General features: G+C 39.5%; 110 protein-coding genes and 1 tRNA gene (2 of these 111 running past the window's edge). 59 read left to right on the top strand and 52 right to left on the bottom strand.

All coding sequences use genetic code 11. The features are described from left to right. Positions 1-331, top strand: the final stretch of a protein-coding gene (locus AC27JL_RS13980) for a response regulator (RefSeq protein WP_006791444.1). The gene continues 341 nt to the left of window position 1, outside the view; the window shows 331 of its 672 coding nt (coding positions 342-672); its start codon lies beyond the left edge, outside the window; the stop codon is at positions 329-331. Positions 332-364: 33 nt separating this feature from the next. Here AC27JL_RS13980 and AC27JL_RS13985 read toward each other — a convergent pair whose 3' ends face one another. After that, entirely contained in the window at positions 365-1219 is an 855-nt protein-coding gene (locus tag AC27JL_RS13985; protein WP_008132303.1) for a PA4780 family RIO1-like protein kinase, read from the bottom strand. 292 nt (positions 1220-1511) lie between these two features. Here AC27JL_RS13985 and AC27JL_RS13990 point away from each other — a divergent pair, with 292 nt between their 5' ends. Then, positions 1512-1787, top strand: a complete 276-nt coding sequence (locus AC27JL_RS13990) for an EF-hand domain-containing protein (RefSeq protein ID WP_008132299.1) — start codon at positions 1512-1514, stop codon at positions 1785-1787. Between the two features lie 12 nt (positions 1788-1799). Beyond that, complete coding sequence (locus tag AC27JL_RS13995) at positions 1800-2255, top strand: hypothetical protein (protein ID WP_008132298.1); 456 nt, start codon at positions 1800-1802, stop codon at positions 2253-2255. A 57-nt stretch (positions 2256-2312) separates the two neighbouring features. On the opposite strand, the gene AC27JL_RS14000 is transcribed toward AC27JL_RS13995, so the two are convergent. The 5 genes from AC27JL_RS14000 to AC27JL_RS14020 form a co-directional block, all read right to left on the bottom strand. After that, positions 2313-3689 (bottom strand): FG-GAP repeat domain-containing protein, encoded by a 1377-nt coding sequence (locus AC27JL_RS14000; protein WP_487195870.1) that lies wholly within the window; start codon positions 3687-3689, stop codon positions 2313-2315. 223 nt (positions 3690-3912) lie between these two features. After that, a complete protein-coding gene (locus AC27JL_RS14005) occupies positions 3913-5214 on the bottom strand; it encodes an MFS transporter (protein ID WP_487195871.1) in 1302 nt (433 codons plus the stop codon). Positions 5215-5373: 159 nt separating this feature from the next. After that, complete coding sequence (yghU, locus tag AC27JL_RS14010; protein ID WP_058429568.1) at positions 5374-6216, bottom strand: glutathione-dependent disulfide-bond oxidoreductase; 843 nt, start codon at positions 6214-6216, stop codon at positions 5374-5376. A gap of 41 nt (positions 6217-6257) precedes the next feature. After that, positions 6258-6839 carry a rhomboid family intramembrane serine protease gene (locus AC27JL_RS14015; RefSeq protein ID WP_058429567.1) on the bottom strand — a complete coding sequence of 194 codons (582 nt, stop codon included), beginning with the start codon at positions 6837-6839 and terminating at the stop codon, positions 6258-6260. Positions 6840-6969: 130 nt separating this feature from the next. After that, the gene (locus AC27JL_RS14020; protein ID WP_006791436.1) at positions 6970-7653 is read right to left on the bottom strand and encodes a type 1 glutamine amidotransferase domain-containing protein; all 684 of its coding nucleotides are present in this window, start codon (positions 7651-7653) and stop codon (positions 6970-6972) included. Between the two features lie 165 nt (positions 7654-7818). Here AC27JL_RS14020 and AC27JL_RS14025 point away from each other — a divergent pair, with 165 nt between their 5' ends. Further along, complete coding sequence (locus AC27JL_RS14025; RefSeq protein WP_248519210.1) at positions 7819-8742, top strand: LysR family transcriptional regulator; 924 nt, start codon at positions 7819-7821, stop codon at positions 8740-8742. 19 nt (positions 8743-8761) lie between these two features. Here AC27JL_RS14025 and AC27JL_RS14030 read toward each other — a convergent pair whose 3' ends face one another. From AC27JL_RS14030 to AC27JL_RS14045, 4 genes are all read right to left on the bottom strand, one after another. Beyond that, positions 8762-9496 carry a dienelactone hydrolase family protein gene (locus tag AC27JL_RS14030; RefSeq protein ID WP_008132282.1) on the bottom strand — a complete coding sequence of 245 codons (735 nt, stop codon included), beginning with the start codon at positions 9494-9496 and terminating at the stop codon, positions 8762-8764. An 81-nt stretch (positions 9497-9577) separates the two neighbouring features. After that, positions 9578-10903 carry a glycerophosphodiester phosphodiesterase family protein gene (locus AC27JL_RS14035; protein WP_487195872.1) on the bottom strand — a complete coding sequence of 442 codons (1326 nt, stop codon included), beginning with the start codon at positions 10901-10903 and terminating at the stop codon, positions 9578-9580. Positions 10904-10977: 74 nt separating this feature from the next. Then, the gene (locus AC27JL_RS14040; protein ID WP_487195873.1) at positions 10978-11826 is read right to left on the bottom strand and encodes a carboxylate/amino acid/amine transporter; all 849 of its coding nucleotides are present in this window, start codon (positions 11824-11826) and stop codon (positions 10978-10980) included. A gap of 101 nt (positions 11827-11927) precedes the next feature. Continuing rightward, entirely contained in the window at positions 11928-14069 is a 2142-nt protein-coding gene (locus tag AC27JL_RS14045) for a M3 family metallopeptidase (RefSeq protein ID WP_487195874.1), read from the bottom strand. 310 nt (positions 14070-14379) lie between these two features. Between AC27JL_RS14045 and AC27JL_RS14050 the strand changes: the two genes are divergently transcribed. The 6 genes from AC27JL_RS14050 (at position 14380) to yegD (ending at position 21379) form a co-directional block, all read left to right on the top strand. Further along, positions 14380-15240 carry a mechanosensitive ion channel family protein gene (locus AC27JL_RS14050; RefSeq protein ID WP_006791430.1) on the top strand — a complete coding sequence of 287 codons (861 nt, stop codon included), beginning with the start codon at positions 14380-14382 and terminating at the stop codon, positions 15238-15240. A 418-nt stretch (positions 15241-15658) separates the two neighbouring features. Further along, positions 15659-17941: a TonB-dependent receptor gene (locus AC27JL_RS14055; RefSeq protein WP_033018864.1), complete on the top strand. Its 2283-nt coding sequence runs from the start codon at positions 15659-15661 to the stop codon at positions 17939-17941. A 114-nt stretch (positions 17942-18055) separates the two neighbouring features. Then, a complete protein-coding gene (locus tag AC27JL_RS14060) occupies positions 18056-18355 on the top strand; it encodes a hypothetical protein (RefSeq protein WP_006791428.1) in 300 nt (99 codons plus the stop codon). A gap of 63 nt (positions 18356-18418) precedes the next feature. Next, on the top strand, positions 18419-19075 hold the full coding sequence (locus AC27JL_RS14065; RefSeq protein WP_410899039.1) for an HAD family hydrolase: 657 nt from the start codon (positions 18419-18421) through the stop codon (positions 19073-19075). Between the two features lie 33 nt (positions 19076-19108). Continuing rightward, entirely contained in the window at positions 19109-19951 is an 843-nt protein-coding gene (locus AC27JL_RS14070; protein ID WP_487195875.1) for a DNA ligase, read from the top strand. A 63-nt stretch (positions 19952-20014) separates the two neighbouring features. Next, a complete protein-coding gene (gene yegD, locus AC27JL_RS14075; RefSeq protein WP_487195876.1) occupies positions 20015-21379 on the top strand; it encodes a molecular chaperone in 1365 nt (454 codons plus the stop codon). Positions 21380-21389: 10 nt separating this feature from the next. On the opposite strand, the gene AC27JL_RS14080 is transcribed toward yegD, so the two are convergent. The 4 genes from AC27JL_RS14080 to AC27JL_RS14095 form a co-directional block, all read right to left on the bottom strand. Continuing rightward, positions 21390-21854, bottom strand: a complete 465-nt coding sequence (locus AC27JL_RS14080) for a methylglyoxal synthase (RefSeq protein ID WP_006791424.1) — start codon at positions 21852-21854, stop codon at positions 21390-21392. 66 nt (positions 21855-21920) lie between these two features. After that, the gene (locus tag AC27JL_RS14085; RefSeq protein WP_487195877.1) at positions 21921-22565 is read right to left on the bottom strand and encodes a LysE family translocator; all 645 of its coding nucleotides are present in this window, start codon (positions 22563-22565) and stop codon (positions 21921-21923) included. Positions 22566-22657: 92 nt separating this feature from the next. Further along, the gene (locus AC27JL_RS14090; protein ID WP_487195878.1) at positions 22658-24502 is read right to left on the bottom strand and encodes a S8 family serine peptidase; all 1845 of its coding nucleotides are present in this window, start codon (positions 24500-24502) and stop codon (positions 22658-22660) included. Between the two features lie 183 nt (positions 24503-24685). Then, entirely contained in the window at positions 24686-25861 is a 1176-nt protein-coding gene (locus AC27JL_RS14095; protein ID WP_487195879.1) for a multidrug effflux MFS transporter, read from the bottom strand. Between the two features lie 182 nt (positions 25862-26043). Here AC27JL_RS14095 and AC27JL_RS14100 point away from each other — a divergent pair, with 182 nt between their 5' ends. Then, positions 26044-26517 carry a hotdog fold domain-containing protein gene (locus AC27JL_RS14100; RefSeq protein ID WP_006791419.1) on the top strand — a complete coding sequence of 158 codons (474 nt, stop codon included), beginning with the start codon at positions 26044-26046 and terminating at the stop codon, positions 26515-26517. A 1-nt stretch (position 26518) separates the two neighbouring features. Here AC27JL_RS14100 and AC27JL_RS14105 read toward each other — a convergent pair whose 3' ends face one another. The 12 genes from AC27JL_RS14105 to bcsR form a co-directional block, all read right to left on the bottom strand. Beyond that, entirely contained in the window at positions 26519-26995 is a 477-nt protein-coding gene (locus AC27JL_RS14105; RefSeq protein ID WP_487195880.1) for a bactofilin family protein, read from the bottom strand. Then, positions 26985-28145 carry a peptidoglycan DD-metalloendopeptidase family protein gene (locus AC27JL_RS14110; protein ID WP_487195881.1) on the bottom strand — a complete coding sequence of 387 codons (1161 nt, stop codon included), beginning with the start codon at positions 28143-28145 and terminating at the stop codon, positions 26985-26987. The genes AC27JL_RS14105 and AC27JL_RS14110 overlap by 11 nt, the downstream gene beginning before the upstream one ends. Positions 28146-28287: 142 nt before the next feature. Beyond that, entirely contained in the window at positions 28288-29601 is a 1314-nt protein-coding gene (gene fahA / locus AC27JL_RS14115; RefSeq protein WP_487195882.1) for a fumarylacetoacetase, read from the bottom strand. A gap of 135 nt (positions 29602-29736) precedes the next feature. After that, positions 29737-30783, bottom strand: coding sequence for a 4-hydroxyphenylpyruvate dioxygenase (hppD, locus tag AC27JL_RS14120; RefSeq protein ID WP_138527457.1), 1047 nt, complete (start codon positions 30781-30783; stop codon positions 29737-29739). A gap of 305 nt (positions 30784-31088) precedes the next feature. After that, on the bottom strand, positions 31089-33842 hold the full coding sequence (locus AC27JL_RS14125) for a metallophosphoesterase (protein ID WP_487195883.1): 2754 nt from the start codon (positions 33840-33842) through the stop codon (positions 31089-31091). A 175-nt stretch (positions 33843-34017) separates the two neighbouring features. Continuing rightward, positions 34018-35502: a peptide MFS transporter gene (locus AC27JL_RS14130; RefSeq protein ID WP_039037791.1), complete on the bottom strand. Its 1485-nt coding sequence runs from the start codon at positions 35500-35502 to the stop codon at positions 34018-34020. A 248-nt stretch (positions 35503-35750) separates the two neighbouring features. Further along, positions 35751-39569, bottom strand: coding sequence for a cellulose synthase subunit BcsC-related outer membrane protein (locus AC27JL_RS14135; protein ID WP_487195884.1), 3819 nt, complete (start codon positions 39567-39569; stop codon positions 35751-35753). Further along, positions 39560-40690: a cellulose synthase complex periplasmic endoglucanase BcsZ gene (gene bcsZ, locus AC27JL_RS14140; RefSeq protein WP_182692900.1), complete on the bottom strand. Its 1131-nt coding sequence runs from the start codon at positions 40688-40690 to the stop codon at positions 39560-39562. The genes AC27JL_RS14135 and bcsZ overlap by 10 nt, the downstream gene beginning before the upstream one ends. Then, positions 40690-42936, bottom strand: a complete 2247-nt coding sequence (gene bcsB / locus AC27JL_RS14145; protein WP_487195885.1) for a cellulose biosynthesis cyclic di-GMP-binding regulatory protein BcsB — start codon at positions 42934-42936, stop codon at positions 40690-40692. Before bcsB ends, bcsZ begins: the two co-directional genes overlap by 1 nt. Beyond that, positions 42929-45601, bottom strand: a complete 2673-nt coding sequence (gene bcsA / locus AC27JL_RS14150) for a UDP-forming cellulose synthase catalytic subunit (RefSeq protein WP_006791408.1) — start codon at positions 45599-45601, stop codon at positions 42929-42931. Before bcsA ends, bcsB begins: the two co-directional genes overlap by 8 nt. Positions 45602-45603: 2 nt before the next feature. Then, entirely contained in the window at positions 45604-46317 is a 714-nt protein-coding gene (bcsQ, locus tag AC27JL_RS14155; protein ID WP_487195886.1) for a cellulose biosynthesis protein BcsQ, read from the bottom strand. Positions 46318-46332: 15 nt separating this feature from the next. After that, the gene (gene bcsR, locus AC27JL_RS14160; protein WP_006791406.1) at positions 46333-46527 is read right to left on the bottom strand and encodes a BcsR/BcsP family cellulose biosynthesis protein; all 195 of its coding nucleotides are present in this window, start codon (positions 46525-46527) and stop codon (positions 46333-46335) included. Between the two features lie 115 nt (positions 46528-46642). On the opposite strand from bcsR, the gene bcsE reads away from it, so the two are divergent. The 4 genes from bcsE (at position 46643) to tyrR (ending at position 51744) form a co-directional block, all read left to right on the top strand. Beyond that, a complete protein-coding gene (gene bcsE / locus AC27JL_RS14165; protein ID WP_487195887.1) occupies positions 46643-48259 on the top strand; it encodes a cellulose biosynthesis protein BcsE in 1617 nt (538 codons plus the stop codon). A gap of 3 nt (positions 48260-48262) precedes the next feature. Continuing rightward, a complete protein-coding gene (locus AC27JL_RS14170; RefSeq protein ID WP_006791404.1) occupies positions 48263-48439 on the top strand; it encodes a hypothetical protein in 177 nt (58 codons plus the stop codon). Beyond that, positions 48436-50016 (top strand): cellulose biosynthesis protein BcsG, encoded by a 1581-nt coding sequence (gene bcsG / locus AC27JL_RS14175; protein WP_487195888.1) that lies wholly within the window; start codon positions 48436-48438, stop codon positions 50014-50016. Before AC27JL_RS14170 ends, bcsG begins: the two co-directional genes overlap by 4 nt. Before the next feature lie 171 nt (positions 50017-50187). Further along, positions 50188-51744, top strand: a complete 1557-nt coding sequence (gene tyrR / locus AC27JL_RS14180) for a transcriptional regulator TyrR (protein WP_006791402.1) — start codon at positions 50188-50190, stop codon at positions 51742-51744. A 25-nt stretch (positions 51745-51769) separates the two neighbouring features. Here the strand turns inward: tyrR and AC27JL_RS14185 are convergent, their stop codons facing one another. Continuing rightward, positions 51770-52264, bottom strand: a complete 495-nt coding sequence (locus AC27JL_RS14185) for a hypothetical protein (RefSeq protein WP_008127581.1) — start codon at positions 52262-52264, stop codon at positions 51770-51772. A gap of 107 nt (positions 52265-52371) precedes the next feature. On the opposite strand from AC27JL_RS14185, the gene AC27JL_RS14190 reads away from it, so the two are divergent. After that, positions 52372-52908, top strand: coding sequence for a thioesterase family protein (locus AC27JL_RS14190; protein ID WP_006791400.1), 537 nt, complete (start codon positions 52372-52374; stop codon positions 52906-52908). A 31-nt stretch (positions 52909-52939) separates the two neighbouring features. Here AC27JL_RS14190 and AC27JL_RS14195 read toward each other — a convergent pair whose 3' ends face one another. Together AC27JL_RS14195 and fliK are read right to left on the bottom strand one after the other, a co-directional pair. Next, the gene (locus tag AC27JL_RS14195; protein WP_008127583.1) at positions 52940-53248 is read right to left on the bottom strand and encodes an EscU/YscU/HrcU family type III secretion system export apparatus switch protein; all 309 of its coding nucleotides are present in this window, start codon (positions 53246-53248) and stop codon (positions 52940-52942) included. 2 nt (positions 53249-53250) lie between these two features. Further along, positions 53251-55878, bottom strand: a complete 2628-nt coding sequence (fliK, locus tag AC27JL_RS14200; RefSeq protein WP_487195889.1) for a flagellar hook-length control protein FliK — start codon at positions 55876-55878, stop codon at positions 53251-53253. A gap of 113 nt (positions 55879-55991) precedes the next feature. Here fliK and ccmA point away from each other — a divergent pair, with 113 nt between their 5' ends. From ccmA to AC27JL_RS14250, 10 genes are read left to right on the top strand one after another with little or no spacing between them, the layout of a single operon-like run. After that, positions 55992-56612 (top strand): cytochrome c biogenesis heme-transporting ATPase CcmA, encoded by a 621-nt coding sequence (ccmA, locus tag AC27JL_RS14205; protein ID WP_487195890.1) that lies wholly within the window; start codon positions 55992-55994, stop codon positions 56610-56612. Further along, positions 56612-57298 (top strand): heme exporter protein CcmB, encoded by a 687-nt coding sequence (ccmB, locus tag AC27JL_RS14210; protein ID WP_006791396.1) that lies wholly within the window; start codon positions 56612-56614, stop codon positions 57296-57298. The genes ccmA and ccmB overlap by 1 nt, the downstream gene beginning before the upstream one ends. Beyond that, positions 57298-58035 (top strand): heme ABC transporter permease, encoded by a 738-nt coding sequence (locus AC27JL_RS14215; protein WP_487195891.1) that lies wholly within the window; start codon positions 57298-57300, stop codon positions 58033-58035. The genes ccmB and AC27JL_RS14215 overlap by 1 nt, the downstream gene beginning before the upstream one ends. A gap of 2 nt (positions 58036-58037) precedes the next feature. Then, positions 58038-58241, top strand: coding sequence for a heme exporter protein CcmD (gene ccmD / locus AC27JL_RS14220; protein WP_006791394.1), 204 nt, complete (start codon positions 58038-58040; stop codon positions 58239-58241). Further along, positions 58238-58717: a cytochrome c maturation protein CcmE gene (gene ccmE / locus AC27JL_RS14225; RefSeq protein WP_006791393.1), complete on the top strand. Its 480-nt coding sequence runs from the start codon at positions 58238-58240 to the stop codon at positions 58715-58717. The genes ccmD and ccmE overlap by 4 nt, the downstream gene beginning before the upstream one ends. 2 nt (positions 58718-58719) lie before the next feature. Then, positions 58720-60690 carry a heme lyase CcmF/NrfE family subunit gene (locus AC27JL_RS14230; protein ID WP_008127604.1) on the top strand — a complete coding sequence of 657 codons (1971 nt, stop codon included), beginning with the start codon at positions 58720-58722 and terminating at the stop codon, positions 60688-60690. After that, the gene (locus AC27JL_RS14235) at positions 60687-61256 is read left to right on the top strand and encodes a DsbE family thiol:disulfide interchange protein (protein ID WP_058429538.1); all 570 of its coding nucleotides are present in this window, start codon (positions 60687-60689) and stop codon (positions 61254-61256) included. Before AC27JL_RS14230 ends, AC27JL_RS14235 begins: the two co-directional genes overlap by 4 nt. Next, entirely contained in the window at positions 61256-61717 is a 462-nt protein-coding gene (locus AC27JL_RS14240; RefSeq protein ID WP_008127607.1) for a cytochrome c-type biogenesis protein, read from the top strand. The genes AC27JL_RS14235 and AC27JL_RS14240 overlap by 1 nt, the downstream gene beginning before the upstream one ends. Continuing rightward, positions 61718-62968 (top strand): c-type cytochrome biogenesis protein CcmI, encoded by a 1251-nt coding sequence (ccmI, locus tag AC27JL_RS14245; protein ID WP_487195892.1) that lies wholly within the window; start codon positions 61718-61720, stop codon positions 62966-62968. A 9-nt stretch (positions 62969-62977) separates the two neighbouring features. Next, complete coding sequence (locus tag AC27JL_RS14250) at positions 62978-63709, top strand: MlaA family lipoprotein (protein ID WP_008127611.1); 732 nt, start codon at positions 62978-62980, stop codon at positions 63707-63709. A gap of 64 nt (positions 63710-63773) precedes the next feature. On the opposite strand, the gene AC27JL_RS14255 is transcribed toward AC27JL_RS14250, so the two are convergent. Further along, positions 63774-64997, bottom strand: coding sequence for an EAL and HDOD domain-containing protein (locus AC27JL_RS14255; protein ID WP_305400967.1), 1224 nt, complete (start codon positions 64995-64997; stop codon positions 63774-63776). 311 nt (positions 64998-65308) lie between these two features. Between AC27JL_RS14255 and putP the strand changes: the two genes are divergently transcribed. Next, positions 65309-66787, top strand: coding sequence for a sodium/proline symporter PutP (gene putP / locus AC27JL_RS14260; protein ID WP_008127617.1), 1479 nt, complete (start codon positions 65309-65311; stop codon positions 66785-66787). Positions 66788-66858: 71 nt separating this feature from the next. On the opposite strand, the gene AC27JL_RS14265 is transcribed toward putP, so the two are convergent. Next, positions 66859-67173 carry a YebG family protein gene (locus AC27JL_RS14265; RefSeq protein ID WP_008127619.1) on the bottom strand — a complete coding sequence of 105 codons (315 nt, stop codon included), beginning with the start codon at positions 67171-67173 and terminating at the stop codon, positions 66859-66861. Between the two features lie 317 nt (positions 67174-67490). On the opposite strand from AC27JL_RS14265, the gene AC27JL_RS14270 reads away from it, so the two are divergent. Then, on the top strand, positions 67491-67787 hold the full coding sequence (locus AC27JL_RS14270; protein ID WP_487195893.1) for a ComEA family DNA-binding protein: 297 nt from the start codon (positions 67491-67493) through the stop codon (positions 67785-67787). 10 nt (positions 67788-67797) lie between these two features. Here AC27JL_RS14270 and AC27JL_RS14275 read toward each other — a convergent pair whose 3' ends face one another. The 3 genes from AC27JL_RS14275 to AC27JL_RS14285 form a co-directional block, all read right to left on the bottom strand. Then, the gene (locus AC27JL_RS14275) at positions 67798-68100 is read right to left on the bottom strand and encodes a DUF6170 family protein (protein ID WP_010557081.1); all 303 of its coding nucleotides are present in this window, start codon (positions 68098-68100) and stop codon (positions 67798-67800) included. A gap of 5 nt (positions 68101-68105) precedes the next feature. Beyond that, a complete protein-coding gene (dsbB, locus tag AC27JL_RS14280; protein ID WP_277053465.1) occupies positions 68106-68624 on the bottom strand; it encodes a disulfide bond formation protein DsbB in 519 nt (172 codons plus the stop codon). 238 nt (positions 68625-68862) lie between these two features. After that, a complete protein-coding gene (locus tag AC27JL_RS14285) occupies positions 68863-69834 on the bottom strand; it encodes an integron integrase (RefSeq protein ID WP_487195894.1) in 972 nt (323 codons plus the stop codon). A gap of 234 nt (positions 69835-70068) precedes the next feature. Here AC27JL_RS14285 and AC27JL_RS14290 point away from each other — a divergent pair, with 234 nt between their 5' ends. The 8 genes from AC27JL_RS14290 (at position 70069) to AC27JL_RS14325 (ending at position 74845) form a co-directional block, all read left to right on the top strand. Next, positions 70069-70620, top strand: a complete 552-nt coding sequence (locus AC27JL_RS14290) for a hypothetical protein (protein ID WP_487195895.1) — start codon at positions 70069-70071, stop codon at positions 70618-70620. Between the two features lie 115 nt (positions 70621-70735). Further along, positions 70736-71155, top strand: coding sequence for a hypothetical protein (locus tag AC27JL_RS14295; RefSeq protein ID WP_487195896.1), 420 nt, complete (start codon positions 70736-70738; stop codon positions 71153-71155). 108 nt (positions 71156-71263) lie between these two features. After that, on the top strand, positions 71264-71557 hold the full coding sequence (locus tag AC27JL_RS14300) for a hypothetical protein (protein WP_487195897.1): 294 nt from the start codon (positions 71264-71266) through the stop codon (positions 71555-71557). Positions 71558-71686: 129 nt separating this feature from the next. Next, entirely contained in the window at positions 71687-72016 is a 330-nt protein-coding gene (locus tag AC27JL_RS14305) for a hypothetical protein (RefSeq protein WP_487195898.1), read from the top strand. A 103-nt stretch (positions 72017-72119) separates the two neighbouring features. Continuing rightward, positions 72120-72422, top strand: a complete 303-nt coding sequence (locus AC27JL_RS14310) for an immunity protein TriTu family protein (RefSeq protein ID WP_487195899.1) — start codon at positions 72120-72122, stop codon at positions 72420-72422. Between the two features lie 136 nt (positions 72423-72558). Further along, positions 72559-72849, top strand: a complete 291-nt coding sequence (locus AC27JL_RS14315; RefSeq protein ID WP_487195900.1) for a hypothetical protein — start codon at positions 72559-72561, stop codon at positions 72847-72849. A gap of 442 nt (positions 72850-73291) precedes the next feature. Further along, positions 73292-74005 carry a fatty acid metabolism transcriptional regulator FadR gene (fadR, locus tag AC27JL_RS14320; protein ID WP_006793939.1) on the top strand — a complete coding sequence of 238 codons (714 nt, stop codon included), beginning with the start codon at positions 73292-73294 and terminating at the stop codon, positions 74003-74005. Positions 74006-74239: 234 nt separating this feature from the next. After that, a complete protein-coding gene (locus AC27JL_RS14325; protein WP_006793938.1) occupies positions 74240-74845 on the top strand; it encodes a peroxiredoxin in 606 nt (201 codons plus the stop codon). 61 nt (positions 74846-74906) lie between these two features. Here AC27JL_RS14325 and AC27JL_RS14330 read toward each other — a convergent pair whose 3' ends face one another. Both AC27JL_RS14330 and smpB read right to left on the bottom strand, forming a co-directional pair. After that, positions 74907-77498, bottom strand: coding sequence for a TonB-dependent receptor (locus tag AC27JL_RS14330; protein WP_039038522.1), 2592 nt, complete (start codon positions 77496-77498; stop codon positions 74907-74909). Positions 77499-77919: 421 nt separating this feature from the next. Further along, positions 77920-78399 (bottom strand): SsrA-binding protein SmpB, encoded by a 480-nt coding sequence (gene smpB / locus AC27JL_RS14335; RefSeq protein WP_006793936.1) that lies wholly within the window; start codon positions 78397-78399, stop codon positions 77920-77922. Positions 78400-78544: 145 nt separating this feature from the next. Between smpB and AC27JL_RS14340 the strand changes: the two genes are divergently transcribed. After that, positions 78545-78985 (top strand): SRPBCC family protein, encoded by a 441-nt coding sequence (locus AC27JL_RS14340; RefSeq protein ID WP_006793935.1) that lies wholly within the window; start codon positions 78545-78547, stop codon positions 78983-78985. Next, entirely contained in the window at positions 78982-79305 is a 324-nt protein-coding gene (locus AC27JL_RS14345) for an RnfH family protein (RefSeq protein ID WP_138527437.1), read from the top strand. Before AC27JL_RS14340 ends, AC27JL_RS14345 begins: the two co-directional genes overlap by 4 nt. A 53-nt stretch (positions 79306-79358) precedes the next feature. Here AC27JL_RS14345 and AC27JL_RS14350 read toward each other — a convergent pair whose 3' ends face one another. Continuing rightward, on the bottom strand, positions 79359-79718 hold the full coding sequence (locus AC27JL_RS14350; RefSeq protein ID WP_006793933.1) for an outer membrane protein assembly factor BamE: 360 nt from the start codon (positions 79716-79718) through the stop codon (positions 79359-79361). Between the two features lie 107 nt (positions 79719-79825). Between AC27JL_RS14350 and AC27JL_RS14355 the strand changes: the two genes are divergently transcribed. Continuing rightward, positions 79826-80140 (top strand): GIY-YIG nuclease family protein, encoded by a 315-nt coding sequence (locus AC27JL_RS14355; RefSeq protein ID WP_006793932.1) that lies wholly within the window; start codon positions 79826-79828, stop codon positions 80138-80140. Here AC27JL_RS14355 and AC27JL_RS14360 read toward each other — a convergent pair. The 4 genes from AC27JL_RS14360 to ilvC all read right to left on the bottom strand — a co-directional run bounded on the left by AC27JL_RS14360 (position 80113) and on the right by ilvC (position 85886). Then, positions 80113-81030: a M20/M25/M40 family metallo-hydrolase gene (locus tag AC27JL_RS14360; protein WP_487195901.1), complete on the bottom strand. Its 918-nt coding sequence runs from the start codon at positions 81028-81030 to the stop codon at positions 80113-80115. The genes AC27JL_RS14355 and AC27JL_RS14360 overlap by 28 nt on opposite strands. Further along, positions 81027-82202 (bottom strand): tetratricopeptide repeat protein, encoded by a 1176-nt coding sequence (locus tag AC27JL_RS14365; RefSeq protein WP_487195902.1) that lies wholly within the window; start codon positions 82200-82202, stop codon positions 81027-81029. Before AC27JL_RS14365 ends, AC27JL_RS14360 begins: the two co-directional genes overlap by 4 nt. 119 nt (positions 82203-82321) lie before the next feature. After that, positions 82322-84235, bottom strand: coding sequence for a methyl-accepting chemotaxis protein (locus AC27JL_RS14370; protein ID WP_039038526.1), 1914 nt, complete (start codon positions 84233-84235; stop codon positions 82322-82324). A gap of 178 nt (positions 84236-84413) precedes the next feature. Continuing rightward, entirely contained in the window at positions 84414-85886 is a 1473-nt protein-coding gene (gene ilvC / locus AC27JL_RS14375; RefSeq protein WP_487195903.1) for a ketol-acid reductoisomerase, read from the bottom strand. 134 nt (positions 85887-86020) lie between these two features. Here ilvC and ilvY point away from each other — a divergent pair, with 134 nt between their 5' ends. The 6 genes from ilvY to AC27JL_RS14405 all read left to right on the top strand — a co-directional run bounded on the left by ilvY (position 86021) and on the right by AC27JL_RS14405 (position 91447). Next, positions 86021-86926 carry an HTH-type transcriptional activator IlvY gene (ilvY, locus tag AC27JL_RS14380; protein ID WP_008130052.1) on the top strand — a complete coding sequence of 302 codons (906 nt, stop codon included), beginning with the start codon at positions 86021-86023 and terminating at the stop codon, positions 86924-86926. A 112-nt stretch (positions 86927-87038) separates the two neighbouring features. Beyond that, entirely contained in the window at positions 87039-88085 is a 1047-nt protein-coding gene (locus tag AC27JL_RS14385) for a GGDEF domain-containing protein (protein ID WP_010557221.1), read from the top strand. Positions 88086-88372: 287 nt separating this feature from the next. Then, positions 88373-89092 (top strand): MipA/OmpV family protein, encoded by a 720-nt coding sequence (locus AC27JL_RS14390; RefSeq protein ID WP_487195904.1) that lies wholly within the window; start codon positions 88373-88375, stop codon positions 89090-89092. A gap of 13 nt (positions 89093-89105) precedes the next feature. Then, positions 89106-89474, top strand: coding sequence for a DUF3019 domain-containing protein (locus tag AC27JL_RS14395; RefSeq protein ID WP_033019701.1), 369 nt, complete (start codon positions 89106-89108; stop codon positions 89472-89474). Between the two features lie 14 nt (positions 89475-89488). Next, entirely contained in the window at positions 89489-90181 is a 693-nt protein-coding gene (locus AC27JL_RS14400) for a response regulator (protein WP_006793922.1), read from the top strand. Positions 90182-90202: 21 nt separating this feature from the next. Further along, positions 90203-91447: an ATP-binding protein gene (locus AC27JL_RS14405; protein ID WP_487195905.1), complete on the top strand. Its 1245-nt coding sequence runs from the start codon at positions 90203-90205 to the stop codon at positions 91445-91447. A 103-nt stretch (positions 91448-91550) separates the two neighbouring features. Here the strand turns inward: AC27JL_RS14405 and AC27JL_RS14410 are convergent, their stop codons facing one another. Further along, complete coding sequence (locus AC27JL_RS14410) at positions 91551-91766, bottom strand: DUF3820 family protein (protein WP_277053447.1); 216 nt, start codon at positions 91764-91766, stop codon at positions 91551-91553. 329 nt (positions 91767-92095) lie between these two features. After that, entirely contained in the window at positions 92096-93673 is a 1578-nt protein-coding gene (locus tag AC27JL_RS14415; RefSeq protein ID WP_487195906.1) for a cation:proton antiporter domain-containing protein, read from the bottom strand. A gap of 266 nt (positions 93674-93939) precedes the next feature. Between AC27JL_RS14415 and AC27JL_RS14420 the strand changes: the two genes are divergently transcribed. Both AC27JL_RS14420 and AC27JL_RS14425 read left to right on the top strand, forming a co-directional pair. Beyond that, positions 93940-94683, top strand: a complete 744-nt coding sequence (locus AC27JL_RS14420; RefSeq protein WP_006793918.1) for a sporulation protein — start codon at positions 93940-93942, stop codon at positions 94681-94683. Positions 94684-94784: 101 nt separating this feature from the next. Next, positions 94785-95231 (top strand): GNAT family N-acetyltransferase, encoded by a 447-nt coding sequence (locus AC27JL_RS14425; protein ID WP_487195907.1) that lies wholly within the window; start codon positions 94785-94787, stop codon positions 95229-95231. A gap of 60 nt (positions 95232-95291) precedes the next feature. Here AC27JL_RS14425 and AC27JL_RS14430 read toward each other — a convergent pair whose 3' ends face one another. The 6 genes from AC27JL_RS14430 to AC27JL_RS14455 all read right to left on the bottom strand — a co-directional run bounded on the left by AC27JL_RS14430 (position 95292) and on the right by AC27JL_RS14455 (position 101012). Further along, positions 95292-96644: a sodium-dependent transporter gene (locus tag AC27JL_RS14430; RefSeq protein WP_487195908.1), complete on the bottom strand. Its 1353-nt coding sequence runs from the start codon at positions 96642-96644 to the stop codon at positions 95292-95294. A gap of 204 nt (positions 96645-96848) precedes the next feature. Further along, entirely contained in the window at positions 96849-98141 is a 1293-nt protein-coding gene (locus AC27JL_RS14435; protein WP_487195909.1) for a sensor histidine kinase, read from the bottom strand. Positions 98142-98160: 19 nt separating this feature from the next. Next, positions 98161-98865, bottom strand: a complete 705-nt coding sequence (locus AC27JL_RS14440) for a response regulator (protein WP_008127973.1) — start codon at positions 98863-98865, stop codon at positions 98161-98163. Positions 98866-98886: 21 nt separating this feature from the next. Further along, positions 98887-99270, bottom strand: a complete 384-nt coding sequence (locus AC27JL_RS14445; protein WP_006793913.1) for a DUF3019 domain-containing protein — start codon at positions 99268-99270, stop codon at positions 98887-98889. Next, positions 99260-100117, bottom strand: a complete 858-nt coding sequence (locus AC27JL_RS14450; RefSeq protein ID WP_277053441.1) for a MipA/OmpV family protein — start codon at positions 100115-100117, stop codon at positions 99260-99262. The genes AC27JL_RS14445 and AC27JL_RS14450 overlap by 11 nt, the downstream gene beginning before the upstream one ends. 91 nt (positions 100118-100208) lie before the next feature. Further along, positions 100209-101012, bottom strand: coding sequence for a hypothetical protein (locus AC27JL_RS14455; protein WP_008127968.1), 804 nt, complete (start codon positions 101010-101012; stop codon positions 100209-100211). Between the two features lie 112 nt (positions 101013-101124). Here AC27JL_RS14455 and AC27JL_RS14460 point away from each other — a divergent pair, with 112 nt between their 5' ends. Continuing rightward, positions 101125-102279 (top strand): serine hydrolase domain-containing protein, encoded by a 1155-nt coding sequence (locus tag AC27JL_RS14460; RefSeq protein ID WP_487195910.1) that lies wholly within the window; start codon positions 101125-101127, stop codon positions 102277-102279. Continuing rightward, positions 102276-102785, top strand: a complete 510-nt coding sequence (locus tag AC27JL_RS14465; RefSeq protein WP_487195911.1) for a SixA phosphatase family protein — start codon at positions 102276-102278, stop codon at positions 102783-102785. The genes AC27JL_RS14460 and AC27JL_RS14465 overlap by 4 nt, the downstream gene beginning before the upstream one ends. Before the next feature lie 81 nt (positions 102786-102866). On the opposite strand, the gene yhbY is transcribed toward AC27JL_RS14465, so the two are convergent. Next, the gene (yhbY, locus tag AC27JL_RS14470) at positions 102867-103163 is read right to left on the bottom strand and encodes a ribosome assembly RNA-binding protein YhbY (protein WP_006793908.1); all 297 of its coding nucleotides are present in this window, start codon (positions 103161-103163) and stop codon (positions 102867-102869) included. An 87-nt stretch (positions 103164-103250) separates the two neighbouring features. Here yhbY and rlmE point away from each other — a divergent pair, with 87 nt between their 5' ends. The 9 genes from rlmE to AC27JL_RS14515 all read left to right on the top strand — a co-directional run bounded on the left by rlmE (position 103251) and on the right by AC27JL_RS14515 (position 111639). After that, positions 103251-103880 carry a 23S rRNA (uridine(2552)-2'-O)-methyltransferase RlmE gene (gene rlmE, locus AC27JL_RS14475; RefSeq protein ID WP_039038537.1) on the top strand — a complete coding sequence of 210 codons (630 nt, stop codon included), beginning with the start codon at positions 103251-103253 and terminating at the stop codon, positions 103878-103880. 66 nt (positions 103881-103946) lie between these two features. Beyond that, on the top strand, positions 103947-105890 hold the full coding sequence (gene ftsH, locus AC27JL_RS14480) for an ATP-dependent zinc metalloprotease FtsH (RefSeq protein ID WP_033019700.1): 1944 nt from the start codon (positions 103947-103949) through the stop codon (positions 105888-105890). A gap of 113 nt (positions 105891-106003) precedes the next feature. Continuing rightward, positions 106004-106852, top strand: coding sequence for a dihydropteroate synthase (gene folP, locus AC27JL_RS14485; RefSeq protein ID WP_487195912.1), 849 nt, complete (start codon positions 106004-106006; stop codon positions 106850-106852). Then, positions 106849-108198 (top strand): phosphoglucosamine mutase, encoded by a 1350-nt coding sequence (glmM, locus tag AC27JL_RS14490; RefSeq protein ID WP_487195913.1) that lies wholly within the window; start codon positions 106849-106851, stop codon positions 108196-108198. The genes folP and glmM overlap by 4 nt, the downstream gene beginning before the upstream one ends. Positions 108199-108269: 71 nt before the next feature. Next, on the top strand, positions 108270-109019 hold the full coding sequence (gene tpiA, locus AC27JL_RS14495) for a triose-phosphate isomerase (RefSeq protein WP_305401559.1): 750 nt from the start codon (positions 108270-108272) through the stop codon (positions 109017-109019). 1 nt (position 109020) lies between these two features. Beyond that, positions 109021-109374 carry a preprotein translocase subunit SecG gene (gene secG, locus AC27JL_RS14500; RefSeq protein ID WP_006793902.1) on the top strand — a complete coding sequence of 118 codons (354 nt, stop codon included), beginning with the start codon at positions 109021-109023 and terminating at the stop codon, positions 109372-109374. 66 nt (positions 109375-109440) lie between these two features. Beyond that, positions 109441-109525 (top strand) — tRNA-Leu (locus AC27JL_RS14505). 290 nt (positions 109526-109815) lie between these two features. Beyond that, positions 109816-111441, top strand: coding sequence for a methyl-accepting chemotaxis protein (locus AC27JL_RS14510; protein ID WP_487195914.1), 1626 nt, complete (start codon positions 109816-109818; stop codon positions 111439-111441). Between the two features lie 72 nt (positions 111442-111513). Further along, a complete protein-coding gene (locus AC27JL_RS14515) occupies positions 111514-111639 on the top strand; it encodes a hypothetical protein (RefSeq protein WP_277053435.1) in 126 nt (41 codons plus the stop codon). A 16-nt stretch (positions 111640-111655) separates the two neighbouring features. On the opposite strand, the gene AC27JL_RS14520 is transcribed toward AC27JL_RS14515, so the two are convergent. After that, the gene (locus AC27JL_RS14520; protein WP_008130121.1) at positions 111656-112063 is read right to left on the bottom strand and encodes a type 2 periplasmic-binding domain-containing protein; all 408 of its coding nucleotides are present in this window, start codon (positions 112061-112063) and stop codon (positions 111656-111658) included. A 12-nt stretch (positions 112064-112075) separates the two neighbouring features. Next, complete coding sequence (locus tag AC27JL_RS14525; RefSeq protein ID WP_487195915.1) at positions 112076-113221, bottom strand: porin; 1146 nt, start codon at positions 113219-113221, stop codon at positions 112076-112078. A 462-nt stretch (positions 113222-113683) separates the two neighbouring features. Here AC27JL_RS14525 and AC27JL_RS14530 point away from each other — a divergent pair, with 462 nt between their 5' ends. Further along, positions 113684-115343, top strand: the 5' portion of a protein-coding gene (locus AC27JL_RS14530) for a TonB-dependent receptor (protein WP_487195916.1). It continues 563 nt past the right edge of the window; 1660 of the gene's 2223 nt are visible here — the first part of the coding sequence; the start codon lies at positions 113684-113686; the stop codon falls past the right edge of the window.

Raw genomic sequence — 115343 nt, forward strand, 5'->3', positions numbered from 1 at the left:
AGCTATTTTAAGGCGTCTCAACGTTTCAGCAGTACAAACATCGGTAATGCAATTAGATGAAACCACCTATAAAGTAAAATACCAAGATAACGACATCGAGCTAACTAACTTTGAGTTTCAGTTGTTTAAACCTTTGTTTAATAACCCGAGTAGAATTTATTCACGAGATAGCTTAATGGATACCATGTACACCGATCAGCGTATTGTGAGTCATAGAACGATTGACAGCCACATAAAAAAATTGCGTAAAAAGCTGGATGAATTAACTAAAACAGAGAGTGTGATTCAATCTGTTTATGGGGTAGGTTATCGCTTTGTACACCCGCAATAAGGGAACAAAGCGATTAACAAAAACGTTGGCGTTTTATTCTTCGTCTGAAAAGTTAATGCGCGCTAGTCGCTCTTGCTCTTCATCGGCTGCAGCTTGTATCTCGTCTAGTACTGAATCAACGTCAGCTTCTTCGCTGTCATCTTCAAATTCACCGGTGAGTATAGAATTAGGTGTAAGTTTTGCCTCTTCAAATAGTGCCCACATTTCTTTAGCGTATTGGGTATTTAACAACTCAGGTGCAAACTCACTATAGTAACGACGCATGTTGTTTACGTCACGAGCAAACATGGCTTCAGCGCTATTGTTAGCAGACGCATTTACAGCTTGCGGTAAATCAATAATCACAGGGCCTTTATCGTCAACAAGCACATTAAACTCTGATAGGTCTCCATGAATAATACCCGCGCACAGCATAAGCATAATGTAATGCATCATCAGTGTATGTTGTTTTATAGCTTCCTCTTTACTCATACTTACATGGCCTAGCTGCGGCGCAACATCGCCTTCGCTGTCAGACACAAGCTCCATAAGTAAAACACCATCAACACAAAAATATGTATCGGGTACACGCACACCGGCTCTAGCTAAACGAGAAAGAGCATCAACTTCAGCATTTTGCCAAATTTCTTCTTCTAACTGGCGCCCGTAACTTGAGCGTTTTCCCATTGCGCGAGCTTGGCGACCACCGCGAACTTTTCGACCTTCTTGGTATTGTGCGGCTTTTTTAAAACTGCGTTTAACAGCATCTTTATAAACCTTTGCGCACCGAATGTGTTCACCACAGCGAACTACAAATACATCGGCTTCTTTACCGCTCATTAGTCGGCTAAGTACTTCGTCAATTAAACCGTCATCGATAAGGGGTTGTAAGCGTTTTGGTGTTTTCACAGCTTGCCTGCTAAGTGGAATTGGTTATTAATCATTATTTAAGAAAGTGCTCTGTAATTAGTTGTTTTATATGCTCAAGCAGTATATCAGCTTTGAGAATTAAGGGCAGTATTACGCGCATTTACACATGCTTGCGTTAGCTTATCTGCTGATTGTAAATTGAGCAACCAGAACGCCCTAGAACACATCAATTTTTTAAATTATTTAATACTTCCTTATTATTTGCACATTTTTTGCGTTTTTAAGGTGTAAGTTTACGGTATCAACACGCCCTAAATATAAGGTTATTACTATGAAGCATTTAACATCAACGGCAATGATTGTATTACTTAGCATTGTTTTTTCGGCCAATATTGCTGCAAAAGGAAGTAATAACAAACCGCCTAAGCCAGACTTTTCAACTCTCGACACCGATGGCAATGGTGCAATTAGTTTTGATGAATTTAATACTAAAAAGCCACCTCACGGTGACGCACAGACTATTTTTGATGAAATTGATGCTGACGGTAATGGGGAAATCAGCGAGCAAGAATTAAGTGAACATAAACCGCCTCGTCGTGAACGTTGAAAGGAAACTAACATGATCAATTCAATAAACAATAACGCTACTAATTTTATGCCGCAGCAAAAAAGCCAAGCAGTATCGCTAACATCAGAACAAAGTGATTTTGTAAAAGAAACGCTAGCGCAATTTGATCCCGAAAACTTAACCTCTGAAGATGCAAAGAGCATTCAAGCTGCGTTTGAAGAGCAGGGTATTTCACCCACTAAAGAGCTGGCAGAATTAATGAGCGAGCTTGAATTTGATGCTAAAAGTATTGGTGATGCTGGCCGACCTGAAGGGCAAAGACCGCCTCCACCGCCACAAAATTCACTAGAGCAAGTTAATACAGAAGATGTAGTAAGTTACCTTGATGAATTACTCGAGCAGTATTCAAGCCAAATAAACGATGAAGATAAAGACGCTATACTATCGGCTGTTCAAGAAAAGTTTGGCTTGTCTGAATCTGATTCGTTACTCAGTATTAAAGCGTAAGTATGTGTAAAAGCTGACATTAAAAGCCCAGTAATACTGGGCTTTTTGTGTAGGTGGTTAGTTTAAGCGGGTTTTAATTTTACTGGTGCCATCTTCTTCGGTAAATTTAAATACAAAGTCTTTTTTACCGTCTTGGTTAATGTCAACTAACAAAATATCTTTACTTTTTTTAGGTAGGGTTAATTTTATTTTTTTACGCTTTTTGTTAAGCAAATTGTCCTCTTCGCCGTAGTAAACATAGAGCGTTTTTTTGCTGTATTTATATACCGCATCAGTTTTGTCATCCCCGTTTATATCGCCTATGTATAAGGGTGGGGTTGCATCGCCATTGCTCATATTTATTTCCATCTCAAGGTCAATTTCTATACTTGATTTACTAGCAAATGAGCCATCGGTTTGTTGCTTATAAATATTCATTTCTACATCTACGTCAGTTTTACCACCGCCCATAGCCATAGAGGCAATAGTGCCAAGGCCAATGTCTAAGTCCATTGTTTGCAGGTCTATTAAGCCATCGTTATTAAAGTCTGTTTCAAATACAAGCTGACTAGGGCCGCTGGTATTTAACAATTTAATAGGTGTTTGACTAAACCCTGTTTTATTACCCAAATAAAGGTTATGCGCTATGTCAATATCGAGCGAATCCATACCTTCCACTGGCTTATATTGCTTGGTAATAAAGTCTAAATAGCCATCGTTATTTATATCAAGAAGCTGCTTTATTTTGCGTTTTTCACCGTTACTAAGCTCGCCCAACTCAATATTAAAATTAACGTCAGCCATGGCTTTGTTGTAACCATTAGTATTTGCGTAAAGCACTTCGGCGCCTTTTTTATTTAAAAACACTAAGTCATTTAGGCCGTCGTGATTAAAATCTGTAATTGTAGGTTGGTTATTAATATCAACTTCAAGGGTGAGACCATCTTTTGAAAAATCACCAGTAAACTGCGTCTTTTTTTCAAAAGTATGAGGGGTAAATTGGCCGTTGTTAGTTTGAATATAAAGGGTTGTTTGGTTTAAGTCTGGGAGCAAAATATCACTCAGGCCATCTTTGTTGGCATCAATGATAAAGTTTATTTTTTCAAACTCTGTTACTTCTAACTGGTTTATTACTGATGTATATGCAAATAAAAGTGAAGGTTTTTCTTTATCCGCTTTGTAAATGCCATCGCTAGCTACCACAAGCGCTTGCTTATCGCTTGTATTAGCAAGTGTTGCCACGTCAAAACCAATTGCATTGTCAGGCAGAACGAGCTGAGAGTTTTGTGCTGATAGTAAATCAATGCGTTCTAGCTGCTTAAGCTCTTTGTTAAAAGCAAATAACGTTGTCGAGTCGGTTGTTACTAACCCTTCAGTGGTTTTAATCGACATGGTTTGCGCTAATAAAGTACTAGGCGCAAGCAATATAAGTAATGCACTAAACGGTTTTAACATGGTAAATCCCTTTGTATAGTTTTAAGTAGGCGAATATTTAACTCTTTTCAGACTACGGCAAAAACTAACGTTAGGGTGTAAGTAATTGTAATAAAATGTTTATGCTAGTTAGCTTAATTAACCTAAGCGCTGAACATATTTGCTAAAGATAGGTTTATTGTCCGCAGTGCAGTTTAATCAAGTAAGCTGTTTTAGGTATTAGTGCAAGTTGGTATGGTTAGGGTTACTCTATTTTAGGTAAAAATAATGCACTAATGGCGCCACAAAACCCAAGCAGGCTGTAGAGCAAAATAAGTTCAGCGGTAGATAAAAAGCTCTCAAGCAATCCAATGCTGCCTAACAGGAGTAAAAGCACGCCAATAACCGTGTTACTTACTGCAACATAGTCGGTGCGCTTGTTTCCTTGTGCCATATCGACTAAGTACGTTTTGCGGCCAAGGCGTACACCTTGGTGAGCAACAGAGAGTAAAAAGTAAAGTGTAGGCAGCAACCACCAAGCACTCAACAAATGGTTAAACCAGGTTGCAATAACAAATACCGTTAAACCATTAAAAGTTACTAGCATGGCACTAAGCACTAAAACTCGTTGGCTTGATAGGTCGCTTAATCGCCCCCAAATTGGCGCGGACACTAAACTGGCTAACCCCGATACAGCAATAAATGTTGCAAGTAACGAAAACTCAAACGATTGGCGACTCGCTAAAATAATATAAAATGGCGCGCTTAAAGCTGAGCATAATAAAAAAGCACGTGTGACAACAAAGTGGGCAAATTGCTTATCTTGGTAAAGGAGTTTAAGTTTTGTAAATGCATGCAGTAGCCCGTTTTCCCCACCGTCGGTGGCCCCTTTGTATTCATTTATGCGGCTATAAAAAAAGGCCGCCACAATCCACATTATTGCGCCCAATACCAAGGCAATTAATACTGTGTTTTGTTCTTTCTGCTGTGAAAAAAACCACATCAGTAGCCCAAAGGTTAGGGTTGCCAAACCTGCAATACTTGCCGCTAAGCCGCTAATATTGCCTCGCTGTTTTTTTGGAATTACTTTACCCAGTACATCTTTTGCTGCTACTGAATTAAAGCCTCGCGCTAAACTAAATAATATTAACAAACCTAAAATAGCGAAGCCTGCTTGTTTTCCCTCTAATACAAAAGCAACGCCTACCATGGCTAAAATACATATCGATTGCGCAATAGCGCCAATTACCCACACCCATTTACGAACAGATAATTTGCGGATCACATCGGCAATGGCCAACTGCGGAAGTAAAGAGCCAGACTCCCTTATTGGCACAAGCCAAGCTATAAAGCTGCCAGGTACATTTAAGCTATGCATTAACCAGGGAAGCGTAACTTTGGGATTGAGTAGTGCGTCTGCAAACTTACTAAACAGCTGGCTTAGTAATAAAATAATGAAGTTACCGGGCACCTCTTTACACGCAGACTCATCAATTTCTTTGCAGGCTTTAGCATCTTCTTCATTGTTAAGGCGCTTATAAATTTGCTCTTTTGTTAGTTTGACCACGGCTTTTCACTGCTTTTAGGTAAGTAAATTTATACTAGGTTTATATGTTTAAATATTCTACTTTCAGGCAGGGTAATGTGATCATTTTAGTAGCGCCATATTTATAGCGGACATAAAAAACCAGCATTTAAGCTGGCTTTTTTGATGCGTTGTAGCACTTTATTTAAAGTCGTCTGCGCTATGTCGTTCGGCTAACTGCTCTTCCTCGGGCCCCCATGTGCGATTAACACGACGACCTCTTTTAACCGCTGGACGCTCAGCGATTTGTTTGGCCCATCTAACAACATGCGTATAAGAGGCAACGTCTAAAAACTCAGCAGCATCGTACAAGTCGCCTAAAACAAGTGAGCCATACCAAGGCCAAATAGCAATGTCGGCAATAGAATATTCATCACCTGCCATGTAGTCGTTACTGCTTAAATGCTGATTAAGTACATCGAGTTGGCGTTTGGTTTCCATAGTAAAGCGGTCAATGGGGTATTGCATTTTACTTGGCGCATAGCTATAAAAGTGGCCAAAACCGCCACCTAAATAGGGAGCTGATCCCATTTGCCAAAATAACCAGTTACGGCACTCGGTTTTTGCTACAAGGCTTTTGGGTATAAGTGCGTCAAACTTTTCACCTAAATATTGTAAAATAGAGCCCGACTCAAATACACGAGTTGGCGGTGTTGTTGAGTGATCGAGTAACGCAGGAATTTTTGAGTTTGGATTAATATCAACAAAGTCAGAACCAAACTGATCTCCCTCGCCAATATTAATTAGATAAGCATCGTATTGTGCATCATTAAGGCCAAGCTCTAAAAGTTCTTCAAACATAATAGCGGCTTTTTGGCCATTAGGCGTTGCCAGCGAGTACAGTTGAAATGAATGCTCGCCAATAGGCAAGGTTTTGTCATGAGTTGCCCCTGCTATGGGTCTATTAATACTGGCAAATTTACCGCCACTTTCACTTTCCCACGTCCACACCTTGGCTGGTGTGTAATCGTTTGTATCGCTCATAAATAACCTCACTGTTAGATTGATTCACTTAAAATAGTTTTTTACAAACCTTTTTGTCTATCTGCTTTTGCTAATTTATAACCCAAAAACAACCCGCTTAGGGCTCCGAATAAGTGGCTTTCAAACGAAATATGAAAGCGTTGCGGCAATACGCCCCAAATAAATCCGCTATAAAGTATGGCAACAACGATAGCGATTATGATTGATTTTAGCGAACGCCTGACCACGCCATAGCAGAGAATAAAACCCCACAACCCGTATATTACGCCGCTCAAACCAACATGAAGGCTACTACGGCCAAATGCCCACACTAGTAACCCGCCCAAAAGTGCGGTGAAAATAAATACAGAGTAGAACCGTTTAACACTGTATTGACAAATGAGCCAGCTGAGCACCGCAAAAGGCAGCATGTTACTGGCAAAGTGCCACCAGCTACCGTGTAAAAAGGGAGCGCAAAGTATGCCTATTAAACCTTGTATGCTGCGCGGGTAAATACCTAAACCATTAAGGTTTATACCAGGAAGGCTATTAATAACTTGAAGTACAAAGCAAGCAGCGACAATGCTAAATATAGCAAAGCGAGTCGTTGTTAGTAATGACAGAGACGTAGGCTTGGTTGTCATAAATTTCCCTAATTGACCTTAAACAGTTGCCAGTATAGGAATTGTATTTGGTAATGAAAAGCAAATAAAAAGCACAGCTCAAATGCTGTGCTTAATTAAGGCCGCGTTGGCCTTTAGTATTTAAATGCTATTAACCCAATTTAGTTAATAGTTTTTTAGCAGCAAGCTCTGAGCTTGCAGGGTTTTGACCCGTAATCAGCAAACCGTCTTCTAGGGCAAGTACACCCCAATCTTCAGTTTTTTGGTAGTCGCCACCTTTTTTGATTAGCTCGTCTTCCACTAAAAAAGGAACTACGTCGGTCAGTTGTACAGCTTCTTCTTCACTGTTGGTGAAACCAGTTACTTTTTTTCCTGCTACCAATGCGTTGCCGTCTGCATCTTTAACATTTAAAAACACAGCACTTGCATGGCAAACGCCAGCAACTGGTTTTTCTTCTTTAACAAAACTTTCAATTAGTGATACAGAATCGGTGTTATCTACTAAATCCCATAATGGGCCGTGGCCGCCTGGGTAAAATACTGCGTCGTAATCGCTTGAGTTTACTTCGCTTAGTGCATGTGTGTTGGCCATTAGCGCTTGTGCTGCGCTGTCAGCATCGTAACGTTTAGTTGCATCGGTTTGAAAGTCAGCAAGTGTGCTTGTAGGGTCAATTGGCGGTTGGCCACCAGCAGGAGACGCAAGTGTCACTTCAGCGCCAGCATCGACAAATGCATAGTAAGGTGCTGCAAATTCTTCAACCCAAAAACCGGTTTTTTCACCTGTGTTACCAAGATCCGCATGTGAAGTAAGTACCATAAGTATTTTTTTAGCCATAACTATATTCCTTCGATAATTGAGTTAATTAGTATTTGGTATTCACCAAACTCGTATCATTACTATATGCATTTAAATTACTTTAAACAACGATGATAAATTTGACTTTATTGGTTTAATAATTGATACAATGAATGGGTTGAATTTTAACTAGGCGGAAAAGCCATGAAAGTGTCATTCGAGCAATTAAAAAGTATGGTGGTGTTTGCACAAATTGTAGAGCAGGGAAGTTTAACAGCCGCCGCTAAGCAATTAGGTTTAACACGCGCTGTGGCAAGCTATCACTTAAAAAAATTAGAAACCCAGCTTGAAGTTACACTTTTAAACCGCTCTACTCGCACAATGACACTTACAGAGGCCGGTATAGCGTACTACGAGCGTTGTCGCGTTATCACTGAGCAAGCCAATGCCGCTAATCAACAGATAGAGAATATAAAAAGCGAGCCGCAAGGTTTACTTAAAGTGAGTTGCCCCGTTAATGTAGGCATGCAATTAATTGTACCCGCTATAAATACGTTTAAGCGCCAATATCCAAAAATTGAAATCGACCTACAGCTAACCGACGACGTAGTAGATATAATAAAAAATGGTTTTGATATTGCTATTCGTGGTGTTGCGTTAAGTGACTCAAACTTACAAGCGACAAAACTGACCACAATGAGTACCTGTATTTGTGGTTCTTCAGATTACTTTAACTATTTTGGTAAACCTAAAACGCCAGCTGAGTTAAGAGCGCATAAATGGGTTGTGTATCAGCTGGGGAGTAAAACTTTAACGCTTCAAAAAGATGGCAAAAAGCACGACATTACAATGCAAGGTGGTTTAAGCACAAATAATGCGGCAGCACGCACGGCATTTGTAGAGGCAGGGCATGGTCTTGGCCGTATTCCCTTATATGATGCGTGGCCAAAGGTGCAAGCTGGGCTACTAGAGATCATATTAGACGATTACAAAACTAAAGATATTGAGCTTTACGGGGTGTTTCCGCCAGGTGCTACAGGCTCTAAAAAACTTAGGTTATTTATTGATTATTTAAAAGCGTACTTTGTAAAGCAGCATACCGCGCTGGGTATGCTGAAAAGTACTTAGTAAGACGTTTTTTAAGTGTTTATAAAGTGCGATTAAATAGCGCCACGGCTTGTTGGTACATTGCGATTGCCAATGCACCGTCGTATCGCTCACCTTCATCACGCATAAAGGCATGTTGCGCGTTAACTTCTTGCCACTGGTAGTTAATGCCTGTCGTTACACATTGCTGATAAATTTTACTGCGGCCTTCTTGTGGTACATGAGGGTCTTGTTTACCCCAAATAAAATGTATTTCACCTTGTATATCGGCCATGCGCTCAAATGAATTGTTTCCTTCTTGAGCTGGTAATGTATTGCTGTGAATATCCGTTGCGTATAAGCAAAACGCTGCTTTAATTTGGGGATTAAGTGCAGCTCTATAAGCTAAATGTCCGCCAATACATACACCCATCGCTCCCACTGAACCTGAGCAATACTGCTGCGATTTTACAAAATCGATTAATGTTTGTGTGTCGCTATCGTGATGCTCAAGTGGTTTTTTCCACTTATCCGCATTGCCTTTGTCTTTACCTGCATCATCGTAAGCAAGTACAGTTCCGATAGGGTTTAACTCATGAAATACCTCAGGCACGAGTACAACAAAACCATGGCTTGCCAAAAGTGCAGCACTTCGAGCAATTGGAGCCGTTTGCTGAAAAATCTCAGAATAAAAAACAATGGCAGGAAACTGCCCATCGGCTTGTGGACGATACACTGTGGTTCGCATTAGGCCTGTTGGCGTTGGTAAGTCGGTATTATGTTGTTGGATGATCATAAAAGCGCTCAGTTAAAAAGGTTGGGTAATTCCTTTATGGTAACTGAGCGCAGCAGAATAAACGACTGCTGAAATGCGTTTTTAAATGCTGGCTGGCATTTTATTACAGCTTGCGTAGTAGCTTACCGTGGCCGGCCAATCAGAAAATATACCCATTACACCCACTTGTTTTGCTAACACATCAACTACAGTCATCATATCGCCATCGTTATTGATTACATCAGCAATTGACTGATAATAATAACCTCCCCCTTCATTTAGCGGCCCTGAGCGCTCAAGGCTCCATGCTATGAGCTTCAAACCTGCCGCTTTTGCGTCAATTGCGTATTGTGAAGGAACAATATTGTTATCGTTATCGATGGTAAGCATCATCCAAATGGGAGGCGCAAGTATTTTAACGTCGTCAGCAACCAGTTCAGCCATGCTTGGTTGCCATGTTGCTGGATTGCTCGGGTCAAAACCAGCTTCACTATCGCGACCATCTAAATAAACACTTTGATCTGCAAATTCAGGGTTGGTGTTAATCCAATATTTTACATCGTCTAAATTAAACGATTGTGGGTATACCTGATTTGCGGGAACATCTAATTGCGTGTATTCATCAAGCATTTTTTGTGCGTATTGTTCTTGGCTCATACCATCAAAAGGCATGCTAACTTGAGGCGACTTAAGCTCTGGGGTCATTTTTACACCCAACTCTTTAAATAACTCAATACTTTGCTTGTGGGTTAATAGCGTTCCTGTTTTTGAGTATAAATCGGTACGCCAATTTGGGGTGCCGTCAAGGTATTCTGCCACTGTGGTGGCTTTAGGATTCGCACCATCCATTTTTCCTTCAAGGGTTAAAAATTCGCTCAGGCTAATATCGCTTGTACAGCACTTTGCTGAAGCGGAAGCCCCGGTATTTGGATTGGCTGGGGTAAATGGCACACTGCATTTGGCGGCAAGTTCTGGGATAGCTAAAATGTTAGTGGTGGTATGTAAGTCACATTGTGAGTGGCGACACACTAGTTCTTTATCGTTTGTAAACGTTACATCGCACTCTACTATACCTGCGCCCATTCGCGCTGCTGCAATATAAGATTCTTTAGTATGTTCAGGGTATTGCATTGGCGCACCGCGATGCCCAATTGAAAAGTCTGTCGTATAAAATGGGCCATCTTGGCATGATGCTAATTGTGTTTTTAACTCGCTTGGCGCCATGTCGTTAATTAAATAATCAGGGCGTGTGCCTAGTTGAACATTACTACCTTGGGCAACTTCTACAACGACTGGCGTGGGTACTTCTACAATTTCAACTTCAGTGTTAGTTACTAAAACGTCTTTTTCGACTACTTTAACTTCATCGTCACAACCGGTAAGTGCAACAATTAGAAGGCAACTGGCAGATAAGGTAATACGCTTCATTGTTTATCCTTAAAAAATAAAAGTTGCACTACCTTAGTAACTCTTAATGACAATTAAACGACAGAAAAGTGAACTTATTTTTTCGCCATTATTTGATTAACCACTAACGCTAAAAGCATTATTGCTGCACCAATACTTAGCCTAAAAATATCGGCATCTCTATTCCAAATAACAATATTAACAATAATACCGGCAGGGATGAGTAAGTTATTCATGACCGCCAACGCCCCAACATTGACAAGCGTTGCGCCTTTATTCCATAAAAAATAACCCAAGCCTGAGGCCACTATCCCTAAATAAATTAAAATCCCCCATTGTGTATTTGTGCTTGGCAGCTTGCTCGGGTTACCAAATAATGCGTAACATAAGCCTGCAACAAAAAGCGCACCAATAAAAAACCAGCTAAATGCCGCCTTGTCGTCAAGCTGCTTGCCTTGCATTAACCGTTTGTAAGTAACTTGCCCGGTTGCAAAACTTAAATTGGCTCCTTGTACAAGCAACAGCCCTAGCCAAAAGTCATTGTCGAGATTTTCATAACGAATTGCTATTGCACCCAGCACGGCAATTAAGGCAACAATAAAAAACTTAGGATTAAACTGTTTGTTAAGGGTATCGTTTAATAAAGTAATATAGAGCGGCGTCATAACTGTAAAAAGCAATACTTCAGGGACGCTTAAAAACAAAAATGAGTGGTAGTAAAAACTGTACATAACCCCAAGTTGCACAGCGCCTATTAACATAAGTTTGATTGCGGTGGCGGGAGGAAGGCGTTTGATAAACGGTAAAAATACCAATGTAGCTAGCGCAACACGGATTAATACGCTAAACCATGCATCAACGTGCCCAGCTAAATATACGCCAATTAAACTAAACGAAAATGCCCAAAGCAGGGTCACTGCAAATAAATAGCCCATAACCACCATTGTGTAATAACTAATTGGCTAAGTTTATCTGTTATAAATTAAGGTATAAACAATAAAAGCCCGCAAGCGGGCTTTTATATTAAAAATAATAAGTTAAGTTATTATTCTACTAAACCACGGCGCTTAAGTAGTGCGTCGGTTGTTGGTTTTTGACCTCTAAACTCAATGTAGCTTTGCATTAAGTCACGGCTATTACCTTTTGATAAGATTTCTTTACGGAAGTTGTCGCCGTTTTCACGTGTTAAACCACCGTTGTTTTCCATGTGTGCAAATGCATCGGCTGCAAATACTTCAGTCCAAAGGTAGGCGTAGTAACCCGCAGAGTAACCGCCGGCAAATGTATGGCTAAAGTAGTTTGATTTATAACGCGGTGGTACAGGGTAGTAATCAATACCATGAGCTTTTAGCGCTGCGTTTTCAAACTCTTGAACATCACTGATTTTCTTATCTGAACCAAATGAGTGCCATTCCATATCCAGTAAAGCAGCCGCTAAATATTCAGTCGTACCAAAACCTTGGTTGAATTTTTGCGATGCTAATACTTTATCAAGTAATGCTTGTGGAATTGGCTCACCTGTTTTGTAGTGCTTAGCGTAATTAGCAAGTACGCTAGGCTCAATCATCCAATCTTCATGTGCTTGAGATGGAAACTCAACAAAGTCACGCGCTGTTGCAGTGCCTGCAAGACTTGGGTATTTAACATCTGAGAATAAACCGTGAGCCGCATGACCAAATTCATGGAACATAGTCGACACTTCGTCAAAGGTCATAAGCGTTGGCTCGCCTTCAGCAGGCTTTGGAATATTTTGCGCGTTGTAAATAACAGGTTTAGTGCCTTTTAAGCCGCTTTGGCTTACATATGCACTCATCCATGCGCCGCCACGCTTGCCTTCACGTGCGTATGGGTCCATGTAAAATAAACCAATTGCACTGCCGTCAGCGTTAAATACTTCATAAACGGTTACATCTTCGTGATAAACCGGTAAGTCTTGACGTTCTTTGAACGTAATACCGTATAGTTTATTCATCGCAAAGAATAAGCCATCGTTAATTACTGAGCTCATTTCAAAGTAAGGTTTAACTAACGCAGGGTCTAGGTCGTATTTTTCAGCACGTACTTTTTCAGCGTAAAATGCCCAATCCCAAGGTTTAAGTTCGAAGCTTTCGCCCGAATCATTAATTACTTTTTGGATAGCTGCGGCTTCAATTTTCGCTTTTTCAACTGCTTTAGGGGCAAGGTCATCTAAAATGCCGTATACATTTTCAGTTGTTTGCGCCATACGCGAGGTCATTACATACGAAGCCCAATCTTTGTAGCCTAAAAGCTCTGCTTTTTGTGCGCGTAAGTTTGTTTCTTCAATGATGATAGGGCCATTTGTTTGTGCTGCACGGTTTGCTGAGGCAGTAAAAATTTGCTCACGTAACTCGCGGTTTTCAAGGCTTGATAAAATAGGCTGTTGCGTGGTGTTCACAAGCGTGATCATGTAGCCTTCTTTGCCTGCTTTTTTAGCTGCAGCTGCTAGGCCTGCAATTTCACCCTCAGAAAGGCCTGCAAGTTTAGACTTGTCAGTAACAACAATCACGTCTTCTTTAAACGATTTTAAAACGTTTTGCGAAAACGCAGTAGATAAGTTAGCAAGTTGTGCGTTAATTTCGCGCATTTTTGCTTTTTCTTCGTCATTTAATTTAGCACCGGCTTTTACAAACTGCTTGTAGTAAAAGTCAACAAGGCGTTGATCTTCAGCGCTTAGTGCTGCTTGGTTATCGTAGATTGTTTGAACGCGCTCAAATAAAGCACCGTTTAAATAAATGTCATCAGAGTGAGCCGATAATACTGGCGCCATTTTTTTACTAATGCGCTGGTATTCGTCATCTGAAATTAAGCCCGATAAGTTATAAAATGCCGTTGATACACGGTTCAATAACTCACCAGATAGTTCCATTTCAACTAATGTGTTTTTAAATGTTGCTGGCTCTGGGTTATTAGCAATTGCTTGAATTTGAGCTGTATGCTCTGCAATACCCGCGTCGAAGACAGCTTCGTAATCTTTAGTACCAAATTTATCAAACTCAGGTGCCATGTATTGTAAAGGACTTGGTTTGAATAACACATTGCTTGCGTTTACGTCTTGCACTTGTGCTGCGCTTTCTTTTGCCATTGTTTGTGTTTCTGATTTATTTTCTGAACAGGCAGATAGTAATAATGCACTAGCAATTGTAGTGGCGATTAGGGTTTTACGCATAATAACTCCATAGAAAGATTAGCCGGGATAGGCTTTTCGAGTCGAAAAACCCACTTAACTTACCAAATTTTGATTTATATACAATAAAGTTTATCGAGATTATGCAGGATTTAAACGCAAATTAGCTAAAAATAGATGTTTAGGTAGGTAAAAGTAGCTTGTGTTGTTTGTTTTTTGGTGGCACAAGTACTGCAAAATAACAAAGTGTAATTTTTAAAGTCAGTTAAATTGCATTGTGGCGTGCTAATGTTAGTTAATTAAAACACATTCACTCTATAATAATATTAAAGACCCCCTGATTGGAAAATAAATGAATTTAGAACAAATAAACGAAATCCTTTCTTTTGTTGTATTTAGTTACAACGATATACAACTCACAGTGGCAAAAATAATTCAGGTGCCGCTTATTTTATTTGCAATGTGGTTTGTGGTGACACACATTGGTAAGTTAATAAAAAGAACTTTACTCGCCAAAAAAATAAGCCAAGATGCTGTTCATTTATTTACGCGTATTTATTTTATTTTAAGTATCGCCATATTAGTTTTTACCTCGCTAGAAGTATTAAATATTCCATTGACGGCTTTTGCATTTGTATCGGGTGCTATTGCAATAGGTGTGGGGTTTGGTGCGCAAAATATAATTAATAACTTTATAAGCGGTTGGATATTAATGTGGGAGCGTCCTATTCGAATAGGTGACTTTTTAGAAGTAGGCAGTGCCAAGGGTGTCGTCGAAACTATTAATACACGTTCAACGCGGATTCGTCGAAATGATGGCGTACATATGTTGATCCCCAACAGCCAATTATTAGAAAACACCGTAACAAACTGGACGTTAATTGATGGGAATGCACGCTCGTCGGTAAGCGTAGGTGTTGCTTATGGATCGGATGTAGTTTTAGTTAAAAAACTCATCCAACAGGTGCTTGATGAGCATAAAGCGATTTTAAAAACACCAAAATCGGCAGTGCTTTTTGACGACTTTGCCGATAGCTCATTAGTTTTTAACGCTGTTTTTTGGGTATGTGCTGAATCTGAAACCATGCTTAGAACTGTGCGCAGTGATATTCGCTTTAGTCTGTACGATGTATTTGAGCAAAATAATGTAGTGATTGCGTTCCCTCAACGAGACATTCATATAGATGGAGAAATAGCCTTAAAACGAACGTGATAAAGCATTGAGGAAAAAACCGCCTAGTGCGGTTTTTTCTTCGTTAGCAAAAAGCGTACCTAAGTTAGGTTTTTAAGTTAAAAGTTTAAAATTGCTACTTTATTTGCAGTTTTATTGATAAGGACATATGTCCTTATAATTGGGTTTTTACATCTAAAAAGTAATAAAAAGTCGCTATCTTGTGGTTAAATGTTGCAAAAAAGTTTCAAAATTACAAAGATTTTATGCAGTAAATTTATCACACAGTGGTATAATCTCACTCGTTCGTTCAGCCTCATTATTTCGTTTTTGTACTCTCGATAATGAGGTCCGCGCGCATATAGCCAAGTCGCGAAAAATTGTACGAGCCCGCAATGAATACATTGCGCAACACAAAAAATCGTTGATCAAGAGTGCATACAAAAGGTTAAAACCCGACATGAAAGCAATTAAAAAATCTGCAATAGCGACAATCATTAATGCCGCACTATTATCTGCTGCTGGCACTTCTGTTTCTTCATTTGCTGCTGAAGAAGAAACGGCTAAAAAAAATAACCAATTAGAAGTTATTCAAGTTACTGCGCGTAAACGTGTAGAAAATGCTCAAGAGGTGCCTGTAGCTGTATCTGCACTGCAAGGTGATAACCTTGATGCATACAGCTCGGCAGGCATGGATATTCGTTTTATGAACGCAAAAATTCCAAGCTTGTCTATCGAATCTTCATTTGGCCGTTCTTTCCCACGTTTTTACGTACGTGGTTTAGGTAACACGGATTTCGATTTAAATGCGTCTCAACCTGTATCGTTAGTTGTTGATGAAGTTGTTCAAGAAAATGCGATTTTAAAAGGCTTTCCTGTATTTGATGTTGAACGCGTAGAAGTATTACGTGGTCCGCAAGGTACTTTATTTGGCCGTAATACGCCAGCAGGCCTTGTTAAGTTTGACTCAGTTAAACCTAGCCAAGAGTTCGACGGTTACGGTGCGGTTTCATACGGTAGCCGTGGCGCTGTAGATACTGAAGGTGCTGTAGGTGGTGCGTTAACAGATCGTTTATCTGCTCGCGTTTCATTATTATGGCAAGATAAAGATGATTACATTGATAACCAAGCACCTGGTTTTGAAGCTAAAGATCAACAGGGCGGTTATACTGAAAAAGCAGCACGTATTCAGTTTTTATACGAAGGCGATGATTTTTCTGCGCTTTTAAACTATCACACACGGGATTTAGATGGTTCGCCTATAGCGTTTCGTGCAAACGTAATTGAGTCTGGCTCTAACGAATTGGTTGATAACTACGAGCATGATGTTGTTTATCAAGATGCCGGTGCTCGTTCTACTCAACAAGTAGAGTCTGAAGGTATGAGCCTAAGACTCGAATGGGATCTTGAAAACCACACTGTAACATCTATCTCTGCATGGGAAAGCGCTGAAATATACTCTCGTGGTGATATTGACGGTGGTTACGGTGCTGTATTCCTTCCTGATTACATGGGGCCTGGCTTTATTCCTTTCCCTTCAGAAAGTGCTGATGGTATTCCTGAGCAAGATCAAATTACTCAAGAGCTTCGTTTATCAAGTAACTTTGATGGCGACTTAAACTATCAAGTAGGTGTTTTTTACTTTGACGAAGAGCTAACAATTGAAAACTTTAGCTATGACACGTTTTCATCACCTGCCGGCGCTTTAAATGGGTATGTTAAACAGCAACAAGATACAACTGCTTGGGCAGTATTTGGCTCTGTTGATTATGTTGTATCTGATGATTTAAAAATAACAGCGGGCCTTCGTTACTCTGATGATGAAAAAGACTTCTCTGCAGATCGTACACTAAGCCCTATTGGCGGTGGTGCTTTATTTATCGAGCAAGATGTTAGCGATAGCCACGTGAGCTGGGATTTATCTGCTAACTACAAAGTAAACGAAGACGTAAACTGGTACAGCCGTGTAGCTAACACATTCCGTGCACCAAGCTTGCAAGGTCGTATTTTGTTTGGTGATGAAGTAACAACCGCTGATTCTGAAACAGTGACTTCATTCGAAACAGGTATTAAATCAGACGTGCTAGACGGACAAGGTCGTGTAAATGCAACTGTGTTCTACTACACAATGAGCGATCAGCAATTGACCGCTGTAGGTGGTGGTGCAAACTTTAACCGCTTAATTAATGCAGACAAAACGACAGGCTACGGTTTTGAGTTAGACACTGAGTGGGTATTAAGCGACGAACTTAATGCAACATTTAACTTAAGCTATAACAAAACTGAGCTTAAAGATAATGACTTAGCGGTAGCTGTGTGTGGCCAATGTACAGTGACAGATCCAACTTTCCAAGTTGCAGGTGCCTTTGGGCCTGAAGATCGTGCAATTTTAGACGGTAACAGCTTACCGCATGCACCAGAGTGGATCTCTAACTTTACGCTTCGTTACACTAAAGAGCTTGAAGATGGTGATTTCTTTGCAAACGGTGATATTTCTTACCGCAGCAAAATTAACATGTTCTTATATGAATCTGTAGAGTTTGAAGGCAAGCCTTTAACTGAAGTTGGTCTTCGTGCAGGTTACAGGTGGGCAGAAGGTGACTACGAATATGAAGTTGCTGGTTTTGTTCGTAACTTATTTGATGAGCAACAAGCAATAGGCGCTATCGACTTTAACAATAACACGGGTATTGTTAATGAAGAGCGTTATGTTGGTGCTGAATTTAAAGTTAAATTTTTCTAATTAATAGATTAGAAATTTACATTTAAAAGCCTGCCTTGTGCAGGCTTTTTATTTTGTGATCCCTTTTAGAGCTGTTAAAGTAGCGCATAATTGGTTTATTGATAGAGAAATATAATGGCTGGATTTTGGAATTACCGTGTGATTTTTTGTGAAGCAACAAAAGATGAAGCGGCGCAATATCAAATACACGAAGTAGAATATAACCTAAATGGTAAAGTAACTAACTGGTCAGAAACAGGCGCAGCACCGTTTGGTACAACGCTTGATGAATTAAAAGATGACTCGGAGCGCTTAAAAACTGCTTTTGAAAAACCTGTACTTAAGGTGGTTCGTAAAGCCCGTGGCTATGAGTTAGTTGATATTGAAACCGGTGAAGAAGCTTTTGGTGAGCCGCCGGCGGGTTTAACGCAGTAATAATGAAAAAACAAAAAAGGTGCTCTAGCACCTTTTTTTAGCACTTTAATTTAAGGAGAGATCATGAGCTTACAGGCCGTTTTATTTGATATGGATGGCACGCTAGTCGATTCAGAAGCGATGCATTTTGTATGTTGGAGCACACTGTTAGCGCCATTTGAGGTAAGTTATTTAGAAGATGAATTTTGTCAGCGGTTTTCAGGGCGTCCTACACTAGAAGCGGCAATTGAAATTAAAAGTGAGAATAATTTATCAGTTAGTGCTGAGTTTTTAGCTGCTGAAAAATATCGATTATTTGGTGAATACGTCAAAACGAACTTACCACCGCTTATGCCATATGTAGAACAAACGCTAAAAGCGGTTAAAAATAGTGGCTTAAAAATGGCGCTTGTCACCGGAAGTGCAACAAGCGAAGCTATGCCAATTCTAAAAGGGTTAGGGTTTTATGAGCTGTTTGACACACTTGTTACTAAAGACGATGTAATTAACCCTAAGCCTGCAGGCGACCCGTATTTACTCGCTTTAAAGCAAATAAACGTAAAGTCAGAAAATGCGATAGCCGTAGAAGATACATTTACAGGCGTAAGCGCCGCAAATAATGCAAGTTTAAGGGTGGTTGCTATTGCTAATAGCCACACCAAAGATCATGACTTTAGCAAAGCGACCTATTGCATGGGTAACCTTGATGAGTTTTGGCAATGGGTGCAATCTCAACTATAGTGTAAGTCACTATTACCTAGCTTGGATGCGCTAATGATTGCTATAAAATGGATGTTATTTATTACGGTTATTTTGTTTAGCTGCCCGGCTTATACTTCTCAGCCTTCTGCATTATTAGCCAAAGTGTATGATGAAGAAAAGCACAATGATATTAGTGCGTATTTAGTCAGCGAAAAATTTGACGGTGTAAGAGCCATATGGACGGGCACACAGTTTGTTACTCGCAAAGGGAATATAATTAATGCACCACATTGGTTTACTGCATCCCTGCCCAATACGTGGTTAGATGGCGAGCTTTGGACTAAACGAGAACACTTTGCTGCATTAAGCGGTATAGTAAGAACTAAAATCCCAAATAACAAAGACTGGCAAGCCGTCACTTACAAGATATTTGATATGCCAGATAAAACCTTAGTTTTTAGCGAGCGTTATAAAAATTATTCCCAACTTGTTACACACATTAATCAGCCCCATATCCAAGCTGTTAAACAGCGTCGATTTAAAAATAACAAACAGCTTTCTGACTATTTTAATAACATAACTGCGCAGGGTGCTGAAGGCGTTATGTTGCACTTAGCTGATGCTAAACACAAAAGTGGACGAAGTGGTGCTTTGTTAAAGTTAAAGCCTTACCTTGATGCTGAGGCGGTTGTCATAGCTCATTTGCCGGGTAAAGGGAAATACACGGGGATGCTTGGTGCGCTGCGCGTTAAGTCAGCCTCTGGGCAGCTATTTTTAATTGGTACAGGATTTAGCGATGCACAACGTCAAAATCCACCGGCCATTGGTAGCACCGTTACCTATCGTTTTCATGGGTTGACTAAAAATGGCCTTCCTCGCTTTGCTAGCTTTTTAAGAGTGCGAGAAAGCATATAGCAATTTAAAAGTGATCTTAAATATGCTAAATTGCGCGGCCTTTTTGGTAATGTGTGGTGGTATATGTTTGTAGGTTTTGATTACGGTAGTTCAAATTGTGCTATGGGTGTAATGAACAATAATAATGTTCAGTTAGTGCCTTTAGAGCAAGGCAAGCATTACTTACCTTCTACACTTTATACGCATCACAGTGCTTTGGTGGTTGATTTTGTTGCTAAGCATTTAAAAGGAACCGCGCATGAACAAGATTTTAAATCTCAGCGCCAAGCCCTTTTAAACTCACTGCCTCGAATTAAATCAGACCTTGATTTACAACCTTCAGATGAGACCTTATTTATTGGTCGTGAAGCAATTAGTGAATACGTTCAATTTCCTGAGGAAGGATACTTTGTTAAGTCACCCAAATCGTTTTTTGGTGCAACCGGTTTAAAGCAAGGCCAAATTAACTTTTTTGAAGACATTGCAACGGCAATGATCTTAAAAATAAAACAACGCGCAGAGCAGTCTTTAGAAAAAGTACTTACTCAAACTGTTATTGGCCGCCCTGTAAACTTTCAGGCGGTAGGCGGTGAACAGTCGAACCAGCAAGCTGTGGGTATTTTAGAGCGAGCTGCAAAACGTGCTGGCTTTAAAGACGTTAATTTTTTATACGAACCGCTAGCAGCAGGTATCGATTACGAAAGTGATTTAACACACGATCAGAAAGTGTTGGTTATAGATATTGGTGGGGGGACCAGTGATTGTTCGTTTGTGCAAATGGGTCCAAGTTTTAGAGGAAATAGTCAGCGCGATAACGACTTTTTAGCTCACAGCGGTAAACGTGTTGGCGGAAACGATTTAGATATTGCATTGAGCTTTCATGGGTTAATGCCCTTATTAGGGCTTGGCAGTACATTTAAGTCGGGATTACCTTTGCCAAATCAGCCATTTTGGCAGGCATGTAAAATTAACGATGTTAATTTGCAAAGCCAATTTTACAGTGAAAGTCAGGCGCGAGAGCTTAATGCACAGTTGCGAGATGTAAGTGCACCAGATCTTTATAAGCGCTTAATTAACTTACAACAAAATAAGCAAGGGCATCAACTTGTTCAACAAGGTGAAGCCGCAAAAATAGCCCTTTCGTCAACACCTGACTTTAACTGTGACTTGCGCTTTTTAGATACTGAACTTAGTAAAAACTTATCTGTTCATGATTTATCGCTAGCTGTAGAAAGTAGTATTAGCCAAATAGTCACTTTGGCAAAACAAGCAATAAACGATGCACAAACAACACCAGACGTTATCTATTTAACGGGGGGCAGTGCGCAGTCTCCACTAATTAAAGCAGCACTTAGCGAGCACTTAGGTGATATTAATATGGTCAATGGTGACCATTTTGGTAGTGTAACTGCTGGCCTGACGAAATGGGCCAGCATGCTTTATAAGTAACTTAAAAGGCTTATAGACTTATTTGTCGGGTTGCGAGGTATTTTTCGTAATCTGGCAAGGTACGCTCAAGCTCGTTTTCCATTAAAGGAGAGCTTAACAGCATATCAGCACTTACCTCGTTACACGCTACAGGAATATTCCACACTGCCGCTAAGCGCAGTAATGCTTTTACATCAGGGTCATGAGGCTGAGAAGCTAAAGGGTCCCAAAAAAATATTAAAACATGAATTTCATGCTCTGCTATTTTTGCGCCCAATTGTTGGTCGCCACCCATTGGGCCACTTAAAAGCTGAACAACATCAAGCCCTGTACTTTTTTGAATTAAATGCCCCGTTGTACCTGTGCCGTATAAGGTGTGCTTGCTAAGTGTATTTTTATGTTTGTCGCACCACAGCTTTAGCGCGGCTTTTTTGCCATCGTGAGCAACAAGGGCAATATTTTTCTTTGCAGGGAGAGATTGCGTTTTTTGTTCCATATTAATTCTTTTTATTTGTGCCTAAATGCTCATAGTTACATCAACTGTTAGCAAAATTTAGGAAAGTTATAAGAGTAGATTAATAGCGAGGGCAATAAATATCATTCCCGTTACTCTATCAATCCAAAGTTGACTGTTTGGATGCTGCCTAAAAAACTGTGCGATTTTGTCGCCAAAATAAATATACGTGCAGTCTATTGGAAAAGCAAAAATAGGGTATAGCAGGCCAAAAAATGCGAGCTGAAAAGTGGCTGATGATAAGCTCGGGTCTACAAACTGTGGAATAAATGCAATAAAAAATAAAGCGACCTTAGGGTTAAGTACCTCGGTCATCATGGCTTGAAACATAACATTAGACTTTTTAGCAGTGCTTACGTGTGGCTTATCTTCACTTTGAGTTTGAGTGGCAGTAGTCGTGTTTTTTAGCGTGCTTTTTATCATCATAAAGCCCAAATAACACAAATAAGCTGCACCAGCATATTGAACAGCACTATAGGCAACTGGTGATGCTTTTAAAATAGCACTTAAGCCTATTACTGCAAAAAAGGTATGTACAACCCCACCTAATGCAAAACCAAACGCACTTTGCATACCTGCAGTGCGGCCATTTGCAAATGTTTGTGCCATTAAAAATGCATTCGAAGGACCTGGGGCAACCGCCATTAAAAAACTAGCAATTAAAAAAGAGAAGAGAAAGTCGGGATTAATCATTATTAGAATTGATTGCTAAATATGAGTGAGTTTATCAAGCAACTAGGTAAATAAAAAGCGGGCTGTTGCCCGCTTTTTTAAGTTACGTTTTATTAAAAAGTAACGGTTGAGTTGTTAGAGCAAGCGCTTGTGCTTTGAGCTTCACATACTTGATAGGTATATGTGCCGCCACCTTTGGTAGATATTCTATCAGTGAAGCTATTAGTATTAGCTGTACTTGTCACCTTGCTTCCGTTGCGGTAAACATCAACTTGGCTTGTTGCTGCGCCAGCCCAATTAAGGTCAACATACTTGGTGCCTTTTGATTTATAACCTGAAGCAGAAAGCGTTATGTCACCTACAGGCTCTGGGTCGGTACCGCCGCCCCCATTACCACTACCTGCACAACCATTCGCAGTTAAATAGGCATCAGCATCGGCTGCTTTTACAATACCGTGTCCAAAGTAATCATCACGCCCTGTTGCGCCTTGATCTTGTGCAGTTGCTTTTAGAGCATCACGAATCTCTGTACCCGTACAGTCAGTATGATTTGACCATACAAGAGCTGCAATACCCGACACTGCAGGCGTTGCCATTGATGTACCACTCATGAATCCATAATCTGATGAGCCAATATCTATTGTAATCGTTGTGCTGCCAAGCAGTGCAGTGCGATCTTCAAATGCGGCACCCACAGCCGGAATTGTTGTATTGTTTGTATCGCCTAGTGTTGCGTAAAGCATACCAGCTTCGTTGTTAATGATAACAGCGCCTATTCCACCTGAGTTTTCACAGTTTGCTACTTTGTCATAAAAGGAAACGACACCACGGTCGATTAAACATACTTTCCCAGCAGCACCATTATCAATATTTTGTGCAGTTCCCATAAAGTACGCAGATGCTGATGCTTGACCAGTATTTTCCATTGCGGATGAAGCGTAGGGTGTGCCGTCAGCAGACATATTTGCTGCGGATGCCATGCCAGCAGGGTATGTTGAAAGCGTATCTACACCACCAGCAGTCACTTCAACACATACTGTTTCGTCAGTTGTAACACGTCTACCTTTACCTGATGAGCAGCTTGGAAATTGTGAAAAGTCAGCAATTTGATTATCTGCATCATTTGCGCCTACCATCATAACTGATGGATAGCCAGCTGGATATGAACGAACGTTATTGCCATCGTTACCTGCCGCTGCAACTACAAGGCCTCCAGCGTTAGTGAAATTAGCAAAAGCGTTTGACTCAGTACTATTTGAGCCACCACCACCTAAACTCATGCTGATAATATTTGCACCTGCCTGAGAACATAAGTTAGCAGCTTGTGCTAAGTCTGATGAATAACCCCAGCCAGATTCGTTAAACACTTTTATTATGTGCATAGCAACGCCTGGTGCCATGCCTACAACACCTAAGTTGTTATCTGCAGCGCCTATGGTACCCGCCACATGAGTACCGTGTGGTCCGCCATTATCGAACCAGTTACCTGTGCCGCTGTCATTATCGCCAGTGATATTTCCCCAAATGAAATCAGGGTTTGTGCTGTCTAAACCAGAGTCAATAACACATACTTTCATACCCGCATTTGCGTCAAATGTTACCTGATCAGCTTGAGATTGATAAACAGCATACGGTGTAATTTGTTGTTGCATTGCATTGCCAGCGTCATCATTGAATAATGATAAAGGAACACGTTTTTGGTCTTCTTCAATAAGTTTTATGTGAGGGTTATTTAGCAAACCTTTTAAGCTTACTAAATCGTGACCAGTAAATTTAGCGGCAATAAACCCGTTACCGTCAACTTTTATATCACCACCGAGTTTTTTAGTAAGTGCTTTTACTACACCTTTTTTGTTGTTATCGACTTGAATTATGAAACGTTCGTTTTGTGCACTTGCATTACCTGCAGTACATAAACCAGATAAAATTAATGCTAAGGCAAGTTTGTTTTTTTTCATTTTTACATCCTAGAATTATTTTGTTAACCACCTGTTAACTTAATTTAACGATAGAGCAGTTGTACCTAGATTGCAACAGTGAATTGTTAATAAAAATGAAATAATTCTGATTGGGTAATTAATGTGCAGTGAAGGGGGTAAATAAAAATTACTTACCCATTAATGATGAATTTTTGTTGGGGGTTATGAAAACTGCGCTTTGCGAAACAATAAATAGCTAAAAGGGACTAATAATAAAAAGTGGACGCTAATTAATATAGGGGTCTGCAACTGTAAAAATTGAGTAATAAATACCAGCAAACTTGCACCACTCATTTGCATTGCACCAAGCAATGCTGAAGCTGTGCCCGCTTGTTTAGGAAACAGACTTAATGCTCTACCTGCTGCAGAGCCAAGAGTTAGCGCAAAACCAAATGCAGCCACAAACATGGGGATCATTAACGCCAAAGCTGATTTATATTGGCTAAAAAGGAGCATAAGTAATCCCGATCCAACCAATAGCAGTAACCCTATTTTTAAAGCGCGTTTGGGGTGGCGTTTAATGTACAGTGGCATAATAAAACTGGCAATAATGCTTAAAACGGCATTAAGTGAAAACCAAAATGTAAAATTAGCTACGCTTCCGCCAAGCTCAGTAATTATCCAGCCAGGTGCTAGGGTGACAAACACTAAAATAACCGACATAGTAACCATGCAAAGCAAGCTATTAAATAAAAATAGTGGCGTTGAAATAATAGGTATAAAGCGTCTTAAATCGAGAATATGCCCCTGATAAACGCTATCAGCTGGTCGTGTTTCTCTAAAAAAGAACAACGTAACAATAAAGCCTACCAATGCAAACCCAGTTAAAAATAAGAAGTTCATTTCCCAGCCAAACTTAACAGTTAACCAAGCACCTAAAATGGGCGCTAACGCAGGAATAAAGCACACAATGCCATTTAAGTAGGTAATAATTTGGCCGCTACGTTCGCTACCAAATTTATCTCTTACAATAGCAAAAGCGACAACAAATGTGGCGCATGCACCTAACCCTTGTAATGCACGAGCAGAAAGTAATACTTCAAACGAAGGGGCACAGTAAGCAAGTAACGCAGAGCCTGCATATAAGCTAATACCCACTAATGCGACAGGCTTTCGGCCAAATCTATCTGCTAATGGCCCTGCAATTAATTGACCTAGTCCAACGGTTAACATAAAAATGGCAACAGTTTGCTGCACTTGTTGCTCAGTCACCAAAAATTGCTCTGCTATGGTAGGAAAAGCGGGCAGATAAATATCAATAGCCATAGGGCAAAAAATAACGAGCAACGCTAAGATAAGTAATAAAGTTAGATTAGGTTTTGCGGGCTGTGTATGCATTGAGTCTCCTTTTTCGCGTATTTTAGGGGGGCACTCGTAAAAAAGAAAGGGCTTTTGGCCTATGCATACGTCGTCATTCGTATTTTTTGTTAAACACATAATAAAAGCAGTAATTAAAACGGCTTTTTTAAACTGGTCTGATGTGTTAGCGTTGATAAAGTAACTGTAACTGGATAATAAAAATGGCAAATCAATCACCACTAGTTAAAACGTGGCATAAATTTAAAAACTTACCCTTTGGCAATTGGCTTTTTACTAAAGCTGTTTGTTTTAAAGCACCTTACTTTGGCTCAATGAAGCCCTACGTATTAGACCTGCGAGAAGGGCACTGTAGTGCTGTTGTTAAAAATCGTCGTAGTGTTCATAACCACATTGGAACTATTCATGCAATTGCGCAGTGTAATTTGGCTGAGTTATGTGCAGGGGTGATGGTTGACGCGACTGTACCGGTAAAAACCCATCGTTGGATACCAAAGGGAATGACCGTACAATATTTGGCAAAGGTTGATACAGACGTTACGGCTATTGCTGAAATTGATTTACCACGCCAGTGGATTGATAAAGAAGATTTAGTAGTACCAGTAAAGCTTTATAATACCCGCAACGAACTCGTATTCACTGCAGATATTACAATGTATATTACTGAGAAAAAATAGCCTACCGCTCGCTTTTATCCGTGGCTTGTTTATTTACAAACGACAAGCCGCTGTCATCTTCTTCAATCAGTGTTTTAACTTCTTTTTCAATTGGTTCAGCAGTTAACTCTACCGTCTCTTTTTCAGTGCGTTGCTTTAAGTTGCCTTCAATTATAGCGCCAGCATCTATACTCAATGAATCATGAAATACGTCGCCATGGACGTGAGCACCACTTTGTATTTTTACTTCGCTTGCATTGATAGAACCAATAACAGTGCCTTTAACAACAATGCCTACTGCTTCAACAATTCCTTCAACTACACCGGAGGAGCCTATAACTAACTGCTCGGCTTTTATGTCGCCATCTATGCGACCATCAAGTTGAACCTCACCTTGGCTTATTAAAGTGCCAGTAAGGCGCACATCTTCAGAAATAATAGAGGGGGTATGATTAGCCTTTCTTAGATTAGTACTTGTTGATTTTTTTCTACCGAACACGAGAAAGCGCCTTTGTTATTTTTAGAGGATTGACTTGTTCGCCATTAACCAATACTTCGTAGTGTAAATGAGTGCTAGTACTTCTACCAGTGCTCCCCATTAAACCAATTACATCGTGCTTGGCAATGTGCTGGCCTTTTTTTACTTTTATTTTATTTAAATGGCCAAAGCGAGTTACTAAGCCATTTTTGTGTTCAAGTTCAATAAAGTTACCATATCCGCCATTACGCCCTGCACGAAGAACCACAGCGTCGGCCGGAGCAAAAATTTCGGTTTTGTGCCAACCCGCTAAGTCTACGCCTTTGTGAAATGCTCGGCGATTATTCATTGGGTCTTTGCGTAAGCCAAAGCTACTTGAAATATAATATTTTGCAGCGGGTAAGGGCAGGGTGTTAGGTAATTCAGTTAATAAATTTTCTAGATTATTTAACGCGACTAACTTATCAACTATAGCCAAAAAATGACCGGGTATATTTGTTTCATCGAATACATCAAACGGGCCACCTTGAGCAATATGCAAAGAGTTAATTGCTAGGTGTTCTTCCAAAGCGGCATCAAGGCCTGCGCCTTTAAGCATGGCTAGAATAGCGCTATGTCGTTCGTTTATTTTTTTGTCTAGGTAATTAAAGCTTTGTTCGTATTGCTTATTTAAATGTGTCAAACGTGTTTCAAAACTAATAGGCTTACCTAAATTAACTTGCTTAGCATTAGGGTCTTCATCAACTAAGGGTTCATGAAATTCGCTTTTATTTTCGTTAATAGGTGACTCAAGCTCTTCACCTAACTGAATAACGTCTTGACTGATTGAAGCAGGTAAAGATTCGATCATGCTTTGAAGTAGCGCTTGTTTTTGTTCAAGAGTTACTAGCTGTTTGAGTTGTTGCTCGTGAAGACGTTGTTGCTCGCTAACTTTTTGTTCCCATAGTGCTTGTTTGTTAAGCTGATTTTTTTCTATGTCAGAGATATGGTTAGTTTGTGTATATACACGAAAGCTAGAAATGCTCACCCATACAAGTGTTGCTAAAATAAGCACTATTGCAAAAAGTTGTAACCAAGGCGCTAAAACAACATGCTTAACCTCGCCATTTTGACGAATAAGGAGTTGGCGAGCTGGAAAAAGTTTTTTGTAAGACTTTATAAATACTGACATGGCATATAAACACTGGCTACTAACCGGAATAATGTATCAATCTGAGCTTAAAAAGCCAGAAAAAAATTGTAACTGTTCAAAAATTAATAAAAAAGGGCTGCTTTTAAAAGCAGCCCTTTCATTTAAGTATGTTTGATTGAGATTATTTTGCGGCTAAAACGGTGCTTTCAACTGAACCAAAACCAATACGCGCAAAGCCTTCTTTTTCACACCAGCCGCGCATAATAACGTTATCGCCATCTTCTAAAAAGCTGCGTTGTTCGCCATTGCTTAGCGTTATTTTTTCTTTACCGCCACGAGAAAGTTCAAGTAAAGAACCCGCTTCTTCATGTGTTGGGCCCGATTGCGTACCCGAACCCAGCATATCACCCGGCATAAAGTTACACCCGTTAACTGTGTGGTGAGTTACCATTTGAGCTACAGTCCAGTAAGAGTGCTTAAAGCTAGAGGTAGATACGCGGGTAGGAGAGTGCCCTTCGCTACGCATTTTTTCGGTTTGAATTTTTACATCCATTTGAATATCAAATGCACCTTGCTCGCGATTAGCGGCAGACTCTAGATATTCCATAGGTTGAGGATCGTTTTCATCACGGGTCCAACTTGTTCTGTACGGTGCGAGTGCTTCTGTTGTAACAATCCAAGGAGACACTGTTGATGCAAAGTTTTTCGCTAAAAACGGACCTAATGGTTGGTATTCCCAAGCTTGTAAGTCGCGGGCAGACCAGTCGTTAAATACACAAAAACCAAATACATGGTCTTCTGCATTTTCGATTGCAATTGCATCGCCTAGCGCATTTCCTTTACCTAAGTAAATGCCAAGCTCTAGCTCGTAATCAAGGCGTTTACATGGACCAAACGAGGGCACATCTGCATCGGGTGCTTTAGTTTGTCCTTTAGGACGGTGAAATGTTTGCCCAGACACATCAATAGATGAAGAGCGGCCATGGTAACCAATTGGTACCCATTTATAGTTTGGTAATAGTGGGTTATCAGGGCGAAATAAACTACCTACTGCTGTTGCATGATAAATAGAAGTGTAAAAGTCGGTGTAGTCACCAATACGACATGGTAATGAAAATTCAATATCAGCTTGCGATATTAATACGCTCGCAATATCTTTTTGACAATCAGCGCCTTCGCGTAATGCTTTTGAAAGGGCTAAACGAAGTGCTGACCAATATTGCTGCCCTAAACCCATAAATGTATTTAGCGTTGACTCGCTCGCTGCATCGAGTGCTGTTTTAGCGTCGCCTGTAAATACATTTAGCTCATTTAGTTTTGCAAGGTCGATAACCTGATCACCTATCGCAACACCGCCACGAAATACTTCGTTAGTGCCTTTGCGACGAAACTCGGCAAATGGCAAGTTTTGAATAGGGAAGTCGCAATTGGCGACATTCGCTGACTCTACCCAGCTTGTTAAATTAATATCATGGGTTTCGTTAATTAGGCTCATTACATTTCCTTTGGTTTAACTGTATGGCAACAATGGAGTATTTATTTAAGCATACTTGCACTTTAAGCCATACATTTTAAATATTAAAACGACAAAAAGCAGCGAAGGTCGCTGCTTTTAATTTACTCAAAAAGATTATAAAACGCCGCGGCGCTCTTGATCGCGTTCAATTGATTCAAATAACGCTTGGAAATTACCTTCACCAAAACCGCCATCATCAACGCGTTGAATCATCTCTATAAAAATTGGGCCAAATAAGTTTTTAGAGAAAATTTGTAGTAGGTAACAATTTTCGCTTTGGCTATCAACCAGTATTTGGTGTTCGCGAATTTTGTCTTTGTCTTCTTTTACCCACGGCACACGGTCGAAAATGGTGTCGTAGTATTCAGGAATAATATCGAGCGTTGCAATAGTTGATTTATCTAGCTTGTCTAGCGAGCTAACTAAATCATCAGTTAAAAATGCTAAATGTTGAACGCCTGGGCCATTGTATTCACCTAAGTATTCGTCAATTTGGTTGTTGTCGTTGCCTTTACCTTCATTGATTGGAATTGAGAAGGTGCCACATGGAGATTTAAGCGCATATGAAATTAGCGCCGTTTTTTGACCTTTAATGTCAAAGTAACGTACTTCTGTAAAACCAAACACATCTTTATAAAAGTTTGCCCATGTTTCCATTGTGCCTTTATAAACATTATTAGTTAGGTGGTCGATACGCTTAAAGCCTTTGTCTTCAACAATCGTTTGCGTTGCTAAATCTTCAAAGTCACTTTCATAAATGGTGCCTTTATCGCCAAATTGGTCAATAAAGTAAATTAGGCTGTCGCCAATACCGTAAATTGCAGGGTAAGGAAGGTTTTTGTGTGTAGAGTCTGTTGCAGGTTTTGCACCACGCTCTACAGCTGTTTCAAATGCTTTTTGGGCGTCTTCTACACGCCAACCCATTGAACAAATTGCTGGACCATGGCTTTTAGCAAATTCAGCAGAAAAACCTTCGCGCTCGTTGTTCAGTAAAAAGTGAATGTCGTTTTGGTTGTAATAAACAATGTCTTTACCTTTAAACTTTTTAAGCTTTGAAAAGCCAAAGTCAGTAAATACTTTATCCATGTAATCTGCATCAGGCGTGGCGTATTCAGTAAATTCAATACCGACTAAACCTAAATAGTTAGTTACTTCACTCATTTTAATTACTCCCACAATGTAAGCACTGTGATTATTTGTTGTTGTGTTAATGGCAAGATAATTAACCAGAATTAGATTTAGGGGAAGAGCAGCCAGGTATTTAGTAATTGAGTGGTGTGTAAATTTTATAGGACGCTTGTGGCCAAGTTGTTTTGAGTCAATACCGTAGAAAATTTTTACGCTGTAAAAGTAAACAGTTTTAGTGACTGTTTTTTGATTAAGTTTATGAATTATAGTAATAAAAAAGAGAGTTTAAGTAGTTAAACTCTCTTTCTTGAAGTGGTATGAAATAGGGTTAAGTGTAATTAATTATTTACATTTTTGACGCGTTCACCAAAAAACTTGCTACGCTGTTGTAACCACACGTTTGGTTTTATTTCAGGCGCAGCTTGGTAATGGCGTTCAATGGTTTGATTAAGTACGCGTGTTGCTTGCTCGTAAGTGAGTTTTTGCTGCGCATTACCTAAGCTTTTTATTTCGTCGCGGCTCATTGCACGGCCGGCATAAAGCATGGCATTTAAGTAGCCTGGCTCGGTTTCAAAGTTGTTATCATTAAACAGCAGTACAGCGTCTTTGAGTGCCCAGCGGTTGTTTATTTCTCCATCTTCCTTTACACCCACTAGTTCGCCATCTATGTACACTTCAAATACGCCATTGGTAGGTGCAGTATAAAATACTAAAGCGACACGATGCCAAGAGTCGGATTGTGTATTGCCAAAATAGCCGCTGTCGCTGGTTGATTTACCATAACCACCACTTGGGTCAATAAATATGTCGGCATCGTCGGTTAAGTAGTTAACGGTATCCGCTTGAACAACCGCACGGTAAATATCTTGGCCTTCTGCTGGCCAGTATAAATCCATTACAAGTGTGTAGTCTGAAACCATGCCATCAGCGGCATAATCGCCGTTAGCGGGTGTGTTTAAGTTAATATGTAGGCCTTCGGTTGGTGCATGCCTTGAAAATGCCATTACACCTGACGGCCCATCACTCAAATCACTAATGCCGAGTTCGGTAGTGGTTTTATATTGAGTTTCTTCTGGGCCCCAGTCTTTTTCTTCAGGATCGAAGTAACTGAGTACTGAAGGTCCAAAATCTGCTGTAAGTGGGCTTGCTGTATTATCAAAATTCCATACCGTTATGTTTTCTTCGTTTGTACATGAAAACAGTTGACTGTTGGTATCTAGGTATAAGCACTGGCTTGTTCTAAATCGGGCGTACTGATCTAGTAACCACCATGCTTCGGCAATGGGTTCTACGTTTAAAAATGTAACACCATTAAAAAATAATTCAGGGTTAAGCGCTGCGCCTTTAAATAAAGCGACATCATAATTGCTGGTTGCTTGAATGTTTTCGGGTGTGAGTAAAAACCAGTCAGGTTGGCTTGCATACATAGATGTTAAGTCTGTACCTGTTACTGTCACTTTATATATTGCGTTAAAACCGGGTGTATTTGAAGGCTGTCTTTCTACGTAAAATGCTTCGTGAAAATCTTCTTGTGTGAGCGTGCCGGGTGTCCAACGCTTTTGAACCAGTTCGGGGTTTAAAAGTGCGGCTGTGATTGAACTTTCGTGTTGCGCGGCTAATGCTGTTATTTCAGCTAACTCAATTGCACTAGGGTAGTTTTCTGAAATAGCTATTTCGGTTTGTGCATCAGGCGCGTAACGGCCCATAATTTCATCTATGGCTTGCTTTGTTGGTTCATCACGTTCAGTGATGGTTTCAGTGGCAATCGTTTGATAGTTCACAACAGGTGCTGTTTTATCAGCTAGATTAAACTCAAGTGTTAAGTCGGTTATCCCTTTTGCATAAAAGTCAGGTTGAATAACAATGGCGCCATTTTCTAGTGTATCAAAGCTTTCGCCGCCATGGGTATGGCCCCCTAATACTAAATCAATACCTGCAACCTCAGTTGCCATATCTGTATCTAGGCCTACTCCTAAATGGCTTAGCATTACCATGTAATCAACATCATCACGGTATTGGTCTACAATGCTTTGTGCAACTTGTTGCCACTCCCAGCTCATTTTAAATTGTTTTATAAAATCAGGAATTGGATCGTCTTGCTGTGGCTCATCTAATTCATTCCATGGCACCGACGTCATGCCAAATACACCTAAGGTAACACAGCCCACTTGCACTTTTGCAAAGCTCACAGCGGCAAAATCTTGAAGTTGCTCCCCTTCATAGCGAGTGTTACTTGCAAGCACAATTGCTTTATCATCTTGCGAATAACTCAGTAGCTTTTCTGGCCCCCATGCATAGTCGTGGTTTCCCACAACACGAATGTCAAACTGCATCGCTTTAATGGCTTCTTCGGTTGCTGTACCTTGTGAAAGTTGCTCTGCTACCGTGCCTTTTTCATAATCGTCACCACCATTGGTAAATAGGGTATGTGGTGTTTGGTTGGCGACTTGATTGTAATAGGCTTTAATACGGCTAAAGTATTGTTCCTGATACCCAAAACGAGCATGTAAGTCTGCTACATGAACAAAGCGTACCGATTGTGTTGTTGCGCTCGCTTCACATGTTGGACCAATATCGGCGAATGCTTCTTTACGCTGCATTTGAATTGCATAAGTGCCGACTTGATTCACTTGTGCACTGACATAATCATCGTTTACGGTTGAGTTAGTAATCGTTTCCCAACTATTTAGACCTAACTGTCTGGCTATGAATAATTGCCCACCGAGTACATAGTCTTCAGGTATTTTTATTCTAATAGTGAAGGAGTCTGAAAATGAAATGTCAGGGTCGGGTATAAGGGTGTGTAAATCAGAGATTATATTTAACTGTGCGTTGGCATCATCTAGTGTTGTTTTTTCGTAAGTGATTTCGCTATTTGATGAAGCTATATTCGCAGGGATAATTAATTCAAAACCCCCGTTATCTAACGTTGAGTTTAAGCCGTTAGCAGCAGTTAAAGAAAGTAGGGTTGGCTCGGGTTCAACAGGATCGTTTGGATTAACCGTTACTGCATCACTCGCACCACCGCATGCACTTAACATAAAGAGCAAAAATGGTATTGCAGCTATTTTTAATAACTTGTCCAATAACATATACAGCAGTCCTCGGGTGTCTAATTTAACAATTTATTAATGCATAATATCAGTTAAAAGTATGGGAGCATAGCTGTATAAAAATGCCCCCATAACAATTATGGGGGCATTTTTTATTTGTTACTACATTTGGAATATGCAGTAAATAATTATTAGTACAAAAGGATTAACTGAATTAGGTCTCTAATCCTTGTTTTTCCCATATTTTCGCTTTAAAGCTCATAAGCACTAAAACAATACCTACACCAATGCTAAATAATGCAATTTGTAAGTATAGGGTAGGGATTTCTTGAACGTTATTTGGATCAAAGTTACCTGCAAGTATGCCCGAGATAACATTACCAATAGAGTAAGTTAAAACAAACACACCCATTAACTGGCCCGTATAGCGACGAGGCGACAGTTTACTCACTGCACTTAATGCCACAGGGCTTAAACAAAGCTCACCCACTGTGTGTAAAAAGTACGTAGTAACCAACCAGTAAGGCGCTACTTTTAAGCCTTCTGCTGCATAATGTGCTGCCATAAACATGACTAAAAAGCCTGAGGCCATAATAATCAAGCCAAATGCACATTTTACGCTGTAAGTAGGCGATATCATTTTTTTAGATAGGTTTATCCAAAGCGCAGCAAAAAATGGCGATAAAACAATAATAAATATTGAATTTAAAGATTGAAACCACGTAGTTGGAATTTCAAAAGTACCAATAAGTCGGTCAGTGTAATCGCGGGCAAATAGGTTTAATGAAGAGCCAGCTTGCTCAAAACCAGACCAAAAACATGCAGAGGCAACACAGACTAAAAATAGTGCCCACATTCTTTGTTTTTCTTCGCCTGTTAATTTGCCTTTAAAATAAATAAGGCCAAAGTACACAAAGAATATAACAGTAAATATAACAGCTGTATAACCGGCTACAACTGAAGGGTTTATAATAATGGCACCCGTCATAGCGGCTATGGTAACACCCGCAACAACAGCCACAAACAAAGCGATAGCGCCCCAAGTACGTGAAGTGCCTTTAGCGCTTAATGGATTAGCAGGTAAAGCGCTGTGCTCTGGTAAGTTATTAAGGGTAAGTTTGTATTGTACTAAACCAATGGCCATACCAACAGCTGCTGCACCAAATGCCCAGTGCCAACCTACGTTCTCCATAAAGTAACCACATACGTAGTAGCCTATTAAAGAACCCAAGTTAATACCCATGTAATAAATAGCGTAACCGCCATCACGACGCTCATCAGCATCGCTGTACAACTGGCCTACCATTGCACTGATATTTGGCTTGAGTAAGCCCGTACCTGTTGCAACAAAAATTAAACCAATAAAAAATGAATATTCATGTGGAACGGCCAAAATAATGTGGCCACACATAATGATAATACCACCGTACCAAACCGCTTTTTGGCCGCCAAATAATCTATCCGCTAACCAACCGCCAGGTAAGCCTAAAAAGTATACCGCACCTGTGTACAAACCATAAATTGCAGCCGCTGATGCAACCGTAAAGCCAAGGCCTTCTTGTTGTAAGCTTGCTGTCATGAATAATACGAGCATAGCTCGCATACCGTAATAACTCATTCGTTCCCACATTTCAGTGAAGAACAATGTCGAAAGTCCTTTAGGGTGGCCAAACCAGCCACTATCTGGAGCTGAACTCATATTTACTTCCTAACTTAAAGAATTGTTGTGATGGCCTTATAATTTTTTGCTTTAGCTAAGTTAGCCTGTTTATAAGGTTAAAGTGCTCGACCACCAGTATATTATTTGTATCTAAGATAATGATTTGCTGTATGGCTATAACACCACAAGGTAAGAGACACACCCTTATCCTAGCTACAATTGCGCTCAAGTATACATATACCTCAAGGCGAGGGGAAGTACTGAGCGGTGTATCACCTTATGCTAAGTTAGAACTCAGCATAAGGGATAATAGGTGTACCCGGAAATTCGAGTGTCCCGTAGACAGGATTGAAGTAGTAACGGATATACAGTTGGCCAAAATTAGGTTCGTAAAAGTCAGAACGGTCAATAGCTAAATAACCACCAAAGAACCAATGTGGGGTTATTCTGTATTCAAAGCTGCCTTCTAAATTGTACGATACGCCCGCACTGGTATCTGAATCAAAGGCCGGATCTACACCGGTTTCAAGTTGACGCGCAAAGGCCTCTGCTTGAAGGTCAGGATCATTAGGGAAAAAGTCGATTGCTTGCGTTTTAGTTTGTGAATACGACACGCCTGTTTTTACGCGGTATACAAAGTCATCACCCCATCGTGCATCGTAGGTTAAAGGAACCGATAACCCAATATAGTTCTGTGGGCTGTAGTAGCCGCCGTGGCCCCAGGTTTCTTCACTTAAATTAAATTTATAGGCCCAATGCAATAAACTTGCACCCACTGTAAATTCGCGGTCTTGATTACTTATTACACGATAATAGGTGCCGCCCATCAAGCGGTAGCGCTGGTTATCTTTTACGTTTTGACCTTTATACAATGTAAAGTCAGCACTAGACCAAAATCCCCAATTGCCGCCTAAATCATGAGAAACATTAGCGGTTAAACCGGTTGAGCGCACACCCCCCCAAATTTTACCTGTATTAACGTCTTCAAGACCTGCATAGGCGAGTACTGAGCTGGTTACTGGTCGTTTTTCTAACTCAAGGCTATAGCCAAAGTCACCAAAGTCGTCCGAGTAATTAACACCCCATACAATGTCTTCGATTAAAAAGCCCAGTGGTGTTGTGCCAATATCTACGCGCCAGTTTTCGTTTTGCCAACCAATGCCAATATCAACGCCATCTTGCTCGGGGCTTACCTCGTCAATACCACAGGTAAATATACACAAAGCGCCTTGACCGTATCGACTGCCAGCAAATTGCTCGTCAAATCGTGTTGTTTGCGCGCTAATACTTGTAGGATCTATTTTTACAAAGCCTTGCCCCTGCCAAAGCGGAAAGTACGCTTCAATAGGGACTAAACCAGCGCCCAATGTGGCTTCACTTTCAGTACTTACTTGTCCGCTAAAATTTACACCAACGGCAATGTAGGCTTGGTTTTTGTTTTGTTGGCTGAGTAGTTCTCGTTTGGCACCGTTTATATACCACTCGTCGTTTTCATTAATGCGCGAAAGTGATGCGTAGAGTTCTTTTTCATTCAGTTGACGATTAGGTGAAAGCGTTTGTGCGTACCACGTTTGTGCTTGCTCTGTTTCATTAAAATTAGCGGCAACTTGCGCCCCTAAATAACGAAGCTCTAAATCATTAGGTGCTTTTTGAATAAGTTGCTCGGCTAAGTAAAGGGCATCACCTGCGTAGTTAAAATCGTTTAACGACTCCATAATTTGACGCTGAAAATAACTTTCTTGCGTTGTACTTTGTTCAATGGCGAGTTGTGTGACTTCTTTCGATTGGAAATCATCACCAAGCGCTCTGTAGGCTTTGGATATTGCCATTAAAGCTTGAGGTTCAATTAGCTGATTATTTTTTACTTTTTGTTCGTATAAAATAATCGCAGATTGGTTTTGTTCAAGTGCTAAGTTTGCATTTATTAGCGCAGTTGTTGTAGCTGATGAACTTGGGTATTTTTGATCAAGCTGATTTAGCTTCGCAATAAGATCACTGCCACTAAAATACTCAGAATAATAGGCATTTTGTAATTGCACAAACTGATCTATTTCACTCTCAGAGGCATTTTCAGGAAGCCGATAGCGATTAAACCAATCCGTAGTCTGAGCTTTATTACCCTGTGCTAAAAGCCATTCTCCATACAGCATATGCCAATAGGCTGATAATGAGGGGTCTTCAGCTAAGGCGTCACGCATGAGTTTTAAAGCGTGGTTTTGTTCTTCTATGCTAAACCAGCTTCGTGCTAGCTCCGCTTTCATTGGTGGCGTTAAATTTTGCGCTTCTAACGCACTTAAGTGATAAATAGCAGCCGCTTTATTTTGAGAATTAATAAAACGTTCGCTTTGAGCTAAAGACTCATTAAGTTGCAACTGTTGTTCAAGAGATACAATGTCAGCATCGCGAGATTTAAATGGAATATACTGAAGCGTAGCAAGCGCACCTTGGTAATCGTCTAAAGCACGCAAAAACAGTGCATGGCTATACCTAAGCTGTGAATTTAGCGGAAATTGCCACAATACATTATTAAACAATGAGCGGGCTTTGTCGGTGAGTCCTTTTTGTTGATATATAAACGCTAAGTCGTAATATAACCAAGGCTCTTCTGGTGTTGCTTGAATAGCCTCTTTTAATATTTTTTCAGCCTCTTCTAATTCACCAGCTTCAGTTAGCTTTGTTGCCTTAGTTCTATACACGCTACTTAATGAGCTTAAATATAACGCTCTTAATATTTCTTTTTGTGAAAATGAAAGTCGATTAAAGAAAGAGGTGAGCGTTTTTTCACTTTGTTCAAGCTTTGCAATTTCAAGTAAGCCAAATAGGGCGCCTTCGTTTAACGGCTCGCTTTTAAGCACCACTTGGTAGGTAAGCGCAGCTTGTGAATATAGCCCTTGGGCAAATTGTAAGGTGCCACGATTTGCCAGTACGGTATTAGGTTCTTCTTCTAATGCGGCGGCTAAATCGAGTTTTAATTTGGCAACTCTAAATTCACTGCTGTCTATTGCGTCTCTTGCTTGGCGAATATACAGCCAAAACTTAGCTGTTTTAGCCATGCTTTTAAGGGTATTTCGCTCTGCAAAGTCGGCAGTGTATTTTTGTGCACGTGTAAAATAATTATAGGCTTTACCATTTTCACCTAGTTGTAGGTAAAGTATGCCTAAGCTGTTCATGATTTCGCCGTCAGTAGGGCGGCCTTTTAAGGCTTTTAACAGAAGAGGTTCTGCTGCTTTTAACTTTTCTTGTTCGAGTAGCTTATCGCCTTTTAACCAGAGCTGATAAGCAGGGTCGGCTAATAATTTTTGGCGTGCTTTTAATTGCTTTTTAAAGTCTTGATACTGTAACTCTCCCTTATTACTAAACGGGTAAAGTATAAAGTATTGCTGAAATTGCTTGTCAGTATTACTGTTTATTGGCATATTTTTTAATGCAGAGAGCCAAATACCTTCAACTTCATCACTAAAACCCGATGTCGATCCATACTTACTTAAAATACGCATAGCTGCTTTATCGCGTGGGTTACGTCTTAGTAAATGTCTAGCATAAGCAACTTCTATAGTGCCTAGGTTGTCATAGCGTTTTAATAATTGTTTGTAACCATTTTTAACCCCTTGCCATTGAGCGCTGTCCTGGGCATACCAGCTTAAATGCTCAAGCTCAAAGTTTAAAGTAGGATAAACATCATTAAATATTTTATTGTAAATTTGACGTGCTTGTTCATACCTGCCGGCACGAGCAAGCAGCTTTGCTTCTTGAATTACTGCCTTGTCTTTACCTTGAATACGAGACATAACCTTGAGTTTTTTTACGCAAGGTGTTTGTTGTGTTAGTTGGTTATCAAGCTTACTTAATAACAAGTTTGCCTGGTCTGTATTGCCATTCGTAAAGTCGTAATGTGCAAGCGCACATTGCGTTTCTATTCGGGTAGGGGCAATTGCAACCAATTTTTGCAGGCTATCTTCAACAAGTCTTTTGTTTTGTTGTGCTTCACCAATACTAATTTGGTTTAATAACCAATCAACCGATTGTGTATCAATATCATTTATTGTTGCGGCATTTAAATTAGTGCTTAGTGCCAATGTACAAGCTAAGGCCAACCTTAACGACATTCAGTGCTCCAAGTAGGTAATAGCGTTCCATCAGCCGTTATTTTAAAGCGCTTGTTTACAGCACTTTCACCAAATAAATGTAATACACTGTCGTAATAACGTGTTTGCGTAAAAGACTTATCAATCATTAGCTTTTGCTGAATGGCCATTACTAGCTCATCATTACCTTGCTCTGCTAACAAAGGCAACAGGGCAGCGTTAAAGCCCAAAGGTCCTCTTTTTTCAGATTTACCTGATTGAGCGTACGTATTTAAAGGGACGTGGCCACGCTCTTCAATAGTGTCCACAAACGGTGCAAACTGAGTAAGAAGCTCTTGTTTGTAGGGTGCATCTTTTGCCATCATACTTGCCCAAAGGTAAACACGAATTGCATTATAACTACCTAAATCTGTATTTTTTCTGTCGTAGTAAAAACCGCGGTTTGAATCAAACATAACCCAATCAGGGCTAACGCCTTGCTGTGCGGTATCTAAAATTAACTTAGCTGATCCTTCGTGCAGTTGATGCCACGGTGAATGTGGATAAAGCTTTTTAAATTGCTGGTAAATAAATAACGGCGAGTAGCTAGGATTTAGCTTATAGCGCTCATTGTCAAACTCAAAACCGGCAGGTGCGGGGAGTAAAGACAGGCCAAGGCCCGTTATGTAGGCGGTTTCTTCTCTGATTATACGTTGAGCAAGCACTGCGGCTAAAATACTATAGCGGCGTTCATCCCATAAAATTGCCGCTTGCGATAAACTGTAGGCAATCCATAGGTCTGAATCTGACGCAGGGTTTGAATCTAAAATACCCCCTACGCGGTTTTTATCTAGTCCCCATTTCCATGCTGGTAAACGCGTACTTAAATCGCCCTCTGATAAATGCTCTTGGGTCCAATTTAAAACAGAATCAAAAGCGGCTTTATCGTTGGCAATAAGCGCAAAAAATAGTGCATATGATTGGCCTTCAGAGGTTGTGATACTTTGATCACTGCCCAAGTCAATAACGCGGCCGTCTTGGCTTATAAAATGATTTTTAAACACTTGCCACGACTGCCAAGGTTCGCACTGTTCAACTTGTGCGTTGGCATTGAAAGCAAATAGTGCCATCACAGTAAAAAACATATTAACGAGTGATTTCATTATTCGTCTCCTTCAGCTAAACGCTTGTAAGTTAGTGCTTGTAATAATCGCCATAAAATAAATGAGATCAGCAATAGCGTTAAAATAGACAGTAATGCCAAAATAAATGGATGATCAGATAAGTGAAACCACACTAATGTATGGACTGGGATATGGCCTACAAAGTATTGCTCATCTACTTGAATGGTTTTAATACCCTGTGAGTTGATAATGGCTGCACTACCTTTTACTTGAGCTAATTTTTCTGAGTTCATTAGAACATCGTCAAGTATAGAAAATGCATTTTGCGTCGTAGCACTCAACGAGACAATAGAGCGGTCTGAGTCAAACGGTGATTGAAACCCTGTTATAACAGCCATATCGCCACTACTTTTAATACTAACTTCTACTTTATCGGTCGTTTGTTCGTCGTATGCACCATTATAAATTGCTTGTTTAATTGCGCGCTGATTATTGTTCAGTAAAACATTTGTTTGTGCATCTTCATCTAAGTCATTAGCAATACTGTTAGGTTTAGCTATAACGAGTATGTCTTTATCATCTAAATCAGCGTCCTCATTTAAATGAGCAACACTCATTCTATGGGTTGGGTAGCCGGTGATTGCGCCAAAGTGACCCGTTAAGTTAAATAAAACGGTTAAAGCATTTGGTGTTGGGTTTTCATCAATAAGCACAAGTGTTTGTTGTAAATCAGCATATTTGGTAAAAGGAAAGCCACTATTAGCAAATACGTTCAGATCTGGTAATGCGATATAGTGATCAAATTCACTTACGTCAATGCTTGAATCGCCATCAATAACACCAAACTCACCGCCAGGAGGTGCAACAGCACATTCGCCTTTTTTGAGTACACCAAACCTAAAGTCAAAGTTAAGTTCATTTCTGTTAGCTAAATTAATGCCATTGACAGAAAAGCCTTCTGTGCTTTGTGTGGTGTCGGTATTGGCAACTAGTGGCAACAACGCTTGCGTTGTTTGTAATAAGTCGTTGTTTTTATTGAGTAAAAAGCCACTTATAAACTCTTGGTTTATTAGCATATTTAAACGAGAGTCGATGGCTTCTGATTCTGGCGTGCTACGGTACTGAAGAGTAATAGGTATTCCTCTTTCACGCCACGTGAATAGATCAGGTGCAAAGCGAATGTTTAGTTTTACTGGACCATTATTAAGACCTTGCGCCTGTAGTTGCGTAGGGTAGTCAATAAGCTCGTCAAAATGCACTGGACGATCGCTTCTAAGCCAGCGTGGTGCATCATACGCTTTTCGAAGTGGCAACTGATTTATGGCTTCAATACTTGCGCTTCTTCCTGTCATTACTTTGTGGCCAAATGCAAGGCCAGTCACCGCTGTTTTTAAATCAGCTTCATCACGGCCCAATATGAGTAACATTTTATAGTAACGATTAAATGGGTTTGAAATGATTTCAATCGTTGGTTTTTCAACATCTGGGTAATCTTTCAAAAAATCAGGTTTTGAATCATTAGTAATAAAAACCACACTGTGTTGATCAGGCGATTTATTTAACGTTAAGGGAAAATTAAATCCACGCCAATCAGCTTGGGCTCCAAACCAACTCGATAGCGTTGCTGCTGCTTCAATTGCTTGGGTGTTGGGTGTTTTAGCAAATACAAAGGGTAGGTTAAGTTTATTGTAATCTTTTTCATCAAAAAACGGCTCTGGGAGGTATTCTAAACGACTATCAATAGCAAGCTGCTTTTGGTCGAGCATAATGTTGCTTGATCTATTAATTTCAGTCCAAATGGTGCGGCTGAAATAATCTTGACATCTAAGGTCGTAATAACCAACCAATTCAAAGCGGACTTGGTTGTAATCTTGAATGTATTTAGCGTTAAGATCGAGGCTATGCTGCACTGTGTTCTTTACAATACTAAGTTGTTCGTTAATAGGTAAAACAGTGACTAAATTATCATTAAAGTATACTTTTAAGTGCGAAACATTCGCGATTAATGAAGGCGAGTTAGTATACGAAAAGTTAAGCTTTAAATTGGTGCTCAATTTATCTATTCGGTTTGTAAAGTCAACGCGGGAGTTATTATTTACCCCGTTGAGCCTAAAACCTGTAAAGCCTAACGCTTCAAACTCTAAGCGTAAACTCGACACCTGAGCGCTCTCAGGGTATCCATTAATGAACATTGATTTATTTTGTAATGGCTCAATTGCATGCGCAAAATAAGCGCAACAAATAAGCGACAATGTTAGGGATATATTAAGCAACTTTTTAATCATAATTATTATGCACTATTGGTCTTTTTGGAGTAAATGAGTTTACGTATACAACTAAATTAGTCATAAACTGAATGATAGGTTGAAGCACTCTTGGTGCGTGGAAGAGCAAGTTACTAAACCCTCTGAGGCTTGTTTTTTGCACTTCTTTAAAACTGTAAGATGGGCGGTCATGTCTAAAGTTATTTTGCCAGTCAAGCCACGCATCAGCTCGTGAAAATGTACATTGTATAAACGCGCGCTGTTTTTCAAGAGATAAATCTTTAATGGTTAAGCCAATTTGATTACCCCGAGTATTACAAACATGGGTAGTAAACGAAAATTGCTTATTACCGCGGCTCATTAATAACTCTATTTTATCGTTTACACGACAAGCATGTGCATGGTCGGTTTCTATTCCTACGCCGTTATCGGAGTAATCTGTAATTTTTACTTTTAATGTGTGGCCATTTGCTAAGCGAACTCCCGCTGGGAAGTTTGCTTTAATGCGGTGTGAATGCCTCACTTGGCGTGCTTCTGCTGCCACGGCAACCGCAGCACCCAAAATGATAATATTATAAAGCGCCCACCCCATACTAATCAGCAGTACACCAACTTGCGTAGGGTCGCCAAAAAACAGGCGCAAAATACCAACTAACATACCTACTAAATTAATGGCGAGTAAAACCAAATATGGCTTAGAAATACCCCAGTCATAATGCTCTTTATCGTTTAAGCCACCCTTTTCGGTAACGTTAAATTTACCTTTGTTAGGATTAAACAAAGCAACTGTTGTTGGCTTTAATATGTACCAAGCAAGCACAGATTCGTAAACTTCGCCCCAAAACGAATAGCGATACTTACCTTGTATTCGTGAGTTAGTTGCTTTTATTTGAATAAGTGTAGGTACAACGTAGATAAAAATAGCTAAAAATGGCGCGTAAATAATGTATGCATTAAAGTATATGAGTGCCAGTGGCGCGGTTAAAAATACAATGCGCGGAATACCTGATAGAAAATGCAGCATAGCGTTTAAATAGCAAAGTCGCTGAGGGATGTTCAAGCCTTTGCCTAACAGCGGGTTATCGAGCCTAAATATTTGCGCCATGCCCCGTGCCCAACGAATTCGCTGGCCAATATGAGCCGATAAACTATCAGTGGCAAGGCCAGCAGCTTGAGGAATATTTATATAGGCAGTTTTATAACCTGCGCGTTGCATTCGCAGTGCAGTATGAGCATCCTCGGTGACGGTTTCAAAAGCAAAGCCACCAATTTCATCAAGTGCTTCTCTTTTGAGTACCGCACACGAACCACAAAAGAACGTAGCATCCCACATATCGTTTCCGTCTTGAATAAGCCCGTAAAACAACATGTTTTCGTTTGGAATTTGACTGTGGTTATTTAAGTTTCTCTCAAATGGATCTGCTGAGAAAAAATGATGTGGTGTTTGTACTAAACACACTTTACTGTCTTTTAAAAACTGTCCCATGGTCATTTGCAAAAATGAACGAGCAGGTACGTGGTCGCAATCAAAAATGGCAATATAGTCACCATCTGTGTAGCGCATAGCACTATTCATATTTCCGGCTTTTGCATGGTTATTATCTGGTCTTGTTAAATAACCCGCACCCACTTGTTTAGCAAATTCACCAAACTCAGGACGTTTACCATCATCTAAAATATAGACTTTCAGCTTATCTGCTGGCCAATCTATGCTTAATGCGGCAAGGGTAGTCGGCCTTACAACACTTAAAGGCTCGTTGTAAGTAGGAATGTAAATATCTACCGTTGGCCATAGGTCAGTATTTTTTGGCAACATGACAGGTTTTCTTTCAAGTGGATTAATGGTTTGAAAAAAACCTAAAATAAGTACCATCCATGCGTATGTTTCTGCTAGTAACAAGCCAGCACCTAATGTAAGTGCTAAGGGGTCATCCCAGTTTAGTGTTTCAGTGTATCGCCACCACAAGTATCGAGAAGATGTAGTGACAGATAAGGTGATCATTACAATCGTGGCCATATGGCCTTTTACGCGTTTGAGCGCGTAAGCAACCAGTAAAATAAAGCTAATAAACACCGCTTGCGCTTCAAGGCTAAACGGAATAGTAACAAATATGGCAAGCAAGAATAATATCAGTGCAACAACGATGTATTTAATAAGTTTGTTCTGCCAAATACGAGCGTCGGCCATTGTTTTAAAAGCACTTTTTTTAGGCTTGTTGTTTTTGGAAAAAAGGCGCCTTATTAATCGGCCTAATTTAAGGTCGTACCAACGAAGTTGCCTTAGGCTGTAACTGACTCCATCATAAAAATAATTTACAGCATGCTTTTTTATAGACACTGATTTTTTTTTGGGTTTATGAACAGCAAAAAGCAAAAATATGCTCTGAATAACAAAGCGTATAATATTGGAATAGATATAAGTTCTATATGGTAACCTTAAGTGTGGATAATAGTTATATAACGCTAACTCAAAGTTTTCTTTGTTCTTTTTTATATTCACAAATAATGAACCGAACAAAGTTATGAAGGGCATTAAAAAGGCTTCAATTACATTTACTTTGTGCTGATTAAAGTAACTATGAAATTTAAATAAAATATAGCGCACAAGCTTATCAGTGAATAATATACTCAAAAGAATATACAATGTACTGTGTATAGGCCTTTTATAAAAAAGAGTAAAGCTCATCGTCAGTTAGCCGCCTTACTTACAAGCCAACCGGCAAGTGTTTCAAAGTCATCGTTCGCTACACTGTATGGAGCGCAATTAAGGGCTACATTACGATTAGCTGTGGCCTCTTTAATAACTTCATCGCTGTTAATAAAAAACGGCGCCATAAATGGCAATGTAGATTGCCAAAGAGAAAATAGATCAAATTCTAACGCTGAGGCTGCGTTGTAACGATTAACGACAAAAAAGTGTTTCCAAGTTGACTCTACTGACTTAAGAGTTTGAAGGCGCTTGTATATGAGGCTATGACAAATTGCATCGCAAGTGACTAGCTCAATAACAATATCGTTTTCTTCTAACGGGTAGTGAGAAATATTAATATGTGAAGGGCAGTCGAATATTATCCAAGCAGATTCTTTATAATCCAGATTTTCGCAATTGTTAATTGTGGATATAATTTCATCTAACGTTGATTCGTTATCGCCATGGGGTAAAAAAAGAACGCCATCGCTGTCTTTGCGAAAATGTAATAACGCATCGTCAAAAGTGCTCTCGTTGCTCCAACCTTTTGTGGCTGTCCACTTAAGGCCAAAGTGTAAACCAAGGTCACTTTTAGTATCTAGGTCTATGGCAACCACATCAACATCAGATTTTTTCAAAACGCACGCTAAGTTTGCAACAACTGATGTGCTACCTATGCCGCCTTTGATACCTTTAATAAAAATCCTTTGCAATGGTATTTACCTTTTTTATTTTTTTTCTTTAGATGTTTTTAATGCGTCATCAATTTCTTTCAATAGCGCATACTTGTTAATTGTTTTTTGATTTTTTTGTGTATTCATAATTTCTATATAGTCGTCACTTTTCCCACCAAAACGGCGAGCTAGGTTTTCTATGTCACTTGATGTGAGTATTTGTGAGCTTTTTGTAGCTAAATTATTCATTACAACCTTTGTAAGCGTAATATTTATTTTTATTAAAAGTGGACAATATTTGGCTATTATATATAGAATAGCAGGCAAAACTAGTAAAAAAGTATTTTTTTTGAGGGCTTTTTAAGTGCATAACTTTAACATAACGGGTTTAGAGCCGGCTGCAAAAGAGTTAAAATCGGCTTCAAGTTATGCTGTTTTAGCGCCTTTAGATAATTTTGTGGTTGAATTTGCTTTACATGCAATTAACCAAAATTGCGCAAACGATATTTACATTGTTTCTCAAGACGTTGAATCTTTTTTTGAGTCGTCATTTTCTGCAGCAATTAATACTGCGTACAAACGCAGTAAAGTTCATCCATTTTCTCTCTCATCTGAGACACAGCATTACTCAATAGAGCGAATAAACAAAGGTATAATTAAAGAGATAGGCGCGTATAAAAAATTAAAAAATGCGCTAGTGTTTATCCACTTCAACACAGAGCTACTTAGTGCAGCAAGCGAAGCTAGCACAAAAACAATAATGAACGATTACAGTGAGTTTGCAAAAAAAACAGGGGTTACCTTATTATTTTTGCTATCTGGTCCAGAAGTAACACACTATCGATTTTTAATAAGGCAGCTTAATAAATCTTTTGATGGATTAATTTTTGTAGATAATGATTCCGCTACCCGCGTTTTAGAGTACGATTATTGGCACCACACTACGGGTGTATTTGCTGATATGCAGTTTCAACTGTCGCTTGAAGATAATAAGTTTTTGGTACAAGAGGGAACTGTAAACGATCTAAAAGTATTCAATGGCTCGCATTTTCCAGATGAGGACGATGTCTGGTTAGTGCAAAGCGCGGTGCCAATCGGTACAAAATTGCCTACGCATTATTATACCGCAAAAGACAATAATGAGCTGTTTGACAAAGGCCCCAAATTAAAAGCGGCAACATTGGTGTTTGCTGTTACGCGTTACACAGATTTAGCACTGCTTGGTAAACAGTGCTTTGAACTGAGGAAAAGCTGCGGTCGTTGGTTGAAATTGGTAGTACAAAATGTTGATGGCGTTATTCGCCATCAAGATGAATGTTTATTTTTAACTTTAGGCGTTAACCTTATTTTGTATAGCTTTTCTGAACCTTCGCGATTATTATCTCAAATTCAATCTATTCAAGGGTTTCAATTTTCTAGACCGTTACCGCCATCTGTCGAGCACGTTCTGAAATATACTGAAAATACGTTTTCTAAAGGCTATTTACCTTTTGATGAATTTACGCGCCAAGTAGAGGTTCATAGTGACTCAGCTGTTAATCTGGGTGTTAGCGGCGTGTTGGTTAAGCTTGAGTTATTACCCCGCATAGAGCCCATTCACCCTTTACACTTGTTTCATATTAAGCGTGAAGGGGATGTATTTAGCCTTGCAGATAACACCGTGTATTTGTACTTGCATGCGTGTAGAGAGAACGACGTAAATAATGCAATTAAGCATTTATTCAAGCTACAAACGAGTGACTTTTTTGTGCAACAAAATGTCATTTCAGATCATTTTCATATACAGCAAGAATGTAAGCAATTAAGGCGGCTTTATAGCGGTAAACATGTTACTGATTATTCTAAACAGTTAACAGAGAATGATAGCTATAAGTTTGAACCCGGTGTGTCAAAAGGGATTACTGAGTCGTTAGACACTCCTGAGTTTACAAATGATGCGCGCCCCGATGCTGTGTCATTTGTAATGAGATTAAAGGCTTAACCAATGAGTATTAATCAGCTTTTTATTACCGTTATTTTGGCAATTATAGTCGGTATTGTGCTTTGTATGTCGGCAACTCAAATATTGGCCAGAGTAAAAACATATTATTACAAGCTTACTTTTAAACACGAAGTACTTGAACCTTATACACCGAATAAAAAAAAGAAGGATGAGCAGTGAAATTATCAGGTTTAGGAGCGTGGAATCTTTATTTCTTAGCTAAATTTGCCTTGTTTTATTACGGCGCAATTGATTTTAATGTATTAACCAATGCAGCCCTTGCAGCACTTTTAGCAATCAAATTTAAAAAAGCGATTATTGAAAAGTTAAAACATGTACTTGGTGGTATTTTTGCGATTGTCATACTTTACCAAGACTCTTGGTTGCCCCCAATAAATAGGCTGACAAAGCAAGCTGGTAATGTTCAAGATTTCAGTTTTGGCTATTTTTTTGAACTTTTAGCACGTGTAATCAGTGTAGATATGCTATTGGCATTATTCGTTATTACCGTGTGTTTTTGGTATACATCTCAGTGGTTACGTTTTACAACAATAACAATTGTTGGGCTGCTTTTGATAGGATGGCAAGGAGAGGGTGAACAACCAGGCACAGTAGTAAATGCCTACTCTACAAATACAACAATTAGAAATGGGCCTACTAATCAAGCACAAGTCATTACGCGCGAAAGCCAAACACCTGATCAAAAATTGTCAGACTTTTATCAACAACAAAGCCATTTAATTAGCCATTTTCCTTCGCAAGTTAATGGCGAACTGTTCGATGTCATCGTTTTAAATATTTGTTCAATGGCGATTGATGACTTGAACGCTATTGGCGTTAGTGTTGAAGACATGTTTAATGATTTTGATGTGGTGTTTTCAGATTTTAACTCAGCAACATCATACAGTGGGCCTGCAGCTATAAGGCTTTTACGCGCAAGCTGTGGGCAAACAAGCCAAACGGCTTTATTTAGTGATGCACCAGAGCAATGTTATCTATTTAAAAATTTAGAAAAATTAGGGTATCAAAGCAGCGTTGTGATGAACCACGATGGCCACTTTGATGACTTTAAAGGCTTGGTTAATCGCTTTGGTGGCCTAAACGATAAACCACTTAATATTGATTCGCTTCCAGTAGCGCAATACGGCTTTGATGACAGTCCTATTTATTCTGACGGTGCGGTGCTAGATAGTTGGCTTAAAAATGAAGCGCAAGATTGTGAGCCGTGTGCAATGTATTACAACACAACAAGCCTTCACGATGGTAACCAGCTGGCTAATAAAAAACGCATGAATAGCCTTGAAAGTTACCCAATCAGGCACGCTAATTTATTATCTGATATTAATCGTTTTATTCAAAACCTTGAAAAGCGCGGCCGTAATGTCATGTTAATGATAGTACCCGAACATGGTGCAGCATTAAAAGGTGACAAGGTACAGTTTGCTGGCCTTCGTGAAATACCAAGCCCTACTATTGTATCTGTACCAGCTGCTATTAAATTTATTGGCCCAGACGTTAAAAGCTACTCGCAGATTATGATTAACGAATCGACTAGTTACTTTGCCTTATCTGAAATTGTTGCAAAAACACTTGAGACAAATGTTTTTGGGGGTAATAACAGCATTGCCAATTTAGTTGAAAACTTGCCAAAAGCCCCAAAAGTTGCCGAAAATGCGGGCACAATCATGATGTACGTGAATAAACGACCTTACATACAACTTGATGGCGAAGAATGGTCTGCTTACCCTCAAGGTTAAAAGTAATTTAGCTATGCAGCAGGCTAGCTCTGCTGTGTAGCGTGTTTATGTTGTTATTCTTATGTGTTAATTAAAACGCAGACTTGTCCAAAAATGTTTACAATAAGCTACCTTATCAAAGCGACTTAGCGTATTATTCGGCTAATTTAGTTTTTCCTGCTTTGAGGATGTATGCGTCTAGATATTCACTGTGCTGATCGGATCGGTATAGCCCAAGAAATCCTTAATATTTTAGTTAACTACAGTGTTGATTTAAAAGGTATTGAGGTCGATTCTGTCAATTGCCGTATGTATGTGAGCTTCCCAGAAATAGAGTTTGAGCAGTTTCAAAAAATCATGCCTTCTATCCGTCTGATTGATGGTGTGCATGATGTACGCACTACCGCATTTCTCCCTTCTGAGCGAGAGCATAATGAATTAAATACCTTGTTACGTGCATTACCTGATGGTGTTATTTCTATTGATGCTAAGGGCTGGGTACGTTTATGCAACGATGCTGCCTGTAAAGACCTGCAGTTAAGTGAAAAAGAAGTTATTGGCGCTAACATAAATAACCTACTAAAGGGCTTTAACTTTACGCGTTGGTTAGAAGGTAAGGAAGTGTTAGGCCAAACGACTCGGGTTGAAGTAGCTGGCGAAGACTTTATTGCAGATATTTTACCAATTGCCGTGCCACAAGGCAGCGAAGGCGATGTTTTAGCTGGTGCGGTTATCAACATTAAGTCGCAAAGCCGTTTAGGTCAGCAAGTTAGTGCATTTAGACGCTACGGACAAGAAAGCTTTGCCACCATTCATAACTTTAGTACTGCTATGCGCCGTGTTGTGCGTGAAGCACGAAAAATGGCACAGTTAGAAGCACCCATACTCATCACGGGTGAAACAGGCACAGGTAAAGAGTTACTTGCGCGAGCGTGTCATTATGCGTCAAACCGTTCTGTGAAGCCATTTATTGCGCTTTCGTGCGCGTCGTTACCTGATGATGTAGCGGAGTCTGAGCTTTTTGGTTATGCAGGCTACGAAGAAAATGCAGCGCCTAAACGCGGTGTACTAGAGCAAGCTGACGGCGGTACCGTATTTTTAGATGAAGTGGGTGAAATGTCGACCCAGTTACAAACTAAACTTTTGCGCTTTTTACAAGACGGAACGTTTAGAAAAGTAGGCGATGAGAACGAAGTAAAGGTTAATGTTCGTATTGTAGCCGCTACTCAAAAAGACTTGCCCGCAATGGTACAAGAAGGTGTGTTTAGAGAAGACTTATACTATCGAATTAATGTATTAACTCTCGAAATTGCTCCATTGCGAGATCGCAAAGCCGATGTGGGTCCTCTGGCAGAGCATTTTATCCAAAAATATGCCCAGCAAAATGGCCATGCTATTCCGTTATTATCACAAGAGTGTTTGAGTTTTTTACAAGAATATCCGTGGCCTGGTAATGTTCGCCAACTTGAAAATGCTATTTATCGCGCAGTCTCATTGTTAGATGATAGCGAGTTACGTTTAGAGCATTTACAACTACCTACGTTTACACATGAGTTAGGGTATTTGGAGTCAGACTTTGAAGGCTCGCTTGATCAAGCTGTGAAGCGTTTTGAGGCAACGTTGCTGCGTAAACTTTACCCTGCTTACCCAAGCTCAAGGCAACTAGCCAAACGCTTAGGGCTTAGTCATACCGCAGTGGCAAATAAGTTGCGTGACTACGGTATAAACAGAAAAACCGTTAAAGTTTAGATGACTCTAAAATTAAAACAGGGGACTAGCTTTTAGTCCCCATGTTTTTTGTAACACCATCAATAGCAATCGTTTCTATACCGTCTTCATTAAAGTTAATAACAATACTGGCATTGTTGCGCGTAAAAAAGTAACTACGGTTGTTAAGCTCAATTACATAGTCGCCTTTTACTCGGTCGCTAAACTTTTGTTTTTTTAGTGACACAGTATGCTCACCAATTTGCCAATTAAACCCTTCAATAAACCCATTGTTAAACTCTTGAACCCATACCTGGCTTTCATCTTTTGATAGTGTAATTGCAACTGAGTATGAACTTGGAATACTTTGCATATTGTAGCTTTTAGCGCCAATTTTAAATTGTTCAGCTTTTTGTTGCCAAGCAAAACCAAAGTCAAATTCTTTTTGTATACCCGTTGAGTAGGTAATAGTGCCTTTGCCGGGTAATGAAAAATCAGCTAGCGCTGAATAGCTTGGTACGAGTAATCCAATAAACGTAATTATATGTAGTAGAGGTTTCATAAGCATTTTATTTTTATATATATGAGTGATAAAGAGTAAGGGAGAACATACGTCTTAGCAAGTGCTTGTGATACACTCGATTAAATTTTGCTGGTAAGACCTTTGTTGTGAACTTATATATTCGACTCCTATTATTATTTTTTAAAATTAAGCGTAATAAACACTATCAAGATTTACTCGATACGGTAGATATTGATTACAAAGCACTTCCTACTGATTGTGATATTAATTTACATTTAACTAATTCGCGCTATTTAGCCATGATGGACTTGTCGCGTACGTGGATGACTGAGCGAGTAGGTTTGCTAAAACAAATAATGAAACGACGTTGGTTTCCTATTGTTAATGCAACAGCTATTACTTACATTCGTGATATTAAACCCATGCAAAAATACACTATTAGCACTAAGTTAGTGGGCTGGGATCATAAGTATTTTTACATTGAGCAGAAATTTCATTCTGATCGTGGTTTGCATGCGATTGCGTACGTACGTGGCGTATTTAAAAGCAAAAAAGGTGTTATAAGTATTGAAGAGATGCTTGAAGTGGCTGGCTTTGAAGGTAAAACTCCTATTTTACCCAGCGAAGTAATGCACTGGAAAGAAATGCTTGAACAGAAAAAAATGACTAATTTACCAAAGTAAATGAAAAAGGCGCTTTGCGCCTTTTTCAATTTTAAGCTTTTATATTTAGCTTACCTTGAAAGTCCTGCCACCCTGGTGGGAACTGCCCACGTAATACATACGAAAACGCAATCAGTTCTGCAATCACAAAATAAAGCTCTTTTGGAATCTCTTCACCTAATTCGAGGTGCGATAAGGTTTTAGCTAAATCGGGATCTTCGTGGATCATGATCCCTTTTTGTTTTGCTGCAGCGATTATTTCTTCCGCCAACTCACCAAACCCCTTAACACTCACTGAAGGCGTGCTTCCTGCTTCGTATAAAAGGCCAATTGCCGACTTGCTCTTAGGGGAATCACTCATAGCTACACCTTAATATTAATAATTGCATGGGATTTATAAAAAGCAGCATGGGTTGCCTCCCCTCGTTTTAGGTTTAGTTCAGCAACTTGTAAGCCGTGTTTAGCCAGTTTTGAGCGCAGATTATCAAGGTGAGGGTGGGCAATGGCACTCACTTCTTGGCTTGATGCTAATAATTGGCAATCGAGCGATTTGTCCATTAGCTCGGCGGTAATTTGTAGTTGACCGAGATCAGCATAATCAAAATTTAATCTAACAAACCAGACATTTTTAGGCTCTAGCTTATCGGCCGATGGCTTTTTATATTGCCCTAGCGTTATTTCTGTTTGGGCTGCTTCTGGCGGTAATTTCATCGGAAGTAAAAACTGTGCCAGCGGGTTACTTTCGGGTTGCTGATTTGGTGTTGAAACACTTACCTGTGTGAGCGTGTTTTTAACCTGAGTTAGCTCTCCAGCAAGCGCTTGCACTTGTGATTGCTGAAGTTGCTCTAGTATTTTTGAACTTGCTTTGCCAGCTTTAAATGTAGGCATAAGCACCTGTAGTAATGCATCAATGCCTGTTTTTGAGTCAAAGGTAATTGGGGCTACAGATTGGTTAATAATAGGCGCCGCCAAAATACTAACCGCTAGCTGCTCAAGCCCTTTGGTAAAGCTACTTTGCAGGGTGTCATGCGTGAGGCTGTGAGGCTGCAGCGTCGCTAATATCTCTCTTTGCACGGCAGTCGGGCTAACGTTGCTGCTTGATACCATACGATTAAAAGCTTGATTAACCAGCGCATTGAGGTCAGGTGTTTGCTTAGTCGCTTTAACTTGAATATCGGCTATTTGACTGCTCAATGAAATTTTTTCTTCAGTGAGTGTGTGAGTTGAATCATGCGATGGTGGCAGCTTTAAAAGCGGCGTTAATATCTTAGCTTCAATAGGTTGCAACATTTGGCTTGGTGAGGCAATAGTTGTTGTGTTACTAAATACTGTATTAAATAGGGTGTTACTTGCTGGTGTAGAAGATACAGCATGTGTTTGTTGGATTGCTGGGCTAGTGGCTTTTAGGGTAGGGAGTGTTGTGGCCAGTTTATTATCTGCATTAGTTTGTTGAGTATGGCTAAGCCTCGCTTTTGTAACAGGAAGAGAATTTAGCTCTTTAATTGTAGTTTGTTTTTGTAGGTCTTTACTCAAGGTGGATTGAACTTGCACTGTTTGGGTTTTTAATACTTGCTCTGTATTTTTGGTTGCGGGTTCTGCCTTTGTTTGAGTGCTTAACAGTGCGCCTGATTGTGCACCTACCTCTGCTTTACTTTGGGCTGAGGCTTTTTCGATTGATTGGGGGTTATGTTCTGGTGTATTTGCCGTAATAGCATTGGGTATAGGCAAATGACTACTGATAACTTTGCCACCAGGAGGCTGCCAAACAGCAACATTTGCTTTTATTAGCTGTGTTAACTGCACAATAGGGGGCAATTGAGAGAAGTGCTTAGGTAAAATATTAACAAGTTCAGTACTTGGCTTTTGCGCACTATTAGCAACTTGTATACCTGCATTTTCAATTAAGTTAATTCTACTCGTTGGTGGAGACGGGGCGATAAACTGTTTTGGTAAAGTGAGTGATGGTGCTATTTGAGTTTTGTTTTCGTTTGCAAACGATTTGTTTTCAAAATAATTTACTGCATCATTGATTCGTGTTTTTAAATCACTAAAACTAGTTTGCAGCCAAGACTTTATAGGGCTATGAGTACTCACCAGCGGACTTACTTTAGCGGTGTTATTGAACCGCGCTGGCGCGGTTTGTAAATTAGCGTGTTGCGCAGTAAGTAATTCATTAAAAGGTTTAGTAAAAGAGTTACTCAGCATCACTTTTACGCTTTGAGCTTGTGTTGTTATTACAAGCTTATCGGCTTGATTTGCAACAGTCACTTTCACGGGCGAGTTAGGCAGTTCAGCAAGCTGCGTGTTTGATACTTGCGTGGTGAAAGAGCCTGATTTTTGCGGATGCGTTAAAATGGCTAATTTAGGCGTTGCCTGTAGTTGTGCATTGGGTAACAAGCTTGCTAGCATTTTAACCAGCTTTGTTTGGCTTAACGGCTGGGTATGGACGGTATCAGCAAAGCGGTTAATAACATCAATTTGTGCGCCTTTAGTGTTGGTACTTATGACTAGTTTTAAAGGTTGCTCTGTGCTGAGAAGCTGAGCAACATCTTTATTAATGGCAATATTAGCATTGAGCTTATCAATAATTAGCTTTGGTGCAGGTGCTAAAGCAAGCTGAACTGAAAGTGGCTTGCTTTCAACTTCTGCGCCGGTACTAATAAAATTTAATAAGCGTTGTAATTGGGCAGGCTGGTTAAGTTTAATTGTTGCTGCATTTGGCAAAATAGATAGCTGCTTTCCGTCTGCGCTTAGTTGAATGCGCGCGCTAGCAATTTTATCTAAAGATTGAGGGGCATTGCTTGTGCCTAGTCTGAGCGTTTGCCATTGCTTATTAACCAGCACTTCTAGTGTGATAGAGTCTTTGGAAAATTGAATGTTTTTAGCCGCAAGTACTTCACTTGGTATTTGTGGTAACTCATTGGTTTGGTTATTAGTTGATGAATTGATAACCAATGAATTGGATAATGTTATTTGCGTTGGCGTATTCATTATTTTAAATCAAGTTTTCTCTATTTTAAGTGAATCGATTTTAAAGCAATATTCGTATTACCCTATCATTATGGTAGACTAACTCCTAATTTTTGGCAGAGAGAATCGTCATCTTGTTACACATTAAGTCCGTCTCCTGCATCAAGCAAGAACGTTGTTTGTTTGCGGACCTTAATTTTAGCCTTAAAAGCGGTCAAATCATGCAATTAGCGGGTCCTAATGGGGCTGGTAAAACATCGTTATTGCGTATCATCGCTGGCTTTTCTGCGCCTGATGAAGGCGAGGTTTTGTATCAAGAACGCTCAATAAATAAATACTATGAAGAGTTCGCCCACGACTTACTTTTTATAGGCCATAAAACGGGTGTTAACATTCAGTTGAGCGCTGTTGAAAATGTACGCTTTTGGTTACGGATCAACGGTTATTCAAATGAGCCCGACCTATACCCAATCTTAGCAAAACTAGGCTTGGTCGGTCTTGAAGATGTGCCTGTTAGAATGCTGTCGGCAGGCCAGCAACGACGAGTTGCGTTAGTTAGACTTTGGCTAAGCAACGCAAATTTATGGGTGTTAGACGAGCCATTTACTGCGCTCGATAAAAGCGGTGTTGCGTTTTTGCAGCAGCGATTTACTCAACATTTAAATAATAATGGCGCCATATTATTAACTACCCACCAAGACCTAACTACTCACTTTAGTGATTTACAAACAATCACATTGGAGTACCGCCACTGATGACTCGTCAACACTCTTATTGGTTACTATTCAGTGCGGTTTTTACTAAAGATATAAAGCTTGCCTTTCGCCAGCGAGCTGAAATTGTAAACCCAATATTGTTTTTTTTAATTGTTATTTCTTTGTTTCCGTTAGCAATAGGTCCTGAGCCCGGTCTGCTTGCTAGAATGGCGCCCGGTATCATTTGGGTTGCAGCTTTACTCTCTACTATGTTGGGCTTAGATAAACTGTTTAGAGATGACTTTAATGATGGTTCTCTTGAGCAGTTAATTGCCTCATCGTACCCATTGTCACTTACAGTGCTTGCAAAAGTGGCTGCACATTGGGTTGTGACGGGGTTGCCCCTTGTATTAATGACCCCGTTATTCGCGTTATTACTTAATTTAGATAGTAATGCGCTGGTGGCCACTGTTTTAACGTTATTATTGGGTACACCGTTATTAAGTTTTATTGGTGCAATAGGTGCTGGGCTTACTGTTGGGCTACAAAAAGGGGGTATTTTGATGAGTTTACTCGTACTGCCTTTGTATATTCCTGTTCTAATTTTTGCAACGTCGGCTATCGATACCAGTGTTATGTCGCTGGATTATAGCGGGCAACTTGCCATCCTTGGTGCTATGTTAGTCATCGCTATTATTAGCGCACCAATCGCCATATCGTCAGCTTTAAAAGTGAGTATAAGTTAATGTGGAAGTGGTTACATCCCTATGCTAAAGCAGAGCGTGCATACCAGTTATGCAATACGTTACTGCCTTATTTTGCCGTAGTTACGGTTGTTAGTATGCTCGTTGGTTGGGTGTGGGGGCTTGGTTTTGCACCTGCCGATTACCAACAAAAAGACAGCTACCGTATCATTTTTATTCACGTTCCTTCTGCCATTTTATCAATGGGGGCATATTCCTCTATGGCCATTGCTGCCATTGTTGCGCTTGTATGGCAACTCAGAAACGCAGAACTTGCCGTTATAGCAATTGCACCAGTTGGCGCATGTATGACTGCAATAGCACTTATAACCGGGGCTGCATGGGGTAAACCTATGTGGGGCGCTTGGTGGGTGTGGGATGCACGACTCACATCGGAGCTTATTTTATTATTTTTATATTTGGGCGTAATTTCGTTATACCACGCTTTTGAAGATAAAAAGTCAGCGGGCCGCGCTGCATCTATCTTAGCGATTGTAGGGGTGATCAATTTACCAATCATTCACTTTTCGGTTGAGTGGTGGAACACCCTCCATCAGGGAGCAAGCATCACTAAATTTAATACCAATGCGGTCGACTCAAGTATGTTTTGGCCATTAATGGTAAATATTTTAGCCTTTGCAGCGTTTGTTGGCACAGTCACTTTAATTCGTCTTAAAAATGAAATTTTGCAACGTGAAAAGCATCGCCCATGGGTGCGCCAGTTGCTTAATAGGGGGTAATTATGCAGTTTGACTCTTTTTCTGATTTTATTGCAATGGGAGGCTATGGATTTTATGTATGGCTTTCATTTGGCACATGCGCACTTATTTTACTGGGTATTTTAGTGAGCTCTTTAAGAGATACTAAGCATATTATGGCTTCAGTAGAGCAACAAATTGTGCGTGAAGAGCGTATAAAACAAGCCAAGCAGGAGCAAGCATCATGAACCCTAGACGTAAAAAACGCTTATTAGTGATTGTTGCTATTTTATTTGGTTTGGGTTCTGCCATAGGTTTAGTGCTTTATGCTTTACAAGAAAACATAAACTTATTTTATACCCCAAGCGAATTGATTGATGGCAAAGGCCCAAACAAAGAAAAACCTTTTATTGGTCAAAAGCTTCGTATTGGCGGCATGGTGGTCCCAGGATCTGTTGAAAGAAACGAGCAAAGCTTAGAAGTGAGTTTTAAATTAATTGATACAGGTCCATTAGTGACTGTGAAATATCAGGGGATATTGCCTGATCTGTTTCGTGAGGGGCAGGGTATTGTTGCGCAAGGTGTTTTAATTGAGCCTAATGTCATTGAAGCGTTTGAAGTACTGGCCAAGCATGATGAAGAATACATGCCTGCAGAAGTTGCTGAAGCGGTTAAAGGTATTAAGCATGAAAAACCAAAATACAACTTAGATAGTGGTAATTAGCTATGATCCCAGAAATTGGTTATTTTTCTTTAACGCTTGCCATGGTGCTGAGCGTTTTATTATGTATTTTTCCACTTTGGGGCGCGCATACAGGTAATCTTCGCTTAATGCGTGCTGCCCCCTCTTTAGCTATTGGTCAGTTTGCGTTTGTATTAATTTCGTTTGCTGCGCTTATTTACGCAAGTTTAACTGACGACTTTACCGTATCTTATGTGGCGTATCATTCGAGTAGCACACTGCCATGGTATTACAAAATAACATCGACTTGGGGCGGCCATGAAGGAGCAATATTGCTTTGGTTAGTGATGCAAGCAGGTTGGACTGCTGTTGTTGCTGCTCGCTCAAAGTCATTACCTTGGGTTCTACGTGCCCGTGTTTTAGGCGTGCTTGGTTTTTTAGGTGTTGGTTTCATGATGTATACCTTACTATTATCAAGCCCATTTGAACGTTTACTTCCTTATTTTCCGGTAGAAGGGCGAGATTTGAATCCGCTTTTACAAGACCCCGGTATGATCATTCACCCGCCATTACTTTACATGGGTTATGTTGGGCTATCGGTTGCTTTTTCGTTTGCTATTGCAGCACTGTTAACAGGTAAGCTTGATAACACGTGGGCTAAATGGTCACGTCCGTGGACAATGACCGCGTGGGGCTTTTTGAGTTTAGGTATTACTATTGGCAGTTGGTGGGCTTATGCAGAGCTTGGCTGGGGTGGCTGGTGGTTTTGGGATCCAGTAGAAAACGCGTCGCTTATGCCTTGGCTTGTTGCAACCGCTTTACTTCATTCGCTAAGCGTGACAGAAAAGCGCGGCATTTTTAAATCGTGGACCGTATTACTGGCAATTGCAGCATTTTCGTTAAGCTTGCTGGGAACGTTTATTGTGCGTTCAGGTATTATTGTATCAGTTCATGCGTTTGCAACTGATCCCGACAGGGGCCTGTTTATACTCGCCTTTTTAGGAATAGTTGTTGGCGGTGGTTTAGCGCTTTACGCATTACGTGTATCGCAAGTTCATAGCGAAGGACGCTACAAATTTGTATCGCGCGAAGTGGCACTGTGGCTAAACAATATCTTTTTAGTTGTGGCGACCTTAATTGTATTATTGGGTACTTTATTGCCTATGGTGCACAAAGAAATGGGCTTAGGCAGTATTTCTATAGGTGAACCGTTCTTTAATAAAATGTTTGCAATACTACTTGTGCCATTTGCTATTTTAATGGGCATTGGTCCTTTTTTACGCTGGAAGCAAAACAAATGGGCGTTTTTGCAAAATAAAATTGTTGTAGGTATTTTGGCCAGTGTGGCGATTACTTGTGTATGGTTGTTCTCAGCTTACGACGAAGTGACACCACTTACGCTATTAGCAACAACGCTGGGTGTGTGGGTTGCTGTTTCAACCTTGATTGACATTTACACTAAGGCCGCAGTGCATGGCACATTAAAAGAAGGGTTAAAACGCTTAGGTGTTAGTTATTGGGCAATGGTGCTAGGCCACATTGGTATGGCATTTGTTATTGCGGGCGTTGCGTTAACCTCTGCGTACTCTGTTGAGCGTGATGTATCGATGAAGCAGGGCGATATAGTGCAGCTTAATCAATACAACTATCGCTTTGAAGGCGTTAAAACAATTCGTGGACCTAATTACAGTGGCCATGCTGGTGTTGTTACGGTGCTAAAAAACGATGATGTAGTCACTCGTTTGTACGCCGAAAAACGTAAATACGATATTGGCATGCAATTTATGACAGAAGCTGCCATTGATGCTGGCTTCACACGTGATTTATACCTTGCTCTAGGCGAGCAATTAAGCCAAGGGGCTTGGTCTCTGCGCATATACCACAAGCCGTTTGTGCGTTGGTTATGGATTGGTGGTGTATTAATTTCACTTGCAGGATTCATGATTTTGTTTGATAAACGTTACCGTACATCTGCAAAAACAGCTCGAAAAGCAGCAGCGGAGAGTGTGTTATGAACCGTAAATTGTTAGCCATAGCGCCTCTTTTAGCCTTTGCTTTTGTATGTGTGTTTTTATACCAAGGTTTATTTGCAAACCCACGCGAAATACAAACTGGGCGAATAGGCCATGAAATGCCTGCTTTTACGCTTCCTGATTTAATGCAAGACAACAAGCAATGGACCAACGAAGCGTTAAAAGGCGAGGTATATTTACTAAATGTATGGGGCACTTGGTGCCCAACCTGTTTAGCTGAGCTGGGCTACTTAACAAAGCTGCGAGAGCAAGGCGTTAAAATTATTGGCTTGTACTATGTGCAAGGCTACGACGCCGACTTTGATGGCCCGTTTGACATGCAAGCACTACGTACTGAAGTACAAGATATGCTTAAGCGTGCGGGTAACCCTTATCAGTTTAATATTTTGGATTTACATCGAACGCTGTCGTTAGATTTGGGTGTTTCAGGTGCGCCAGAAACATTTTTAATCGATAAAAACGGCACTATTTTGCTACACCATACCGGTGATATTAATCCGCGAGTATGGCGTTCTAAATTTGCACCTATGATGCAGGAGCTAAAATAATGAAGTGGCTATTGTTTTCACTCAGCCTTTTACTGACTACGAGTGCATTAGCGCAAACTGATCGCTACGTATTTGATACCGACGAGCAAGCGGTTCGTTTTGAAGAGCTTACAAAAGAACTTCGTTGCCCTAAATGTCAAAATCAAAACATTGCTGATTCTGACGCTATCGTTGCTAAAGACCTTCGAGAGAGAGTGGTAGAGCTAGTTAAAGAAGGCAACACCAAAGATGAAGTAATTGACTACATGATTGACCGCTATGGTTACTTTGTTCATTACGACCCACCTGTTACACCTGCAACACTAGTACTTTGGGTATTGCCGGTATTAATTGTTATTGTTGGGTTTGGTTTTATTGTAATTCGTCAGCGTAAAGCGTCTGTAAAGCAGACTTGGAGCAACCAAGATGAAGTACTTTTAAATAAGCTAATTGAACAAAATAAACGTCAGGAGCAAAGTTAAATGATTTTAATGTGGGCGTGTTTTGCTTTACTCACACTGATTGCACTGGCGTTTGTTATTCTGCCTTTTTTACAAAAAGAGCGTGTTAAAACAATTACTCACAACGCAAATGCCGAGCTTATAAGTATTTACGAACAACGTTTGGTTGATTTAAAGACCGATTTAGATAATCAACGTATAGATGATGCTAACTATTCTGAATCGATAGTTGAACTAAAACGCCGTTTGCTTAATGAGCTTTCTCCAGAAAAATCATTAATTAGCAAAGGTAACAACCGTATTTTTGCCCTGACAGGCGGCGCATTTGTTATTGCACTAAGCGGTATTTTTTACAGTTTAACGGGTAGTCAACAGCAAATTTCAGCATGGCACGATGCCATGGATAACCTGACCGAATACGGTGAGCGCGCTGTAATGCAAAAAGGCGAGCAGCTTACTCAAAACGAGCTACAAGCATTTGCTCTGGCGTTACGCACCAAGTTAAGCCGTTCAGGCGATGACGAAATGGCATGGATGTTACTTGGTCGTGTTGCCATGTCACTGAATGAATTTGATATGGCTCAGCAGTCATTTGATAAAGCACTGCGCATGAACCCCGATAATAAACAGGTGTTAATAAGTTACAGCCAAATTTTGCTACTTGAAGGCAGCGAAGCGAATATGACGCGTGCAGCGGGTATGTTGTCTAAAGTGTTAAACGCAGAACCGACTAACTTAGATGCTATTTCGTTATTAGCGCTCATTGCTTACGAGCGAAAGGACTGGCCTCAAGCTAAAGCCGCCTTTGAAGTATTACTAGCCAGTATGGAAAAAAATGATTCTCGCTATGGTTTAATATCTCAGCGTATTGCAGATATTGAACTGCAAATGCAAAGCGAAGGCTCGGTAATGCCAGTAACTAAAGCCAACAGCATTGCTGTTACCGTTAATGTTGCCAGTGAGCTTATAAATAAACTGCCTGAAAAGGGGACTTTATTTGTATTTGCAAAAGCGGCAAATGGTTCGCCAATGCCGATTGCTGCTGTAAAACTTACTTCATATTCATTCCCTGTTACAGTTGAGTTAAACGATAGCACTGCCATGGTTGAAGGTATGAACTTATCTAGCGCAGAAGATATTATTATATCGGCGCGTATTTCGCTTGATGATTCTGTTATGCCAAGTTCAGGCGAATTAGAAGGGCATTCTGGCTCATTAAAGCGTGAAAGTGTAAGTGAATACCAACTTAAAATAGATACATTAATACCTTAAGGACGAAAAATGTTAAGACAAAGTTTAGCTTTTTTAAGCTTTTTGATACTGGCCGGTTGTGCGCAAGTACCAGAAAGTAAAGTTGATGAAAGAGATCCACTGCAAAGTATTAACCGTCCGTTGTATGACTTTAATATGGATGTTTTAGACGCTTACATACTTCGCCCAGCAGCGGTTGGTTATGTTGCTGTGACTCCTGTGCCTGTGCGTCAAAGCATTGTTCACTTCACTGATAACCTAACGGCACCGGTTGATATGGTAAATGCTGGGCTACAGGGTAAACCGGGTAACGCAAGTGTAAGCCTTGCGCGCTTTTTAGTGAATTCTACCGTGGGCATTTTTGGTATTTTTGATGTTGCTAGCTCGCTTGGTTTAAATCGAGTAGATGAAGATTTTGGCCAAACAATGGGTGTGTGGGGCATTGGTGATGGTGCATACTTAATGCTACCTGCAATGGGGCCTACTACAGCAAGAAACTTAACCGGTGACGTAGTAGACAACTTTGTTCTGCCTGAAATTGCCTTAACTACGCCACAAACGGTGCTAGTATTTGCGTTAAAAGCGGTAGAAGCGCGTGCTTCATTAATGGCGCAAGAAGGGCTTTTAAATGACTCACTTGACCCGTATTTATTTGTAAAAGATATTTATTTTCAGCGTCAGTTATTCGAACTTTACGATGGTAACCCGCCAATTAAAGAAGAGCCTGCCGACTTTGATGAAGACTTTTTAGAAAGTTTATAAGCCAAATCAAAATAAAAACGCCAGCTTAATGCTGGCGTTTTTATAGAATAATGCTTTGCAAGTATTAGGTATTAACCATCAAACTCATCTGCTCGTTCACCCAACTAAGTGCCTCGTGATACGCATCAGGTACTTTATCGGCAATATTAAGTGCTGTTGAAATATCGTTTGCTTGTGACCAATCAGCCTTTTCGTAATGTTTAACAAGGTTTAAGTATTGCGCTAATAACCCCTCGTTATCTAACAGAGCTGCCTTAATATCGTTAGACAAAGGAAGCTTTTGCATCACACTTTGCATACTTTCATCTAAAATGGCATCCATTAACGACATCATACCGGTTAAAAATGCCATGCCGGTGTCTTTCATTTGGCCATGTGAAATAGCTAACAGCTCACAAAAGCGAGCGCGTGTAAGTGATAGCCTAATTAACTCTACCGGTTTATCAGCCGATACTTGTGCAGCAAATAACAAAGAGAGAAGTTTTTTGATCTCTTGAGCACCTAAAACAATAAGTGCTTGTTTTATAGTGCTTATTTCAGCTCGTCGTGCAAAGGCTGCTGAGTTTGAGTATCTAAGTAGTTTGTAAGACAGGTTTACATCACGTTCAAACACATCGGTGATTTTTTTTAGGTCCATCTCTACGCTTGACGTTTGGTAAAGTAATTCTGCAAGTGCCATTTCTGATGGTGGTAACGCTTTACTTTGCACCATTTCTGGTTTTGAAAAGAAAAACCCTTGAAAATAATCAAAGCCAAGCTCTAACGCTAAGCTATATGCTTCGTAGGTTTCTACTTTTTCAGCTAAAAGCTTTATATGAGGGTGCGCCTTTAGCTCTTTTATAATGGTTTTTATTGTTGCTAAATCACACGTTAAAAAGTCGATTTTAATAATATCGATAAACGGATAAAAGTGGCGCCATACCGGCTGGTGAATGTAATCATCGAGCGCGATGGTGTAGCCTTTGTCTTTGAGATTTTTAACAATCGCAAGTAAACGTTTACCCGGTTGAATTGTCTCAAGTATTTCTACAACAATGGTGTCTTTACCTAACAGGGTAGGGTAACCCTTAAGTAAGGTTTCTAGTGTAAAGTTAATATAAGCGGGTTTGTTATCGGTTAAGTCTTCTAAACCAAAGTTAAACTGACTGCCTTCAATTAAGCGTGTAGTTGCTTCGTCACCATCTATATCTGGAAATACATTATCTACGCCATCACGAAATAAAAGCTCATAACCAATAAGCTCTTTATCACGATTTAAAATAGGTTGGCGCGCAGCATAAAAATACATAAAAAAATCCGTGTCAGTCGAGTCAGTCGCTATTGTAATAATATATTAGAAAACATACAAAATAGCATGCTGTATATTTTACTAAATAATAAAATATCATTATTAAATAAAAGCGTTTGGCTATTTTTTAGCAATTGTTTTCAATATGATTATTTTTAAACTAAGAAAATACAACAAATAGAGATTTTTCTTACAAGCATGATATAGTCCGAAGGAATGCTTTTATCCTAATAGTGACTTTATTATAAAATTTTAAGAGTCAATATTCGGATCAAAAGCCTGCTACTTTTAATTGTTTTATGGAGGCGAATTTGGAAACAGGAATGATCATTTCATTGTCACTATATTTTGTTGTTATGTTAGGTATTGGTTTATATGCCTATAAGCAGTCAACAAGTGATGTTTCTGGTTATATGCTGGGTGGTAGAAACTTGTCGCCAAGTGTTGCAGCACTCTCAGCGGGTGCTTCAGATATGAGTGGCTGGATTTTAATGGGGTTACCTGGCGCCATGTTTGTTACTGGCTTAAGTAGCACATGGATTGCATTTGGTTTAATTGCCGGTGCATGGTTAAACTACTTTTTAGTCGCGCCGCGTTTAAGGGTTTACACTGAAAAAGCGAATGACTCTATTACCATCCCTGATTACTTTTCTAACCGATTTAACGATGAATCAAATTTACTCCGTGTTGTGTCGGCTGTTGTAATTATTGTGTTCTTCACACTGTATACCTCTTCAGGTGTTGTTGCCGGTGGTAAACTATTTGAAAGCTCATTTGGCTTAAGCTACGAAATGGGGCTATACATCACAACGGGTGTTGTTGTTTTGTATACACTCTTTGGTGGCTTTTTAGCGGTTAGCTTAACTGACTTCGTGCAAGGCTGTATTATGTTTATTGCACTTATTTTAGTACCCGCTGTAGCTTACTCTTTATTAGAGCAACCACTGCAGTCAACCCTAAACAGTGTTAATCCAGACATGCTAAGTTGGATAGGCGCAGGGTCTGCGCTAGGTATTATTTCAGCAATGGCGTGGGGCTTGGGTTACTTTGGTCAACCACATATCATTGTTCGCTTTATGTCGGTGCGCAGTGTTAAAGATATGCCAACAGCACGTCGTATTGGTATGTCTTGGATGATTGTTGCTGCAATTGGTGCGGTAGGTACGGGTATTTTTGGTGCAGCATACACTTATGAAAATAATATAGTTGTGGATGATCCTGAAACTATATTCTTGATCCTGTCAGAGCTGTTGTTTCATCCACTTATTGCTGGCTTTTTACTTGCAGCAATATTAGCTGCAATAATGAGTACAATTTCATCTCAGCTATTAGTAAGCTCAAGCTCACTAACTGAAGATTTTTACAAAACATTTTTACGTAAAGAAGCCAGTGACGCAGAGCTTGTACTAGTAGGGCGCATTAGTGTGTCTATTGTTGCAATACTTGCTATTTACCTCGCATACGATAGAGACAGCTCTATTTTAGACTTAGTGAGTAATGCATGGGCTGGCTTTGGTGCTGCATTTGGCCCGCTTGTATTGTTTAGCCTTTACTGGAAACGTATGAACTTTGCGGGTGCGCTTTCAGGTATGGTTGTGGGTGCAGTTACTGTTTTACTATGGATTTACGGCCCATTCACAATCAACGGTGAAAGTTTAAGTAGCGTAATGTACGAAATTGTCCCAGGCTTTATACTTGCAAGTATTGCTATTGTAGTTGTAAGTTTAGCAACCAATGAGCCTAACTCAGATATAACAACGTTATTTGATGAAGTTGAAAAAGAGCTTTAATTAATATTCGTTTTTATAAAAGCTATAAAAAAGGGAGCAACTAAGTTGCTCCCTTTTTATTTGCAAAATGTTTAGCTTGCTTGTTTAGCGTTGTTATCGTCAATAGATGCAACGTTATCTGATTTTTTATTTTTACTTGCCGCTTTAGTAGTAGGCTCTTTGGCACCTTTAAGTACCGACATAAAGTCGTCTTTACTTTTTGCTATTTCTAACGCAAGCGATTCTATTTGTTGCTCACTCAATGGCACGTCTACTTTTTCTAGCATCAGCTCAAGTGATTCTGCTATGTCTAGCATTTTGTCATAGGCATCAGCTTCTTTTTTAGTAGTAAACGTCATACGCTCGACTCCGTTTCGTTCTACAACATATTTAACAACAACAGCCATGATTTCTCCTGCAAACTTGCTTGGCACTGTGGTTTATAAAAAACCATAAGATTACTGTTTTTATATACAGTAAAGGTTTGCAAGTAAATATGCAAGCGCAGAGTTGTAATTTTTAAGTGTCTTAAATTTGACAAAAAACGGTAACTTAACTTTATTTAATATATCACTTGGTTGTACCAGCTGCATTTTAAGGATTTCGGATAAAAGTGATAATGCATTTAGGTACTTCCAAAGTGGCTAGCCTCGCGTTTGTCATTTATGGTCTTCCCTAATAATTAAAATAAATATGTTCTAAAATGGACAATAAGGACGAATAAATGAAAATATTTAAACTTTTACTTATAGCAAGTTTGCTAAGTATCCTACCCATTACTACCTCTTACGCGCAATTACCTGAAGTGAGCAAATCTATGTCTCCCATCGAAGCGGTAAGTATTAATGATGCAGATGCAAAAATGTTGGCTAAACTTCCTGGAATTGGTAAAAAGAAAGCACAAGCAATAGTAAATTACCGAGATGAAAATGGTTTATTTACAAGCCTTGAGGACTTGGCCAAAGTGAAGGGAATTGGCAAAAAAGTAATGGGTAAGTTAGAAGGAAAAGTTAAACTTTAGCAAAAGGGCGCTAAGCGCCCTTTTCATGTTGTTGTAGTGCTTCGTCTAGGTTTTTTCTGGCAAAATTTATATCGACCGGAGCGGTTAATAACGGATAAAAAAGCCCTCCGAGTATTAAAAAGGGAATGATTATCCAACCTTCAAAAAGTGTAAATATTAAAAACAACGGGCTTAATAGCAATATTTTGATAATACGCAGTAATACGCGGTCGGTAGGTGACAGCATTGATAAAGACCGTGCTATAACAAGCTGTCTCTCGCGTATTTTTAAATGTTGCAACTGTTTAAGTTGGCTAGAAAAAAAGGTAAACATAATTATTAAACCGTTCTTTTTAGTATTAAGCGACTACCTAATACAATAAAAAATGTTAGAGCGAATAGCCCAAAAATAATTTCCATCCAAGCGGGCATACTGAGCGATAAAAACTCCCAATCTATGTTACCGCAATCGCCAGTGGCTTCAAAAAAGCTCGGTATCCATTCATGCAGCGGCATAAACGATGGAAAGTTAGGCTCAAACTCGCAGCTAAACGCAAACGGATCTGTTGTCGTTTGCATATCTATGTGCTCACGGGCAATTAAATACCCCCAAATGCTCGATACACCCCAAGCAATGTAAGCAACTATACGCATTATTTTACTTTGTGGATTAATTGACCCAACAATACCCGCGCCAAGTAATCCTAAAACCGCGGTACGTTGATAAATACACATAATGCAGGGCGCTAACCCCATTTTATATTGAAAAAACAATGCGGTTACTTCTAGCATAAAAACAATCGCAGTGAATAAAAGCCAAGGTGTTCGTTGAGTCGGTAAATGCGCAAGCCAGTTCATAAAAAGTCCGCTAATAAATAAGGCGTTAGATTATGACGCACGAAAAAGTACGCGGCAACAAAAAGAGGTATATAAAAAGTTTTATTGTTACCCTGCAAAAAATGTCCCTGCACTTTAAAAGGCTATGTTGAAATACTCGGTGATATGTTTTTATGCATATTGTGGTTTTGATGGATTTACATTTTAACTACTAAAAAACAGGCGCTTTGCCTACTTTTGCCTCACGGTGGGTTTTACGCTAGAAAATTTTGCTTAATGGGCTAACAACACCGTTTGCCCCTTGCTGTAAAACATGAGTGTAAATCTGCGTGGTTTTAACATCTGTATGACCTAACTGAGCTTGCACCGTTCTTATATCTGCTCCACCTTGTAACAAGTGTGTTGCAAAAGAATGACGAAAGGTATGAGGCGTCACAATCTTTGTAATATTGGTTTGCTTTAATGCCTTTTTAACCGCTTTTCTAACACATGTTGGATGGAAGTGATGACGCCGTATCTCGCCAGTTTCTGGATCACTACTTAATTTGTAGGAAGGAAATAAGTACTGCCACGCGAGTGATTTGTTAGCTGACGAGTATTTACGGGCTAAAGCGTTTGGCATCCATACGCCTGCGTATTGTTCGTTTTGTAAATCTAATCGCAAATATTCTTCAACTTGCATTATTTGATTTCTAAGTAACGGGAGTAACTCAGTTGCAAGTGTAACAATACGATGCTTATTGCCTTTCCCGTTCCAAATTTGAATACATTTATAATAAAAATCAATGTCTTTTACTCGCAGTTGCACAGCTTCCATCACTCGCAAGCCACTACCATACATCAACCCCACGATTAAGTAATATCGCTTAGATAGATGAATCATCAATTGTTTGACCTCATCGGGTGTCATTACAACAGGTAATTTGGGTTGTCGTTTACTTCGAGCAAAGTTCAAGTTTAACGAAAGTTCATTTTTGACAATATGTTTATATAAAAAAGCTAGCGCATTTAAAGCTGCACTTTGTGTTTTAGCTGACATGTTACGTTTTAATACAATATGGTCCAAAAACGCTTCGGCTTCTGAATTTCCCATTGAGCTTGGGTGGCGTTTGTTGTGAAAGTGAATAAAGTTTGTGATCCAACTCAAATAAGCATTAATAGTTCTTAGTGAATACTGTCGAGTGAGCATATAGTCCGCAATGTAATTTAAATACGCAGAACGAGTTTTCATTTTCAATCCATCGAATTGGAGCTGTGTGTATATACAGCTGTAGCTCAGTCGCTCGCATAGTCAAGAAAACGACCCAGTCGCTCGTTTTATACTGAGAAGAAAACGCGCATGTATGAATTTTAATAACACTGGCAATTAGTTGGCAAGTTTGTTAACAATAAACCAATAAGAAAACGAGCTACGCTATGGTAGAAATACGCGCGATTAGCTCGCTATAAACATGTTAGGCATACAATGAAAAAACCAACCGGCGTAAGTCGACGAATTCTTCAATCTATTAAACATCTTCAAGAGAATGATCTAGAAGGTGCGTTGGTTAATTTATTTCCAGCATTAGATCAAACCGCTAAACGCAGACGTTCTAAAGATGGCGTTGGTAAACGGATTAAAGCGTTTCTTGAAGAAGAGGAAAAGCTAATATCAATAATCGCTACAGGTAACTGCCTTTCAGATATTAAGTGCAATGATATAAGTATTACTGACGCTTTATATAAATTCGGACGAACGTCAATTGCTCATGAAGGAGAGCTAGATCCAAGGCTTGAGTTTAATTCAAATGGCACCATTTTGATTGGCACGGATAAATGGAATTTACCTAGCGGTTATATTGTGGGTATGTGTGTAGCAGTTATTACTGCTCCAGAAAATGCCAATGAATTTATTGAAATACCACTTTCAATCGATGTATTTGAAAAGCGTTTTAGTGTATCTGAGCTGTGGGGAAATCCACAAGAAATTCAAACCCACATAGCAGCACATTTTAAAAATGCTGAACTTTTCAGCTAAGTATGCCTAACAAGCTGTTAAACAAGGACAAAAAACAGTTGGTTTTTGCTCCTTCGTCGCTTATTTTAACCAACTATTTTATTGCCTGTTAACAGGGCGTTAGGCATATATGAACATGGATGATCAAATCGAACCTGATAATGTACTCCCTAGATGGGTAACTATTCCTCTAGGTATCGTTTTAGTCCCATTTACAGTCTTTTGCGTTATAGGCTCTTCTATGATGCTTATAGCTCCAAATGTACCGGTTTCAGCACTTACTATATTAATAGGTAGTGTATTTTTGGGTGGTAGTATTTGGGTTTGCGCTCTTTCTTTTCGTTTATTATTAGTCAATCCAAATAATAAATATGGTTTTATGTCGCCAATCAGTTTGAGGCTAGCTGGGTTAATTTTCGCTATCATTCCATTAGCATCGTTATTTACCGGTACGTTTTGGGAAAAGCCTATTTTACATAGTGTAATGTCTATCGGTTATTTTGGTATTTTGGTAACATTCTTTAAGTTAGCCAAAGCTAGGAGTAAAAATGCCTAACAAGCTAATTAATAAGGACAAAAAACAGTTGGCTGTTTTCGTTCCTCAACATTTTAGCCAACAATTTTTTGCCCATTATTAGGGCGTTAGGCATACAAGGAGAAAGTCGTGACATTGAAGTCTAAAAACAGGTTGGTTTTGGCCGTAGTTTCTCTTGTCATAACTTTATTCCCAATCATCTGTATATATTTAGCCAGCTTTCTTTCTACTGTTTCAGGTTGCAAAACTGACGAATCTGGAACTTACCCTTGTATAGTTGGTGGCTTTGATATTGGTGGGCTTTTGTATGTTTTGGGTACATCTGGTTGGTTAGCTATTATCACTTTTCCCGTTGGTGGGATCGCTACTATCGTATTACTAATAATGGCGCTAAACTCATGGAACGAAACGGAAATAACATAGTATGCCTAACAAGTTGCTCAAGTTCGTTCGTAAACTCACTGGGACAATTAACAGTTGGCTTGGCGCTTCGCGCAAGTATAGCCAACTGTTAATTGCCCCTTAGCAAAGCGTTAGGCATACAGGGAAAGAATGATAGATATTGCCAGTAATGAGCATTATTCTGAAATGCTCAAAATTCAAGAAGAGTTAAATCATAAACTCCGAACTGACTTTGAAAATGAAAAAGTTCATGGCCGAGAGCATTTAGCGCGTTTTTTAACTGTGCGAGTTGGTGCCCTGGTAGATGAACTTAATTCCACTGGTTATTTTTTCGGACCATGTGACTATAGTGGCGATATAAATTTCGAAAATAGTGAACAAACATTTAGCAATGGAGTTGAAATGGGGGACGGTATTATCCTTCACTTTCATGGTTATTCGGTTCAAGTGTCTTGGGAAGGTAGTGATAAGTATGCCTAACAAGGCGCTCAACAGGACAAAAAACAGTTGGCTTTTGCTCCTGCGTCGCTTATTTTAGCCAACAATTTTTTGCCCATTAGCGTGGCGTTATGTTTAAAAAACTATGAACGAGCTACTAAACCACTTAGAAGTGTGGAAGATATCAAAGCAGAAAATATTCACTTGTGAGGGCTATAAAGCATCCATCACAGCCGAACTTGGTGATTCCAAGAAAGCACGATACATAGATTTAGATACCGATAAACTTGTCGCCAGAGCAACCCTTTGGGAAACAGGCGAATTAGAAGTTGAAGCGCTTGATATTCATACTGAAGAAAGAGTAATTCAAAAGTCTTGTGTTGCTCCTGAAGTCTGGCAGTTAGACGACGAATTAAACTGGTGGTTAAGTGAAGTTGCCACCTATTAAAAACATAACAAACAGCTCCACCGGACTCCGTAATGTTTGCACCTTTCCTGCAAAAACACGCAGTAAAGTCGCCAATATTACTACGCGCGGTGAGCTGGACGTTATACGTACTGCGATATAGGTGTAAATTTTGAGGATGACGAAATTCGATAGATATTTAAAAGCCTATTTCGACTTAAGTGATGAGCTTAAAAACTTGGACAATGAAACTATCCGAGAGTTAGTTAAAGGTTGGGAGCAATCACTTAAACAAATTGAGGATTTCGTTACTTCAAAAAAAGTAACAAAATCACAAATGGTATCAGGTTTGGAACAAGGGTTACGTGAGATTCCGGAGATTATCTGTGACTTACCCAGCCCAATTAAAGAACAGGCGCTATTAATGTATAATCAGGCTGTGCTTAAAACAATCCCGGAACTTGAGTAATGTACGTATAACAAGTTGCTTAAAAGGACAATGCTCCTCACCCGTTTTAGTGGACACCTCCTCATCACTTTGAGGAGGCTAAAATGCCTAGATATACCCAATCTAGAAAGTTAGGGGGTCAGATCTTGACTTCAGACATTTAAAATCTTCAATGTCTACAATTGGCTGTTAGTTCAGCCACTAAATTAATTCTCGTTGTTTGCACATTTCTCCCATGTTTAACCTGATTGTAATTTGATATTTTCAATGAATTTGTTTATGAAAAGCGATTTTTGTTCCTTTTAAATGGCCAGTCGCTCTTGCCGTTCAGTAACTTTACCTTGATGTGTATGTTCAATTTAACAATATATCTTACTTTACTTGTTAGTTGAGTTTCGTCTGGTACAATCAGTCAGTTATTCGCGTAAGCGAAACGTTGTAGATTAATTCGAGTGGGAATTGGATGAGAATTTTTAAAGCGAAAAGCCCAGCAGGATTTGCTGAAGAATACATAGTTGAGTCTATTTGGAATGGCGATTTCCCTCCAGGTTCAATTCTACCAGCTGAGAGAGAGCTCTCTGAGTTAATTGGCGTAACAAGAACCACATTACGCGAAGTGTTACAGCGTTTAGCGCGAGACGGCTGGCTAACTATTCAGCACGGCAAACCAACAAAGGTTAATAACTTTTGGGAAACGTCGGGCTTAAACATATTAGAAACGTTAGCACGTTTAGATGAAGATAAAATGCCTGAGCTGACAGATCAGCTATTGTCTGCACGAACAAATATAAGTGCTATTTATACCCGTGCTGCAATTAAGCTTAACCCTGAGCGTGTTATTGAAATTTTATCATTAAGTCACGAACTTGAAGATACGGCACAAGCATTTGCTGATTATGACTATAAAGTGCATCATGAATTGGCCGTTGCAGGTAATAACCGAATTTATGTTTTAATTTTAAACGGTTTTAGAGGGTTCTATTCTAAAATCGGTTGTCATTACTTTTCAGATCCGGGTACCCGCGAGCTTGCCCGCCAGTTTTATAAAGATTTAACTGTATTAGCGCAAAATAATGAGCACGACGGTGCAATTTCGATGATGCGTAAATATGGTCATCAAACGGGTGAAATTTGGCAGAAAATTCGTGGCGATATGCCGTCGGATATAATGGACTAAACATTTTAAAAAAACCTGCATATGCAGGTTTTTTTGTATTTGCGGTGTTTTAATTTAATGTTCGGTATTTTCGATTGCCCACATCGGTAAATACGATTATCTTTTTTAAAAGTTTATATCTAATATACAAAACAATTATGTGTAGGTGCTATTGGTTTTTAACTTTTAGCGCCCATATATGTACCAGCATTGCGAAAGCAATTGAAAACAAACTCAAAATATTTGGAGAATAAAATGGGTGTATTAGTAGGCCGCCAGGCACCAGACTTTACCGCTGCAGCAGTTTTAGGTAATGGTGAAATTGTAGATAGCTACAATCTACACGAAACAATTAAAGGTAAAAAAGCTGTAATCTTCTTTTACCCATTAGATTTCACGTTTGTATGTCCTTCTGAACTTATTGCATTTGATAAGCGTTTTGAAGAGTTTAAAAAGCGTGGCGTTGAAGTAATTGGTGTTTCTATCGATTCTCAGTTTTCTCATAATGCATGGCGTAATACGCCTGTAGCTGACGGCGGTATTGGTAAAGTACAATACGCACTAGTTGCAGACGTTAAACACGAAATTTGTAAAGCATACGACGTTGAACATCCTGAAGCGGGTGTTGCATTTCGTGGTTCGTTCTTAATCGACGAAGAAGGTAACGTACGTCATCAAGTAGTTAACGATTTACCACTAGGTCGTAACATTGACGAAATGATCCGTATGGTTGATGCACTAGCGTTCCACAGTGAGAACGGTGAAGTTTGTCCTGCTGGTTGGACTGAAGGTAAAAAAGGTATGGATGCTAGCCCTGAAGGTGTTGCTAAGTTCCTTTCTGAAAACGAAGGCGAGCTATAATTTAGCCCTTTTGTTTAAATAAAAAAACCGCCAGTTGGCGGTTTTTTTGTTTGTGTAGCGTTTAGAAAGAAAAGCTTACTTTAGTATAGATATAACGACCGCGTGGGTTATGTACACCCGAGGCGTAACCGTATAAGTCAGAATCACCGTCACCAATTGCAAATGGTGGCTCTTCATCAAATAAGTTATTAATACCTAACGATACTTTAGCAGAGTCAGAAACACGGTAAGACGTTTGTAAGTCAACCAGTGTTTGCGAGTCAACCATACGTGATGTATTAGTATCGAAATCTAAGTTACCATCGAAGTCGATATCTGGTGTATCTTCAAACTCACCAACATAACTAATGTTTAAGTTAGTGTTAAACGCGCCCATTTCCCAGTTTGTTGAGAAGATAAAGCGGTGCTCTGGGTACCCATATTCACCGGTATAATCGCGGCCATCTTTTTCAAATTTATCTTGGTATGCCCATTCTAAATTGAATTTTAATAAGCCTAAATCGTCAAGCGAGTGATTGTAGTTTGTTGAAATATCAACGCCCGACACTTCTTGCGATGATACGTTTTCAAAGGTGCTAAATATTTTTTGAATAGTACCTAACGCATCGCCACCATTTGGTGATAAACGAACACATACGGTGCTGTTTTGGTTATTACATTCAGAGGCGTAAATAGGGCCAAATTCTTGCTCGTCAATTTTGTTATCTTGTGTGATGCTCCACACGTCTACGCTCAGACCAAATTCGGCTGTTGGTGCCCAAATAAAGCCAACGTTCCAAGATTCAGATTCTTCTGGTTGTAGATCGGGGTTACCTGCAAACTCAATGTTGTAATCAAGTGCGCTACAGTCTTTCCCTGTTGCTTGACAGCGGTACGTGTCTACAAAAAACTGACTTTCTTGAGATGGACCTAAACCAACTTGTGCAAGAGAAGGGGCTCTAAAGCCTTGCGCCCATGAACCACGAACCGTAATTTCATCGGTTGGTGCCCAGCGAAGTGCAACCTTTGGATTGGTAGTGGTGCCAAAGTCGCTGTAGTCATCGTAACGACCAGCCAGTTGTAGCTCTAGGGTTTCTGCAAGTGGAATTGAAAACTCAACATACGCGGCGTACTGGTCTCTGTTTGCTGATGCAGATACAGATTCAGTACCAAATATTAAACCACGTTGGAATTGATCATCTGGGATATCGCTGACGTCTTCTTCACGGTATTCGATACCTGCGGCCATCATCACAACATCGTCGCCAAAGCTAAATGCTTCACCAGTAATGTTTGCGTCAAATGAAGTCATATGCGATTCGCCACGACGAACAAGGCTGGTGGTAATTCTGTCTACAACTGCCGGATCGTTGTATGTACCGCCGAATGGGTTGTAATTACCTGCATCAATTTCTTGTTGTAAAAAATCTGTACGAACCCAACCTTGCGAGCGGTCGCCGGTTTGCATTGATTTACTGCGACCTTTTTGTACTGCTGTTTCCCAGCTCCAGTCGTTAATTTCGCCTTTTAAGCCAGCTACAATTCGCATTGTGTCTGATTCAATATCCCATTGGCGGGCACCCGCGTCTACAGTTCGGTAGCGGCCAATTTCGATGTCTTGCCCAAATGGGTTATTAGGATGATTTGCTGGTACCGTTAAGCCTGCATCTTCGTCAAGTGGGGTTGGTGCACCCGCTGCAACCGACGTATTGTGCTGAACGGCCATTTCTAAAAAGCCCGTAATGCCATTGTCAAAACGATATTCAAATTGCGATATTGCACCAATACGCTCAGCGGCTGGGGCTATGTAGCCAAACGGGCCATAATCAAATAAACAGCTTCCGCTTGCAGTTGCGTTTTCTGCTGGGCAATCTGGGTCAATTGTTTTTACACCATCAACGTAAAAGTAGCCAGGGAAGCCACGAGATGAACGGAAATCTTCACCGCCATAAGGTGATTGGTTTGCGGTACCCAAGCGGCCCATTTCATCTGATGAAAGCGATGTGTTTTTAAAGTAATCAATGATTACTGACGCACTGCTTTTTTCGCTAGTGGTACCCCAAACAACACTTGCTGTTGTTTCTTCATAGTTAGGGCCGTCAGTGCCGCCGTACCCTAAGTTTACTTCTACGCCATCGATATCTTTTTTCAAAATAACGTTAACAACACCGGCTACAGCATCAGAGCCATAAATTGCAGATGCTCCGTCTTTTAAAATATCGATTCGTTCAATAGCCGATACTGGAATGCTGTTTATATCGACAAATGAATTAGTTATCCCTTCTGCAAACGCACTAATTGAGACTCTGCGCCCGTTAATCAGTACAAGTGTTGCGTCGGCACCTAAGCCTCGCAAGCTTACAGCGGCAGCTCCATTTGCCGTCGAATCTTGGTTGTTACCACGTGTAGAAAAAGTACCACTGCCTGCAACAGGCATTCTTTCGAGTAGTTGTTGAAGGTTATCGTAACCCATGTTTTCAATATCGGCTTTACTGATTGATTGCACCGGTGATGGGCCTTCAATGTCAGAGCGTTTAATACGCGAGCCTGTAACTTCAATGCGTTCTACTTTTTTTGCTTCTTCAGCGGCGTAAGTTGTTGTTGTAAAGCCCGCTGATAATGAAAGTGTTGCGCCAATAATAATACTTGGCGTAAATGCAATTGATTGCTTCATCCTTAAATCCTTGTTGATATGTAATAAGTTTAGTTGCTCAATACCAATCCTTTTAAATTGTTAAATAAATCCCATATTTAAGCGGATTGATATAACAAGCGACGACATTAATATCATGTAACTTAAGTGTTAGCAATGAGACTGAAATGTGATTTTAGTATGGGTTTTAGTGTGATTTTGGATGATTTTAAAGCAGATGTTATGCGCTGAAGCAGGTTTAAATAGGCGCATATGCTTTATTTTAGAAATAAAAAATACAACCTCATTGAGAGTAATAATTAAATTAATTGATTCACAATAAAATTGTAATAAATTATTTATAGGTATATTTAGGCTGAATAATGGTCTTGTTGTGTATTAATAAAACAAATGGCGCTTGGTTTTTTTATAAAAAAAAGCCTAACTGAGTTAGGCGTTTTATTTAAACTTTGTGCTTCATTAAGCGCTCTTTTTCACGCGACCAGTCTTTATTTTTACCGTCTTCGCGTTTGTCATGCATTTTTTTACCTTTTGCTAAATGAAACTCAAGTTTCACCCAACATTTTTTCCAATACATGGCTGTAGCCACTAATGAATAGCCGTCACGTTCAGTTGCTCCCACTAAGCGGTCAAGTTCTCGTCTGCTTAGTAAAAGCTTTCGGTAACGCATAGGGTCGCAAATAACGTGAGTAGAGGCACTATTTAATGGTTGAATTTGACTACCAAGTAAAAATGCTTCGCCGTTTTTAAGGTGTATATAAGTTTCAGAGATATTTACTTTACCAGCTCGGATACTTTTTACTTCCCAGCCTTGTAGTTCGACACCTGCTTCAAACTTATCGTGTAAAAAATACTCATGTCGCGCTTTTTTGTTTAGCGCGATGGTATTGCTTGTCGATTTTGATGAATTTTTCTTAGCCATAGTGCCCTATAATATACGTAATGTGAGATGTTTTACATCGATTTTTAGTAATGATTTTAAAAAATTAGATCTAATTTATGCGTCATGAAAGTTTGGGGAAACGAACAAAGCTTGCTAAAATTCGCCCACACATTTGGGAGTGAGTATGCCACAAATAGAAAAAAGTGCGCTGGTTATGTACAGCACTAAAGAAATGTTTGATCTAGTTAATGATGTAGAAGCTTATTCTCAGTTTTTACCAAATTGTTCTGATTCAAAAATTGTTTCGCAGCAGCATAATAACATGACCGCGAGTATAGAAATATCTAAGGCGGGTATAAAAAAGTGGTTTACCACCGAAAACACCTTTATAGACGAACAAACCGTGTTATTAAAACTGGTTGATGGTCCATTTAAAACGCTTAAAGGGCGTTGGCATTTTCAAGCATTAGATGCCCATGCATGCAAAGTTTATTTAGAGCTTGAATTTGAATTTTCGAGCAAAATTATTGAGCTCGCGTTTGGTAAAATTTTTAATGATGTTGCAAAAAATATGGTAAGTGCCTTTACTTCGCGAGCTAAAGAAGTATACGGAGCGCGAATATGATTAACATTGAAGTTGTGTTTGCTTTACCCACCACTGCAACCTGTTTATCGCTTGAGGTGCAGCCAGGCTGCACGGCCGAACAAGCGGTTATTCAGTCGGGTATTATTGAAAAGTGCCCTGAAATAGACGCAAATGCACTTACATTAGGTGTATGGAATAGAACGGTTAAGGCAAACTACGAATTAAAAGATGGGGATCGTATTGAAATATACCGTCCATTAATTGCAGACCCTAAAGATGCACGAAGAAAACGCGCTGAAAAGGCAAAAGAAGAAGGCCGAGCCAATAAAATAACGGGCGGTCGCCCGCTCGAGCGATAATTTAGGTATAAAAAAAGGTAAGCAAAGCTTACCTTTTTACTTTAGCGACAATATTATTGTTCTAAAGGGGTGTTAAAATTTTCTGGCTGATCGTAGTCACCTGAAAGCGAAACAAGTTTTTCATTTTCAAAGTTAATCACTAGCTCTTTATGTTGCTCGTTTTCACGGCCTTTATTGAAGCTGTAAACATAACGCCATGTGTTGTTATCAAAAGCATCTGTGGCAATAGGACGGCCTAATACATAAATAACTTGGTCTCGAGTCATGTTTACACGAAGCTTTTCAACATCCGATTGCTCTAAAAAGTTACCTTGAGGGATGTTTATTCTGTATACCCAGCTAGAGCAACCTGCTGCAGAGCTAAGAGTTAAAGCGACGATAAGCCAAAGAGAAAAAGTTTTTAACGACTGCATTGTTTGTTGTGATCCTTATTTTTTATAATCTGCATGATACCGATTAGTCACTGAAGGTAAAACCCTTTTAAGCAATTGTTTTGAGTTAAGGGTATTAAGGTAATATTTTGACCACCAATAATGAAAAAAGTTTACAAACCCTAGAGCCAAAAACACATACTTCAGGCACTTTATGGCACTTGTACATAGTGCAAACACGGTTTGGGCACTGGTATACCGGCATTACTACTAATGTAGATAAGCGCTTTGCAACGCATCAAGCGGGTAAAGGGGCGAAAAATTTAAAAGGTAAAGGGCCTCTTATACTTATTCATCAGCAGGAAGTTGGGAGTAAAAGCGAAGCGAGTAAGCTTGAGTGTAAAATAAAAAAGTTACCAAGGGCAAAAAAAGAGGCTTATGTTTCAGCGTTTAAATCATCATAATGATGGTGCGCTAACTGTTTAATAAAGCCCTCTATTGCGAGTACGGTATTTACATACTTAGGTATATCAATGTGCTGTACGGTGTCTTTAGTTGTGTGGTGGTGAGGGTCGTGACCCATTCCAAAGTAAACATACGGTATGTTGTTTTGCGCAAATGAATAATGATCGCTTGCCTTATGCCAATCAATATTTTGTGATTTAATTAGCCGATTCATTTGTTTTGACGAATAGACAGGTTTGATTGTTATTTTAGTGTTATTTAAGGCGGTGAATACGGGCTTAAGTTTTTGTTTTAATGAGTAGGATGTTAATGCATACACGCGGGATTTATGTTTTTTCACCCCAAGCATATCTAAATTTATATTCATTAAAACGTTATTTGAGTTAAGCGTTTGTGCAAAGTGTTTACTGCCATGTAAGCCATTTTCCTCTGCGTCAGTTAATACAAATACCAATTCGTAAGGGAATTCTTTATTTTGTAACGAAGACGCCAAGTAAAGCAGGGCAGCAACGCCTGTTGCATTGTCGTTTGCCCCAAAATAATATTTCCCACCTCGCTTACCAAGGTGATCGTAATGGGCTGTAATAATTATTTTTTTACGTTGTGTAGATTTGGTGGGGACTGCAATAATATTAATGCCTTGTGCATGCTCAAAAATGCCTGACTTATAAGTAAACGTTTGCTCACTTACATTTAAGTTAAACTTAGAAAGCCTACTATGTAGGTATGCTCGCGTGTTTGCTGCACCTTCTGTTGCTGTTTTTCGGCCCATGAGCGGATTGCTTGCTAAATGGTTTAAATCATCAATAAGCTGAGTGTGAAGGGCATTCCCATAACTATTAGCGCACACACATATTAAAATTAAGCATAAAAAGTATTTAATGGTCATAACTTTGCTGTTAATGAATGTAATACGTTTAATTTACTCTCATAACGTTTTTTGTCATGTAAAAAGTCAGCTTTTTTGCCTGCCTGTTCAAGATGATATATCGCTTTTTGGGTGTTTCCCCATTTAAAGTACACTCTAGCTTGGCCAAAGTGGCTTTCGTGTAATGAAGGTGCAAGGCTATAGGCTTTTTTATAATGTGTTAAAGCTAGCGCAAAATTGGAATGTTCAAACTCGGTATTACCAAGGGATACATGGTAATAAGGGTTGTTTTGGCGCTTGATGTGTAATTTTTTTAAGATGTCAGTACCTAACTTCGACCGGCCTGTTAACTGATACAAAGCAGCTAAGTTACCCTGTGCAGTATTGTTGTTTTGATTAAGAAAAATTGCGTAGTTGTAGGCTTTTTCAGCTTCAGCTAGGTAGTTTAACTGTCTAAACAACACGCCTAAGTTCCCCCACCCAGCACTAAAACTAGAGTCGACTTTAACTGCATTACGAAAGTAGTTATAAGCTAAGTCGTACTGCTTATTAACAAGTGCAATAGCCCCTTTATTGTTATAAAACATGGCTGTGATAGTGTTTTTGCTAATAGGTGTTGTTTTAAAGCGAGCCTGGCGGCTATTAGGGTCAAAGTCTATTATTAAGCGTTTTTTGCCTTGGTAAATAAATACCGACTGGTTAGAAGGTTCAATGACTGTATCAATACTTAAGTTAATGTGGCCTGTCAGTAAGTTAAATCCATTGTTAAGAGCCCAATATTCTGGGATATGAACTTTATTAAACCGCGCTTTTATACCTAAATAGTCAGCAAGGCTATACGCTAAAATAGAGAGCGATAAGCAATTTGCATTTAAGTTTTTAAAGGTTTGTGATGCGGTGAGGGTTGCCCCCGATTGATATGAAAGCGAATCATCACCATTTTTAAGTAAAAAGCTCAATATATTGTGTGCTAGCGTTTGGGTAGATTGCTTACTTTTTAAATGGCTTTTGAGCTCCTGCTTGAGGCTGTCGCTGAGGGTAAAAATTTCTTCTGGTGATTCTAGAGTATGTGACTCAAACGAATTTATTTGGAGCAGTTTAACTGGTGGCGCGACAAGCGGTGTTGAACTGCATGCGCTCAGCGTAAACAGCCCTACAAATATGATCAAAAACTTAAATTGATTGGTTTGCATAACCACCTCCAAACTAATTGTAGTCGCAATTTTGTTTAGAGGAGGTGTTTAATACCAATTCGCGTTGATATCAACCCATTGGGATCATTGATTAAGCGAATTGGTATAGTTCAGAGGTTTTAACGGTGCTTTTCAAAGGTTGCCACTAAGGCATCTAATGTTTGAGCGCTGCTTGCTAGGTCACGAATAGCTTGCTCAGTATTCATCTGCTCACTCATGGCGTTGTCGCTAATTTCGCTAATTTGCTCAATGTTACGCCCTACATCGGCTACTACATTACTTTGTTGTTCGGTAGCCGTTGCAATTAGGGTTGCCATGTCATTTATTTGATTAGATGTTTCGCTAATCACATCAAGTAACTCAACGGAGTTTTGCATGGCCCCCACACTTTGCTGCGCTTTATCTTTTGACTGGCTAATATCTTTTACTACGTCATCTGATATTTGGGTCAGCTCTTCAATCATTGATTGAATTTCGTTAGTTGATTGTGAAGTGCGGTTTGCCAGCGCTCTTACCTCATCGGCAACAACCGCAAACCCTCTGCCATGCTCACCAGCACGAGCAGATTCGATTGCCGCATTTAACGCCAATAGATTTGTTTGTTCTGAAATACTGCGAATCGCATCAATAATACTGGCAATATCAACCGTCTTTTTAGAGAGTAGTGACACTTGCTCTGTTATGCCGTCAATGTCGCTTGCAAGCGCAGAGATAGTTGCTTGGCTTTGCATTACCTGATTGTGGCTTTGCATTGTGTTTTCGCGACTGCTATCGGTAAGTTTGGCGGCGTTAGCTGCGCTTTGAGCAATCTCTTGCACTGTTGCACCCATTTGGTTAATGGCTGCGGCTACAGAAATAGTTTGTTCTTTTTGGCTGTCTATAGCCTGAGAATTTCGTTTGGCTTGTTCAAACACATGGTCAGAACTGCGCTTTATATCGTGGCTTTCTGTGGCAACTTGGCCAATGGCTACTTCAATTTTACTAATAAACTGATTAAAACCCGCGCTTAAGTTATTAAGCTCGGCTTGGCTTGATTCGGGTAACCTGTATGCTAAGTTTGCGTCGCCAGAACCTAAACGAGAGAATAATTCGCCCATTTTAAATAATGGCGAAGACAACGAACGCGCTAATAAGTAACTAATTAGGCTAGCAATTAAGGCAATGATTAAAGTAAATGTAAATATTTGCCACTGAAGCGTACTTACACTTGCAAATACTTCACTTTTTGGCACTTGAGCCACAATAAATAAGTCAGTATTTTCTATCGGGGTCGCTGCTACGAGAGTGGCTTGGCCATCGAGGTCGATTTCTTTTAACCTAAATCCGTTTGAGCTTAATATTTCATTACTGATATTCGCTTCATACACCGAATCAACATTTGCTTTTGCTACTTTATTTGAATCCTTGTGCAATTGAATAAGGCCGCTTTTATCAGCAATAAATACAAACCCTGTTTGCTCAATTTTAAATTGTTGCAGTAGCTTTTGCATGTCAGTGATACTTTTTGCAAGTCCTGCTAAACCTTTACCATTTACTTGTTGATGGTTAATGAACATTTTTACGTCGTTCACTGACTCTTGGTAAATACTGATAGAGTAGGGTTTTCTTGATTCTTTGAAAGCAAAAAACCACCCATCGGCTTCATCGTTTTTTAGTACGCGTAAAAAGCCCTCTTGATTCCAGTATTGTGCGGTGTTTCGGTTAGCCCACGATGCAGTCGCTAAGTCGTATTGTTCTACCAAGCGGTTAAGCTCTTTTAAAAGCAATGCATCGTTATTATTAGTTTGTGACCATTGTAAAATAAACTCGTTAGATGAGAGTTGCTCTGCAGCACCAATTAGCATGTTTATTTCACCACCAATGTGGTTACTAATTGTTTGCAGCTTACCTGGTAGCTCTGACTCAATCATGCGTTGTTCTATTATATCTTCAGAACTGTATAACGATGTAATGCCAATGAGTGCTGCAACAAAAATAGCGATGCCACTGCCAAGTGCTGTAATTTTTTGAGTAATAGAAAGGTTTTGTATCATTTTATAATAATTTTTTACAACGAAGTAGAATATGATGTTAGCACACAATTTATTTAGAGTTAAATAATGCGAATGAACAAAAAAATAGCCTCTTTTTAACTAAACTATAAGGCATAAAAAAGCCCACACGCAAAGCATGTGAGCTTGGTTTCTAACAAGCGAAACTTAAAGGATAACGTTAAACAATTTTTTTCATTGCTGACATGTAGCCACGTAATTTAGCGCCTACTATTTCAACCGGGTGCTCACGCAGCGCTGTATTAATTTCAATTAACGCTTTGTTGTCTACCTGGTTACTTTGCTCACCTAAGCCTTTACCAATTACATCTGTGTCAATATTTTTCATAAAGTCAGCAAGTAATGGTAAGCAAGCATGGTTATATAAGTAACACCCATATTCAGCGGTGTCTGAAATAGTACGATTCATTTCGAATAACTTTTTACGTGCAATGGTATTAGCAATCAGCGGTGTTTCGTGAAGCGACTCGTAGTATGCTGACTCTTCAATAATGCCTGCCGCTGTCATAGTTTCGAACGCAAGTTCAACACCTGCTTTAACCATAGCGACCATTAAAATACCGTTGTCGAAGAATTCTTGTTCTGAAATTTCTACATCACCAGCGGGTGTTTTTTCAAAATTAGTTTCAGCGGTTTCTGCGCGCCATTTAAGAAGGTTAGCATCATCGTTTGCCCAATCTTCCATCATTACACGTGAAAATGTACCGTCGATGATGTCGTCTTGGTGCTTATTATAAAGTGGACGCATAATAACTTTTAGCTCTTCACTAAGTTCAAATGCTTTCACTTTTGCTGGGTTAGATAAACGGTCAAGCATGTTTGTTACGCCGCCGTATTTAAGGGCTTCTGTGATCACTTCCCAACCAAATTGAATTAGTTTAGATGCGTAACCTGCATCAATTCCTTTTTCAATCATTTTGTCAAAACATAAAATAGAACCCGTTTGTAACATGCCGCATAAAATAGTTTGCTCACCCATAAGGTCTGATTTAACTTCAGCAATGAATGACGATTTAAGCACACCTGCGCGGTCACCACCTGTGCCAGCAGCGTAGGCTTTAGCTTGCGCTAGGCCATGACCTTGTGGGTCGTTTTCTGGGTGAACGGCAATAAGTGTTGGTACACCAAAACCACGTTTGTACTCTTCACGGACTTCAGAACCTGGGCATTTAGGTGCAACCATGATTACTGTGATATCTTCGCGAACCTGCATGCCTTCTTCAACAATATTAAAGCCATGTGAGTAAGCAAGTGTAGAACCTTGCTTCATTAACGGCATGATGGCGTTAACGACTGATGTGTGTTGTTTATCTGGCGTTAAATTAAGTACTACGTCAGCTATTGGAATTAGCTCTTGGTAAGTACCTACAGTAAAGCCGTTTTCAGATGCGTTTAAAAATGATTGGCGGCGCTCAGCAATAGCTGAATCGCGTAACGTATAAGACACGTCTAAACCTGAATCGCGTAGATTAAGGCCTTGGTTTAAACCTTGTGCGCCACAGCCTACAATAACTAGTTTTTTACCTTTAAGTGCGTTAACACCGTCTGTAAATTCGCTTGCGTCCATAAATTCACATTGCGCTAATTGCGCTAATTGTTCGCGTAAAGGTAAGGTATTAAAGTAATTCGCCATTGTTAGTGTCCTATAAATATGTTTGTTAGATGCGCTTTATTTTGCGCTTGTAAACACCATATTTAAAAATGTTACTTGCGTAAAATGATATATTTGAATTAAAGTATTTCAAAATATGAAATACTGGTGTTGCTATGGATCATAAGCATTTAAAATATTTTTTAGCGTTGGCTAAAACACTGCACTTTGCTAGAGCAAGTGAGCTTTGCCATGTGAGTGCGCCTACATTAAGTCGTAATATTAAACACCTAGAAGAAGAGGTGGGCGTTGCGCTATTTATGCGCGATAACCGCAGTGTAAAATTAACAAAAGAGGGAGAGTCTTTTATTGATTACGCCACTGCTACCCTTGCTAACTGGCAACGATTTAAAGCTAATGTGAAAGAGCCACAGCAACATATTTATGGAAAAGTCAGTATTTATTGCTCTGTTACCGCCTCTTATAGTTTTTTGCATCAAATTTTAGAGCAACTCAGAGCGCAGCATCAGTATATAGAAATAACTTTAAATACGGGCGACCCTGCGTTAGCTATAAACCGTGTGCTCGATGGTCATGAATCAATGGCAATAGCAGCTAAACCTGGAAAATTACCCGCGCAAATTGCTTTTGTAGATATAGGCCATTCACCATTAGTGCTTATTGGGCCAAAAGTTCAATGTACGATTACTGAAAAATTAACATCAAACAATACAGAGCTTGATTGGTCTGAATTAGAGTTTATTGTGCCAGAACAAGGCTTTTCTAGGCAGCGCCTAGAAATGTGGTGGCGAAAAAACAATATTCACGGAAAAATTTATGCACAAGTGGCGGGGCATGAGGCAATGGTCTCTATGGTTAGCCTAGGATTTGGTGTAGCAATGGTTCCTAAAATAGTATTAGATAACAGCCCACTAAAAGACAAAGTACAGATACTCACACCAAAAATGCAAGCCCCTGAAGGCTTTGACATTGGCTTAGCCGTTTTAAGAAAAGAGCTCAACGACCCCGCTATTAGTGCTTTGTGGAATATTGCACAAACTTTAGACGCAAAAGCGATTTAGATTTTTTTACCGTTAAATAAGTTCATAAAATAGTATTATTATGGCTTGCGTAAAGGTTTACTATTACTTAACATTGAATGCTAATAATAAAAATGACGCTTGAGAGTTCTTTATGAATAATGCTGTATCACTTTCTCATTCCGCTCAGTATTTAAAAAAAGCAGTACCCATGATGGTGAAGTACCGTATGCCGGTAACACCTATTAATTATGCTATTTGGTATTGCTATTTTCAGGGTAATAAACCGTCTTTAAACATTGAATTAGATCAAGTTATTTCAGAGCACCAAACATGCACTCAAAGTAAAGCAAAAGAAATATTTGATAAGCATCTTAGTGATGAAGATTTAGCTCTTTTTCAGGAAATGTCGGATAAATTTCATAATACGGTTGAAAATATCCAGCAAGATATAAGTATCACACTTGGTCATTCTAAAAGTTTCAGTACTTCACTGATTGACTCGCAGAACGAAATAAACAGCCTGATAGATACCAACTCTTTTAACGATATTCTTGGTTGTGTTGAGCGTTTGACTGATGAGTCTATTGCAATGCAAGACTCTGCTCGCGAATTTCAAACAAAGCTATCGGTTGCATATAATGAAATTAAAGACTTAAAAGAAGCGCTTAATCTTTCTAAAGAAGCTGCCGACACAGACCCATTAACAGGTTTTTATAACAGAGGTAAATTTGACTCTGATATTAATGACTTTTGCCGTGAGTACTCAGAGCAAACGACAGAAAGCTCCCTTGCTGCACTGATTATGTTTGATATTGATCACTTTAAACGATTTAACGATGACTTTGGCCACCAAAAAGGCGATGAAGTTATTAAACTGGTGGCAAAAAAAGTAAAAGAAAATTTAACTGACAAAGCAAAAGTGTATCGCTACGGCGGAGAAGAGTTTTGTATTACTGCTTATTTTGACACCATAAATGATTTAGTTGCTTTTGCTGAGTGTATAAGGCAAGAAATTGCGAAATTAGCTATTCGTAAAAAACAAGATGTAAACAACAAGCGTGCAATATCAGCAAGCTTTGGTTTAGCTATGCTACGACCGTTTACAAAAAGCTCAGTGCTGGTTGAGCGTGCCGATAGAGCACTTTATATTGCTAAGACACATGGACGCAACCGAGTAGAAATAGCCCCTGATATCTAATTTTTATAAGGGGTTTAAACTTTTACTTTGTGTATAAAAAGTGTGAATGATTGTAATCAGCTACAGATAGTTTTAGGTAACCTTGTTACTATCCGTAAATGAATAATTTTATGTTCTGATTTACGCTGATGCGGTTTAATTTCTCTCTATTTACCATTCTTTGTTTAAATTTTTTGCTCACTTGTTTTACATTAAGTGCCAAGCCAAATACGTATTCGGATCAAGAGTTCTCAGAGCAGCATGTTCAATCTCATCAGCTAATTTTTAGTATTAACGCAGGGGTCGGTGTGATCACTAATCCTTTGCGTGGTGGTGATAATGTTCCTTTAGTCGTTATTCCTCAAATAGCGTTTTATGCTGAAGATTGGTTTTTTGATAATGGTCGTTTAGGCTATTCTTTACTTCAAACTTCTAAACACCAATTTAACGTTGTTAGCGAGCTTAATACTGAGTCTCGTTTTTTTATAGATTGGCATCCAAGTAATGTGCTTACGCTGCAAAGCAGCAGTGCAGATAGCCCTTTTTATTTGCAGGCTGCAGAGGCCTCATCAGTAAAAAATGTTAATTTAAATGACCTACATAAACGCAACCTAGCGCTAGACACAGGGCTTGCTTATCATTATGTGAGTGATCACCAAGTGTTTTCTGTTCAATTACTGCATGATGTGACAAATGTTTATAACGGTGTTCGCGGTGCATTACAGTGGCAATACCATACTCAACTTGGGCCCGTAAATATTAAACCATCGTTTGGTTTAAATTATAAATCTGCGGAACTAAATACCTATTATTATGGCCTTAAAGACGGCGAAACTTTATTGGGCGAAGTTGAGGTTGCCAGCAGTTGGCAACCTTATGCAAAAATTGATGGGCGATTACCCTTAAGAGATGAATATTCTGTTCGTTTCCATTTAGCTTATTATGACTACTCGGCTATTAATGATAGTCCGCTTTTAGAGCGTGACTATTCAATGACTGCATTTATAGGATTCGAACGCACTTTTTAATATGAAACATCTAATGGTCATTTTATTTTTAGCGCCACTACTTATCCCCCTCAGTAATGCGCAAGCTGCGTCGTTTACTGTGTCACCCAAAGTATGTGTCATTTCTCAGGTACAGGACTTTTGCGATCTTGATTTAAAGTTTGAATGGCAGGGCGATGTGGTGGGGGATGTTTGCATATATGAACAGAGTAAAAAGATACATTGCTGGCAACAGCAGCGCGCAGGAGAGTTTAATTATAAAGCGCGTGTTCAGGTCGAAACCATATACTCCTTAATCAATTCGGAATCTGGCGTGTTAATAGCTAAAGCACAGGTTGAAGTACAAAGTACTCATGTACAAAAAAGTAGGCGTCGGCTTCGTTCACCATGGAGCTTTTTTTAATTTAGGAGCAATCAATGCCAAAAATTCTACTTGTTGAAGATGATCTTGGTTTACAGCAACTCACAAAAGATTACCTTGAACATAATGGATTAGAAGTCGCAGTTTTAGAACGTGGTGATGAGGTGTTTGGTTATTTAGAAAATAATCACGCCGATTTAATGATCTTAGATGTTATGTTGCCGGGCAAAGATGGATTTAGCGTGTGTCGTCAAGTGCGTGATAAGTTTTCTTTACCAATTTTAATGTTAACCGCTAAAAGCGAAGATTTTGACCAAGTGTTGGGTTTAGAACTTGGCGCAGATGATTATGTTATTAAACCAGCTGAGCCTCGTGTGTTACTCGCAAGAGTCAATGCGCTATTACGCCGTGGTCAAACAGTGACAAAAACGAGTGAAGAATTACAGTTTGGTGATTTAATCATTGATAAGACTAGCCGTATAGTGCAATTATCTGACAAAGAGATTGTGTTAACGTCGCATGAGTTTGAGTTACTTTGGTTGTTAGCCTCAAACGCTGGCCAAGTGCTTAGTAGAGAGCATGTACACCAACATATGATTGGTCGCCAATATGACGGGCTCGATCGCACCGTTGATGTTCGAGTGTCGCGTATCCGTAAAAAGCTGGGTGATAATAGCGACAAGCCATTTCGTATAAAAACAGTATGGGGTCAAGGCTACTTATTTGTTTCCGATGCGTGGGATCTTTAAATACAAGGTTAATAGGCATTAATGGGAAAGCTGTTTGCAAGTTTATATATTTATATTGTGGTTTCATTGTTTGTTGTTAGCGGTGTTATAGAACAATTATGGCCATATGATGAATCGCAACAGCACGTTTTTCTTGATGACGAATTTGGGCAGTCTCTTTGGCTGCTTTCACAAACACCCAATGGATTAGCAAAATTAAAGGAGCACTACAAAAGCCTTGTTATTAGTCGTGCTGATTTAGCACTACCTCAAGAGCAATTGGCTCAGTTAAATAGTCAGCACTACCTATATTTATATGACAAACAACAGCGAGTTGTTTGGTATATTACGCTTAATGACTATGAGCTTTTGCAGGTAGGGCCTATAGGATTAGATACCTCCGTAACGACCTCTGTATGGCCATACGTATTATTGCTCATTATTGTGGGTATTCCCGTAGGCTTATGGAGTTTTCTACTTTGGCGTGACTTCTCTAAATTGCGTAATGCTTGTAAAGCCGTTGAAGGTGCTCAAGACTTTCAACTCTCTGATACCTCCAAATCATTTTTTTTACCAATTACTGAAACACTCAGTTTAATGCAACAACGTATCAGTTTTTTATTAAACGCTCAACAAGAGCTGACTTCGTCGGTTTCTCATGAATTTAGAACCCCCTTAGCTCGCTTAAAGTTTGCAACAGTAATGCTAGATGAACGTTTATCAGATGAAAAAAGTGAAGTTTATATTGCTAATATGAACAGCGATATTAATGAGCTTGAAAGTTTAGTTTCTGAGATGCTTGATTACGCAAAACTAGACTCTCAACAACCTAGCCTACAACCATACCCAACTGATTTGGTTGAGTTAATAAAAGTTAGCGTTGAAAAACTTAATTTTGATAAGAAAATTAGTTTGGATGAAGCATTACCAAGTAGCCTGATTTACCAATGTGATCCGCATTTTATGGCGCGCGCTTTTCAAAATTTAATTGGTAATGCAATTAAATACGCTAATAGCCAAGTTAAAATATCGCTTGTTACTCAGCATAACGAAGTACAGTTTGTAATTGAAGATGATGGCAGGGGCATTGCTGAAATAGAGCGAGAAAACGTATTTAAGCCCTTTACTCGGCTTGATAAAAGTAGAGGCAAAAAAACAGGTGGATTTGGCCTTGGGTTAGCGATTGTTGCTAAAATTATTGCTTGGCATCAGGGAAGTTATCGTATTGAACATTCGTCTTTAGGTGGAGCAAAGTTCATTATTAGCTTACCCATAGAGCAAAACTAAAAAATAAAAAAAGCGCCAAAAGGCGCTTTTTTTGTGGTTAAAACCAAAATCAACAAGTAGCAATTAAATAGACCGCCAATTTATAAAATAGTTTCGTAAAATTTTATTTTTTTTCTAGCAATGGCATAAGCATTTGCTCTAAGCCATTTAGCTTAACCTCGTACATCATAGCTAACTGACTGCCTAGTTTTGAATCTGGAAAACCTTGCTGTTTAAACCAAACTAAGTAAGGTTCGGGAAGTAATAATAATGGACGACCTGAATATTTTCCAAATGGCATTTTAGTGTTTACGGCAATTTTTAATTGTTCCGGATCCATAGGTTTGCTTTTAAGTGTATCAATGGGGTTAGTGTAAGGTATTTTAGAGTAATAAAATAGGCTGTGACGGGCAAGAAACAGCCTATTGAGTGAGGGAGTAGGCCCTCTGATTTAAGAATTTTTGTTGGTGTAAAAAGCCCGACACAACTTTTGTTAGCTGGAGTCTAACTAGGTTGTATTTAACATGGGTTATATTTAACCAACGAAGACAGTTTACCTGTTTTTTGCAGACGTGGTGCATGCACTTGTAAAGGAATGTAAATACAATTGCTTTTTATTTATTTACTAATGAAAAAGAATTATTTTTGTGCCTTTACACATAGTAAATACTATTTTTCACCAAACAATTCTTGTTTTACATGTTCAGCAAAACCACTACCGGCTTCTAAGTAAAAGTTATACGTTGAGTGCACCCCCATACTTTCAAGCTCTTTTTGTTGATCTGGGTAGTTTGCAATTGCAGTAACTTGCCCTGTGTAGCCTGACGCTTGAAGCTGCTCTAATGCAAAAATGTTCTGCATGTGTTTTGGCATTGCTAACATGACCATTTCAACGTGAGAGTGGTTTACACGTTGCCAAAAATCAGGGTCGGTAGCGTCTGCAATCAGTACTTTACGGCCTCTACTTATATGTTTATCGACAACTTCGGGTTTTATATCAATACCCGCTACTAAATTGGGGTGAGTCATATTGATAGTTTCATAAGCACCGGTGCCAATACGACCCATGCCAAAAATAACAATTTTTGTATCATTAAGGTTTACTGGTAATTCTTCGGCTAGACGTGTTTTGCTTTCAAACTTTACTAACCAACTTTCTATTTTTACATATAATTCATTAGAGCGTTTGTTAAGGGGTGAGGCAATAACAAAGGTAATAGATACCGCAATAGCCATAACGGCTAACCATTCAGGGGTAATAATACCTGTTGAAGCTGCAACAGCGCATACAATCAAGCCAAATTCACTGTAGTTAGATAAGGTAAATGCGGTAAGTAGCGAGGTACGTGCTCGTAATTTAAACGCATTCGTAAACACATAATAAAGAATAACTTTAACAGGGAGTACAAAAATAAGCACAATGGCAATGATAAGCGAATCAACTGTTAATTCAGCATTTAAACCAATGCTTAAGAAAAAACCGACAAGTAAAATATCTTTTAAGTTGAGTAAGGATTTTGATAGCTCGCCCGCTTTTTTATGTGGAGCAAACATCATGCCTATGATCAGCGCACCCAAATCACCTTTAAGGCCTGCAAATTCAAATGCGTTATAACCAGCAACAAGCGCAAAAAAGAAACCAAATAAAGGAAGTAGTTCACCATGCTTAGAACGGTTGAGCATAAAATACATAATAGGGCGTATTAAAGGCAAGGCAATAACAATAGCTAGCGCCCAAATGTTGGGTACTTTTCCTGTACTAATAGCTAAAAATATAACCGCAAAAATATCTTGCATTACAAGTATACCAATAGCGATTTTACCGTGTAGGCTGGCCATTTCACCGCGCTCTTCTAATACTTTTACCGCAAATACAGTGCTTGAAAAGCTAAGAGCAAAGCCGACCAACAAGGCACTTTGCCAACTTAAGTCAACAAAAAGGGGCAGGGCAAACACACCTAATAACAACATGAAACCGCTAAAAATAGCGCTACTAAATATAATATGAAGGGAAGCAGGTGCCCACACTTGGGGTTTTATTAAGCTTTTGACTTTAAGTTTTAAGCCAATACTGAACAGCAATAAAGTAACGCCCAATGCGGCAATTGTATCAAGTAATTCTGTGCTTTTATAACCAGCTAGATTAAGCGCAAAGCCCGCCAGCAAAAAGCCAATAAGAGGGGGGAGTTTTAATTGATATACGGCAAAACCACACACAAATGCGGTAGCAAAGTAGATTAGTTCCATAATACTTAAAATTACATCATTTGGTACTGCAGTGTAGCTAAAAACAGCGATTAATGAAAATTAAATTACCACTTGAGCTTTGTTTATTTAGTCGCTTTTAACACCTTGCTTGGATGATAAATGCACAAATTATGCGTATTTAACCCTTAAAAGCATTTAAATCCTACTTTTAAACTGACAACGGCTTTTAATTATGGTTAAGATGAGATAACGAAGACGTTTAAGTTAGGGCATATTTAAGAGCGGCTCAGCTTAAGGAGAATTATATGTTTAAAAAGATTTTAGCATCAGTGGGTATTGGTGCAGCAAAAGTTGACACTATTTTAGAGACTGAACATCTGCAACCAGGTCAACTTTTTAACGCTAATATTGTCATTACAGCGGGTGACGTTAGCCAAGAAATTGCAGGCTTAGATTTACTACTAATGACCCGTGTTAAAGTGGCTGGAGATGAAGGTGATTATTTTACTAATCATGTAATTGATCAATGGCGAATTACCGATATAGGTAAGTTGGAACCCGGTGACGTAAAAAGCATACCTTTTGAAGCGCGTTTGCATTCAGAAACACCGATCACTGAAATTAACGCGGGTTACAACCAGTCCCATGTTTGGTTAGAAACCGGACTAGATATCGATTTAGCACTAGATCCAACAGACAAAGACCATCTTCATATTTACCCAAATGAAGCAGTGAAAACGTGTATGCAGGCAATGGATAAATTAGGTTTTAGTTTATCTAAAGCCGATGTTGAAAAAGGTTTTTTACGTGCCTCTACGTTTGCTTCTGTTTCAGGGTGTTACCAAGAGCTTGAATATAAACCTAACAGCAGAAGTTTATTTGGAATTCAAGAAATCGAGTTGTCATTTGTACCAGAAGCCCACAAAACTCACGTTTTAATTGAGCTTGACCGTGCATTTAGAGGCGATGGGTATATTGATGTAACCATTGAACATGACCATGTAAACTTGTCTCAGTTATGTGATCAGTTAGAGCGTTTATTCGCTTAATACTTTTTTACACTATACAGCGATGAATGTAATTTTATTTTCATTTCGTACTATAGCGATACTAAACCCAGCTTCTGCTGGGTTTTTGTTTAAGGATTACCATGCATTTTAACTGTGAACCATTTGATAAACTGACCCCTCATACCTTGTTTTCAATTATGAAAGGGCGCGTAGACGTATTTGTTGTAGAGCAAAGGTGCCCTTACCCTGAGCTGGATGATGTTGATACTTCTGAAACTACTCAGCATATTTATACGTTAGATAATATGCAGTTAATGAGCTACGCCCGTTGTTATGAAAAAAACGGACAGTACAGCGCAATTGGACGTGTTCTAGTTAGTGAGCATCACAGAGGAAAGGGGATCGCTAGTAAATTGGTTGAACAGGCAATAGCGTGTTGTAAAACGCATTGGCCTGAACGGGACATAGTTATCGGTGCGCAAACCTATTTGTTGGACTTTTATAAGTCATTTGGTTTTAAGTGTACAGGGGATGCATATTTAGAGGACGGTATACCGCATCAAGATATGATACTAAAAATTAACTAGGCTAGTTAAATTTATACTCATATAAAAGCCCACAAGTGTGGGCTTTTATATGAGTTGTTGTTAGCTTAATAACGAGTGGACAAACACTGCACCTATTGCGATAGGGCACACAAACTTAGTATACCAAGGCCATATTTTCCAAAATAGCGTAGTTTGTACCTCGGGATTGCCCTGTTGAATGGCTTGTAGTAATGAATTTCTGTACCAAATCCAGCCTACAAAAATACAGCACATTAAGCCAAGTAATGGTTGCGCAACCTTAGTGGTAAGTGTGATCACTAAACCAAATAATGCGCCTAGGTTACACACAATCGTAATACTAACAACTGCTATCAAGGCCCCAATGACCCACGTTGCTTGAATGCGCTTCAAGGCAAAGCGTTCTACAGCATAGGAAACAGGTGCTTCAAGCATTGATATTGACGAAGTGAGCGCAGCTATACTCATTAGGGCAAAAAATGCAAAGCCAACAAATAAACCTACACTGCCCATACCATCAAATAAAGCGGGTAATACCTGAAATACTAAAGTATCTTCTGAGAGCAATTTTCCGCTGGCAGAAAATATCTCAACACCTTGTGCTTGAGCTACATACATAGCAGGAATAATAAGTAAACCAGCAACAAAGGCAATAAACACATCAATTAACGTTACGTATGCACCGAGAGAGACTAGGTTTTCTTTTTTACTAATATACGAGCCGTATATAATCATAACGCTTGTGCCAAGTGATAATGAGAAAAACGCTTGACCTAATGCGCTAACAATCAACTGGGTGTCAAAAATAGACGAAAAGTCAGGTAACAAGTAGGCTTTTAACCCTTCCATTGCACCTTCTTGAGTCAGTACATAAGCAATTAATAAAAATAAAATACCCAATAAAGCGGGCATCAAGCGCTTTGACCATTTTTCGATACCGTTTTCAACACCACGGCTAATGATTGCTATTGTTAAAACAATAAAAACAAGGGTAAAAATAACATTGCGAGTAGGTGATTGCTCGCTTAGCCAAGTTGATGCTGCGTCGGCTCCGGCCAAGGCGGCGATAGGTTGGGCTGTTGCGCTGAGCATCCAACCTGCAACAATAGCATAAAAACTAAGTATAAAGCCGGCGCATAAAATACCCCCAAAGCCGACAATAAATGCAAAGTGTTTTTGCCAAGGTTTGTTAGATACTTTAGTTAAAGAAACGACGGCGTTAGCTTGTCCGTGTCGACCAATCATGAGTTCGGCCATTAGCGCAGGATAAGCTAAAAAGAAAGCTAACACTAAATAGGCAACTAAAAATGCGGCACCACCATTACTGGCTGTTTGTGTGGGAAAGCCCCATATGTTGCCCAAACCTACGGCAGAGCCGGCGGCGGCCATAATAAATCCAAAGCGAGAACTAAACTCGCCTCTAACTGCGCTCATATTATTATACTTCTCTGTTTTTTAACGGCGCTGACAATCTACTGGAAATGTAAAAAAATAAAAAGTGCTTATTTGCTTATCCCACATAATTTAGTTTTCCAGTGGTGTGATTAATGCGCTGTTTTTAGTAAATGTTAGGAGTAGATTAAAATTAATGGGTTGATTTTGTTTTAAAAATGTTAATTACACCGCGTAATTTATACTTTACGATTTATAATGCTGGGTAATACTAAGGGTAAAGCAGGCTCCGCCTAAGTGCTTACTTTTGCTGACAGAAATAGTACCGTTATGCCAGTCAGCGACCTTTTCAACAATAGCCAAGCCAAGGCCATAGCTTTTATCTGCGCGGTTTCTATGATCTTCTTCTCTAAAAAATGGGCTTAATACATTTTTAAAGTTTTCTTGAGCAATCCCTGGGCCATCATCCTCAACAGTTATGATAAGTTGGCGTTCGTGAACCTTGGCGCTCAAGTAGATATATTGTTCGGCAAAATCGCATGCATTGGTCAGCAGGTTTGTAATAGCACGTGCTAACCAATGAAGGTCGGCCACAATAATGTCAGTTGAGCTATTAAGGTCAACAGTTAGCATTTGTGATTCTAACTTTGGGGCAAGCTGAACTAAAATGTTTTCAAGGTAATGCTTTATATTTGTAGAAGAGTACGTCAATTTGTTTGCGTTTTGCTCAAGTGTTGCAAACGCTAAGTAGCTTTTAAGCATGGATTCCATGTGATCTAAATCGTTTTCCATACGCTCTAAATAGGTTTTTATTTTTTTTTCATCATGGGTATCTAAGGCGGCATCTAAGCCAAAGCGAAGACAGGCAATAGGGGTGCGTATATCGTGCGATAAACTTGATGCCATTAATTTATTCTCAGCGACAAGTTTTTCAATTTGGCTCGCCATACGGTTAAACGTTAACTCTACATCTCTTATATACGTGAAATGCGAGGCGTTAATTCTGGCTTGTGTATTGCCTGATGCAAACTGTTTAGCAGCCTCATTGAGTACACTTAGTCGCTTAGCGAGTGGCGCAATAATGAATCCCATTAAAATGCATAAGCCAGCATAAAAAAGCAAAGTTAAAAATATATCGTTTCGTTTATCTGTGTCTGCGCTTTTTTTAAGTCGCATAGAAATATGAAAGGGATTTAGCGCTTGGTTACTATACAGCATATAAAAACCTTGCTGATCTTCTAAAATCAATCCGCCAACAGCATGCATTTGAAGTAATAATGAAGGAGGTAAAGCAAGTGATTCATTAGGTTTATAATCGATTGATAGATCAAACTCTTCACCTAGCTGCTTAACATATGCGCCACGTTCAGAGGTGGGAATATTTGCCAGTTGTTTACTAAACCCCATCATCATTTTGCTTTGCACACTAAATTCGTCTTGTGGGGTGTGTGCTTGCTGGCTAAAGGCGTCTATAAGCCACCCTAAAACCACAATAGATACCAGTGCGCTGCCAAGTAGTGATATGTAAAACTTTTTCATTTAAGCATACAGCTGTAAGTTACCATGCAGTAGAGACGAGCAAGTAACCACGCCCCCAAATTGTCTTAATTTTTTCAGGGTTTTGTGGGTCGTCGCTAAACTTTTTTCTTAGTGCAGAAATAAGCACATCGACACTTCTATCAAGTCCGTCGTATTCACGTCCTTTAGTGGCTTTAAAAACCGCGTCACGTGATACAACTTGGCCTGCATTACTTGCCAAATAATGCAGGAGTAAATATTCAGCACTGGAAATATTAACGTCTTCGCCGTTAAATTTCACGTTTCTCGATTCGGTATTAATATTAAGCGAACCGACCGAAATTGTGCTTTCTACTTTTTCCAATTTATTGGGCTCACTGCTTTGACGAAGCGCCGCTTTTATACGAGCGAGCAAAGCGCGCGGGCGTACTGGTTTCATTATATAATCGCTCGCACCTACCTCTAAACCTATAACTTCATCCATTTCTTCATCACGTGCTGTAAGCATAATAATAGGCGCATTATAAAAGCTACGAAGTTCTCTACATACACTAATGCCATCTTGACCAGGTAACATAATATCAAGTAGGACAATGTTTGGGTTCAAGGTTTTTACCTGACTGACAACTTCATCACCTCGGTGACAAACATGGGTAGTGTAGCCTTGTTCAGTTAGGTATTCGGCTACCCACTGAGCCAATGATGCATCATCTTCTACTAATAAAATAGTGCCGTAATTATCCATAAATTATCCTTAATGCAGTGGCTAAAATAATCGCCAGCGACGCTTTTTTTGTCTGTTTTGATATACCCACTGAAGTTTTACTTCTGCAGTGCCAATTATTTTTGATGTATTACTATCAAATAGTTCAAATGCGATACTTTGCTTAGAATCAAACGCGTAATTTAATGTGCCTTGTTGCTGTTTGAGCCAACATTGCATAATGTATTTTGATGTTGCATCGCGTAGGCAATAATTACCAATAATGGGTTGGTGCCACGTAATAACAACGTCGGCATAACAATCGCGGCCTTCACGAAGAGCTACGCACGTATCAGGAACCGCGGTTAAAGTATTTTGTGTATCGCTAGATTGCGCAAGCGCTGATACAGGAAAAATTATTAGTAAACAAAACCATCTAAAAAACATAACGTAGGCCTACCTTGGCTTTATGCTGATACCCTTGAGAAATAATTGGGCTGTCGTCGATTTCTGCTGAAAACCATGTGGAAAGAAAGCCAGCTAGAAAAACCCAATCTTGGCTTATTGGGTATTCAGCATGAAATTCAAATATTAGGCTGGTACTTGCATGTGCATCATAAAAAGGTCGGTTTTCGGCTACTTCTTCTTGGTCAATGCCAAAATAATAATTTGTAAAATCAGCTGAATAAGCACTTACGCCAACACCGGATCTAAATTCCCAGTTTCGCCACGGTAAAATTTGGCTAAAGAAGGTGTTAACAACCCAGCTGTTATGGGCGCCAGAAACATCATAAAGGTATTCAAATGAGATTTGAGAGTTTTCGAATCGGCGTGTAAGCCTTAGACCAACACCAAAATCATAGCGACGAGACTTTATGCCATTAAGCTCTGCAATTACACCATTGTTATAAAAGCCAAGGCCTTTTTCGTCAAAGCCTGCTTGGGTGTTCGTGCCTAGTATGTCCAAGCCCCAATCATACTTATCAATGATACTGTAGCCGATAATAAGACCGCCACTGAGTTGGTTATGATCAAAGTCGAGATAAAATCGGTCGTAGGATACAGCAAGGCTTAAATCGAGCTCTAAATCGGTGTCGTAGGCATTGGTGCCGACTAGGTAAGTATCTTCTACAAAATAACTTGCCCCTGCGCTCCAGTCCCATGCAAAGCCTTGAGTGGGCTCAAGGGTGTTGTCTGCATAATAACGATTACTTGCTTGGGCTGAGGTCGCTATAAGGCCCAAACTGAACAAGACAATACTAAAAAGAGTACGGTTAAGTAAGGTATATTTCATCCACGTTGAGCCTGATTATTTGTTGTTATAGTGCGTAGTATATTGTTAAGGTATACCCTTAATCTGTAAAAAAATGTAGCAAATGTTACTTTTACTGAACTTTAATTTTATCTATTAAGATACTGCTTAAGTAAAATTGCATCATAGGTGTTAGAGCACTGACTTCTGTGCGGCTGCACGGACCACTTAACTTACTTAGGCTAGATAATTTAGACAGCATTTGATACTCAGGGATTTTCACCTCTTTACCCACTCTAGCTAAACGTGCTTCTTCTGTGTTTTGCTGGTGGATAAATGCAACAACCTCTAGTTCGTTTGTAATTCTTTGTTCTTCACTTAAGCTGTAAATTAGCGGCTCTCGGTGAAAGCTGGCACTATCTATTGACGACGTTGCAAACCACACCACATCGCCAGACGCTTTGTGTGTTAAACGCATATTAACTTCTGCAAAAATAGATGCACATTGCTGCGTTGGGTATTGCTTTGCAATATTTTCAAACAAGACAAATGGCTTTTCAGGTGTGGCAATTGAATACTGTGTGTTTTCTTTAAATGTTAAGTCGAGCTTTTGAATAGTCAGCGTGTAATCACTGTTATTTTTACTCGTAACTTTAAGCTGTTTATCGTTAAGTGCTTGGCTTATTTGCGATAGTAGAGTGTCGGTTACACTTGCTTTATCGGTAATTATTTTTACAGTTTGATTTTGTAAAACTTTGTGTGCAGGCAATTGCACCGACTTCACTTTTGGTGAAGCATGATCTGTTTGGTATTTAAGCTGATATGTTTGCGTTGTTAATGCTGGCTTTAACGGCATAGCCAAAGGTTCTGCTGGTTGTTTGGTAATGGCACAACCTGATGAAAATAAAACAAAAAGTAATACAACTAAAAAACGCATAAATACTTAACACCCACAAAAAGTACAATAATTTTTGTATTGTACGTTAGTCCAAAGAAAAGTTCATGATATTATGCATACAGAGGCAGTTAAAAAGATAAAGTATTAAAAAATGAAGCGCTTACCACTTTTAAAGTATTGCTTAACTGCAGTGTGTTTTGTGCATGCAACCGTTAGTTTTGCAGCGCAGCAAGACCCAAATTGGGATAGTTTTGTAAAAAAGTATGGCCGTTACGCAGAAAAAAAACTCACGAGTAAAGGCATTCCAGGAGCTGCACTTTCGATAGTTAATTTAGGCAATAGTGATTACATCCATGCGGTCGGACGAACAAAAGCCCGAAATGGTCAAAAGGTTAATGTTCACACTCGTTTTAGACTGGCGTCGGTGTCTAAAACATTTGCAGGCTCTCTGGCTGCAAAATTATCTAGTGATGGGCTCATAAAATTAGATAACTCCGTCAGTAATTACTTACCTGATTTTATAGGTACAGAATACGAAGACAACTTAAAAGTTTATCACTTACTTAGCCATTCTAGCGGCTTGGTGCCAAACGCATATGACAATTTAATTGAGTCGCGAATGGATTATCCCGATATAGTACAAAAGTTAGTGACGGTTAAACCTATTTGCGAGCCTGGTATATGCTACGGTTATCAAAACGTCATGTTTAGTTTAATTGATGATGTTATTTTAAAAAGTACAAATAAAGATTATTCACAATGGCTAAATGAAGGCATTTTTCAGCCACTTGATATGATTGATGCTAGCTTGGGTTATGAAGCCATGCTGGTTGATAGTAATTACGCTTTACCGCACGTACGTGGGAAAAAACGTTGGTATACTGCAAAGCTTAAAAAAAATTACTACAAAGTTGGACCAGCAGCTGGTGTTAATGCCAGTGCAAGCGATATGGCTATCTGGTTAAAGGCACAATTAGGTCAATATCCTGAAGTGTTGTCACTTGATGCTTTGTCTAAACAAACTCGGCCCTATACACGCACAAAAAAAGAAATGTACCGCAGGGTGTGGAAAAAACAGTTAAACGAAGCTTATTACGGTTTAGGTTGGCGAGTATACAATTACGATAATGAAACCTTGTATTACCACAGTGGTTGGGTGCAAGGATACCGAAGTGATTTGGTGGTATTCCCTCATTTAAATATTGGCTTTAGCTTAGTGTTAAACGCTGAAACAGGGTTAATTAATGAGTTAACAACCGAGTTTATTAATCGTTTATTAACATACAAACGTGAGCAGACAATATGAAAGTAAAATACGGTGTTTTTATCTTGTTATGTGCAGTTTTATTTAATAGCCAATATGTATTTTCGGCTCCAGAAAAAATATACCTTTTTCGCCATAGTGAAAAACTAGCAGGTAAAAACCCAGCGTTAACTCAGCAAGGCTATAAACGGGCAGAGCAGCTAGTCACATTATTTAAGCAATTTGATAAGGTACATGTATTTAGTAGTAACTATAAACGTACTTTACAAACAGCAGGCCCACTTGCTGCGCATTTTGGCTCTGAAATAAAGATTTACAATGCTAGAGATTTGGCAGATTTAAAAAACCAGATAGTGTCTTTGAATGGCGTAGTTGCTGTGATTGGTCATAGCAATACAACTCCAGAACTTGCAACGTTGCTTTCAAATGAAGAAATAGAACCAATGAGTGAAATGCAGTTTTCACGCTATTTTTTGTTAAGCAAAAAAAAGCATTATGCAGAAATCAAATATTTACTCAAAGACTTAGAAATGAATTTTACCTTTTAGAATTCAGAGGTAAATAAATAATAAAAAACCAGCTAATAGCTGGTTTTTTTATTAAGCGCAATAAATTACTCAGGAAGTAAATTAGTTACGCGGCAGTTGAATTTTTTTCTCAGGGCTTTGGCGATAAAGCACAATAGTGTGGCCAATTGTTTGAAGCTTTGTCGCACCTGTTTCACGAACGATAGCTTCAAAAATAAGCGCTTTGGTTTCACGATCGTCAGTTGGTACTTTAACTTTGATTAATTCGTGAATTTCTAGTGCACTTTGAATTTCCATCACTACGCCTTCGGTTAAACCGTTAGAACCTAGTAAAACTACAGGCTTAAGGCTATGTGCCTCGCCTTTTAAAAACTGCTTTTGTTTATTTGATAATGTCATGTTTATACAAATTTTGCTGAATATGGCTTGAATTAAGGGTATTCTAACGCCATCTAGAGAATATTACTAATTAGTTGCGTGTAATTTATGACAAATAAAAAACAGTCAGCCAGTTCACAGCGATGGTTGAAAGAACATTTTGATGATAAATATGTTCAGGAAGCGCAAAAAAAAGGCTGGCGTTCAAGAGCGGTTTTTAAATTAGATGAAGTACAAAATAGAGACAAGTTACTTCGCCCTGGTATGACTGTGGTGGATTTAGGGGCTGCTCCGGGTAGTTGGTCACAGTATTTAGCCGAGAAGGTAGGTGACAAGGGGCAAGTTGTTGCTTGTGATATTTTACCTATGGACTCTTTAGCGGGTGTTGATTTTTTACAAGGTGACTTTCGTGAAGAAGCCGTGTTAGATGCTTTATTAAAACGCATTGATGGAAAAAATGTTGATGTGGTACTCTCTGACATGGCACCGAACATGAGTGGTAATAACTCAGTGGACCAAGCTGGAAGTATGTATTTAGTTGAGCTTGCGCTAGATATGTGTAATCAAGTTCTAAAGAAAAATGGTGCATTTATTGTTAAGGTTTTCCAAGGCGAAGGCTTTGATCAATACTTGCAGGATGTACGTAATAGTTTTAAAGCAGTGAAAATACGCAAACCTGATGCCTCACGTGCCCGTTCTCGGGAAGTATATATAGTAGCGACTGGATACAAACTGTAGTACAGTTGCTTGGCGTTTAGTTGAATTTAAATTAATTGGATACAAGAGGTTAACCCCTTGAGCGATATGGCGAAAAATTTAATACTATGGCTGGTCATTGCAGTTGTGCTTATGTCAGTCTTTCAGAGCTTTAATGGTGGCGAGCAAATCGACCGTCAAACAAGTTACAGTCAGTTTGTAAAAGATGCCCGAAATGGCTCAATACAAGAAGTGGCAATCGAGAGCACCAGTGGAACAATCACAGGTACTAAAAATAATGGTGAGCGCTTTCAAACCATTATGCCAATCTACGACAAAGACATTTTAAATGACTTACTTAAAAGTGATGTAAACGTGAAAGGTGTAAAGCCTGAAGAACAATCATTTTTAGCAAGCATATTTATTTCTTGGTTCCCGATGATACTGCTTATTGGTGTATGGATTTTCTTCATGCGTCAAATGCAAGGCGGTGGCGGCAAAGGCGCTATGTCATTCGGCAAGAGCAAAGCACGTTTAATGAGCGAAGACCAAATCAAAACTACGTTCGCCGATGTTGCTGGTTGTGATGAAGCAAAAGAAGACGTTACCGAATTGGTGGACTTCCTGCGCGACCCGTCTAAATTCCAAAAATTAGGTGGTAGTATACCTAAGGGTGTACTTATGGTTGGACCGCCAGGTACAGGTAAAACGTTGCTTGCTAAGGCTGTTGCCGGCGAAGCAAAAGTACCCTTTTTCACAATTTCGGGTTCTGACTTTGTTGAAATGTTTGTTGGTGTAGGCGCATCGCGCGTGCGTGACATGTTTGAACAAGCCAAAAAAGCAGCGCCTTGTATTATCTTCATCGATGAAATTGATGCAGTAGGTCGTAAACGTGGCGCAGGTATGGGCGGCGGTAACGATGAGCGCGAACAAACATTAAACCAAATGCTGGTAGAAATGGATGGTTTTGGTGGTAATGAAGGCATAATCGTTATTGCTGCGACTAACCGCCCAGACGTATTAGACCCTGCATTACTTCGCCCAGGTCGTTTTGACCGTCAAGTAGAAGTTGGCTTACCTGATATACGCGGTCGTGAACAGATTATTAAAGTGCACATGCGTAAAGTACCATTAGGTGACAACGTTGATGCAGCTGTTATTGCTCGCGGTACACCCGGTTTTTCGGGTGCTGATTTAGCTAACTTAGTCAACGAAGCCGCACTTTACGCCGCACGAGGTAACAAACGTGTTGTAAACATGGCTGAGTTTGATGCTGCTAAAGACAAAATCATGATGGGCGCAGAGCGCAAGACCATGGTGATGAGCGAGCAAGAGAAAGAAATGACGGCATACCACGAAGCCGGCCATGCAATTGTTGGACGCATGGTGCCAGAGCATGACCCTGTTTATAAGGTATCTATCATTCCACGTGGCCGTGCGCTAGGTGTGACTATGTATTTACCAGAGCAAGATCGTGTTAGCCATTCTAAAGAGCTATTAGAATCAATGATTTCTAGCCTTTATGGTGGCCGAATCGCTGAAGCACTTATTTACGGTGCAGACAAAGTGACTACCGGTGCGAGTAACGATATTGAACGTGCAACAGACATAGCACGTAAAATGGTCACACATTGGGGGTTAAGTGAAAAACTTGGACCACTACTTTACGCCGAAGATCAAAACGAAATGTACATGGGTGGTGGCGGTAGTCGTGCATCTAACATGTCGGATGATACAGCTAAAGTAATTGATGCAGAGGTTCGTTTGTTTTCAGATAGAAACTATGAACGTGCCGAAAAAATATTGAAAGAGAATATTGATATTCTTCATTCAATGAAAGACGCGTTAATGAAATATGAAACGATTGACGCTAAGCAAATTGACGACTTAATGGCGCGCCAGCCAGTGCGAGAGCCACGCGATGCTCATGACCGTCATGAGCCAAAAGCACCACAAACAGACTCTGTAAAGGAATCTGTTAGTGATGAAAGCCAATCAACAACAGAATCATCTAAAAAAGATGAAACAAATGTTGATGACAAAGCTGAATAATCGTTAAAATACTCAAAAAGCCCCGTACTTCGGGGCTTTTTTGTATCGGTTTCAATTTCGCTCTAATTTTTAGTTAGATTTGTTTGAATTCTGAAAAGCAAACAAGGCTCATTATGAACAACATTATTAATTTACCAAATGGTCGAGAACTAAATTTAATTGAGCCTGTGATTATGGGTATATTAAATGTAACCCCAGATTCATTTTCAGATGGTGGTAAATTTATAGAGCCCAGCATCGCTGTGCAGCGTGCATTACAGCTATTAACTGATGGCGCAAAAATAATAGATATTGGCGGTGAGTCTACTCGACCTGGTGCTCAGGCAGTTAGCCTTGATGATGAGCTTGAACGAGTGGTTCCAATAATAAGAGCTATACGTGCTCAGAGTGATTGTGTTATTTCTGTCGATACGAGTAAAGCTGAGGTGATGAGACACGCTATTTTAGCTGGTGCAGATATGGTAAATGATGTTCGCGCATTACAAGAGCCTGACGCACTGAATGTTGTTTCACAATTTGAAAATATCGCAATTTGCTTAATGCACATGCAGGGTCAGCCCCGGAGTATGCAAATATCTCCAGAATACAGTGATTTAATGGGCGATATTAATGAATTTTTTAAACGTCGCGTTAGTGCCTGTGAGGCGATGGGAATAAAAACTCAGCAGCTTATTCTTGACCCAGGCTTTGGATTTGGAAAAACATTAAGCCATAACTACGAAGTTTTGACCAAGTTTAATGATTTTAATAAATTAGGCTTGCCATTATTAGCAGGGCTTTCTCGCAAGTCGATGATTGGTAACCTGTTAAACAGAGACACAAGCGAACGAATGGCCGGCAGTTTAGCTGGCGCACTTATTGCCGCACAAAATGGTGCAAAAATAATACGTGTTCACGACGTAAAAGAAACTGCAGATGTACTTGGTGTTTACCAAGCGTGTATAAAAGGAATAATAGAATGAAACAAAGAAAGTATTTTGGCACAGATGGCGTACGTGGTTTAGTGGGAACAGCGCCAATCAACCCTGAGTTTGCAATGAAGCTGGGTTGGGCTGCAGGACGTGTGCTATCAAAAGGTGGAACAAAAAAAGTTATTATTGGTAAAGACACGCGTATTTCTGGTTACATGCTTGAAACAGCCCTTGAAGCAGGTTTAATAGCCGCCGGTATTGATGTTGTTCTGCTTGGCCCAATGCCTACGCCGGCCGTTGCTTATTTAGCACAAACATTTAGGGCTGAAGCTGGTATTGTAATAAGCGCATCACATAATCCATATTACGACAACGGTATCAAATTTTTTAATGGTCAAGGTTTAAAACTTGATGATGCTGTAGAGCTTGAAATAGAGGCAATGCTTGATGAGCAAATGACCTGTGTGGCCTCAGATAAGTTAGGTAAAGCAACACGCTTGGCAAGCGCAGACGGACGTTATATTGAGTTTTGTAAGAGTCAATTTCCACAAGGGTTGTCTTTAGAGGGATTAAAAGTGGTTGTAGATTGCGCTAACGGCGCAACATATCATATTGCCCCATCAGTTATGCGTGAGCTCGGCGCTGATGTAATTACGCATGCATGTGAGCCAAATGGTGTAAATATAAACCATGAATGCGGTGCAACTCATGTAGACACGTTAAAACGCAAAGTACTTGAACATAAAGCCGATGTAGGTATAGCTTATGATGGTGACGGCGACCGTGTAATGATGGTTGACCATAATGGCCGTGTATTTGATGGTGACGACTTAGTTTATATAATTGCTTGTCAGGCAGCGAACGATCATATTTTAGGTGGCGGTGTTGTTGGTACTGTTATGTCAAATATGGGTCTTGAAAATGCACTAAAAGCAAAAGGCATTGAGTTTGCTAGAAGCAAAGTTGGCGATCGCTATGTAATGGAATTACTTCAGCAAAAAGGGTGGAAAATTGGTGGAGAGAGTTCAGGCCATGTACTCAATCTAGACTTAATTTCAACGGGTGATGGTATTATATCAAGCTTGCAAGTGCTGGCTGCTATGGTTGCACAAAATAGAACGCTTCAAGATTTAGGCGCCGGGTTTACAAAATACCCAATGAAAATGATTAACGTGCGTTATACACTGGGTACCGATCCTACAACGGCGCCAAAAGTCCTTGCGGCAGTCGAAGAAGTGGAACAAAACTTAGGCAATAAAGGCCGCGTTTTACTCCGTAAATCAGGCACTGAACCTGTCGTTCGTGTTATGGTTGAAGCAGAGCAAGAAAAAATAGTATTAGACAGTGCACGTAAGATTGCAGAGATTGTCGAATCTATGAGCAAACAACCTGATTGATAACAATAACCTCTTGTAACTTTGGGCGAGAAAAGTTAATATCTCGCCCGCTTTCTAATGTGGAGTGGAAAATGGCAATACGTAAGGCAATGGTCGCTGGCAATTGGAAAATGAATGGCTCAATAGAGCTAGTCAAAGACATGTCGGATGCTATAAATAGTATTAAATCACCAGAAATAGATGTTATTTTATTTCCTCCATTCCCACTTGTTTCAGCAATGATTGCAAGCGGTGTCATAACAGGTGCTCAAACTGTATCTGAAAACACGCCAGGCGCTTTTACTGGTGAAGTTGATGCACAACTACTGAAAGACCTTGGCGTAAATTATGCGCTAGTTGGCCATTCAGAACGTCGTAGTATTTATAACGAAAGCAGCGATGTTATTGCTGATAAATTTGCTAGAGCTCAATCGGCTGGTTTAATACCCGTTCTTTGTGTTGGCGAGAGTGAAGCAGAGCAAGAAAGTGGACAAACAGAACATGTAGTTGCTGCTCAAATAGATGCGGTAATTAAAAAATTAGGTGTAGCAGCGCTGAAAGATTCTGTGATAGCATACGAGCCCGTTTGGGCCATAGGCACAGGTAAGACTGCATCGCCAGAACAGGCACAAGCTGTTCACAAATTTATCCGTGACAAAATTGCGTCTTTAGACAGTGATTTAGCACAAGGGCTTACCATCTTATATGGTGGAAGCGTTAACGAAAAAAATAGCGAATTATTATTTGCACAACCAGATATTGATGGTGGCCTTATTGGGGGCGCTAGTCTAAAAGCAGCATCTTTTGTTGCGATCTGTAACAGTGCAAAAGGGACCGTATAAGATGTACGAAATTTTATTAGTAGTTTATTTAGTTGTAGCTTTAGCTCTAGTTGGTATGGTTTTAATCCAACAAGGTAAAGGTGCTGATATGGGTTCTTCATTTGGTGCAGGCGCTTCTGGAACTGTGTTTGGTTCTTCAGGTGCTGGTAACTTTATGACAAAGACAACAACAAGCCTAGCTACAGTCTTTTTTGTGTTGAGTATTGTTCTAGGTAACTTAACAGCCGGTCAGATTAAACAGACTGATGAATGGGAAAATCTAGAAGCAGCACCTGCTATAGAAACAGTGGTGCCGGTTGAAGAAGATGTTCCAGTTACTTCTAATAAAGAAAGTAACTCAGACGTACCAAACTAATACAGTTTACTGTTCAGCTATTTGTTAACCTCAAACAGATAAAACAAGCGAACAAAAATTTAAAATGCGGATGTGGTGGAATTGGTAGACACGCTACCTTGAGGGGGTAGTGCTTTAGGGCGTGGGGGTTCAAGTCCCCCCATCCGCACCAAATTTAAAACCAGTAGCAATTATGTTACTGGTTTTTTTATACCTAAAATTTGCTTTGGTTGTTTTTTGCACTTAAAACGTTTGGTTATAACAATAATTTAGATTCTTTGGTGATATTTTTAACAGGAAACACATCGTGTACCCAATAAAGTCAATTTACTTATGTTAATTTCAGTTTTTAGCTTAATTAATGATTAAAATGAAAAAAAAACTAGAAATTTTACAAATTTAACTCACACTTATCAGTATTGAGCCGATAATATATTTAGATAACTCAAAAAGGTAAATAGTATGGCTTCAGGCTTCTCTTTTCAAAACCTAAGCATAACTAAAAAAATACATGCAATAACATGTATTGCAGTTGTTGCTTTTATAATTATGGTATTAATTAATTTTCTTGCCATAGATGATAATAGAGCTTCTTTAGATGAAATGGGCAACTCTTCATATAAGGTTGTAAAGTTAACATCAGCGAACGTAGGGCTTTTAGAAAAACTAGATGAGCTTTACACCCAAGCAGTTACATTTGGCGAACAAGACTTAATAACTAAAGCTGATGACACTTACAAAACGATTGAATCAAATATAAATTTAATTAAGCAAATGAGTAATGGCTACATTAGCAATGATGTAGCGAAAGAATTAGCCGACTACGAAAAGATATCAGCAACAATTGCCAATGGTATGGTAAATGGCACGGCCGATTTTAGTAAAATTCAGCAACAAGCCCAGTTAAAAACAAGTCTTTATGGTTCTGTTTTAGAGAGCTTTAAGGCAGCCCAACAAAAGGCAGATAACCGTTTTTTTGAATTAGTTGAAAGCACTAATACGCGCTCAGATAATGCCCTTACTTTAATGCTTGTTGTATCTATTGTATCTTTATTATTGCTTTTATTTATGGCGATTTGGATTGCGAAAAACATTGGCTCATCAGCAAGCGATGCTGCAAATAATTTAAGCTTATTAGCAAATGGAAAAGGCTCTTTAAGTACTCAATTAACCGTGAATTCTAAAGATGAAATTGGTCAAGTTTCTATTAACTTTAATGCTTTTATTGCGCTGTTAAAAGAAACCGTACTTGAAGTAATTGCTGTATGTGAGCCATTGATGGAAAACTCTACCCGTTTAGTACAGGGTATGGAGCAGGCTGAACGCGCAACAACAAAACAAACAACAGATGCTGAAATTGTTAAGCAATCAATGGAAGAGATGAAGCAAAGTGTTGGTGATATTTCTCAATCTGCAGCAAATGCATCACATGCGGCTGAAACAGCAGAAAAAGAAGTAGAGCAAAGCCGTACCCAGGTACAAATGTCTGTCAATGCATCTCGTACGCTAAGTGATGAAATTAACCAAGCAGCAACAACAATTAATAAACTTGCGGACGATACAAAAAACGTATCACAAATATTGAATGTAATTACTTCAATTGCCGATCAAACCAACTTACTTGCGCTTAATGCGGCTATTGAGGCTGCGCGTGCTGGTGAACATGGCCGTGGGTTTGCGGTAGTAGCTGATGAAGTACGAGAACTTGCTTCACGAACCGCCCATTCAACGAATGAAATACGCGAATTGTTAGGTGCTTTGACGACCGCTGCAAATGATTCGGTTACTGCGATGACTTCAGCTCGAGATATGGCAACAGATAATGCAACAGCGGCTGAAAAAACAGGAATATCAATTGAGAAAATTGCTGAGCAAATGCTAGAAATAAATGGCATGAACTCACAAATAGCAGCAGCAACTGAAGAGCAAACATCGGTTGCAGCCATGGTTGTAGAAAATGTATCTAATATGCACGTTTCTTTTGAAGATACCATGGACTCATTACTGGCTGTAAGAGATGTAGCTAAAAACCTACATTACTTATCAGATAACTTATTAGACGCTACAGCCAAATTCAGAATTGAATAATTAACCTGAACAGCTAAAGTCTCTATTAAAGCCTCCTTTTGGAGGCTTTGTTGTTTTGAAGGCTAGCTAGGTATGTCTCATCAGCCTGCAACAATAGAACAACTTAGAACGCAAGATTGGACACGAGATGAACTTGTTAAGCCAACAGACATAACTTTTTACAGGTACAAAAAAACCACCATTTGGTGGTTTTTTTAATTTACGGGCTAACCGGCTAAAAGGTCGCAACCACTTTTACATTGTCACTAACTTTTGCGCTATCTACATAACCTATAGCATCAGCATTAGCTGCTACAAAATCTATTACAGCTTGATCTGAGCCTAATTTCTCTGGAGGTGTCCCTTTACCTGTAAATACAAGTTTAGACCAGTAAGCATTAAGCTGGCTGCCAGATTTACCTACAACTTTATCGTTAAACTCATCTGCAGCAGCGGTACCATCTTGGTTTACTGGATTTACCTTAGTACCATCACCAAATGACTTGGCTTTACCAAGGTATATCTTTTTAATTGTATCTGCATCTAAAGCATTTGCGTTACCAGCGTTAACTATTACTGCAACTTCTGCAAAAGCATTAATTGAGCACAATGAAAGTGCACTAGCTAAAATTAATTTTTTCATTATTTGCTCCAATTAAAATACAAGATCAACGCCAACAGCAACAACATCAGTTTCTGTATCGGTTACATCGTCTTCAAAGCGGCTAAAGTCAATTTTAAATGCTGCAGAAGGGTGGAAGTCATAACGCGCGCCGATAGTGTATACATTGCTTTGCGCTTGAACACCTGTCAATGCACCGTTTATAGCAGCATTCAGACTTGGCACTGTTGCAATTGGATCGAAGCGAGATGCATCATGTTTATCGTCATTATCTTCATACGTAAAATGAACTATAACGTCATCCAAGCGATAACCTACAGATGCATAGTATTGTGTTTGCTCAGTTAAAATGCTGTTTTCTACTTCAAACTGTGTATATTCAGCGTCTAATAAGAAATTATCATAATCAATTGAGAAGCCAAAGCCTAGGAAGTAACTGTCATCTTCGTCAATTGCAATATCGTCAGCTAACGTGTTTAAGCTGTTTGCACGAAGTGCTGCTTCTAAGCCATTTAACGCAGCGCCGCTAGGGTCTGTTCCGTCAAGTGCAAATGATGTTTCTGCAACCAAGTATGCAGCACGTACACTGAACCAGTCATATGCAAGTGTCCAGTTAATGCCAGCAAAATCGTTAAGTTCGCCTTGAGTTTTTTCAGTAATTGCATCTAATTCGCCGTCATAGCTTCCGTACATTAGCTGCACCGTTGAATCCCAATCGCCAAGCTGTGTATTGTGCAATAAGCTTAAACCTTCATATGTAGAAAAAGGAATACCATAAACTGACTGAGGTGGGCGTACCCAACGATAAGCGTAACCAACATCCAAAAAGTCTGAATAGCGGAAAAATGGAGCTCGCATTTTACCCGCGCTAATTTGTAATTCGTCGCTTAGTTCATAAGTTACGTAAGCCCATTCAAATTCTGCGTCGAAATCATTTTCACCACGGGCAACAATTTGAGCTGTGGCCGTTAGTTTCTCCATTAGGTCAGCTGATAGCTGTAATGCAAAGACACTTTCGTTTTTAAATGAAATGTCATCATCATATCCATATAAGGTGCTGTCACTATCAAGGCTCTTTCCACCGACAATTGATGCAAAGCCATTGATTCGAACTTCGGCGCTAGCATAGTTTGTTGCTAAAGCCGCACATAATGCTACTGCTACAGATAGCTTTTTCATATGTATTTCCTATTAGTTAATTAGATGTTGATTCAAGCGTATTATAGAAGTGAAATAGAGCTATATCTAATCAATTTAGCAAGTTAGTAATAAAAATTAATAAACTTAATACTTTGTTATTGTTTTTTGCGGTATATACCTGAAATTTTTAATGTAGGTTAATGATTTTAAGTAAAATATCAAAATAAGTTACAACCAATTTAATTTCATAACATATATTTACAGCGTGAGGTTTTATGCCGTAATTGCATAAGAGGCAAGTATAGCTGCAACGTGTTAGCTTTTCCTCCATTAGGTACGTTTTTACTTTTATCAAAAAATAAATACATAAATTCACAATTGTGTAATATAATGCCCTTCCAGAGGAAAGATGCTACCACGCATCTTTTTTTATGCCCAAAACTTACTGGTTGCACCAGTAAATGCATAATAAATAATTTACGGTATCCTTTGGAGAATATTTTGAAACTACGCAAACTCTCACAGTTAAGCCTAGCAATAGTTGCTGCCCTGACTACCTCAGTAAACGCTGAAGAAACCAAAACAACAGCAAAGCAAGATGCGTTTGAAAAAATTGAAGTTACAGCTCGTAAACGTACAGAGAGCTTGTTTGAATCTCCAACCGCTATCACATCAATTGGTGCTAACTTAATTGATAAAGCCAATATGAGTAACCTTGAAGATATAGGTAAATACGTCCCTAATCTAAATATCACACGTTACGGTGTAGGCAATGCAGCCCATGCTTCTGTATTTATCCGTGGTATTGGCTTACAAGATCACATTATTACTACTGACCCAGGTGTGGGTGTATACCTTGATGGGGTTTACTTAGGTCGTCAAATGGGGTCTAACTTATCATTACCAAATGTTGAGCGTGTTGAAGTACTGCGCGGCCCACAGGGTACCTTATATGGCCGTAACACGTTAGGTGGCGCAGTAAACGTTATTACAAAACAGCCGGGCGATGAAGGTATTTTAACAACGTCTGCAAAGTTAGGTAGCCGTGGCCGTATTGCAGGCGATGTTTATTTTAATAACTCACTAAACGATGAGTTAAGTATGTCAGCAAGTGCGTCATATAAAACGCGTGACGGCGTTGGCGAAGCAGTAAACCTAGCGAACCCTGAAAAAGAAATTGGTGAGGAAGAAGAATTTAGTGGTCGTGTTGCCCTTAAATGGCAGGCTAATAGCGATTTAGCGTTTACTTTTTCACTTGATGGTGTTGATAACGAGTCGGGTCAATCTCCTTACACTATTGAGTTAACTGAGCCGCTTGATGCAAATGATGTATTTAATGGTGACTTTCCTTTATTAACACAGGACATGATCCCATCAGACCCTGATGATCTAGGTACTACCGTTGCTGGTATTGAATCAACGTCTTACTCAGGGTGGGGTACGTCATTTACTGCTGATTGGGCAATCGATGATACGTACACGGCTAAATTTATTTCAAGTTACCGTACTTCTGAATACGAAGGTGGACTTGATGATGATGCGTCACCTCTTAACTTATCTGAGTTCCCAGAAGAGGGGGGCGCAGATCAGTACTCGTTTGAAATTCAACTAAATGCGACTTACGACAATATGGACTTTGTATCAGGCCTTTACTTTTTTAATGAAGACGGTTTCACTCGTTCTGGTCCATTTGTATTTAGCCCATTCAACACACCTAATGGTTTATTAAACGATGGTGTTACACCTTCATTTGGTGGCTATGGTGACTTTGAAATAAACCAAGAAACAAACTCATACGCTGTATATTTTAATACAAATTACGATTTAACAGATGATTTAAGTATTGGTGGTGGCCTTCGATACTCAAAAGATGAGAAAGATGCCGATGCGATTTTCCCTACATTTGCTGAACGTAAATACGTAAGTGCAGAGTTTGACGCTGTGACGTGGGATATTAATGCATCTTACCAAATCAGTAACAACATGAACGTTTATGGTCAAATTCAAAAAGGTTATCAAACTGGTGGCTTCCCACCACGTCCATTTGGTGGACCTGATCAGTTTGTATCGTTCGACGAAACTAAAGCCGTTAACTACGAAATGGGTTTAAAAGGCCAAGTACACGAAAACGTATCTATGATGCTAGCGGTATTTGTTACTG

This window comes from Pseudoalteromonas sp. 4NS20-0020 (genome assembly GCF_057554385.1).

Coding starts and splice junctions, on each gene's coding strand:
- AC27JL_RS14100 (WP_006791419.1), top strand. CDS start 26,044: ATGGCAAATCAATCACCACTAGTTAAAACGTGGCATAAATTTAAAAAC.
- AC27JL_RS14185 (WP_008127581.1), bottom strand. CDS start 52,264: ATGAAACCTCTACTACATATAATTACGTTTATTGGATTACTCGTACCA.
- AC27JL_RS14215 (WP_487195891.1), top strand. CDS start 57,298: ATGTGGAAGTGGTTACATCCCTATGCTAAAGCAGAGCGTGCATACCAG.
- fliK (WP_487195889.1), bottom strand. CDS start 55,878: ATGAATACGCCAACGCAAATAACATTATCCAATTCATTGGTTATCAAT.
- AC27JL_RS14285 (WP_487195894.1), bottom strand. CDS start 69,834: ATGAAAACTCGTTCTGCGTATTTAAATTACATTGCGGACTATATGCTC.
- bcsA (WP_006791408.1), bottom strand. CDS start 45,601: ATGAGCTTTACTCTTTTTTATAAAAGGCCTATACACAGTACATTGTAT.
- AC27JL_RS14405 (WP_487195905.1), top strand. CDS start 90,203: ATGGGAAAGCTGTTTGCAAGTTTATATATTTATATTGTGGTTTCATTG.
- AC27JL_RS14255 (WP_305400967.1), bottom strand. CDS start 64,997: ATGTATTTTTATGCTGCGCGCCAACCTATTTTAAATCGTGATAAAGAG.
- AC27JL_RS14095 (WP_487195879.1), bottom strand. CDS start 25,861: ATGCATACACAGCCCGCAAAACCTAATCTAACTTTATTACTTATCTTA.
- ilvC (WP_487195903.1), bottom strand. CDS start 85,886: ATGGCGAATTACTTTAATACCTTACCTTTACGCGAACAATTAGCGCAA.
- glmM (WP_487195913.1), top strand. CDS start 106,849: ATGAAACAAAGAAAGTATTTTGGCACAGATGGCGTACGTGGTTTAGTG.
- ccmB (WP_006791396.1), top strand. CDS start 56,612: ATGACTCGTCAACACTCTTATTGGTTACTATTCAGTGCGGTTTTTACT.
- ftsH (WP_033019700.1), top strand. CDS start 103,947: ATGGCGAAAAATTTAATACTATGGCTGGTCATTGCAGTTGTGCTTATG.
- AC27JL_RS14065 (WP_410899039.1), top strand. CDS start 18,419: ATGAGCTTACAGGCCGTTTTATTTGATATGGATGGCACGCTAGTCGAT.
- hppD (WP_138527457.1), bottom strand. CDS start 30,783: ATGAGTGAAGTAACTAACTATTTAGGTTTAGTCGGTATTGAATTTACT.
- AC27JL_RS14265 (WP_008127619.1), bottom strand. CDS start 67,173: ATGGCTGTTGTTGTTAAATATGTTGTAGAACGAAACGGAGTCGAGCGT.
- ccmE (WP_006791393.1), top strand. CDS start 58,238: ATGAACCCTAGACGTAAAAAACGCTTATTAGTGATTGTTGCTATTTTA.
- AC27JL_RS14310 (WP_487195899.1), top strand. CDS start 72,120: ATGAACGAGCTACTAAACCACTTAGAAGTGTGGAAGATATCAAAGCAG.
- AC27JL_RS14370 (WP_039038526.1), bottom strand. CDS start 84,235: ATGATACAAAACCTTTCTATTACTCAAAAAATTACAGCACTTGGCAGT.
- AC27JL_RS14170 (WP_006791404.1), top strand. CDS start 48,263: ATGAGTATTAATCAGCTTTTTATTACCGTTATTTTGGCAATTATAGTC.
- AC27JL_RS14110 (WP_487195881.1), bottom strand. CDS start 28,145: ATGTCAGTATTTATAAAGTCTTACAAAAAACTTTTTCCAGCTCGCCAA.
- AC27JL_RS14510 (WP_487195914.1), top strand. CDS start 109,816: ATGGCTTCAGGCTTCTCTTTTCAAAACCTAAGCATAACTAAAAAAATA.
- AC27JL_RS14000 (WP_487195870.1), bottom strand. CDS start 3,689: ATGTTAAAACCGTTTAGTGCATTACTTATATTGCTTGCGCCTAGTACT.
- folP (WP_487195912.1), top strand. CDS start 106,004: ATGAACAACATTATTAATTTACCAAATGGTCGAGAACTAAATTTAATT.
- AC27JL_RS14085 (WP_487195877.1), bottom strand. CDS start 22,565: ATGATTAATCCCGACTTTCTCTTCTCTTTTTTAATTGCTAGTTTTTTA.
- yhbY (WP_006793908.1), bottom strand. CDS start 103,163: ATGACATTATCAAATAAACAAAAGCAGTTTTTAAAAGGCGAGGCACAT.
- AC27JL_RS14250 (WP_008127611.1), top strand. CDS start 62,978: ATGTTAAGACAAAGTTTAGCTTTTTTAAGCTTTTTGATACTGGCCGGT.
- AC27JL_RS14040 (WP_487195873.1), bottom strand. CDS start 11,826: ATGGTGGTTATGGGCTATTTATTTGCAGTGACCCTGCTTTGGGCATTT.
- AC27JL_RS14515 (WP_277053435.1), top strand. CDS start 111,514: ATGTCTCATCAGCCTGCAACAATAGAACAACTTAGAACGCAAGATTGG.
- AC27JL_RS14420 (WP_006793918.1), top strand. CDS start 93,940: ATGTTTAAAAAGATTTTAGCATCAGTGGGTATTGGTGCAGCAAAAGTT.
- AC27JL_RS14130 (WP_039037791.1), bottom strand. CDS start 35,502: ATGAGTTCAGCTCCAGATAGTGGCTGGTTTGGCCACCCTAAAGGACTT.
- AC27JL_RS14400 (WP_006793922.1), top strand. CDS start 89,489: ATGCCAAAAATTCTACTTGTTGAAGATGATCTTGGTTTACAGCAACTC.
- AC27JL_RS14195 (WP_008127583.1), bottom strand. CDS start 53,248: ATGAGTGATTCCCCTAAGAGCAAGTCGGCAATTGGCCTTTTATACGAA.
- AC27JL_RS14365 (WP_487195902.1), bottom strand. CDS start 82,202: ATGCAAACCAATCAATTTAAGTTTTTGATCATATTTGTAGGGCTGTTT.
- AC27JL_RS14450 (WP_277053441.1), bottom strand. CDS start 100,117: ATGAAATATACCTTACTTAACCGTACTCTTTTTAGTATTGTCTTGTTC.
- AC27JL_RS14395 (WP_033019701.1), top strand. CDS start 89,106: ATGGTCATTTTATTTTTAGCGCCACTACTTATCCCCCTCAGTAATGCG.
- AC27JL_RS14425 (WP_487195907.1), top strand. CDS start 94,785: ATGCATTTTAACTGTGAACCATTTGATAAACTGACCCCTCATACCTTG.
- rlmE (WP_039038537.1), top strand. CDS start 103,251: ATGACAAATAAAAAACAGTCAGCCAGTTCACAGCGATGGTTGAAAGAA.
- AC27JL_RS14525 (WP_487195915.1), bottom strand. CDS start 113,221: ATGAAAAAGCTATCTGTAGCAGTAGCATTATGTGCGGCTTTAGCAACA.
- AC27JL_RS14230 (WP_008127604.1), top strand. CDS start 58,720: ATGATCCCAGAAATTGGTTATTTTTCTTTAACGCTTGCCATGGTGCTG.
- AC27JL_RS14415 (WP_487195906.1), bottom strand. CDS start 93,673: ATGGAACTAATCTACTTTGCTACCGCATTTGTGTGTGGTTTTGCCGTA.
- AC27JL_RS14340 (WP_006793935.1), top strand. CDS start 78,545: ATGCCACAAATAGAAAAAAGTGCGCTGGTTATGTACAGCACTAAAGAA.
- bcsZ (WP_182692900.1), bottom strand. CDS start 40,690: ATGAAATCACTCGTTAATATGTTTTTTACTGTGATGGCACTATTTGCT.
- AC27JL_RS14025 (WP_248519210.1), top strand. CDS start 7,819: ATGAAAGTGTCATTCGAGCAATTAAAAAGTATGGTGGTGTTTGCACAA.
- AC27JL_RS14035 (WP_487195872.1), bottom strand. CDS start 10,903: ATGAAGCGTATTACCTTATCTGCCAGTTGCCTTCTAATTGTTGCACTT.
- AC27JL_RS14235 (WP_058429538.1), top strand. CDS start 60,687: ATGAACCGTAAATTGTTAGCCATAGCGCCTCTTTTAGCCTTTGCTTTT.
- fadR (WP_006793939.1), top strand. CDS start 73,292: ATGAGAATTTTTAAAGCGAAAAGCCCAGCAGGATTTGCTGAAGAATAC.
- yegD (WP_487195876.1), top strand. CDS start 20,015: ATGTTTGTAGGTTTTGATTACGGTAGTTCAAATTGTGCTATGGGTGTA.
- AC27JL_RS14330 (WP_039038522.1), bottom strand. CDS start 77,498: ATGAAGCAATCAATTGCATTTACGCCAAGTATTATTATTGGCGCAACA.
- bcsB (WP_487195885.1), bottom strand. CDS start 42,936: ATGATTAAAAAGTTGCTTAATATATCCCTAACATTGTCGCTTATTTGT.
- AC27JL_RS14325 (WP_006793938.1), top strand. CDS start 74,240: ATGGGTGTATTAGTAGGCCGCCAGGCACCAGACTTTACCGCTGCAGCA.
- AC27JL_RS14135 (WP_487195884.1), bottom strand. CDS start 39,569: ATGTCGTTAAGGTTGGCCTTAGCTTGTACATTGGCACTAAGCACTAAT.
- ilvY (WP_008130052.1), top strand. CDS start 86,021: ATGGATCATAAGCATTTAAAATATTTTTTAGCGTTGGCTAAAACACTG.
- AC27JL_RS14305 (WP_487195898.1), top strand. CDS start 71,687: ATGATAGATATTGCCAGTAATGAGCATTATTCTGAAATGCTCAAAATT.
- bcsR (WP_006791406.1), bottom strand. CDS start 46,527: ATGAATAATTTAGCTACAAAAAGCTCACAAATACTCACATCAAGTGAC.
- AC27JL_RS14350 (WP_006793933.1), bottom strand. CDS start 79,718: ATGCAGTCGTTAAAAACTTTTTCTCTTTGGCTTATCGTCGCTTTAACT.
- AC27JL_RS14455 (WP_008127968.1), bottom strand. CDS start 101,012: ATGCGTTTTTTAGTTGTATTACTTTTTGTTTTATTTTCATCAGGTTGT.
- AC27JL_RS14015 (WP_058429567.1), bottom strand. CDS start 6,839: ATGACAACCAAGCCTACGTCTCTGTCATTACTAACAACGACTCGCTTT.
- AC27JL_RS14295 (WP_487195896.1), top strand. CDS start 70,736: ATGGATGATCAAATCGAACCTGATAATGTACTCCCTAGATGGGTAACT.
- AC27JL_RS14360 (WP_487195901.1), bottom strand. CDS start 81,030: ATGACCATTAAATACTTTTTATGCTTAATTTTAATATGTGTGTGCGCT.
- AC27JL_RS14020 (WP_006791436.1), bottom strand. CDS start 7,653: ATGGCTAAAAAAATACTTATGGTACTTACTTCACATGCGGATCTTGGT.
- AC27JL_RS14290 (WP_487195895.1), top strand. CDS start 70,069: ATGAAAAAACCAACCGGCGTAAGTCGACGAATTCTTCAATCTATTAAA.
- yghU (WP_058429568.1), bottom strand. CDS start 6,216: ATGAGCGATACAAACGATTACACACCAGCCAAGGTGTGGACGTGGGAA.
- ccmD (WP_006791394.1), top strand. CDS start 58,038: ATGCAGTTTGACTCTTTTTCTGATTTTATTGCAATGGGAGGCTATGGA.
- AC27JL_RS14385 (WP_010557221.1), top strand. CDS start 87,039: ATGAATAATGCTGTATCACTTTCTCATTCCGCTCAGTATTTAAAAAAA.
- AC27JL_RS14445 (WP_006793913.1), bottom strand. CDS start 99,270: ATGTTTTTTAGATGGTTTTGTTTACTAATAATTTTTCCTGTATCAGCG.
- AC27JL_RS14055 (WP_033018864.1), top strand. CDS start 15,659: ATGAAAGCAATTAAAAAATCTGCAATAGCGACAATCATTAATGCCGCA.
- tpiA (WP_305401559.1), top strand. CDS start 108,270: ATGGCAATACGTAAGGCAATGGTCGCTGGCAATTGGAAAATGAATGGC.
- AC27JL_RS14045 (WP_487195874.1), bottom strand. CDS start 14,069: ATGCGTAAAACCCTAATCGCCACTACAATTGCTAGTGCATTATTACTA.
- AC27JL_RS14345 (WP_138527437.1), top strand. CDS start 78,982: ATGATTAACATTGAAGTTGTGTTTGCTTTACCCACCACTGCAACCTGT.
- AC27JL_RS14090 (WP_487195878.1), bottom strand. CDS start 24,502: ATGAAAAAAAACAAACTTGCCTTAGCATTAATTTTATCTGGTTTATGT.
- AC27JL_RS14270 (WP_487195893.1), top strand. CDS start 67,491: ATGAAAATATTTAAACTTTTACTTATAGCAAGTTTGCTAAGTATCCTA.
- AC27JL_RS14440 (WP_008127973.1), bottom strand. CDS start 98,865: ATGGATAATTACGGCACTATTTTATTAGTAGAAGATGATGCATCATTG.
- AC27JL_RS14435 (WP_487195909.1), bottom strand. CDS start 98,141: ATGAAAAAGTTTTACATATCACTACTTGGCAGCGCACTGGTATCTATT.
- AC27JL_RS14430 (WP_487195908.1), bottom strand. CDS start 96,644: ATGAGCGCAGTTAGAGGCGAGTTTAGTTCTCGCTTTGGATTTATTATG.
- smpB (WP_006793936.1), bottom strand. CDS start 78,399: ATGGCTAAGAAAAATTCATCAAAATCGACAAGCAATACCATCGCGCTA.
- AC27JL_RS14520 (WP_008130121.1), bottom strand. CDS start 112,063: ATGAAAAAATTAATTTTAGCTAGTGCACTTTCATTGTGCTCAATTAAT.
- fahA (WP_487195882.1), bottom strand. CDS start 29,601: ATGAGCCTAATTAACGAAACCCATGATATTAATTTAACAAGCTGGGTA.
- AC27JL_RS14410 (WP_277053447.1), bottom strand. CDS start 91,766: ATGGATCCGGAACAATTAAAAATTGCCGTAAACACTAAAATGCCATTT.
- dsbB (WP_277053465.1), bottom strand. CDS start 68,624: ATGAACTGGCTTGCGCATTTACCGACTCAACGAACACCTTGGCTTTTA.
- AC27JL_RS14315 (WP_487195900.1), top strand. CDS start 72,559: ATGACGAAATTCGATAGATATTTAAAAGCCTATTTCGACTTAAGTGAT.
- tyrR (WP_006791402.1), top strand. CDS start 50,188: ATGCGTCTAGATATTCACTGTGCTGATCGGATCGGTATAGCCCAAGAA.
- AC27JL_RS14050 (WP_006791430.1), top strand. CDS start 14,380: ATGAATTTAGAACAAATAAACGAAATCCTTTCTTTTGTTGTATTTAGT.
- AC27JL_RS13990 (WP_008132299.1), top strand. CDS start 1,512: ATGAAGCATTTAACATCAACGGCAATGATTGTATTACTTAGCATTGTT.
- AC27JL_RS14465 (WP_487195911.1), top strand. CDS start 102,276: ATGAAAGTAAAATACGGTGTTTTTATCTTGTTATGTGCAGTTTTATTT.
- secG (WP_006793902.1), top strand. CDS start 109,021: ATGTACGAAATTTTATTAGTAGTTTATTTAGTTGTAGCTTTAGCTCTA.
- ccmI (WP_487195892.1), top strand. CDS start 61,718: ATGATTTTAATGTGGGCGTGTTTTGCTTTACTCACACTGATTGCACTG.
- AC27JL_RS14070 (WP_487195875.1), top strand. CDS start 19,109: ATGATTGCTATAAAATGGATGTTATTTATTACGGTTATTTTGTTTAGC.
- AC27JL_RS14080 (WP_006791424.1), bottom strand. CDS start 21,854: ATGGAACAAAAAACGCAATCTCTCCCTGCAAAGAAAAATATTGCCCTT.
- AC27JL_RS14460 (WP_487195910.1), top strand. CDS start 101,125: ATGAAGCGCTTACCACTTTTAAAGTATTGCTTAACTGCAGTGTGTTTT.
- AC27JL_RS14275 (WP_010557081.1), bottom strand. CDS start 68,100: ATGTTTACCTTTTTTTCTAGCCAACTTAAACAGTTGCAACATTTAAAA.
- AC27JL_RS13995 (WP_008132298.1), top strand. CDS start 1,800: ATGATCAATTCAATAAACAATAACGCTACTAATTTTATGCCGCAGCAA.
- AC27JL_RS14240 (WP_008127607.1), top strand. CDS start 61,256: ATGAAGTGGCTATTGTTTTCACTCAGCCTTTTACTGACTACGAGTGCA.
- AC27JL_RS14060 (WP_006791428.1), top strand. CDS start 18,056: ATGGCTGGATTTTGGAATTACCGTGTGATTTTTTGTGAAGCAACAAAA.
- AC27JL_RS14030 (WP_008132282.1), bottom strand. CDS start 9,496: ATGATCATCCAACAACATAATACCGACTTACCAACGCCAACAGGCCTA.
- AC27JL_RS14125 (WP_487195883.1), bottom strand. CDS start 33,842: ATGTTATTGGACAAGTTATTAAAAATAGCTGCAATACCATTTTTGCTC.